The sequence below is a fragment of the Rhizobium sp. Root708 genome (genome assembly GCF_001429725.1).
Classification (GTDB): Bacteria; Pseudomonadota; Alphaproteobacteria; order Rhizobiales; family Rhizobiaceae; genus Rhizobium.
Genome location: NZ_LMHV01000009.1, coordinates 64,672 through 173,286 on the forward strand (window position 1 = coordinate 64,672; position 108,615 = coordinate 173,286).

The 108,615-nt window shown below is 59.7% G+C and carries 107 protein-coding genes and 1 pseudogene (1 of these 108 only partly in view); 62 read left to right on the plus strand and 46 right to left on the minus strand.

The features are described 5' to 3' along the window. The 3 genes from bcsA to ASE04_RS09000 form a co-directional block, all read right to left on the minus strand. Window positions 1–737 carry the 5' end (the start) of a UDP-forming cellulose synthase catalytic subunit gene (bcsA, locus tag ASE04_RS08990; RefSeq protein WP_056815320.1) on the minus strand. Its footprint begins 1,453 nt before the window's first position, so only the first 737 of its 2,190 coding nucleotides appear in the window; the start codon lies at window positions 735–737; its stop codon lies off the left edge, out of view. Between the two features lie 54 nt (window positions 738–791). Next, the gene (gene bcsN / locus ASE04_RS08995; RefSeq protein WP_056815324.1) at window positions 792–1,751 is read right to left on the minus strand and encodes a cellulose biosynthesis protein BcsN; all 960 of its coding nucleotides are present in this window, start codon (window positions 1,749–1,751) and stop codon (window positions 792–794) included. Between the two features lie 269 nt (window positions 1,752–2,020). Further along, window positions 2,021–2,818, minus strand: a complete 798-nt coding sequence (locus ASE04_RS09000; RefSeq protein ID WP_056815331.1) for an inositol monophosphatase family protein — start codon at window positions 2,816–2,818, stop codon at window positions 2,021–2,023. A gap of 221 nt (window positions 2,819–3,039) precedes the next feature. Here ASE04_RS09000 and ASE04_RS09005 point away from each other — a divergent pair, with 221 nt between their 5' ends. Then, a complete protein-coding gene (locus tag ASE04_RS09005) occupies window positions 3,040–4,053 on the plus strand; it encodes a LacI family DNA-binding transcriptional regulator (protein ID WP_056815335.1) in 1,014 nt (337 codons plus the stop codon). 29 nt (window positions 4,054–4,082) lie between these two features. On the opposite strand, the gene ASE04_RS09010 is transcribed toward ASE04_RS09005, so the two are convergent. From ASE04_RS09010 to ASE04_RS09035, 6 genes are all read right to left on the minus strand, one after another. Next, entirely contained in the window at window positions 4,083–4,661 is a 579-nt protein-coding gene (locus ASE04_RS09010; protein ID WP_082597293.1) for a sugar transferase, read from the minus strand. 2 nt (window positions 4,662–4,663) lie between these two features. Continuing rightward, the gene (locus tag ASE04_RS09015; RefSeq protein WP_056815340.1) at window positions 4,664–5,596 is read right to left on the minus strand and encodes an NAD-dependent epimerase/dehydratase family protein; all 933 of its coding nucleotides are present in this window, start codon (window positions 5,594–5,596) and stop codon (window positions 4,664–4,666) included. Window positions 5,597–5,631: 35 nt separating this feature from the next. Continuing rightward, window positions 5,632–7,548: a polysaccharide biosynthesis protein gene (locus ASE04_RS09020; RefSeq protein WP_056815342.1), complete on the minus strand. Its 1,917-nt coding sequence runs from the start codon at window positions 7,546–7,548 to the stop codon at window positions 5,632–5,634. Then, window positions 7,538–8,896, minus strand: coding sequence for an O-antigen ligase family protein (locus tag ASE04_RS09025; RefSeq protein ID WP_056815347.1), 1,359 nt, complete (start codon window positions 8,894–8,896; stop codon window positions 7,538–7,540). The genes ASE04_RS09020 and ASE04_RS09025 overlap by 11 nt, the downstream gene beginning before the upstream one ends. Further along, complete coding sequence (locus tag ASE04_RS09030) at window positions 8,893–9,714, minus strand: glycosyltransferase family 25 protein (protein WP_082597294.1); 822 nt, start codon at window positions 9,712–9,714, stop codon at window positions 8,893–8,895. Before ASE04_RS09030 ends, ASE04_RS09025 begins: the two co-directional genes overlap by 4 nt. Window positions 9,715–10,002: 288 nt before the next feature. After that, window positions 10,003–11,316 (minus strand): hemolysin family protein, encoded by a 1,314-nt coding sequence (locus ASE04_RS09035; protein ID WP_056815667.1) that lies wholly within the window; start codon window positions 11,314–11,316, stop codon window positions 10,003–10,005. Between the two features lie 247 nt (window positions 11,317–11,563). On the opposite strand from ASE04_RS09035, the gene ASE04_RS09040 reads away from it, so the two are divergent. Then, window positions 11,564–12,802: a D-arabinono-1,4-lactone oxidase gene (locus tag ASE04_RS09040; protein WP_056815355.1), complete on the plus strand. Its 1,239-nt coding sequence runs from the start codon at window positions 11,564–11,566 to the stop codon at window positions 12,800–12,802. Window positions 12,803–12,911: 109 nt separating this feature from the next. Here the strand turns inward: ASE04_RS09040 and speB (ASE04_RS09045) are convergent, their stop codons facing one another. From speB (ASE04_RS09045) to ASE04_RS09055, 3 genes are all read right to left on the minus strand, one after another. After that, window positions 12,912–13,958 carry an agmatinase gene (gene speB, locus ASE04_RS09045; RefSeq protein ID WP_056815358.1) on the minus strand — a complete coding sequence of 349 codons (1,047 nt, stop codon included), beginning with the start codon at window positions 13,956–13,958 and terminating at the stop codon, window positions 12,912–12,914. Between the two features lie 83 nt (window positions 13,959–14,041). After that, window positions 14,042–14,434, minus strand: coding sequence for a YybH family protein (locus ASE04_RS09050; protein WP_056815360.1), 393 nt, complete (start codon window positions 14,432–14,434; stop codon window positions 14,042–14,044). A gap of 15 nt (window positions 14,435–14,449) precedes the next feature. Next, the gene (locus tag ASE04_RS09055) at window positions 14,450–15,076 is read right to left on the minus strand and encodes a TetR/AcrR family transcriptional regulator (protein ID WP_056815364.1); all 627 of its coding nucleotides are present in this window, start codon (window positions 15,074–15,076) and stop codon (window positions 14,450–14,452) included. Between the two features lie 116 nt (window positions 15,077–15,192). Here ASE04_RS09055 and ASE04_RS09060 point away from each other — a divergent pair, with 116 nt between their 5' ends. The 7 genes from ASE04_RS09060 (at window position 15,193) to speB (ASE04_RS09090) (ending at window position 22,356) form a co-directional block, all read left to right on the plus strand. Beyond that, a complete protein-coding gene (locus ASE04_RS09060; protein WP_056815367.1) occupies window positions 15,193–16,287 on the plus strand; it encodes an extracellular solute-binding protein in 1,095 nt (364 codons plus the stop codon). A gap of 77 nt (window positions 16,288–16,364) precedes the next feature. After that, window positions 16,365–17,228: an ABC transporter permease gene (locus ASE04_RS09065; RefSeq protein WP_056815371.1), complete on the plus strand. Its 864-nt coding sequence runs from the start codon at window positions 16,365–16,367 to the stop codon at window positions 17,226–17,228. Further along, complete coding sequence (locus ASE04_RS09070; RefSeq protein WP_056815373.1) at window positions 17,228–18,019, plus strand: ABC transporter permease; 792 nt, start codon at window positions 17,228–17,230, stop codon at window positions 18,017–18,019. Before ASE04_RS09065 ends, ASE04_RS09070 begins: the two co-directional genes overlap by 1 nt. Then, on the plus strand, window positions 18,016–19,110 hold the full coding sequence (locus tag ASE04_RS32165; RefSeq protein WP_056815376.1) for an ABC transporter ATP-binding protein: 1,095 nt from the start codon (window positions 18,016–18,018) through the stop codon (window positions 19,108–19,110). Before ASE04_RS09070 ends, ASE04_RS32165 begins: the two co-directional genes overlap by 4 nt. Window positions 19,111–19,119: 9 nt before the next feature. Continuing rightward, window positions 19,120–19,854 (plus strand): MBL fold metallo-hydrolase, encoded by a 735-nt coding sequence (locus ASE04_RS09080; protein WP_056815379.1) that lies wholly within the window; start codon window positions 19,120–19,122, stop codon window positions 19,852–19,854. A gap of 13 nt (window positions 19,855–19,867) precedes the next feature. After that, window positions 19,868–21,301: an aldehyde dehydrogenase family protein gene (locus tag ASE04_RS09085; protein WP_056815382.1), complete on the plus strand. Its 1,434-nt coding sequence runs from the start codon at window positions 19,868–19,870 to the stop codon at window positions 21,299–21,301. An 83-nt stretch (window positions 21,302–21,384) separates the two neighbouring features. Continuing rightward, window positions 21,385–22,356, plus strand: coding sequence for an agmatinase (gene speB / locus ASE04_RS09090; RefSeq protein WP_056815385.1), 972 nt, complete (start codon window positions 21,385–21,387; stop codon window positions 22,354–22,356). 14 nt (window positions 22,357–22,370) lie between these two features. On the opposite strand, the gene ASE04_RS09095 is transcribed toward speB (ASE04_RS09090), so the two are convergent. The 3 genes from ASE04_RS09095 to ASE04_RS09105 form a co-directional block, all read right to left on the minus strand. Then, complete coding sequence (locus tag ASE04_RS09095) at window positions 22,371–22,898, minus strand: flavin reductase family protein (RefSeq protein WP_056815390.1); 528 nt, start codon at window positions 22,896–22,898, stop codon at window positions 22,371–22,373. A 15-nt stretch (window positions 22,899–22,913) separates the two neighbouring features. Then, window positions 22,914–24,266: an LLM class flavin-dependent oxidoreductase gene (locus ASE04_RS09100; RefSeq protein WP_056815393.1), complete on the minus strand. Its 1,353-nt coding sequence runs from the start codon at window positions 24,264–24,266 to the stop codon at window positions 22,914–22,916. Between the two features lie 166 nt (window positions 24,267–24,432). After that, on the minus strand, window positions 24,433–24,834 hold the full coding sequence (locus ASE04_RS09105; protein WP_056815399.1) for a c-type cytochrome: 402 nt from the start codon (window positions 24,832–24,834) through the stop codon (window positions 24,433–24,435). A 124-nt stretch (window positions 24,835–24,958) separates the two neighbouring features. On the opposite strand from ASE04_RS09105, the gene ASE04_RS09110 reads away from it, so the two are divergent. Together ASE04_RS09110 and ASE04_RS09115 are read left to right on the plus strand one after the other, a co-directional pair. Beyond that, on the plus strand, window positions 24,959–25,183 hold the full coding sequence (locus ASE04_RS09110) for a hypothetical protein (RefSeq protein ID WP_056815404.1): 225 nt from the start codon (window positions 24,959–24,961) through the stop codon (window positions 25,181–25,183). 164 nt (window positions 25,184–25,347) lie between these two features. Then, window positions 25,348–27,027 (plus strand): glycoside hydrolase family 3 protein, encoded by a 1,680-nt coding sequence (locus ASE04_RS09115; protein WP_056815408.1) that lies wholly within the window; start codon window positions 25,348–25,350, stop codon window positions 27,025–27,027. Window positions 27,028–27,046: 19 nt separating this feature from the next. On the opposite strand, the gene ASE04_RS09120 is transcribed toward ASE04_RS09115, so the two are convergent. The 3 genes from ASE04_RS09120 to ASE04_RS09130 form a co-directional block, all read right to left on the minus strand. Further along, the gene (locus ASE04_RS09120; RefSeq protein ID WP_056815414.1) at window positions 27,047–27,391 is read right to left on the minus strand and encodes a hypothetical protein; all 345 of its coding nucleotides are present in this window, start codon (window positions 27,389–27,391) and stop codon (window positions 27,047–27,049) included. Window positions 27,392–27,515: 124 nt separating this feature from the next. Then, window positions 27,516–28,457, minus strand: a complete 942-nt coding sequence (locus ASE04_RS09125) for a LysR family transcriptional regulator (protein WP_056815418.1) — start codon at window positions 28,455–28,457, stop codon at window positions 27,516–27,518. Window positions 28,458–28,466: 9 nt separating this feature from the next. Further along, a complete protein-coding gene (locus ASE04_RS09130) occupies window positions 28,467–29,192 on the minus strand; it encodes a UTRA domain-containing protein (protein WP_056815425.1) in 726 nt (241 codons plus the stop codon). 229 nt (window positions 29,193–29,421) lie between these two features. Here ASE04_RS09130 and ASE04_RS09135 point away from each other — a divergent pair, with 229 nt between their 5' ends. From ASE04_RS09135 to ASE04_RS09150, 4 genes are all read left to right on the plus strand, one after another. Next, the gene (locus ASE04_RS09135) at window positions 29,422–30,249 is read left to right on the plus strand and encodes a transporter substrate-binding domain-containing protein (RefSeq protein WP_056815670.1); all 828 of its coding nucleotides are present in this window, start codon (window positions 29,422–29,424) and stop codon (window positions 30,247–30,249) included. Window positions 30,250–30,329: 80 nt separating this feature from the next. After that, complete coding sequence (locus ASE04_RS09140) at window positions 30,330–30,971, plus strand: amino acid ABC transporter permease (protein WP_056815430.1); 642 nt, start codon at window positions 30,330–30,332, stop codon at window positions 30,969–30,971. Then, a complete protein-coding gene (locus ASE04_RS09145; RefSeq protein WP_056815435.1) occupies window positions 30,968–31,636 on the plus strand; it encodes an amino acid ABC transporter permease in 669 nt (222 codons plus the stop codon). The genes ASE04_RS09140 and ASE04_RS09145 overlap by 4 nt, the downstream gene beginning before the upstream one ends. Further along, window positions 31,633–32,424: an amino acid ABC transporter ATP-binding protein gene (locus ASE04_RS09150; protein WP_056815438.1), complete on the plus strand. Its 792-nt coding sequence runs from the start codon at window positions 31,633–31,635 to the stop codon at window positions 32,422–32,424. The genes ASE04_RS09145 and ASE04_RS09150 overlap by 4 nt, the downstream gene beginning before the upstream one ends. A 39-nt stretch (window positions 32,425–32,463) precedes the next feature. On the opposite strand, the gene ASE04_RS09155 is transcribed toward ASE04_RS09150, so the two are convergent. Next, window positions 32,464–32,730 carry a helix-turn-helix domain-containing protein gene (locus tag ASE04_RS09155; RefSeq protein ID WP_056815440.1) on the minus strand — a complete coding sequence of 89 codons (267 nt, stop codon included), beginning with the start codon at window positions 32,728–32,730 and terminating at the stop codon, window positions 32,464–32,466. A 141-nt stretch (window positions 32,731–32,871) separates the two neighbouring features. On the opposite strand from ASE04_RS09155, the gene ASE04_RS09160 reads away from it, so the two are divergent. From ASE04_RS09160 to ASE04_RS31485, 8 genes and pseudogenes are all read left to right on the plus strand, one after another. Continuing rightward, window positions 32,872–35,778, plus strand: coding sequence for a monovalent cation/H+ antiporter subunit A (locus ASE04_RS09160; RefSeq protein WP_056815442.1), 2,907 nt, complete (start codon window positions 32,872–32,874; stop codon window positions 35,776–35,778). After that, window positions 35,778–36,116, plus strand: a complete 339-nt coding sequence (locus tag ASE04_RS09165) for a Na+/H+ antiporter subunit C (RefSeq protein ID WP_056815445.1) — start codon at window positions 35,778–35,780, stop codon at window positions 36,114–36,116. Before ASE04_RS09160 ends, ASE04_RS09165 begins: the two co-directional genes overlap by 1 nt. Then, entirely contained in the window at window positions 36,113–37,747 is a 1,635-nt protein-coding gene (locus ASE04_RS09170; protein ID WP_056815448.1) for a monovalent cation/H+ antiporter subunit D, read from the plus strand. The genes ASE04_RS09165 and ASE04_RS09170 overlap by 4 nt, the downstream gene beginning before the upstream one ends. Next, window positions 37,748–38,224, plus strand: a complete 477-nt coding sequence (locus tag ASE04_RS09175; RefSeq protein WP_056815451.1) for a Na+/H+ antiporter subunit E — start codon at window positions 37,748–37,750, stop codon at window positions 38,222–38,224. After that, entirely contained in the window at window positions 38,221–38,502 is a 282-nt protein-coding gene (locus ASE04_RS09180; protein ID WP_056815453.1) for a K+/H+ antiporter subunit F, read from the plus strand. Before ASE04_RS09175 ends, ASE04_RS09180 begins: the two co-directional genes overlap by 4 nt. After that, window positions 38,499–38,870, plus strand: a complete 372-nt coding sequence (gene mnhG, locus ASE04_RS09185) for a monovalent cation/H(+) antiporter subunit G (RefSeq protein ID WP_056815456.1) — start codon at window positions 38,499–38,501, stop codon at window positions 38,868–38,870. Before ASE04_RS09180 ends, mnhG begins: the two co-directional genes overlap by 4 nt. Window positions 38,871–39,068: 198 nt before the next feature. Then, the coding region (gene folD, locus ASE04_RS09190; protein ID WP_244490369.1) for a bifunctional methylenetetrahydrofolate dehydrogenase/methenyltetrahydrofolate cyclohydrolase FolD at window positions 39,069–39,895 on the plus strand (827 nt) is incomplete at its 3' end. A 1-nt stretch (window position 39,896) separates the two neighbouring features. Next, window positions 39,897–40,031, plus strand: a pseudogene (locus ASE04_RS31485) (bifunctional methylenetetrahydrofolate dehydrogenase/methenyltetrahydrofolate cyclohydrolase); the annotation flags it as partial. Between the two features lie 141 nt (window positions 40,032–40,172). On the opposite strand, the gene ASE04_RS09195 reads toward ASE04_RS31485, so the two are convergent. The 5 genes from ASE04_RS09195 to ASE04_RS09215 form a co-directional block, all read right to left on the minus strand. Next, window positions 40,173–41,198, minus strand: coding sequence for an ABC transporter permease (locus ASE04_RS09195; protein ID WP_056815462.1), 1,026 nt, complete (start codon window positions 41,196–41,198; stop codon window positions 40,173–40,175). A 36-nt stretch (window positions 41,199–41,234) separates the two neighbouring features. Continuing rightward, complete coding sequence (locus ASE04_RS09200) at window positions 41,235–42,776, minus strand: sugar ABC transporter ATP-binding protein (RefSeq protein ID WP_056815465.1); 1,542 nt, start codon at window positions 42,774–42,776, stop codon at window positions 41,235–41,237. A gap of 69 nt (window positions 42,777–42,845) precedes the next feature. Beyond that, window positions 42,846–43,775 (minus strand): sugar ABC transporter substrate-binding protein, encoded by a 930-nt coding sequence (locus ASE04_RS09205; protein ID WP_056815469.1) that lies wholly within the window; start codon window positions 43,773–43,775, stop codon window positions 42,846–42,848. A 416-nt stretch (window positions 43,776–44,191) separates the two neighbouring features. Next, complete coding sequence (locus ASE04_RS09210) at window positions 44,192–45,169, minus strand: SphA family protein (RefSeq protein WP_056815472.1); 978 nt, start codon at window positions 45,167–45,169, stop codon at window positions 44,192–44,194. Between the two features lie 88 nt (window positions 45,170–45,257). Continuing rightward, complete coding sequence (locus ASE04_RS09215; protein ID WP_056815475.1) at window positions 45,258–47,183, minus strand: mechanosensitive ion channel family protein; 1,926 nt, start codon at window positions 47,181–47,183, stop codon at window positions 45,258–45,260. A gap of 294 nt (window positions 47,184–47,477) precedes the next feature. Here ASE04_RS09215 and ASE04_RS09220 point away from each other — a divergent pair, with 294 nt between their 5' ends. The 3 genes from ASE04_RS09220 (at window position 47,478) to ASE04_RS09230 (ending at window position 50,764) form a co-directional block, all read left to right on the plus strand. Beyond that, window positions 47,478–47,786 carry a hypothetical protein gene (locus ASE04_RS09220; RefSeq protein WP_056815479.1) on the plus strand — a complete coding sequence of 103 codons (309 nt, stop codon included), beginning with the start codon at window positions 47,478–47,480 and terminating at the stop codon, window positions 47,784–47,786. A gap of 103 nt (window positions 47,787–47,889) precedes the next feature. Continuing rightward, window positions 47,890–49,593: a tetratricopeptide repeat protein gene (locus ASE04_RS09225; RefSeq protein ID WP_082597295.1), complete on the plus strand. Its 1,704-nt coding sequence runs from the start codon at window positions 47,890–47,892 to the stop codon at window positions 49,591–49,593. Between the two features lie 184 nt (window positions 49,594–49,777). Next, the gene (locus ASE04_RS09230) at window positions 49,778–50,764 is read left to right on the plus strand and encodes a SphA family protein (protein WP_244490370.1); all 987 of its coding nucleotides are present in this window, start codon (window positions 49,778–49,780) and stop codon (window positions 50,762–50,764) included. Window positions 50,765–50,842: 78 nt separating this feature from the next. Here ASE04_RS09230 and ASE04_RS09235 read toward each other — a convergent pair whose 3' ends face one another. Together ASE04_RS09235 and ASE04_RS09240 are read right to left on the minus strand one after the other, a co-directional pair. Continuing rightward, window positions 50,843–52,483 carry an arylsulfatase gene (locus tag ASE04_RS09235; RefSeq protein ID WP_056815485.1) on the minus strand — a complete coding sequence of 547 codons (1,641 nt, stop codon included), beginning with the start codon at window positions 52,481–52,483 and terminating at the stop codon, window positions 50,843–50,845. A gap of 497 nt (window positions 52,484–52,980) precedes the next feature. Next, window positions 52,981–53,916 carry a recombinase family protein gene (locus tag ASE04_RS09240; protein WP_056815674.1) on the minus strand — a complete coding sequence of 312 codons (936 nt, stop codon included), beginning with the start codon at window positions 53,914–53,916 and terminating at the stop codon, window positions 52,981–52,983. 196 nt (window positions 53,917–54,112) lie between these two features. On the opposite strand from ASE04_RS09240, the gene ASE04_RS29885 reads away from it, so the two are divergent. Then, window positions 54,113–54,250 carry a DUF1127 domain-containing protein gene (locus ASE04_RS29885; protein ID WP_082597296.1) on the plus strand — a complete coding sequence of 46 codons (138 nt, stop codon included), beginning with the start codon at window positions 54,113–54,115 and terminating at the stop codon, window positions 54,248–54,250. 298 nt (window positions 54,251–54,548) lie between these two features. Here the strand turns inward: ASE04_RS29885 and ASE04_RS09245 are convergent, their stop codons facing one another. Beyond that, window positions 54,549–55,328, minus strand: coding sequence for an alpha/beta fold hydrolase (locus ASE04_RS09245; RefSeq protein ID WP_056815488.1), 780 nt, complete (start codon window positions 55,326–55,328; stop codon window positions 54,549–54,551). A gap of 338 nt (window positions 55,329–55,666) precedes the next feature. On the opposite strand from ASE04_RS09245, the gene ASE04_RS09250 reads away from it, so the two are divergent. Together ASE04_RS09250 and ASE04_RS09255 are read left to right on the plus strand one after the other, a co-directional pair. Continuing rightward, a complete protein-coding gene (locus ASE04_RS09250) occupies window positions 55,667–56,824 on the plus strand; it encodes a CaiB/BaiF CoA transferase family protein (protein ID WP_056815490.1) in 1,158 nt (385 codons plus the stop codon). Beyond that, window positions 56,821–57,951 (plus strand): extracellular solute-binding protein, encoded by a 1,131-nt coding sequence (locus ASE04_RS09255; RefSeq protein WP_056815493.1) that lies wholly within the window; start codon window positions 56,821–56,823, stop codon window positions 57,949–57,951. Before ASE04_RS09250 ends, ASE04_RS09255 begins: the two co-directional genes overlap by 4 nt. A 98-nt stretch (window positions 57,952–58,049) precedes the next feature. Here the strand turns inward: ASE04_RS09255 and ASE04_RS09260 are convergent, their stop codons facing one another. After that, window positions 58,050–58,838, minus strand: a complete 789-nt coding sequence (locus tag ASE04_RS09260; RefSeq protein ID WP_056815496.1) for an IclR family transcriptional regulator — start codon at window positions 58,836–58,838, stop codon at window positions 58,050–58,052. A 170-nt stretch (window positions 58,839–59,008) separates the two neighbouring features. Here ASE04_RS09260 and ASE04_RS09265 point away from each other — a divergent pair, with 170 nt between their 5' ends. From ASE04_RS09265 to ASE04_RS09315, 11 genes are all read left to right on the plus strand, one after another. Further along, complete coding sequence (locus ASE04_RS09265; RefSeq protein WP_056815499.1) at window positions 59,009–60,325, plus strand: ABC transporter substrate-binding protein; 1,317 nt, start codon at window positions 59,009–59,011, stop codon at window positions 60,323–60,325. A 131-nt stretch (window positions 60,326–60,456) separates the two neighbouring features. Further along, entirely contained in the window at window positions 60,457–61,353 is an 897-nt protein-coding gene (locus ASE04_RS09270) for a carbohydrate ABC transporter permease (protein WP_056815502.1), read from the plus strand. A 1-nt stretch (window position 61,354) separates the two neighbouring features. Further along, window positions 61,355–62,221, plus strand: a complete 867-nt coding sequence (locus ASE04_RS09275; protein ID WP_056815505.1) for a carbohydrate ABC transporter permease — start codon at window positions 61,355–61,357, stop codon at window positions 62,219–62,221. A gap of 3 nt (window positions 62,222–62,224) precedes the next feature. Next, window positions 62,225–63,322, plus strand: a complete 1,098-nt coding sequence (locus ASE04_RS09280) for an ABC transporter ATP-binding protein (protein ID WP_056815507.1) — start codon at window positions 62,225–62,227, stop codon at window positions 63,320–63,322. 5 nt (window positions 63,323–63,327) lie between these two features. After that, window positions 63,328–64,446: a mandelate racemase/muconate lactonizing enzyme family protein gene (locus ASE04_RS09285; protein ID WP_056815509.1), complete on the plus strand. Its 1,119-nt coding sequence runs from the start codon at window positions 63,328–63,330 to the stop codon at window positions 64,444–64,446. A 3-nt stretch (window positions 64,447–64,449) separates the two neighbouring features. Beyond that, the gene (locus tag ASE04_RS09290) at window positions 64,450–64,779 is read left to right on the plus strand and encodes an L-rhamnose mutarotase (protein ID WP_056815512.1); all 330 of its coding nucleotides are present in this window, start codon (window positions 64,450–64,452) and stop codon (window positions 64,777–64,779) included. Continuing rightward, on the plus strand, window positions 64,772–65,848 hold the full coding sequence (locus ASE04_RS09295; protein WP_056815515.1) for a Gfo/Idh/MocA family protein: 1,077 nt from the start codon (window positions 64,772–64,774) through the stop codon (window positions 65,846–65,848). Before ASE04_RS09290 ends, ASE04_RS09295 begins: the two co-directional genes overlap by 8 nt. A gap of 12 nt (window positions 65,849–65,860) precedes the next feature. Then, a complete protein-coding gene (locus tag ASE04_RS09300) occupies window positions 65,861–66,313 on the plus strand; it encodes a MaoC/PaaZ C-terminal domain-containing protein (RefSeq protein WP_056815518.1) in 453 nt (150 codons plus the stop codon). Window positions 66,314–66,337: 24 nt separating this feature from the next. After that, complete coding sequence (locus ASE04_RS09305; RefSeq protein WP_056815521.1) at window positions 66,338–67,072, plus strand: SDR family oxidoreductase; 735 nt, start codon at window positions 66,338–66,340, stop codon at window positions 67,070–67,072. 17 nt (window positions 67,073–67,089) lie between these two features. Next, window positions 67,090–67,932 carry a fumarylacetoacetate hydrolase family protein gene (locus tag ASE04_RS09310; protein WP_056815524.1) on the plus strand — a complete coding sequence of 281 codons (843 nt, stop codon included), beginning with the start codon at window positions 67,090–67,092 and terminating at the stop codon, window positions 67,930–67,932. A gap of 24 nt (window positions 67,933–67,956) precedes the next feature. Then, the gene (locus tag ASE04_RS09315) at window positions 67,957–69,234 is read left to right on the plus strand and encodes an L-fuconate dehydratase (RefSeq protein ID WP_056815528.1); all 1,278 of its coding nucleotides are present in this window, start codon (window positions 67,957–67,959) and stop codon (window positions 69,232–69,234) included. Window positions 69,235–69,277: 43 nt separating this feature from the next. On the opposite strand, the gene ASE04_RS09320 is transcribed toward ASE04_RS09315, so the two are convergent. Next, a complete protein-coding gene (locus tag ASE04_RS09320; protein ID WP_056815531.1) occupies window positions 69,278–70,081 on the minus strand; it encodes an SDR family oxidoreductase in 804 nt (267 codons plus the stop codon). A 281-nt stretch (window positions 70,082–70,362) separates the two neighbouring features. Between ASE04_RS09320 and ASE04_RS09325 the strand changes: the two genes are divergently transcribed. Continuing rightward, a complete protein-coding gene (locus tag ASE04_RS09325) occupies window positions 70,363–70,812 on the plus strand; it encodes a hypothetical protein (RefSeq protein WP_056815534.1) in 450 nt (149 codons plus the stop codon). Window positions 70,813–70,868: 56 nt separating this feature from the next. Here ASE04_RS09325 and ASE04_RS09330 read toward each other — a convergent pair whose 3' ends face one another. The 3 genes from ASE04_RS09330 to ASE04_RS31355 all read right to left on the minus strand — a co-directional run bounded on the left by ASE04_RS09330 (window position 70,869) and on the right by ASE04_RS31355 (window position 72,619). Next, complete coding sequence (locus ASE04_RS09330) at window positions 70,869–71,555, minus strand: ROK family protein (RefSeq protein WP_056815677.1); 687 nt, start codon at window positions 71,553–71,555, stop codon at window positions 70,869–70,871. Between the two features lie 96 nt (window positions 71,556–71,651). Continuing rightward, window positions 71,652–72,263 carry a nucleotidyltransferase domain-containing protein gene (locus tag ASE04_RS09335; protein ID WP_056815536.1) on the minus strand — a complete coding sequence of 204 codons (612 nt, stop codon included), beginning with the start codon at window positions 72,261–72,263 and terminating at the stop codon, window positions 71,652–71,654. Window positions 72,264–72,379: 116 nt separating this feature from the next. After that, complete coding sequence (locus tag ASE04_RS31355) at window positions 72,380–72,619, minus strand: hypothetical protein (protein WP_156408739.1); 240 nt, start codon at window positions 72,617–72,619, stop codon at window positions 72,380–72,382. A gap of 232 nt (window positions 72,620–72,851) precedes the next feature. Here ASE04_RS31355 and ASE04_RS09345 point away from each other — a divergent pair, with 232 nt between their 5' ends. After that, a complete protein-coding gene (locus ASE04_RS09345) occupies window positions 72,852–74,024 on the plus strand; it encodes a M20 aminoacylase family protein (RefSeq protein WP_056815542.1) in 1,173 nt (390 codons plus the stop codon). 193 nt (window positions 74,025–74,217) lie between these two features. Continuing rightward, the gene (locus ASE04_RS09350; protein ID WP_056815544.1) at window positions 74,218–74,475 is read left to right on the plus strand and encodes a DUF982 domain-containing protein; all 258 of its coding nucleotides are present in this window, start codon (window positions 74,218–74,220) and stop codon (window positions 74,473–74,475) included. Window positions 74,476–74,535: 60 nt separating this feature from the next. Here ASE04_RS09350 and ASE04_RS09355 read toward each other — a convergent pair whose 3' ends face one another. After that, window positions 74,536–75,348 carry a helix-turn-helix transcriptional regulator gene (locus ASE04_RS09355; protein WP_056815547.1) on the minus strand — a complete coding sequence of 271 codons (813 nt, stop codon included), beginning with the start codon at window positions 75,346–75,348 and terminating at the stop codon, window positions 74,536–74,538. 187 nt (window positions 75,349–75,535) lie between these two features. Between ASE04_RS09355 and ASE04_RS09360 the strand changes: the two genes are divergently transcribed. The 5 genes from ASE04_RS09360 to ASE04_RS09380 all read left to right on the plus strand — a co-directional run bounded on the left by ASE04_RS09360 (window position 75,536) and on the right by ASE04_RS09380 (window position 80,338). Continuing rightward, window positions 75,536–76,627 carry an ABC transporter ATP-binding protein gene (locus tag ASE04_RS09360; protein WP_056815550.1) on the plus strand — a complete coding sequence of 364 codons (1,092 nt, stop codon included), beginning with the start codon at window positions 75,536–75,538 and terminating at the stop codon, window positions 76,625–76,627. Window positions 76,628–76,649: 22 nt separating this feature from the next. After that, on the plus strand, window positions 76,650–77,813 hold the full coding sequence (locus ASE04_RS09365) for a polyamine ABC transporter substrate-binding protein (RefSeq protein WP_056815553.1): 1,164 nt from the start codon (window positions 76,650–76,652) through the stop codon (window positions 77,811–77,813). Window positions 77,814–77,882: 69 nt separating this feature from the next. Then, window positions 77,883–78,749 carry an ABC transporter permease gene (locus ASE04_RS09370; RefSeq protein WP_056815557.1) on the plus strand — a complete coding sequence of 289 codons (867 nt, stop codon included), beginning with the start codon at window positions 77,883–77,885 and terminating at the stop codon, window positions 78,747–78,749. Then, a complete protein-coding gene (locus ASE04_RS09375; protein WP_056815560.1) occupies window positions 78,749–79,561 on the plus strand; it encodes an ABC transporter permease in 813 nt (270 codons plus the stop codon). The genes ASE04_RS09370 and ASE04_RS09375 overlap by 1 nt, the downstream gene beginning before the upstream one ends. Window positions 79,562–79,576: 15 nt before the next feature. Then, window positions 79,577–80,338, plus strand: a complete 762-nt coding sequence (locus ASE04_RS09380) for an SDR family NAD(P)-dependent oxidoreductase (RefSeq protein ID WP_056815564.1) — start codon at window positions 79,577–79,579, stop codon at window positions 80,336–80,338. 4 nt (window positions 80,339–80,342) lie between these two features. Here the strand turns inward: ASE04_RS09380 and ASE04_RS09385 are convergent, their stop codons facing one another. Continuing rightward, window positions 80,343–81,242 (minus strand): LysR family transcriptional regulator, encoded by a 900-nt coding sequence (locus tag ASE04_RS09385; RefSeq protein ID WP_056815566.1) that lies wholly within the window; start codon window positions 81,240–81,242, stop codon window positions 80,343–80,345. A gap of 119 nt (window positions 81,243–81,361) precedes the next feature. On the opposite strand from ASE04_RS09385, the gene ASE04_RS09390 reads away from it, so the two are divergent. The 4 genes from ASE04_RS09390 (at window position 81,362) to ASE04_RS09405 (ending at window position 85,414) form a co-directional block, all read left to right on the plus strand. Beyond that, window positions 81,362–82,294 carry a VOC family protein gene (locus tag ASE04_RS09390; protein WP_056815569.1) on the plus strand — a complete coding sequence of 311 codons (933 nt, stop codon included), beginning with the start codon at window positions 81,362–81,364 and terminating at the stop codon, window positions 82,292–82,294. Window positions 82,295–82,400: 106 nt separating this feature from the next. Next, entirely contained in the window at window positions 82,401–83,090 is a 690-nt protein-coding gene (locus ASE04_RS09395; RefSeq protein ID WP_056815572.1) for a hydrolase, read from the plus strand. Window positions 83,091–83,156: 66 nt separating this feature from the next. Continuing rightward, window positions 83,157–83,444 (plus strand): XapX domain-containing protein, encoded by a 288-nt coding sequence (locus ASE04_RS09400; protein WP_056815575.1) that lies wholly within the window; start codon window positions 83,157–83,159, stop codon window positions 83,442–83,444. A gap of 92 nt (window positions 83,445–83,536) precedes the next feature. After that, window positions 83,537–85,414, plus strand: coding sequence for an amidohydrolase (locus ASE04_RS09405; protein ID WP_056815578.1), 1,878 nt, complete (start codon window positions 83,537–83,539; stop codon window positions 85,412–85,414). Window positions 85,415–85,539: 125 nt separating this feature from the next. Here ASE04_RS09405 and ASE04_RS31160 read toward each other — a convergent pair whose 3' ends face one another. Together ASE04_RS31160 and ASE04_RS09410 are read right to left on the minus strand one after the other, a co-directional pair. Next, window positions 85,540–85,692 (minus strand): hypothetical protein, encoded by a 153-nt coding sequence (locus tag ASE04_RS31160; RefSeq protein WP_153272921.1) that lies wholly within the window; start codon window positions 85,690–85,692, stop codon window positions 85,540–85,542. A gap of 139 nt (window positions 85,693–85,831) precedes the next feature. Then, on the minus strand, window positions 85,832–86,836 hold the full coding sequence (locus tag ASE04_RS09410; RefSeq protein ID WP_162260517.1) for a glycosyltransferase 61 family protein: 1,005 nt from the start codon (window positions 86,834–86,836) through the stop codon (window positions 85,832–85,834). Window positions 86,837–87,081: 245 nt separating this feature from the next. On the opposite strand from ASE04_RS09410, the gene ASE04_RS09415 reads away from it, so the two are divergent. Then, window positions 87,082–88,038, plus strand: coding sequence for a DMT family transporter (locus ASE04_RS09415; RefSeq protein WP_056815585.1), 957 nt, complete (start codon window positions 87,082–87,084; stop codon window positions 88,036–88,038). Window positions 88,039–88,080: 42 nt separating this feature from the next. On the opposite strand, the gene ASE04_RS09420 is transcribed toward ASE04_RS09415, so the two are convergent. From ASE04_RS09420 to ASE04_RS09460, 9 genes are all read right to left on the minus strand, one after another. Then, entirely contained in the window at window positions 88,081–89,034 is a 954-nt protein-coding gene (locus ASE04_RS09420) for an aldo/keto reductase (RefSeq protein ID WP_056815588.1), read from the minus strand. A 362-nt stretch (window positions 89,035–89,396) separates the two neighbouring features. Continuing rightward, entirely contained in the window at window positions 89,397–90,569 is a 1,173-nt protein-coding gene (locus ASE04_RS09425) for a hypothetical protein (protein WP_156408741.1), read from the minus strand. 50 nt (window positions 90,570–90,619) lie between these two features. Continuing rightward, window positions 90,620–91,561, minus strand: a complete 942-nt coding sequence (locus ASE04_RS09430) for a DUF2950 family protein (RefSeq protein ID WP_056815594.1) — start codon at window positions 91,559–91,561, stop codon at window positions 90,620–90,622. Between the two features lie 23 nt (window positions 91,562–91,584). Continuing rightward, the gene (locus tag ASE04_RS09435) at window positions 91,585–93,012 is read right to left on the minus strand and encodes a DUF3300 domain-containing protein (protein WP_056815596.1); all 1,428 of its coding nucleotides are present in this window, start codon (window positions 93,010–93,012) and stop codon (window positions 91,585–91,587) included. A gap of 184 nt (window positions 93,013–93,196) precedes the next feature. Further along, on the minus strand, window positions 93,197–93,988 hold the full coding sequence (locus ASE04_RS09440) for a hypothetical protein (RefSeq protein ID WP_056815599.1): 792 nt from the start codon (window positions 93,986–93,988) through the stop codon (window positions 93,197–93,199). A gap of 24 nt (window positions 93,989–94,012) precedes the next feature. Further along, on the minus strand, window positions 94,013–94,801 hold the full coding sequence (locus ASE04_RS09445; protein WP_056815603.1) for a hypothetical protein: 789 nt from the start codon (window positions 94,799–94,801) through the stop codon (window positions 94,013–94,015). A 159-nt stretch (window positions 94,802–94,960) separates the two neighbouring features. Next, window positions 94,961–95,770, minus strand: a complete 810-nt coding sequence (locus tag ASE04_RS09450; RefSeq protein ID WP_056815605.1) for a bestrophin-like domain — start codon at window positions 95,768–95,770, stop codon at window positions 94,961–94,963. Window positions 95,771–95,836: 66 nt separating this feature from the next. Continuing rightward, window positions 95,837–96,382 carry a hypothetical protein gene (locus tag ASE04_RS09455; RefSeq protein WP_056815607.1) on the minus strand — a complete coding sequence of 182 codons (546 nt, stop codon included), beginning with the start codon at window positions 96,380–96,382 and terminating at the stop codon, window positions 95,837–95,839. A 19-nt stretch (window positions 96,383–96,401) separates the two neighbouring features. Continuing rightward, entirely contained in the window at window positions 96,402–98,450 is a 2,049-nt protein-coding gene (locus tag ASE04_RS09460; protein ID WP_056815610.1) for an alkyl/aryl-sulfatase, read from the minus strand. A gap of 170 nt (window positions 98,451–98,620) precedes the next feature. Between ASE04_RS09460 and ASE04_RS09465 the strand changes: the two genes are divergently transcribed. The 3 genes from ASE04_RS09465 (at window position 98,621) to ASE04_RS09475 (ending at window position 100,725) form a co-directional block, all read left to right on the plus strand. Continuing rightward, window positions 98,621–98,953 carry a hypothetical protein gene (locus ASE04_RS09465; RefSeq protein ID WP_244490371.1) on the plus strand — a complete coding sequence of 111 codons (333 nt, stop codon included), beginning with the start codon at window positions 98,621–98,623 and terminating at the stop codon, window positions 98,951–98,953. 114 nt (window positions 98,954–99,067) lie between these two features. Continuing rightward, entirely contained in the window at window positions 99,068–100,492 is a 1,425-nt protein-coding gene (locus ASE04_RS09470; protein ID WP_156408742.1) for a tetratricopeptide repeat protein, read from the plus strand. Beyond that, on the plus strand, window positions 100,489–100,725 hold the full coding sequence (locus ASE04_RS09475; protein WP_056815617.1) for a hypothetical protein: 237 nt from the start codon (window positions 100,489–100,491) through the stop codon (window positions 100,723–100,725). The genes ASE04_RS09470 and ASE04_RS09475 overlap by 4 nt, the downstream gene beginning before the upstream one ends. A 197-nt stretch (window positions 100,726–100,922) precedes the next feature. Here ASE04_RS09475 and ASE04_RS09480 read toward each other — a convergent pair whose 3' ends face one another. Then, on the minus strand, window positions 100,923–101,291 hold the full coding sequence (locus ASE04_RS09480; protein WP_056815620.1) for an RT0821/Lpp0805 family surface protein: 369 nt from the start codon (window positions 101,289–101,291) through the stop codon (window positions 100,923–100,925). 271 nt (window positions 101,292–101,562) lie between these two features. On the opposite strand from ASE04_RS09480, the gene ASE04_RS09485 reads away from it, so the two are divergent. From ASE04_RS09485 to ASE04_RS09510, 6 genes are all read left to right on the plus strand, one after another. Then, complete coding sequence (locus tag ASE04_RS09485) at window positions 101,563–102,204, plus strand: outer membrane protein (RefSeq protein WP_443216854.1); 642 nt, start codon at window positions 101,563–101,565, stop codon at window positions 102,202–102,204. A gap of 283 nt (window positions 102,205–102,487) precedes the next feature. Beyond that, window positions 102,488–103,537 carry a LacI family DNA-binding transcriptional regulator gene (locus ASE04_RS09490; protein WP_056815625.1) on the plus strand — a complete coding sequence of 350 codons (1,050 nt, stop codon included), beginning with the start codon at window positions 102,488–102,490 and terminating at the stop codon, window positions 103,535–103,537. Further along, window positions 103,534–104,538, plus strand: coding sequence for a Gfo/Idh/MocA family protein (locus tag ASE04_RS09495; protein ID WP_056815629.1), 1,005 nt, complete (start codon window positions 103,534–103,536; stop codon window positions 104,536–104,538). The genes ASE04_RS09490 and ASE04_RS09495 overlap by 4 nt, the downstream gene beginning before the upstream one ends. 8 nt (window positions 104,539–104,546) lie before the next feature. Next, complete coding sequence (locus tag ASE04_RS09500) at window positions 104,547–106,160, plus strand: acyl CoA:acetate/3-ketoacid CoA transferase (RefSeq protein ID WP_056815685.1); 1,614 nt, start codon at window positions 104,547–104,549, stop codon at window positions 106,158–106,160. Beyond that, window positions 106,153–106,932, plus strand: a complete 780-nt coding sequence (locus ASE04_RS09505; RefSeq protein ID WP_056815631.1) for an enoyl-CoA hydratase/isomerase family protein — start codon at window positions 106,153–106,155, stop codon at window positions 106,930–106,932. Before ASE04_RS09500 ends, ASE04_RS09505 begins: the two co-directional genes overlap by 8 nt. Continuing rightward, window positions 106,926–108,452: an aldehyde dehydrogenase family protein gene (locus ASE04_RS09510; RefSeq protein WP_200960701.1), complete on the plus strand. Its 1,527-nt coding sequence runs from the start codon at window positions 106,926–106,928 to the stop codon at window positions 108,450–108,452. The genes ASE04_RS09505 and ASE04_RS09510 overlap by 7 nt, the downstream gene beginning before the upstream one ends. Window positions 108,453–108,615 lie beyond the last annotated feature (163 nt).

Sequence of the window (108,615 nt, forward strand, 5' to 3'; positions counted from 1 at the left end):
TCGAGCAGAAAATCACGTGCCGGCGCATGGTCGGCATCGAATACGGCAATGAGTTCACCGGATGAATGCTTCATCCCGTTGTTCAGATTCCCGGCCTTGGCGTGCTCGTTCCGCTCTCTAGTCAGATAGTTGACGCCGATGTCTTCGCAGAGCTGGCGCAATTCATTGTGACGGGCGACCGCGGCCTGGGCCTCCAACAGCTTGTTGGAATTGCGCTTCTGTAGCGTCCCGCCATCGTCGAGCAGCCATACGTGCAGTTTATCAGCCGGATAATCCATTGCCTTGGCTGCAGACAGCGTGTTGGCAAGGAGGTGAGCATCTTCGTTGTAGGACGGCACGAACACGTCGACGTGAGGAAAGCGTTCAAGCTTTGCGGCGCGCGAAGGACGTGAAGGCAAGGGTGTCGCGACGATGAAGAGGCTGAGCGCCAGCATCGCGACGCTGTACATTTCCGCCAGGTAGAGCAGAAGGCCGGGAATGAAGTTCTCAAGCTGATTGATCGGGGGCAGAGTGTTGGTGGTGCGCCAGTAGACGTATCGCAGGACGATTGCCGTGCCAAAGGCCAGCGCGACCAGGCGCCAGGTGCCGCCGCCGTTGAGGCCCTTGATGACGGCCATGCAGGCCACCACGCTTATGCTTGCGATCAGCTGCGTTTGCAGGTTCACCGGCAGCGTGATCAATACGATCACGCAGAGCGAAACCAGTGCCCATATCAAGATGCTTCGGGCTTTATGCATCGGTGTCCCTTCGAAAGCATGGAGCCGGCGCCTGTGTCGCCGGCTTAGTCTCGTCTATCTCCGGCAAGCGGCACTCATTGCCGCATCACCCACGCAGTCAGGCGACGGCACGGTAACTCCGCTTGCCGTCATGGCTTGTTGTTGAACCGGTGCCGGGGCAATCGCACCGGCTTGCGGCATGTCAGGCCCCGGCACAAGCGGACCGACGGCTTGCGGAAGCACCGGTGCTGCATTGGGGGTATTGGCGGCGGTGCGTCTGACCGGGCCTCTGCTTATCGTCACCGGTGCCGGTTCGTAGCCGATCGACATGGGCATGTTGCGATACCCGCCGTCGTCCGGATAAATCGGGCTCCCCGGTCGGCCGATAGTGGGATCCGAACCTTGCGTCAGGCCGTAGGGATTCCAGATCTCACCGTTGAATGTCCCGACGATCGTGTAGCCATAGACGATGCCGAGGAGCTGCCGTTCGGAAGCGCGCGCATCGCACAACCGAAGTCTGATCTGGATCATGCCGAAATTGCGGGCCTGCGTCTGGGCCGAGCGGCTGGATCGAACCTGCTGCCAGGCGTAGAGGCATGTATCCCCGGTTCTGCTCTTTCCGGACGCATAGCCGAACGGCCCGTAGCTGTTCTGCAGGAAGGTTGCCGATGTCGCCAGTCGCACGCCCGGAACCGAGCTTGCCATCTCGCGCGCAAGGCCGCTCTCGCTGACCATCCGATACGGCGCGCTTCCTGTCCCCGGGTTCTCGCCGCTTGCACCAAGGAACTGCACCTTCAGGAAGTTCTGGCCCGGCACCGAGGAGGATGTGAACAATGAAATCGTCTGTTCAATACCGTTGCCGCGGGTGTGCTGAACTACATTGACAATAGAAGGACCGCCAGGCGGAGGCAGCGCTAGCGCTTTCTCGCTGGTAATTGTCTCCGGCATGTTCGGCTGCCGAATGCTCCCTGTCGAGGTGCAGCCGGCTGTAAAACCGGCCAACCCGGCAAGGGCTATCCATCTCAGCAGATGCATCGTTTGGACCACCGCAATCGTTCTTCCTAGCAACCCACACAGATTTCGCGCAGGCCTTTCGAATCAACGACCTAGAGGGTCGCTAGGTATGGTAAACGACGGATATGGTTAACGATCGGTTAACTTCGGGGATGGATGACGCGCCCGTGATCGTCGCTGCCGTCGACGGGCCGGACCAATATCAGCCATGTTGCAGGCAGCCGCTTCGAACCCCATCGCGCGTTGGCCCGCCAGGACGAATGGCCCGGAAGTGCGCAATTCGTATAAGGCTATACGCCGGCGATTGTCTTCAGGTCGTCGATGGCGCCGGGTGCTGCGGCAATCACCGGTGCGCCCTTGGTGAGTTTTTCGCCCTCGGTCGGAAATGAATGATACCAGCCGCCTGCTTCCTTTACGAGGCAGTAGCCTGCGAGGCAGTCCCAAGCGTGCATGTAAGGTTCGTAGTAGCCGACCAGGCGTCCAGCTGCGACATAGGCGAGCATCAGGGCGCCCGAGCCATTCCGAATAAAGTTTCCGCCGGCGGTGAGCAGATCCTCGACGATCTTGGCGACGATCGCGGGTGTCACATGGCTGTTCGCGCCGATCCCGGTGACGGCATTTCGAATGTTGCGCGACGGATCAAGTGTGAGCTTCTTGCCGTTGAGCGTGGCGCCCATGTCGAGTGCGCCCGCATACATTTCATCGTGGCACGGCGCGAAAATGACGCCGACCACCGGCACGCCGGAATACAGCAAGCCGATCGATATGCACCAGTTCGGCATGCCGTTGACGAAGGGGCTCGTTCCATCGATCGGATCGACAACCCAGGTAAAGCCGGAGCTACCCACCTGCAGGCCGTACTCTTCGCCAAGAATGCCATCGTCGCCGTAAGTGGCCAGGATCCTAGCGCGGATCAACTCTTCCACCTCGCGATCGGCAACGGAGACGACATCCTGCAGGTCACGCTTCGTTTCGATGACGAGGGTGTCTCTCCGATTGAAGTAGTCGAGTGCGACAGCGCCGGCTTCTCGGGCAATTGCCTGCGCGAGGGCAAGGCGCGCAGGCAAATCGGGGGCTAGGCTTGGCATTTCACACGTCCTTTAAAAACGGCCTGATTTCGGGCAACGTTTACCGGCAGTCAGCCGAGTGCCGGTAAACGATTCCAGCTTCTTGCAATCGCGTGCAAAATTCGCTCCGAAATAGCGAGCTGTCAATAAGGACGTCCTGCGCAAACGCTTGAAATGAAAGTCTTCGCGATTGCACGCTTATGCGCACTTGTGCACAATAGCGACAAAGCGGGGAGAGTCGGGTGGCTTCGAAGTTGTTTGTCAGTGCCCAGGAGGTCGCGCACAGGGCGGGAGTGTCTCGGTCGGCGGTTTCGCGGACATTTACGCCTGGTGCCAGTGTATCGGCCGAAACGCGTCAACGCGTTCTCAAAGCCGCTGAAGAGCTTGGCTATCACGTCAACCACCTTGCGCGCGGCCTGATGCGCAATGAAAGCGGTATCGTCTGCCTGATCGTGTCGGACGTTGCGACGCCCTATCGTGCTGCGGTTCTCCGCGAACTTACCCTGCAGCTTCAGAATGCAGGCAAGGTCGCCATGCTCATCAATACCGACCGCTCGGACGGCAGCGTGGATCGCGCTCTGCATCAGGCGATCCGCTACCGCGCCGACGCATCGGTCATCCTGTCCGGTCTGCCCGACAAATCGATCGTTCAGCTGTGCCTGCGCAGCGGACAGCGCCTCGTCTTGATCAATCGCGATGACGATCAGCCCGGTCCGTTGAGGATTAATGTCGATGATGCCGATGCTGGCTCCAGGGTTGCGACGGCGTTTGCCCGTGCCGGCTGCCGCAGGCTGGCGTTCGCAAATTCGCTTGCCGGTACCCCAAGTTTGGTGCGTCGCGAGAAGGGCTTCGTGGCTGCAGCCGCCGCTCTAGGGCTGGAGGTGGTTGTCGAGCGCTATGGCGCGACCGGTTACGAGGCGGGGCAGGTGTTGGCGCAGCGATTGCTGACACGTAGCGAGCGCCCGGACGCCGTCTTCTGCGCAACCGACCTTCTGGCCTGCGGCTTCATGGATGCCGCGCGCCGGCAATTCGGGCTCGCCGTGCCAAGCCAGCTCTGTGTCGCCGGCTTTGACAATATCGAGCAGGCGTCGTGGTTATCCTATGAATTGACGACATTTGCCCAGCCGGTCGACAGGATCGCGAAGTATGCGATTGACTGGTTGGGGACGGATGACAGCGGCGAAGACGGCGTCGGACCTGAGCCGATCACTTTGACCGCTGAGCTGATCTGGCGCAGTTCGATCCGGGGCGGCTGACACCGCTTCGCCGATGGTCCCGATAGAGTTCACCGAGTGGCGGCGTCGCCGCTGCCTTTTCCCGCGATCGAGCCAAGGATCAGCTTAAGATCGCGCCACAGCCCAGCCGTCCTGATGTATTCGGCATCCGCCTTCGCAAGAGCCTCGGGGGTGGACATGTCGATCCCCGAGAGTTGTGCCAAGCCGGTAATGCCGGGACGGATCGAAAAGACATTCTTGGCTCGCCGCGCGGCGATGACGCCCGACTGTGTCGGCAGGCACGGGCGAGGGCCCACAAGGCTCATGTCTCCACGCAAGACATTGATGAGCTGCGGGAGCTCATCAAGCTTGTAAGCGCGCAGTGTACGGCCGATCGGGGTGATCCAAGCCTCGGCAGCATCATGAGATCCCACGTTGGGCGTACCGGCGGCCATGGTTCGGAATTTGATGCAGGTGAAGGGCTTTTCGTTGTAGCCGACCCGCTCCTGCAGGAATAGTGCCCCGCCGGGGGAACTGCGGCGGACGAGATACGCGATGACCAGAAGAACCGGCGACAGCACGATCAGGCCGAAAAGCGAGGCAGAAAAATCGAGCACACGTTTCAGCCCGCGATCGAGAGTCTGCAGCATTGTCATTCCTTTTCACGCAGGCGCGGCGACAACACTCTGTCTAACCCTTCTCGCATCGTGAAGGGAGGTGTCCAGCCAAGCGATCCACAGGTCTGCGAGCTGTCGACCTCAAGCGACTGTGTCAATCGCTGAACGAGTTCGGCCTTTCCAAGCATACGTGCTGCGGTTTCAAGCAGGGTGACGGGGAAGGGCAACAGGATTGCGGATGTGCCGGCAGCCGAGGCGACCATCCTGAGCAGCTGCGGTGTCGAAACAGCGTCGCCATCGCTCGGGAGCAAAACTGTGCTTGTCACCGTCGGATGAAGTGCTGCCGCCACGATGATGTCTGTCAGGTTCTCGAGATAGATCATCGAGCGGCGGTTCTCGACCGACCCCAACGGTAGTGGCAGGCGTTTTCTGACGAGCCCGACAAGGGCCTCGAAGCTGCCGCGTCCGCCTTGGCCGTAAACGAGTGGCGGGCGGATCGATATCGTCACCAGTCCGGTTCTCTTGCCGATCTCGGCGAGACGCTGCTCCGCTTCGAGCTTGGAGCGGCCGTAGGCGCTGTCAGGGGAGGGAATGGACGCTGGGGTGAATGGACGACCGGGCTCGGTCATTTCCCCATTCGCCTTGATCGAACTCAGGAAAATGAAGCGCCTGACACCAGCGGCCGCGGCCTGCTTCGCAAGTCGCGCGGTCCCGTCGACGTTGACGGCCCGATAGGCGCTGTCGGCCGTCTTTCCCTCGGTAACATTCTGGTTTGCGGCGGCGAGGTGGACGATCGTATCGACGCCCCTCAAGGCCTCGGACCAATCGGTATCGGTCCCAACATCGCCAATCGGAACATAGCCCGGCAGCGTACGGCGGCTCACGGCGCGGTACGGGAGGCCACGTTGTTTCAGGGTTTCTTGCAGCCCCTTGCCGATGAAGCCGGAAGCGCCGGTAATCAGAAACATTCAATCTCCATCAGGTGGGAGGACCTCAACCGCCTCTACGGCGCGAGTTCCTGCCTGAGCGACACAAGATCAACGACTTTCTCGAACGGGCGATAGCCGGAGACGAGTTCACTCAGGCAAAGGCGAAGGGCGCCTGCATCGCCAGCGAGCGCGAAGTCACGCAGTTCCTCGAGCTTGGTTGACAGCTCGGACCACGGCATGAATTGCTCCCTTGCCGCCCGAATCTTCGGGTGCTCGGTAAATTCGGGATTGTCGCTGATCAGCAGTTCTTCATAGAGCTTCTCGCCGGGACGAAGGCCCGTCGTGACAATCTCGATATCCCCAGCGGGATTTTGGTCGTCGCGCACCGTCAGTCCTGATAACTCTACCATTCGCCGCGCCAGATCGATGATCTTGACCGGCTCGCCCATGTCGAGCAGGTAGACGTCGCCGCCTCTGGCCATGGCGCCAGCCTGGATCACGAGCTGCGCGGCCTCCGGCACGGTCATGAAGAACCGGGTGATATCCGCATGCGTCAGGGTGATCGGACCGCCGCGACCGATCTGCTGGCGGAACAAGGGAACGACGGAGCCCGAGGAGCCAAGAACGTTCCCGAAGCGGACCATGGAGAACGTCGTTGTCGAGCTCTGCGCCGCCTGCGCCTGCAGGACCATTTCCGCAAGCCTCTTCGTCGCGCCCATGATGTTGGTCGGTCTGACAGCCTTGTCGGTGCTGACCAGGATCAGCCGGTCCACGCCGGCGGCAACAGCCGCCCGTGAAACGGTGAGCGTTCCGAAAACGTTGGTCTTGACGCCCTCGGCGGGGTTTTGCTCGACGAGGGGAACATGCTTGTAGGCGGCTGCGTGATAGACCGTAGCCGGTTTCCAGGTATCGAATATGCTCTTGATGCGGGCTTCGTCGCAAACGCTCGCAAGCAGCGGCACGATCTGAAACATATCCTCCGTCACGTCGCCCGATAGCTCGTTCTGCAAGGCATAAATGCCGTATTCGTTCTGATCAAGAAGCAGAAGTGCAGTGGGCTGCATCTTCGCGATCTCACGGCAAAGCTGGCTTCCGATCGAGCCTGCGGCGCCGGTAACGAGGACGACGCGCCCCTTCACGTTCTGTTCAAGAAGCGATGGATTGGGTGGTACGGCGCTGCGGCCAAGCAGATCTTCGATGTCGAGATCTTGCAGGTCCGTCAATTGCGCGCGCCCAACCGCAAGTGCTCCGATATCGGGAACGGTGCGCACCGCCACTTTGGCGCTTCTCAGCGTCTCGAGGATTTCGTTGCGGCGTGCCCTGTCGATCTGCGGGAGGGCAAGCAGGACAGTCCGTACTCTCAGCTCGGCACAGGTCTTGAGAATGGTTTCTGGATTGAAGACCTTCACGCCGTTAATCAGGTTTCCCTGCAGACCGGGGTCGTCGTCGAGAAAGCCGACGACCTTGAATTCGCCTCCGTGGCCGAGCGCACTCACGAGCTGCCGCCCTTGTGGTCCTGTGCCATAAACAAGGGTTCTGACTTCAGTGCTCTGCCTCAGGATGCGGTTGTAGGCATCGTAAAGGAAATAGCGCGCCACGAAACGCGAAAGGCCGACGGCCAGGAGCAGAAGCATCGGCTGCAATATGCCGACCGTTCGCGGTATCGTCGGGATGCTGATGACGGTGAAAATCGCCATATAAATCAAGCCGTAGATCGCCACGCATTTGATCACGGTGACGAAAGCGGCCCAGCCGATGAAACGAAAGATCGCTCTGTAGAGGCCAGAGGTGACAAAAAGCGGCAACGCAATCAGCAGCGATACCGGAATCGTGATGTACTGGACGCCGGAGAGCGCGTACCAATCGTTGAAGCGAAAGCAGAACGCCAGCCAGACTGTCAGGACACAGAGGCCCGCATCGAAAATGAGGGCCACCAGCCGCTTGGCTGGCCGCGGGATAGCGAGAATTCTCTGAGTGTAGCTATCCACGATGCGATCCGCCCTGGCCGATCATTCCGCCCTCGAGTCCCGTAGCCGTCGTGAGTTTGACGTCTCTTGCGCGATCACGCATGCGAAGAGCGCATGCAAAAGTCAAGGCTCCGCAGAGGAGGACGAAGCTCTCGCCGATAGCAAGCCGGTTGTTGGAGTTGCTGAGAATCGTGAAGCAGAAGTAGATCACGAATGTCAGGTAGCATGAAAACGCGCTCTTGCTGATGACGCCGGCAAGCGCGGCCCGGTGTAGCCGGTGGATGGTGGCCGCAAGAATGAGCACGAAGATACCGAGACCGACGAAGCCATAACGCACAAGGATCTCGAGATAACCGTTGTGGATCAGCGTATAGGGCACGCCAGCGTAATCGGTCGTATGCCAGATCGTCAGCCAGCCGTTGCCGCTGCCGAAGATGGGGTTCACCTTCAGCACCTCGAGCGCGTTGGTCCACAGCTGAAGACGTTCATCCAGCGACGTTGGCGTTCCGTTCGATGCGATCGCGTCCTTCATGACCGCAATAAGGGAGTCGCCGTCGTAGAGGCGCGTGCCGATACCGGCGACCGAATTGAAAGTCGCCAGTGCGACTTTCTCGAGATTCGCGCGGACGAGATACGAGCCGACGACCACGATGCCTGTCAGGGCGACCATTGCGGTTCTGACATGGGCCTGGCGGATGTAGACGAAAGCGCAGATCACCATGGTTGCCAGAGCGGGGAGCAGAGCCAGCCACACGCCCTTGGATTTGGCGCCGTAGATGTTGACGAGGGCAAACGCCATGATCACCAGCGCCAGGGCGATTGCCACGTTTCTCGCACGTCGAGCGGCACCGACTTCTATCTGGTGGGCCATGAAGTGAAAGACGCCCAGGAACAGAAAACCGCAGCCGACGGCGCCGTGTATCGAATTGTGGTGAAGGAGAGGGGAAATCTGGTCGCCGGCGGCGATCGACCCATAAGGCGTGAGGACAACGAAAAGCAGGGCGGCGATCGCAAAGAGAGCAAACAGCGCCCGTTCGACGGACTTCCACGTCGCCGTCAGAGCGACGCCGAGGATCGGGAAAAACGCCGGAAACACGTAGAGCCATTCGGAAGCGCCGTGTTCCCCGAAGGCAATGTATTCGAAGAGGAACCGGATCAGCGCGTAGGCGGCCCATGCCACGCACAGCACCGCCAGCCAGTCTCGCATGACGCGGCGGCAATCCGCCTGGCAGGTGACGGCGGCGATGATCGTTAAGGTGATGGCAGCGTAGCGGTAAACGTCGCTCTCGACGACCACCGCGGACATGAATGCCAGCCACAGGACGACGGGAAGCGCGGCAGTGATACGGTTGTAAACGAGCGTTTTGTTCATCCGAGTGCGTACTTTATCCGTCGGGTTAACTCGATGATGCGAAAGATATGAGTCGGGATTTTCCGAAGGCCTCGGAGCTTGATCGAGCGATACTTGGCTCGATCGGCGATCTGGCTCTCGTGCGACCGTTCCGACAGATGCAGGACATTGTCCTTGACGCTGTAGACGCTGAGGCCGGTCGCCCAGCCGCGTTCCAGCGCAATATCATAGGGTAATTCGATCTGCTCCAGCTTTTCGAGCACCTTCAAGGCGCCTTTCCGCGTCACGAGATAGCAGGCAGCAGACCCTTGGGGGCCGAATAGACAACGGCCGACGTCGTCGCCGCGGCTTGTTCTGGCGATGCTGCGATGAAGGACTGTTCTGTGGTTCAAAAGCTTTACGACATCGGCGGCCGGTGTAGCAGCAAGGATAGCGGCTGCGCGTTCAACGAGGTCTGCCTGCAGGGAGACGTCGTCTTCCATGATAATCGCGGCATCGGCGCTGCTGGAGAGGAATGTGCGGAGGGCGCTCATGTGCGCCAGATAGCAGCCATACTCTGCCGGCAGCATGGGGCGCCCGTTTGCGCGAACAAAGGCGCGATGCCGATAGAATGCGGCCTCTGCGAGTGAAACCTTGCTTGCGTCGACGCCAGCAACCCGCTCAACAGCCATCCCAAGCTTCTCTGCCTCGCCCTGGATGTGTTGCCATCTGTCGAAAGACCGATCGAGATTGATGACGTAGGCAGCAATGGAATCGGAAAGCGGCTGCCCGCAAGCCGTTGCGGTCAGCTCTGTCGATTCACCCAGTTGCGTATCCTGCGCCGACTGCCGATCCTGCATCACCGCTCTTCCAAACCTTTGCGATCAGAACAGCCAGAAAATGACATTTCGATGATCGGCAAGCACTCGCCCATAAGGTGCGTACTGCATTAGTGCGTCTTCATGTTAGGTGCAAGCCGCCTGAAACACAGTCGGTATCGCTATCGCTCACCGTATCCACGTTTGAGGGCGCTGGTATCAGTCAAAAGCAGTGAAGGAAATCAAAAGTTTTCCACAGTCGTGATGCTGTCAGACCCCGCTACCGGCGAGAGGCGATAGAGTGCGTGCATCCGCCGCACTCCATTCTGCTCAATGCAGAGACTGTCCGCTGTCCACCGCAGGCGTCGATGTTTCGGCTGTCAGCAGCAGCTTGTCGATGCGGCGCCCATCGAGATCGATCACTTCAAATCGCCAGCCGTTCTTGACGAAGCTCTCGCCGAGATCCGGCAGGTGCTTCAGTTCTTCGAGAACGAGGCCGGCAACCGTCTGATAGTCGCGGTCGCCGTCGGCAGCAAAGCCCATGAAGTCGGAAAACTCGTCGATCGGCGTCCAACCCGAGACGAGGTAACTCCCGTCATGGCGGCGAACGATCGCCTGTTCGCCGATGGTATCTTCCTGCACCGCGCCGAGAATGCCTTCCAGGATGTCGCCAGATGTCACGATACCTTCGAAATGGCCGTACTCGTCGTAAACGAGAACCAGGTGGCACGGGGAGCGACGGATGGCCTGAATGACATCAAGCGCGCCCGAGAGGTCCGAAACCACCGGTACTTCCTGCACCATGGCGGCGATATCCACCTTCTGCGACGATGCCAGCGCGTCGTAGAAATCTTTCGCGAGCAAGATACCGATGATCTCGTCGGAACTGTTCTTGCGCACAGGCAGCCGCGCTTTCTCGGAACGCTGAAGTTGGCTTCGGATCTCTTCGAAGCTATCCTCGATGTCGACCACCTCGACTTCGCGACGCGGTGTCATCAACGCGCGCGCGGTTCTGTCGGCCAACCGCATCACGCCTGAGATCATTGCCGATTCCTCGGTTTCGATCACGCCGGCGCTATGTGCTTCCGCCAGGACGGTCTTGATTTCTTCGTCGGTGACGCCATCGGCAGTTTTTCCGGATTGGCCAAGTATGCGAAGGACGAGCCTGCCCGAGAAATCCAGCAGCCAGACGAGCGGAGATCCAAAGCGCGACATCCAAAACATTGCCGGGGCCACCTTGCTCGCGACGGCTTCAGGCGCTCGCAAAGCGATCTGCTTCGGCACCAGTTCGCCGACGATGAGCGAGAGATAGGTAATCGCGACGACGACCGACCCGACGCCAAAACCGTCGGCCATCGCCGGGGACAAGCCCTGCGCGGATAGCCAGCCGGACAGACGAGCGCCGAGCGTCGCGCCCGAAAACGCACCGGAAAGGACGCCGACAAGGGTGATGCCGATCTGCACCGTCGATAGGAAGCGGCCGGGGTTCTCGGAGAGCTTGATGGCGATCGAAGCGCCTCGGCTTCCCTGATCGGAGAGAACCTTCAGTCGGGCCGGACGTGAGGAGACGACAGCAAGCTCGGACATGGCCAGAACGCCATTCAAGACCGTAAGAATAATGACAATCGAAATTTCGAGAAGCAAAATCAAACCTTATGTTTTTTGCAGTTTCATAAGGATATGCAAACTACGCGCCGAACGCCAGTCGAAGAAATGTTACCGGCGTTTTCGGAGCCGCGGACGCTTGCGACAAGTCCGCGTTCGGCGCCGGAACACCGTCCTGTGCCTTTCGCGATTCCCAAGTGTGGGCTCTTATGCTCATCCTTGCGCCGCATTCGAGTGATTCTTCGACAGCGGTCCTTCCATTCGTACAGCCCTTCAGAGGTTCTTCATGAAAACCCCACCAAGCGCAAACTGGGCAGAGAGCTTTCGCTACGGCTTTCGCGACTGCGTTTACCCCACATCGGTTGACGCGCTTTGCGAGACCGTTGCACGATCGAAAAATCTGAAGGTTCTCGGCTCTCGGCATTCATTCAATGCGATCGCCGATGGCGATCTGGCCATTATCTTGTCGGAGATGCCAGTTGATCCGGTTGTGGCGGCGGACGGCGCAAGTGTTTCGGTCGGAGGGCATGCGACCTACGGAGAACTCGCCAGCTTTCTGAATGAACGGAAGCTCGCAATCCATAATCTCGCCTCGCTTCCGCATATTTCGATTGCCGGCGCCATAGCGACGGCCACGCACGGTTCGGGCGACGGCAATGGAAATCTCGCGACGGCTGTTAGCGCAATCGAGTTCGTTAATGCTGACGGCGCCCTTTCCCACCTTAAACGAGGCGATCCCGATTTCGCGGGCGCGGTCGTGCATTTGGGAGCGCTTGGCGTCATTACCCGGGTGACGCTTGATGTCATGCCGGAGTTCGAGGTGGCGCAAGGCGTCTATGAAGGATTGTCATGGCCTGCTTTGCTCGCGAATTTCGATGCGATCATGGGAGCGGGCTACAGCGTCAGCGTTTTCACGCAGTGGGGCGAGCAGGCGGGTGCGATCTGGTTGAAACGCAATGCCGGCGCGGATAGCTGGGCCGAGGATATGTTCGGCGCGGTGCGATCCACCGTTAAACGCCATCCCATCATCGGGCTCGACCCGCAGAACTCGACCGATCAATTGCAGCAATACGGGCGATGGTCCGATCGCCTGCCGCATTTCAAGATGGGGTTTACACCGAGCAATGGTGAAGAAATCCAGTCGGAGTACCATGTGCCCCGACGGTACGCAGGCGCTGCCATAGAAGCACTTCTCGGTATTCGCGAACGATTTGCCCATTTGATCCAGGCGAGTGAATTTCGCACCGTGGCCGCTGACGATCTCTGGCTTAGCCCACAGTACCAGCGCGATACGCTTTCCATCCATTTCACGTGGGTTCGAGAACAGGCAGCCGTCGAGGAGGCCGTTTCTCATATCGAGGAGGTGCTTTCAGCGTTCCAGGCGCTACCGCATTGGGGCAAGGTGTTCTCGCTACGCCCGATTGGCCGGCTCTATCCGAAGTTTGCCGAATTTTCGGCGCTGAGGGATCGATTGGATCCTCAGCGGAAATTCTCCAACATGTGGCTGGAGACTGTGCTCGCTTAACTTTGGCCATTGTGTCTGCGGGCAGGTGAAGCGTACGGTAGCGGGCTTCTCCTTTTTGCCTGGTCGAGCGGGTGGCGAGAATAGCACGCCACCCATCAGCAAGATGCAATCAACCTTTGGTCACGGCAGGGCTGAATACCAATAGGCTCAAGATTTCAAACAGCACCTGAGCACCGGCCTGCGCGGTGTTGGTCGTGCTGTCGTACTGCGGCGCCACCTCGACGACATCGCCCCCAACGAAGTTGAGCCCCTTCAGGCCGCGCAGGAGTTCCAGAGCCTCACGGCTGGTCAGGCCACCGATTTCAGGCGTGCCGGTACCCGGCGCGAAGGCGGGATCGAGGCTGTCCACGTCGAATGACAGGTAGGTGGGGCCATCGCCGACGATCTGCCGCGCTTTCTCTATAATCGCCGGGATGCCCATCCCGTTGATTTCCTCCGCGTGGATGACCGTCATTCCGGATTCGTAGGAGAACTCCCAGAGGTATTCGGAAGGCCCTCTGATCCCGATTTGGATCGTACGCGTCGGATCGAGGACGCCGTCGAGAACGGCGTTGCGCATCGGACCGCCATGATGGAACTTCGTCTGGTCGAACGGACCGCCGGTATCGCAGTGGGCGTCGATATGGATGAGCCCGACGGGCGCCTTGGCGCCGACAGCTTTCAGAATCGGATGCGTGATGGAGTGGTCGCCGCCGACGGAGAGCGGAATAACGCCCGCCTCGACAATCTTGCCGATCGCTGCCTCGATATTTTGATGGCACTGCTCGAGCCGGTAGCGGCTGCCGAACGGGATATCGCCGATATCGGCTACGCGCAGGTCGTAGGCCGGTGCGCAGTCCAGCACATGGTTATAAGGGCCGATACGCTCGATGCTGCGGACCGCTCTCGGCCCAAAACGCGAGCCCGGTCGATTGCTGACGCCCAGATCCATCGGGATCCCCACCGCGGCAACCTGAAGGTCGCCGAAATCAGGAGCGGAAAAATTCACTTCCTTGTACGGAAGGCCGGCAAAGGTCGAAATGCCGGAATAGGGTGCCGCTCGTGTGCCTCCTTTGAAGATTTTTTCGGCCACGCGCTTGAAGCGCGGATCGAAGAACTCGGCGTTGTCGCCAAACTTCTTGCGCAGATCTTCAAGGTGCTTCTTCAAGTCGACCATTTCTTGTTCCTTCTTCCGCAGTCTCTAATAGCATTTCTGATAATGGCCGCTCGCTCAAGCGTGGCCGCACCGGACGGCTCGCTTCAAGGCCGCGGCGACAGATGTTCGTGGATCGCTAGCCACTCACCGGTCGCCTGCTTCGCGAAAACGATTGTCTCCCGCTCGGCACTGGTGACCGGCTCGCCGTTGAAGGCGAGGTCCGTCTCGACGGAGTGGGTGAAAATGGCAATAGGCCCCGTAATGCGGACGTCTCGATCGCTCGAACGACAAGCGCGCACGCGAAAGCCGTCGCGGCTCTCCCAGAGCGCCCATTCGGCTTCATATTCGGCGCGCGTGCCGAGCCGCCGGTCGAGATTGTGAAATATGAAGGTGGCTTCTGGTGCGAAAGCCGCGAAATAGCTGTCGCGATCGTGCCTGCCGAATGCATCGACGAGGCTGTCCGCCGCCGCAAGCACGGCATCGTGCTGGTGTTCCATCCCTTTGGTTCCCTGTTATTGAATTCTTGGGCTGCTGATCAAAAGTGCCAACGGCCTGTTCTGTCTTGCGACGCGCTCCTTGAGCGCTTCAAGCGTCAGCGCGTCCTCTCTGACGAACTCGATGAACATCATGTTGAGATTGTTGAAGACCATCTGCCCGACGGCGACCGCGTCGATACCCGGCATGACGGCACCGCGCAGCTGCAGTTTCTGCACCAGCATCGAAACCTGATCACACAGACGCCCATCCAGCTCCGTGTAACGCCTGCTGAAGGGGCTTTCCGGCTGTTGAATGGATGTCGCCATGGCGATGCGCCACATTTCCTTGCTCAGATAGACAAGCGAGTGATCGAAATACTGGTCGATCAGAGCCTGGAGCGCGTCGAGCGTCGTGGCCGGTGGGTTTTCGACAATGGCCTTGCCCGATTCCAGGACCTCCTCGACTTCCATCGAAACGGTGGCGACGAGGATGTCTCCCTTGTTCTCATAGTAGTTATAGAACGTACCGACCGAGACCTCCGCGCGCTCGGCGATGTCCTCGATGCGCGCGCTGTCATAGCCAACCTCGCGAAACAGGCTCGCTGCGGCCTGTAATATGCGACGATTGCGATCGGCTTTCTGCCTGGCGCGCAGTCCCGTCATGTCTGATCTTTCAAATAATGAATGTCCTCAAAAATCATATTGACTTAAAAAATGAACTCATTCAATCTTTTTCATGAAGGCGCCGAAACGAGCGCTACCGACCAGAGGGCAACATCATGACTGATCTTATTGCAGGCATATCTGCGCGCAGATTTCTGACTTCCGCCGCGACATTGGCTCTTGCTGCGGCATCTGCGGCACTCACTTCGGCGCCGGTTCTGGCGCAGGACGAGCTGAATGCACTTGTCTGGTGCGATCACACCGATCCGGCTTTGATCGAACCGTTCGAGAAGGCGAACGACGTCAAGGTCAATCTGAAGGAATACGAAGGCACCGGCGCCGGGCTTTCCATCATCGATCAGTCGCGGCCGGGAGACTGGGACGTGCTGGTTATCGACGGTGTCGACGTGCAGCGCGCTGTCGACAAGGACATCCTTGCTGAGATGCCTGCCGATGCGCTGCCGAATGCGGATATCTTCCCTGAAGTGCGCATGGAGGCCAACAATAGCCGCGACGGCAAGATCTACGCCGTTACCGAGAAGTTTGGCTACAATACCGTTTCCTATGACAAGACCAAGGTTGATCCCGCCGACATGAAGGACATGTCGAAGCTCTGGTCCGACAAGTACAAGGGACGCATTGCGGTTTACGACTACTACCTGCCGATGATCGGTTTGACCGGGATCGACCTCGGCAAGACGACGGCAAGCCTGTCGGATGCCGACATGCCAGCGATCAAGGACAAGCTGTTCGCCCTCAAGGCCAATGCAAAGCAGGTCAGCGACGTCGTTTCGTCGCAAACGGCGCTTGCCACAGGTGAGGTCGACATCGTGTTCGGCGGCGGCGAATGGCTGACGGCGGGACTGGTCAAGGACAAACCCAATCTCGACTGGACCATTCCTGAACAGGGTGCCGTGCGCTGGGCGCAGTCGATCGGCGTGATGAAGGACTCGACGAAAAAGCACCTCGCCCTGAAGTTCGTGCAGTATATCGTCAGCCCCGAAGGGCAGGCACGGCTTGCGACGTCATCCTGCTATTGGGCAATGCCGGCGAATGCGAAGGCAGGCGACCATCTGACTGCCGAACAGAAGACCGCTTTGCGTTGGGACGAGCAGGCCGATTATCTCAAGCGCACGCAGCTTTATCCAATCCCAAGCGCGGAATTGGACGCCAAGATGCAGGACGCATGGACCGAGATGCTGCAGCACTGACAGCTTCGGTTCCGTCGTAGTGCCATCCATCACCATACCCTCTCCCTTGTTGGGGGAGGGAAGTCGGAGACCTGTTCGTGGCTGCTGCTTCCCTTGAAGATAACGAACGCCGCAAGGCTTGGGGCTTTGTGGCTCCAGGGCTTATCTGGACGTTTGTCTTCTTCGTCGCTCCATTTCTCTTTATGGTCGCCATGAGCCTCTGGGCGCAGCAGGGCGGTTCGATCGTCCGCGTCTGGAATTTCGGAAACTATATCGCCTTCTTCGAGAAGGGCGCGCTCTTCCGCGGACTGACGAACTCGCTGGAGATTACCGCTATCGTCACTGTCCTTTCGATCCTGCTTGCCTATCCTCTGGCCTGGATCATTGCCGAGCGGGTGCCGCAGAAATATCAGCGAACGGCACTGATCCTGGCGATCCTGCCATTCTGGACCTCCTATGTCGTCCGGTCCTATTCCTGGTTGCTGGTACTGTCGCGCAACGGCGTGATCAATCAGACATTGATCAACATCGGCGTCATCAGCGAACCGCTGGAGCTTGCCAGCAACCGCACGGCAACGGTCATCGGCTTCGTCCACTTCTTCGTCATGCTTCTCACGCTGACGATCTACGCCAATCTGGTCCAGCTTTCGCCGAATTATCGCCGTGCCGCAGCCGACCTCGGAGCGAATGCATTCCAGACTTTCTGGCATGTCATCCTGCCGCTCACCATGCCCGGCATCATGACCGGTGCGTTCCTGACCTTCGTTCTCTGCATCGGCGACTACGTCACGCCGCAAATTCTCGGCGGCAACAATGAGCTTGTCCTCCCGCAGATCATCATGTTGCAGCTTGGCCGCCGTGCCGACTTCCCGATGGCCGCCGCTCTTTCCATCATCCTGATGCTGGTCGTTACCGCCGCATACGTCGCCTGCGCCCGCTGGCTGAAGATCGAGAGGACGTGATGACGCGCGACAGAGCCACCAACATTGTCTGCAGCGTCTATGCCGTTCTGATCTTCGGCTTCATCTTTCTGCCGGTGATCGTGCTTGTACTCTTTTCGTTTCAGGACGGGCGCCTGCCGGTGCCGCCGTTCAACGGTTTCTCGCTTCAATGGTATGAGGCCGTCTTTGCCGATCGCAAGCTGATGTCCGCGCTGCTGCATTCCTTCCTGGTGGCAACGCTGTCATCCCTTGTTGCCTGCCTTCTCGGATTTTTGGCGGCCTATGCGCTGGCGCGCTTCAAGCTGCCGGGGTCCGCCTGGCAACGCGGTCTGCTGATCGCGCCGATGACGGTCAGCTATCTGATTATCGCGCTTGGGCTGCTTACGGTCCTCAACGTGCTGAGCATCGGCCTTTCGCTCTGGACTGTCGGCATCGGTCACGTAGTGATCAATCTGCCGCTCTGCTTCGCGATCATCTATTCGTCCATGGGCGACCACCACATCAACATCGAGCGCGCGGCGCGCGATCTCGGCGCCAGCGACTTGAAGGTCATGGCGCTCGTGACGGCGCCGATGTTGCTGCCGTCGCTGCTTGCCTCCTTCTTCCTGTCGATGACGTTCAGCTGGGATGAATTCATCATTGCCTTCCTGCTGTCGCGCTTCGACGTGACCCTCCCGGTCGAGATCTGGAGCCTGCTTCGGTCCGGTCTCAACCCAAAGACCAACGCCATCGGCTCACTGGTATTCCTCGTTTCGGTCACCTTGCTTGTTGTGCTGGAACTGTTCCTGTTCGGAAGGACAAAGAAATCATGACCGCACCGGTTTCAATCGAGAACGCGACAAAGACCTTCGGCAGTTTCACGGCGCTCGACAACGTTTCTCTCGACATCAATGCAGGCGAGTTCATCGTTCTGCTCGGGCCTTCGGGCTGCGGCAAGACTACACTCCTTTCCATCCTCGGAGGCTTCCTGTCGCCGACCACGGGGCGGATCGCGATCGGCGGCAAGGAGATGACCAACGTGCCGCCGGCAAAGCGACCAACGACCACGATGTTCCAGGACTACGCCCTCTTCCCGCACATGAAGCTGAAGGACAATGTAGGTTTCGGCCTGCGAATGCGCGGTGTCGGAAAGGCCGAGCGTGAGGAGCGGGCGAAGAGCTTTCTCGATCTCGTCGGCCTCAAGACTTCCGCCGACAAGAAGCCCCACGAGCTTTCGGGGGGACAGCGACAGCGCGTCGCGCTTGCTCGCGCCCTGGCCGTCGATCCCGACGTTCTGCTGCTCGACGAGCCGCTTGGTGCGCTTGACCTCAAGCTTCGCCGGCAGATGCAGGACGAGTTGAAGGCGATCCAGAAGCGCGTCGGCACGACCTTCGTCCACGTCACCCATGACCAGGAAGAGGCGATGGCGATTGCCGATCGGATCGTGGTGATGAACCAGGGAAAGATCGAGGATTTCGGACCGCCTTGCGAAATCTACATGCGTCCCCGGTCGCTTTTCTCGGCGGGCTTCATGGGCGAAGTGAACTTCATTCCGGGCAAGGTCAGGGAAGCCGGTGGCGGCCAGACGGTCGTGGAAACCCGGCTCGGCAATGTCGTGTTGCCGACCACCTGCTTCATGGCCGGCATGCCATCGGCTGGGGATGCGATTACACTCTGCATCAGGCCGGAACATTTCCGCCGGGCCGGTGAGGGCGATGCTCCGGTCACCGTCATGGGGCAGGCCTCAGTATCGGGCAGCGCCTTCTTCGGCACGCATTACCGCTGCCACCTTGCACCCGCCGCGGCGCCTGGCATGAGCGTCGTTGCGCACATGCCGCAATCAGCGGCGGTGACGGAGGGGCAGGCGGTTACGCTTGCCGTCAACGTCGGCGACATCGTAGCCTTGCCCTCGAAACAGGCATAGGCTGAAACGATGGAACGTGTTGCGCCGGACAAGTGGTACCAGGTGAAGCGGCTGGGGGACGATATCACCCTCATTTCCGAGCCGTTCATTCAGGAATTTTACCGATGCAACGTTTGGCATGTGCGCGGGCGTGATCGCGACATGTTGGTCGATAGTGGCATGGGGGTCGTATCACTTCGCGAATGGGTGCCGCTCGTCGCCGAGCGTGATCTGATCGCCGTCGCGAGCCACACCCATTTCGACCATATCGGCTGCCATCACGAGTTCGAATGCCGGGCGGTTCATTCAGCGGAAGCCGATCTGCTGGCCAATCCGACGCGTGCAAATACGCTCGCCGACCCTTACGTGACCGACGATATCTTCGATGCGCTGCCGCCCGAGCCTTATTGTTCGAAATGCTACGCCGTGAAGAAAGCTCCGGCGACACGCATCCTCGAAGACGGCGATATTATCGATCTCGGCGACCGGACCTTCGAGGTCATCCACACGCCAGGACATTCGCCGGGAGGCATCGCGCTTTGGGAAGCGAGGACGCAGACCCTCATTTCCGGCGACATTCTTTATGACGGGCCGTTGATCGAAAATACCTACCATTCCAACGCGGACGATTACCTCGCCTCGATGGAGCGGCTTCTGACCATTCCGGCCCGCGTCGTGCATGGCGGGCACTTTCCAAGTTTCAGCGGCGAACGATATCGCGACCTGATCACGAACTGGCTGAACGAAAAACAGAAGAAAATCTGACGGGAGTGACGAAATGCTCGACAAGCGCAAATTCTACATCAACGGCGAATGGGTAGCGCCGCTGGCAGCGGTGGACCTCGAGGTCATCAACCCTGCAACCGAAAAGCCCGTTGCCCTCATCTCGATGGGGACGCCTGCCGATATCGATCGCGCCGTCGCGGCCGCGAAGAAGGCCTTTGTGACCTACGGCCGCACGACTGTCGAGGAGCGTCTGGCGCTGCTCGAAAAGTTGCTGGAGATCTACAAGCGCCGCTACGAAGAAATGGCGCAAACGATCACGCTCGAGCTAGGCGCTCCGATCACCATGAGCCGCGAACAGCAGGCGGATGTCGGTGTAGGCCACCTGCAGGGGTTCATCGATGCCCTGAAGAAGCTGAAGATGCGCGATGCGCTGCCGAATGGTGACGTTTTGCTGCGCGAGCCGATCGGCGTTTGCGGCCTAATTACCCCCTGGAACTGGCCGATCAACCAGATCGCACTGAAAGTTGTTCCAGCCCTGGCGACGGGCTCGACTTGCGTGCTCAAGCCCTCCGAGTTCACACCGCTCAACGCCATGCTTTACGCGGAAATGGTGCACGAGGCCGGCTTTCCTGCCGGCACGTTCAACCTCGTGAACGGCGACGGCGTCAATGTCGGAGCGGCGCTGTCTCGGCACAGGGATGTCGATATGATGTCGTTCACCGGCTCGACCCGCGCCGGCATCGCGGTCAGCAAGGATGCGGCGGACACGGTCAAGCGGGTGACGCTCGAACTCGGCGGGAAATCGCCGAACCTCGTCTTCGAGGATGCTGACCTCGAAGGCCGCATCACCGGCAGCGTTCTTGAGTGTTTCAACAATTCGGGCCAGTCTTGCGATGCGCCGACCCGGCTTCTCGTGCAGAGGTCCGTCTACGACAAGGCCGTGGAGATCGCCGAGCGTGTCGGCCGCGACGCCAAGGTCGGCAATCCAACAGAGGAAGGCGGTCACATCGGCCCGCTTGTCAGCGATGTTCAGTTCGGTCGCGTACAGGCATTGATCGATGCGGGTATTGCCGAAGGTGCGCGCGTCCTCGTTGGCGGGGCAGGCAAGCCGGAAGGCTTCGAAACCGGCTATTTCGTCAAACCGACCATCTTCGCCGACGTCAACAATGAGATGCGGATCGCCCGCGAGGAAGTATTCGGGCCGGTACTGGCGATCATGCCGTTCGACACCGAAGACGAAGCGATCGCGATTGCCAACGACACCAGCTACGGACTGGCCGCCTATGTCCAGACCGGCGATCCTGCCCGCGCCGAGAGAGTGGCGACACGGCTGCGGGCCGGGATGGTTCATATCAACGGTGGGCCGCATCGCTATGGCAGCCCGTTCGGCGGCTACAAGCAATCGGGCAACGGACGGGAAGGCGGCATGTTCGGCCTTGAGGATTTCCTTGAAGTGAAGACGCTTCATCGCCCCGACGCGGCCTGATCGCAATGTGAAAACATGGGCTTGTGCGCGCAGCGCCAGCATCGCACATTGCGCGCCAGGTCTCGCAATCACAGGGAATAACGATGAGTGGAGCTTTCCATCAACCGGTTGATGCCGCCGAGGTTCCTCGCTTCGCCGGTCATTCGACCTTCATGCGGCTGCCAACGGTGCAGACCGCTGCCGGGCTCGATATCGCGCTCGTCGGTATTCCCTGGGACGGTGGAACAACCAATCGGGCGGGCGCGCGCCACGGGCCGCGAGAAGTTCGCAATCAGTCGAGCCTGATGCGGCGCGTCCATCATGTCTCGGGAACCGAGCCATTCAGCATCGCGAATGTTGCCGACGTCGGCGACCTCTCGGTCAATCCCATCGATCTCATCGACGGCCTCAAGCGCATCGAGAGCGGCATGAGCGAGATTGTCGCGGCCGGCGCTATTCCCTTGTCGGTGGGCGGCGATCATCTGACGACGCTTCCGGTTTTGCGAGCAGTCGCAAGAAACCGTCCAGTCGGATTGATTCACTTCGATGCGCATTCCGATACCAACGACCGCTATTTTGGCGATAATCCTTACACGCACGGCACGCCGTTCCGTCGTGCGATCGAGGAGGGATTGCTGGATCCGAAGCGGATCGTCCAGATCGGAATTCGCGGATCGATCTACGATCCCGACGAACACGATTGGGCGAGAGAGCAGGGCATCCGGATCATCTATATGGAAGAGTTTGTCAGCCGTGGCGCTGAGGACGTCATGCGCGAAGCCCGCGACATCGCGGCCGGCCTACCGACCTACGTTACCTTCGATATCGACAGCATTGATCCGTCGATGGCGCCGGGCACGGGAACGCCGGAGGCCGGCGGTTTCACGACCCGAGAGGCGCAACAAATGATCCGCTTGCTTGCCGGAGTAGATTTTGTTGGGGCCGACGTCGTGGAGGTCTCGCCGCCATTCGACCTCGCCGGCATGACAGCACTTGCCGGTGCCACGATGATGTTCGAGCTTCTCTGTGTGATTGCCAGGCAGGTCGGGGATCGGCGCAACGCCGCCGGCGCCTGACCGGTCGTCATGCATCAGGGGCGAATGGCGGCCTCGCCCGACAATCGCCGGTAGCTGCCACGCCAGTAGAGCAATGGTTCCACATCCTCGCGCGTCTCGATCGCACAGACGCGACCGATGAGGATTGCGTGTGAATGGTGGTTGAGGACCGTTTCAAGTTCGCAGTCGAGAACCGTCAGTGCGTCTTTCAGCGCCGACGTCCCGGTTGAAAGACTGTACCACTGTGCGTCCCGATAGCGTTCGTTTCCGCGTCGTCCGTCGAAGCCAGCGAAGGCTTGCGCGACGTGCTGCTGGTTGGCGGCGAGCACGTTCACGCAGAAGCGACGGTAGCGCTCAACCACGGGCCAAGACGAGGATCCACGATTGAGGCTGACGATCACCGAGGGCTGATCCGCGGATAGGGACGACACCGATGTCGCGGTAAAGCCTGTCCGGTCTTCACGTTCGCCGACGGTAATGACGCTGACGGCGCCGGCCAAGTGACGCATCGACAGCTTGAACGCAGATTGATCAACGACGGGCCTGGTTGCCACCTCAAGCATCGGCTCTCTCCCTGGTTAGCTGGCGGCTAGCGCGGTCGCGAAGCGATTGGTCGGCATCGAAAGGCCAAGGTTCTCGCGCAGCGTCTTGCCTTCGTATTCCTCCCGGAAAAGCCCGCGACGGCGCAGTTCCGGCAGAACGAGCTTCACGAAATCATCGAGGCTCGACGGCAGTGTCGGAAACATCAGGATGAAGCCATCCGCCGCCCGGGTCTCGAACCACTCTTCCATGAAATCGGCAATCTGCTTCGGCGTGCCGGTGATACCGTTGCCGGTGTGCTTCTCGGCATAGTGACGGACCAGCTCGCCGACCGTTCTTCCGCTCTTGACGAAATCGGTAAGCTCTTCAAACAGCGCCCGCGATCCCTTGGGCTCCTTCGGCAACCGGTCCATCGGAAACGGCTTGTCCAGCGGGACGCCGCGCAAGTCCGCTTCGAGAAATTCGGAGAGCATCAAGCGACCGACATCAGGGTGCATCTTGTCGATGAGGTATTTGACCTTGGCTTGAGCCTCGGCCTCGGTTTCACCGACGTTCAGCACGACGCCAGGCATGATCTTCAGGTCATCGGGATCGCGCCCATAGGCCGGCATGCGTCCCTTGACGTTTTCGTAGAATGCGCGGTTTCGATCGATGTTCGAGGCGAGGCTGAAGACGATCTCGGCCGTGCGCGCCGCCATGTCCATGCCGGGTTCCGAGCCGCCGGCCTGCGCGATGATCGGACGACCTTGCGGCGATCGCGCGATGTTCAGCGGTCCTCGCACCTGGAAGTGCTTGCCCTTGTGATTGAGTGTGTGGTGCTTGGTCTTGTCATAGTAGACGCCATTCTCGCGATCGAGCAGCAAGGCGCCATCTTCGAAGCTGTCCCAGAGACCAAAGACAACATCCACGAACTCGTTGCCGCGCTCGTAGCGCAGAGCATGCGGATCCAGGCCCTCGCGGTTGAAATTGTAACCCGTTTCGTCGTGATCCGACGTGACGACATTCCAGCAAACCCGGCCATGGCTCAGATGATCGATCGAGGCAAACAGGCGCGCGACATTGTAGGGCTCGTAGTAGCTGGTCGAGACTGTAGCGACGAGGCCAAGCTTTTCTGTCGTCACCGACAGAGCCGACAGCAGCGACAAGGGTTCGAAGCGGTTCATCTTCGTCGGAATGCGGGCGAGAGCATCGGGGTCACCGACAGCCGCCGCCGGAGAGTCGGCCATGAACATGAAATCGAGCTTCGCCGCTTCCGACCGTTTGGCGACATCAAGCAGGTGACTGAAATCGTTCGCGCCGTGAACGTCGCTTGCCGGATGCAGCCAGGAGGCCGGATGAAAGCCGAACGTATAGACGAAGGTGCCCAGTTTCATCTTGTCGGTACGCGCCATGCCATTCTCCCGCGAGCTTTGAATGATTGTCTAAGGTAACGCCGCACGACTTTTTTCATCAATATCGCGGGGCTGACTTCCGTTTTAGTTTTTCTAAAGAGTCGCGGCGGGAGGTATGGTGGCGGCGGTTTCTGCTACTGCTACCGTTCAGGCCTGCGTGCGGCGTTCACGGGTTCGCCTTCAGAAAGCCGATCAGATCATTGATCTCGAATCCCCACAGGCCCGCGAAACGCATTTTTGTGCCCGCCACCATTTTGGTGGGCTTGGATAGAAACGTTGCGAGGTTTTCATCGGTCCAGACAAGTCCGTGTTCTCCGGCTGCCTTCAGGTCTGTCGAATACTCATAGTCGTTGAGAACACCGGCGGTTCTGCCGACCACTCCTTTGAGTGAAGGTCCGAACGAACTCCGATCGCTATCGATCGTGTGGCAACCTGCACACGATCGATAGATCCGCGCTCCGCGCTCCAGATCCGCTGCGCAAGCCTGGTTCGCAAACACGGCGAGCGACAACGCGACCGTTGTCAACTGAACAGGAAAGCCTTGAACGAACTTCACCGGGAATGTCATCAGGTTAAACTCGTTTGTTGCGTGCTCCGAGGGATAGACGCGATCCTACCACGGACCAAGGTCTAACTTGCCGAGCTATTTGCTTTATGGTCCGTTCGTCGAAGACGCACTGCTGGGGAAAGTGATGAGTACGACGCATTGGCCTAAGGCGCATCTGGATGGGAAGGACATCAACGTTCTCTCCGGGATATTAAGACAGTGGTGCACGAGACATCAGTGTGATTTCGATGGCGAAGTAAGCCAGGCGAAAGCGCGCGAACTCGTCCAATGGTTCGAGTTCGGCGTAAAGGATCCGTCCGAGCTCACGGATCTGATCGAAGGCAAGCACTGGCAGGTGCACTCCATCTGACATTAGCCGGCCCGCAGCCGAGGCGCGTGGTTGACGTTGCTGCCGCTGCGTACGCGCGGCTTGCCCAGTGTCAGCAATCACGCTTCGGATATTCGTCCAAGGCTCCTTGTCAGCGATCGCGTATCGTGAGCACCTAGCGATCGTTACGGGCGAGGGAGGAACTCATGACGATCTACGATCAGCTGCGCGAACCGCCGTTCAGCCTTGACGAGACCGCGATCGCCTGGGTGCGTGACGTCTATGCGTCGCTGAGCCTCGATGAAAAGGTCGGCCAGCTCTTTACCCTGATCATGATCGGGACGGATGAAGAGGAGTTCAAGCGCCTTGGCGCCTTGCGGCCGGGCGGCGTGACCAGGTTTTTCACCCCTGATCTCGACTTCGAACGACGCGTGATCTCGGATCTGGTCGAGAGAAGCAAGGTTCCGCCCATCATCAGCGCTGACCTGGAAGGAAGCCGTCATTCCTTCGCATTTGGTACTCCGGTGCTCGGCCAGCTTGGGCTCGCCGCCGTGGATGACGTCGAGGCGACGGAGAAGAGTTCGGAGATACTGGCGCGCGAAGGACGTGCGATGGGTGTCCGATGGTCGTTCACGCCAGTCATCGACGTCAATGCCGCTTTCCGGTCGCCGATCGTCGGAACGCGCTCCTATGGCTCGGATATCGACAAGATCGAACGCCACTCTGTCGCCCATGTCCACGGCCTCCAGAAAAACGGAATAGCCGCCACCGCAAAGCATTGGCCAGGCGAAGGATTTGACGACCGCGATCAGCATCTCCTTACGACCATCAACCCACTCTCGATGGCGCAATGGGAGGAAACCTTCGGTCGGCTCTACAGGAGGCTGATCGGAGAGGGCGTTCTGTCCGTCATGAGCGGGCACATCGCGCTGCCCGCCTATATCAGGTCCAAGTATCCGGACGCGGGACTTGAAGCTTTCCGACCGGCGTCTGTTTCGCGGCTGCTGAACGTCGACCTGTTGCGCAATCAACTCCGGTTCAATGGCATCATTGTTTCAGACGCCACGCCGATGGGCGGTCTATCGGCTTGGGGACATCATACGCAGACGATGCCCGAGATCATTGCCAACGGCTGCGACATGATCCTTTTTAGCGACGCGCCCGAAGAGGATATGGCAGCGGTCAAATCCGCTGTCGAGGATGGACGAATAACGGCGGAGCGACTGGAGGAAGCGGTCCTTCGCGTGCTGGCTCTCAAGGCGCACCTGAAGCTCTTTCGACCGTCCGACGTTCTGCCGGATGCCGCGGAAGCGCGCAATGTTCTCGCGCAGCCCGAGAGCGTCGCAGCGTCCAAGGAGTTTATCGCCAGATCGCCGACCCTGGTGAAGGATGTCGACGGCATCTTTCCGCTCGATCCCGCCAGGACGAAACGCGTGTTGTTGGTGGATGGAGGGATCATTCATCCGCTCATGCCGCAGCCGCTGAAATTCTCGCTGCCGGAGCTTCTGGCGAAAGAGGGGTTCGAGGTCACGATCGATCGACCGGACATTGTCCCAAGTCCCGAGGATTTCGATCTGGTGATCTACGCGTTGGGCGACGAGTCGCTTCTCGTGCGAGGCCGGATATTCCTCGACTGGCACAAGATGGGCGGCGGTGGCCTGTTCAAGGCCATGTATCGCCCGTGGACGAACATTCCTTCCGTCATCATCTCCTTCGGGCACCCATATCATCTTTACGATGCGCCGCGCGTCCCGGCTTACATCAACGCCTACTCGACGATGGACAGCGTGCAGGAAGCCGTGGTGGATTGCATGGTTGGGCGCAAGCCGTTTCTCGGGACAAATCCGGTCGATCCCTTCTGCGGCCTCGAGGACGCTCGATACTGAGGGCGGGCGACGGCGCTACCTAGGGAAAGGTCTTGACGACCTCGTACTTTCCGCCTTCCCAGGCTCGCATCTCGCCGTGTTCGCAGCTGTAGTTCTCGTCCGTCTCCGATATCCCGACACCGATGCCATCAACCTCGGGATCGTCGAAGGTGACGAGAATGTCCGACAGCTTGATTCTCCTCGATCGGAAGTCCCGGAGGATATACTTGTAGCATCGACGATCCCGGTTCGAAATCTCGTGCTGAATGCGAGCCTCGGTCTTCTGGTTGATCTCGGAGAGGGGGCGGGTCTCCGCGAACGATTGGTCAGAGAACGCGACCGACAAAAACACGGTCGGTGCCAGCGCCAGAGCGAGTTTGCTCATCCGAGATCTTTTCGAGATTCCAAGGCTGCACATTGCCGAACCATCCCCCATGAACAACGCGTTCCTCAGCGTAGACCGAAAGAAATCGCAACCTGCGGCTTCCATCAACCTCTTTTCGCCTCGTCTAGGAAGCCGCCGGCGCGGAAATCTGTGCCTGCCGCCTCGAGATCGCGATAACCCAGTCGCGGAATTCCGGGCCGTAAGGCTTTTGCAGCGCCGAGCGATCCCAGGCGAGGAAGTAGCTCTCGCGGAGCGGCATCCTGATGTCGACCGGGATGACCAAAGTCTGGGCTTCCAGTTCGTCGGCGATCATCGACATCTGTGCAAGCACGATGCCGCGCTTGTTGACGGCAGCGTCGATGGCGCTGCTCGATAGAGTGAACGACAAGCCGGAAGGCTGGCCTTTCAGCCCGGCTCCGATCTTCGCCGCGAACTCCGCCCAACTGGGGTAGGGCGTAAAATGGCGCTCCCACTCGACGTGCAGCAGTGGATAGGACAACAAATCCGCGGCAGCCAGTTCTCCGTTGCCGACAAGGGCAGGGGAGCAAGTCGGGACGACCCAGTCTCGAAAGAGTTCGGCATAGTGGTCATGCTGCAGCACGTCGGATCCGTAGCTGACGCGGAAATCGACTTCGTCGAAACCCATTTGTGGTTCCCTGTCGCGGCCGGTCACTCGCACATGCGCATCGGGATGCAAGGCCTGCCAGTCAAAAATGCGTCTGCCGATCCATTTGTTCACGACCGACGACAAGGCGCTGAGCACAAGCGCGTTCTCATTGCGCGCCCGTTCCAGCACTTGTTGGGCGAGGGCGAACTGCTCGAAACCCTTCGAGATCTCCCGGTGGTAAAGCCGCCCCCATTGCGTCAGCTCGACCGTTCTGCCGCTGCGTTCGACAAGGGTAATGCCGAGGAAACTCTCGATCTTGCGGATCTGCTGGCTGATGGCGCCCGAGGAAACGTTGAGCTCGGCAGCCGCGGCCATCACGCTTCCGCAGCGGCCGACGGCCTCGAATGCCTGCAGGCCCTTGAGCGGAATTCCACGAAATACCTGTTCGTCGCTCGACACGTTTCCCCACTACGGCTGCTGACGCAACGCACTTTCGGTCGGATGAAAGATTCCTGCAAACTGAAAGCGATCCCCGGGATGGGTGATCTCGACATAGGTCACCATGCGATCGTTCTGCCACGTCTGGCGAATGAGGTTGAGGCATGGATCGCCGCGATCTATTTTGAGAATGCGTGCTGTAACAGCGTCGGCGGAGACCGCGCGTATCACATGTTTCGCCTTGGACCATGGGACCTGCGACAATAGCCATTTCGCCGGCGGCGCACCAATGAAGCTCTCGGTTCTGGCGAGCGGCACGGTATCGAGAAGAATGATCCGCCGCTCCACCGCCGTTGGCTTTCCGTCGACGATATGCAGGCAGTGGATTCTGAGAATCTCGGCGCCTGGTGTGCTGTTCAACTGGGCCGCTTCGACCGGCCCCAAGCTTTCAATCTTCCGCGTCAATATCTCGTGGCGATGCTCGTAACCTGCCAGCGTGGCGGCCGTACCGATGTCCTGAATGTCCATGACCGTCCGGTTGATCTGCGGTGCCGCGACGAAAGATCCCGTCTTGCGCTTGCGGACCACCAGCCCCCGCTCGACGAGCGCTGTCAGCGCCTTGCTTACGGTCATGCGCGAGCAGCCATAGTCGCCGACGAGATCGTGCTCCCTCGGGATGCGATCTCCTGGGCGCCAGTCTCCGCTCAGGATCTTCGCTTCGATGTCTTTGAATATCCTGATATAGATTGGTTCCAAGACGCGACACCCGTTACCGCTGCACGTAATACGATGCAAATACCAAGCCTACGCCCGAAAGTAGCTGTTCGGCACAAAAATTGCGTTCGTCGACTTTGACGTTGACACCTTAGGCCAGCCTATATCTATTTGTATAGTCAAAAGCGGGTCAAAGAAGCCTGCAATACGGGACTGAAATCGGGAACTCGAACGCATCCTGCCGGATGCGAAAACTGGAGAGATGACAATCATGATCGCACGTTCACTGCTCAAGGGCCTAGTCGGCGCCGCATTTTTGATCGGCGCGACGCTGTCGGCGCATGCGGCCGACACGCTCGCCGCCGTCAAGGCCGCCGGCACGCTGAAAGTCGGTACCGAAACCGCCTTCGCGCCGTTTGATTTTATCGATGCCGGCGAGCATGCCGGCCTGAACGTTGATCTTTTTGCGGAAATCGGCAAGGAGCTCGGCGTCAAGATCGAGTGGGTAGCACTTCCTTGGGACGGCGTATTCCCGGCACTGGAAGCGGGTAAATTCGACGTCGTTGCCGGCCCCGCGACGATCACCAAGAAGCGCATGGAACGCTACCGTTTCACTCCGCCGATCGCTGAAGCCACGATCGCCATTCTGAAGAAAGCAGGCGACGCGACGATCTCCAAGCCGGCAGATATTGCCGGTAAGACGATCGGTGTCGGCAAGGCGACGTCGCAGCTCGACCAGCTGAAGGAATTCGCAGCAACCCTGCCGTCCAAGGTTGATGTTCGCGAGTATCCCGCCTTCACAGAATCCTACGCTGACCTTGCTGCCGGCCGTATCGCCGGTGTCGCCAACTCGCTGCCGAACATCGCTTTCGTCGCCAAGCAGCGCGAGGGTACCTTCGAAGTCGTCCTGCCGCCTTTCGGCAAGAAGTCCTATTTCGGCTTCATCGGCCTGAAGGATGCTGACCATGCGCCGCTCATGGACGCTATCGATGCAGCGCTGCTGAAGATCAAGGCTGATGGTCGCATGGCCGAGTTGCAGAAGAAGTGGTTCGGCGCCAGCTTCGATACGCCTGATGCCGTCAAAGACCCTGCGTTCTGATAGCAGGACGATTGTCGATTGCGCCCCACCGGGCGCAATCACTGACGCCATTATGACAGCCAGGCGGACGAAAGCCGGACATGTCCATCAAACTCTTTGAACTGCTTCTCTACGCGTCGATCTACACCGTAGCGATCAGCGTCGTTTCCATCTTGATCGGGTTCGCAATCGCGATCCTGCTATCGGGCATGCTTCTCTCCAAGAAGCGGTCGTTCGTTACCCCTGCACAGATATTCATCAGCTTCTTCCGCGGCGTGCCTCTGCTCGTGCAGTTGCTGCTGATCTACAATATGCTGCCGGCGATCGGATTGAATGTACCGAGCATCGTTGCGGCAATCGTCGGGCTTTCGCTTTGCACGGCGGCCTACCAGGCTGAGAACATGCGCGGTGGCTTTGCCAGCGTGCCGGTCGGTCTCATCGAGTCTGCGGAAATGGTTGGCCTGACGCCTGGCCAAATCTTCCGACGCATCAAGGCGCCGATTGCGTTGCGCCTGACATTCCCGGCCCTCGTTAACGAGGCTATTCTCATTCTCAAGGCGTCGTCGCTGGTGTCCGTCGTCGGCGTCATCGAGCTGACGCGGATGGCGCAGGACCTTGCCGGCAGCACGTTCCTGCCGATACAGATATTCGCTGCCGCCGGTCTTATCTATCTCGTCATCAATTGGATTGTTGCGCTTGCCGGTGATTTCATCGAGCGCTCCTTGCCGGGAGTGCCGCGATGACCTTCGATATCAACGTCATTCGCGACCAGTTGCCGGCGATTGCAAGCGGTGCCGGCGTCACTGTTCTCATCTGGGTCGTCGGTACGATCGCTGCCGCCATCATCGGCTTTTTTGTCGCCGTAGGCCGTCGGTTCGGTGGGTTCTTGCCGGACAAAGCCCTCGGCTTCATCGTGGCTGTGCTGCGCGGCACGCCGTTCCTGATCCAGATTTTTCTGGTCTATTATGGCGGCCCGTTCATCGGGTTGAATCTGGACCCGTTGCCGGCCGGTCTCATCGGAATCTCCATCTATGGAGCGGCCTACTACAGCGAAATTTTCCGCTCGGGCTTTCGGGCGGTGCCAAGAGGGCATATCGAGGCTGGAGAATGCGTCGGGCTCACCCAGGGCCAAATTATCAGGCGCATCCTGTTGCCTGAAATGACGATGCTGGTGCTGCCGCCATCGTTGAACATGGCCGTCTTGCTGATGAAGGAAACCGCGGTTCTTTCGATCATCACGGTGCCGGAGCTGACGGCAACGCTAAGTGCCATCGGCGCGCAGCAATACGCCTTCGTCGAGGCGCTTACCGTCCTGGCGCTCTTCTATTGGATCCTTGTCGAGATCACCGGCCGTCTCGGCCACCTCGTCGAAACGAAACTTACCAGATTCAGGTTTTTCAACGCATGAGCCTTCCAGCGATCGCAGTCAAAAATCTCGTCAAGAGGTTCGGAGAAACCACCGTCCTGCAAGACGTCGGTCTCGATATTCCGCAGGGCCAGGTATCATGCCTGATCGGCCCGTCCGGCTCGGGCAAGAGCACGCTTTTGCGCTGTATGGCTTTTCTCGAAGAAGCGACGTCAGGCACCATCACGGTCAACGGCGAAGTTCTTGGTTTCACTGAGAATGCAAACGGCGTGCGTGAGCGTATTTCGCCCGCTGCCAATCGCGCGATCCGCGCGCAGATCGGCATGGTGTTTCAGCAGTTCAATCTGTGGCCACACATGACGGCGCTCGGCAATGTTAGCGAAGCTTTGAAAACCGTTCACAAGATGAGCCGCAAAGAGGCGGAGGAGCGCGCCATGGCGCAACTCGTCAAGGTCGGCCTAGAAACGCGCGCGGGGCACTACCCGTCCCAACTTTCCGGTGGGCAGCAGCAGCGCGTGGCGATTGCTCGAGCGCTCGCCTTGAAACCGAAGATCATGCTCTTCGACGAGCCGACATCCTCGCTCGATCCGGAACTGACGGGCGAAGTGCTCAACGTCATGCGCGACCTCGCGAAGGAAGGTATGACCATGGTGGTCGTGTCACACGAGATCGGCTTCGCGGCCACGGTCGGACAGCAGATCGCTTTTCTCGACCACGGCAAGATCCTCTTTACCGGCCCGCCGCAGGAGGTCTTCAAGAAGCCGCGTCATCCGCGTCTCGAGCAGTTTCTGGATACCTATCTCGACCGGGGCGCTTCCATGTTGCTTTGACGATCCGGCGCAACGCGCCAGATTAGCCGCAGCAAAGCTTCAGGCGGTTGTCACACGCTTGGTGCAAAGTGCCACCGTTTCATCCTCAAGGCAGACGAAAGCGGCGCCGCCATTCTCGAAGGCCAACCGCAGCTGCGCTTCCGTGGCACGGTGCACCTCGTGGCGGCGGCTGCCCTCATAGTCCTTGATCGTGCTGCGCGACACGCCCGATCGTTCGGCGAGGTCCGTTTGGGTCCAATCGAGGAGGCCTCGCGCTGCGCGACAAAGTGCCGGTGTCAGAATCTTCGAATTGTTCGCAAGACCCATTGCGCAAACCTGCCCATATTGGTTACTATCTCTCATATATGGTAATTTTCGTCGAATTGCCAGCGGTTGATTCTGCAGCTGTTGGTGATTTTGGCGAAGACAAAAGCGAAGGAATAAGGTGTTGGGATAACAGGCGGATCGATTTCTCTTCTTGCGCTCCTTGTCCTTCCCTTTCTCGGAAGCTTTCTTTCCGTGTTCCTGTTGAACACGTCGTCGCGCCGCCTGCCGGCGGGGCTGGCCGGTGTGGTGACGCTGGCGTCGCTGCTTCTTACCGCGATTAACTATCCCTCGGTCTCAGGCGGGGGCGTGGTTTACTACAAGCTGCAATGGCTCCCGCAGCTTGGCCTTGATTTCACGTTGCGGATGGACGGCTTCGCATGGATCTTCTCCATGCTTGTGACCGCGATCGGTTTGCTCGTCGTCCTCTACGCACGCTACTACATGTCGGAAGAGGATCCTGTTCCGCGCTTCTTCTCGTTCCTGCTTGCTTTCATGGGAGCGATGCTCGGGATCGTGATTTCGGGCAATGTGATCCTGCTCGCGGTCTTCTGGGAGCTGACAAGCATTTTCTCGTTCCTGCTGATCAGCTATTGGCACAACAGCGCCGCGGCACGCGATGGCGCCCGTATGGCATTGACGGTCACCGGGATCGGCGGCTTTTGCCTGTTGATTGGCCTCATTCTGCTCGGAAACATTGTAGGCAGCTACGACCTCGACAAGATCCTCGCGTCAGGCGACATCATTCGTGCTCATTCGCTCTATCTGCCGGCACTTATCTTCATTCTGCTCGGCGCGCTGACGAAGAGCGCGCAGTTCCCGTTCCATTTCTGGCTGCCGAATGCGATGGCCGCGCCGACGCCGGTGTCGGCCTTTCTGCACTCGGCAACAATGGTCAAGGCTGGCGTCTTCCTGCTTGCCCGCTTCTGGCCCGCGCTTTCAGGCACTTGGGAATGGTTCTGGATCGTCGGCGCGGCAGGGATCATCACGCTCCTGCTCGGCGCCTACTTCGCCATGTTCCAGCGGGATCTGAAGGGGCTGTTGGCCTATTCCACCATCAGTCACCTGGGGCTGATCACGACGTTGCTCAGCCTGGGTAGTTCGCTGGCGACGGTCGCCGCGATTTTCCACATGCTCAATCACGCCACCTTCAAGGCTTCGCTGTTCATGGCCGCCGGGATCATCGATCATGAGACCGGCACACGCGATATGCGAAGGCTTAGCGGATTGTTCCGGTTCATGCCGTTCACGGCCACTCTTGCCATTGTCGCCAGCGCGGCGATGGCCGGCGTTCCGCTTCTCAACGGCTTCCTGTCGAAAGAGATGTTCTTCGCCGAGGCGGTGGAGACCCATGCAGACTCGATCCTTGATCGAATCCTGCCCTATGTCGCGACGCTCGCCGGCGCCTTCAGCGTCGCCTATTCGCTGCGTTTCATTCACACCGTCTTCTTCGGCCCGCCGCCGACTGACCTGCCGATCGCTAAACCGCACGAGCCGCCGCGCTGGATGCGCTTCCCGATCGAGCTTCTCGTCGTCCTTTGCCTAGTCGTCGGAATTGTTCCGGCGTTGTCGATCGGTCCCTTCCTGCATACGGCTGTTGTCAGCGTTCTTCGCGAGGATACGCCGGAATACAGCCTCGCCATTTGGCACGGCGTCAATCTTCCGTTGATCATGAGCGCGATCGCGCTTGCCGGAGGCGTGGCGATATATGTGCTGCTGAAAGACTATTTCGCGCGTTGCGACGATGGTCCGCCCATATTCCGCAAGCTGAAGGGACAACGCATCTTCGAGCGTATCCTGGTCGAAGTGTCCTGGCGTTGGGCTCGTATCGCCGAACAGCGGCTCGGAACACGCAGGCTCCAACAACAGCTACGCTGGGTCGTTGTGATGGGCTTTGCCGCCGGTCTGCTGCCGCTTTACCTCCGGGGTTTTCAGAGCCGTCCCTTTACCAATTCCGGAATAGATCCGGTGTTCGCGACGTTGTGGGCGATCGGCATATGCCTTGCTATCGGTACGGCTTACCTCGCAAAGTATCATCGACTTGCAGCGCTGATCATGCTTGGCGGCGTCGGATTGATCGTCTGCACGACCTTCATCTGGCTTTCGGCGCCTGATCTCGCCATTACGCAGTTGCTGGTCGAAATCGTCACGACCGTTCTGATCCTCCTTGGACTCCGGTGGCTGCCGAAGCGGAGCGAGGATTTCGGCGAGACGATGACGTTGCGTTCCAGGTTCCGCCGCTTCCGCGATTTCGCGCTTGCCGTCGTGTGTGGTGTGTCGATGTCGTTGATGGCCTACGCGGTTATGACGATGCCGGTGCCGGACGCAATCTCGAACTACTTCCTGGAGAACGCCTACTCACTGGGTGGCGGCCGCAATGTCGTCAACGTTATTCTCGTCGACTTCCGAGGCTTCGACACCCTTGGGGAAATCGCCGTTCTCGGCGTCGTTGCCCTGACGGTCTATGCGCTGCTTCGCCGCTTCCGCCCCGCGGACGACAGCATGGGCATGCCGGAGCAGCAGCAGATCCAGAACCGCTTCGATGAAGAGCGGCCGGAACGTTCGGCAGGGGATACCGTCCGCGATTACATGCTCGTGCCTTCCGTGATCATGCAGTGGCTGTTTCCTGTCGTCATCACCTTCGCGGTGTACATCTTCATGCGCGGGCACGACTTGCCGGGCGGCGGCTTCTCGGCCGGATTGACCCTGTCGATCGCTTTCCTGCTCCAGTATCTCGCCGGCGGAACGCGATGGGCGGAAGATCGCATTCGTATCCTTCCGCTGCGATGGATGGGGGCAGGGCTGCTTACGGCGTTTCTGACGGGTGCCGGCGCATGGCTGTTCGGCTATCCGTTCCTGACGACCCACTCCCGCTACATCGAACTGCCGCTAATTGGAAAAATGCCGGCCGCGACAGCTCTTCTGTTCGATCTTGGCGTCTTCAGCCTGGTGGTTGGATCGACGGTGCTCATCCTTGTAGCGCTTGCGCACCAGTCGATCCGCATCAACCGCCTTCGCGCGATAGAGACCGCCAAGTCGGAGGAAGCGTAATGGAACTCATCTTGTCGATCGCGATCGGGGTAATGACGAGTTGCGGGATCTGGCTGATCCTGCGCCCGCGAACCTATCAGGTTATCGTTGGGCTCTCGTTGCTGTCTTACGCCGTCAATCTCTTCATTTTCGGCGTTGGCGGTGTGAAGGCCAACGTGCCGCCAATCCTCGGCGACGGGCTTCCTGTGACGGCGCTCGCCGATCCGGTGCCGCAGGCGCTCGTACTGACAGCAATTGTCATCGGCTTTGCGACGACCGCGCTGTTCCTCGTGGTTCTGCTCGCATCGCGCGGATTGACCGGCAATGACCATGTCGACGGCAGGAACGAACCGCGATGAACAGCTGGACCCACCATCTCGTCATTGCGCCGATCCTGATTCCGCTCGTGACGAGCGCGATCCTGCTTCTCGTCGATGAGCGCCGCCGCACCGCCAAGGCAATGATCAGCCTTGTCTCCACGGTCATTCTTGCATTCGTTGCCTTCCTGCTTTTTCGTATCGAGAGTGGCCCGAATGATTTCGACGGGGTCTATCTCCCCGGGAACTGGGCCGCACCGTTCGGGATCGTTCTTGTTCTCGACGGTCTCTCCGCACTGATGCTGCTTTTGACGGCGCTCCTCGCGGTTCCCGCGCTGGTCTTCTCGATGGCACGTTGGCATGCCGTCGGCGCGCATTTTCACAGCATGTTTCAGCTCCTGTTGATGGGCGTAAACGGCGCCTTCCTGACGGGTGACCTGTTCAACCTCTTCGTCTTCTTCGAAGTGATGCTCGCGGCATCCTACGGTCTCTTGCTACACGGTTCCGGTCCGTTGCGCGTGAAGGCGGGCATGCATTACATCGCAGTCAATCTCGTGGCCGCGCTTCTGTTTCTGATCGGCGTCAGTTTGATCTATGGCACCGCCGGAACGTTGAACATGGCCGATCTGGCCGCCCGAATTCCCGATATCGAACCCGATCGCCGCATGCTGATGGAAGCAGGCGCTGGCATTCTCGGGATTGTGTTTCTGATCAAGGCCGGGATGTGGCCGCTCTGCTTCTGGCTTCCACCCGCCTACAGCGCCGCCTCCGCGCCGGTCGCCGGCATTTTCGCGATCATGAGCAAGCTCGGCATCTATGCGATCTTGAGATTGACAATGTTGCTCTTTGGGGAGGGGCCGTCCTCGGGGTTCGGCAATATCGTTCTTCTCTATGGCGGGATGGCCACCATCATCTTCGGCACGATCGGCGTGCTTGCCTCTCAGGCGCTCGGTCGCCTCGCCGGGTTCTCGGTTCTGGTGTCTTCGGGCACGCTGCTGATGGTGCTTGGCATCAATGATGGAGCGATCTCCTCCGGCGCCTTGCTCTACCTCGTCAGTTCGACGCTTTCGATCAGTGCGTTCTTCATGCTGATCGAACTCGTGGAACGCGGCCAGGATGCGGGGGCGAACGTTCTCGCGGTTACGATGGAAGCCTATGGCGATGCGGAAGAGGACGAGCCGAAAGAGGCTGACGGCGTTGCAATGCCCGGCACGATGGCCATCCTCGGTGTATGCTTTGCAGCCTGCGCAATCCTGCTTTCCGGCTTGCCGCCGCTTTCCGGGTTTGTCGCGAAGTTTGCCATGCTTTCGGCGATGATGGGCACGGGCGCGATCGGCGTGCCGCCAACCGCCGCGATCTGGACACTCATCACGCTCGTCATCCTCTCGGGGGTGGCCGCGCTGATTTCCATGACGCGAGCCGGCATCCGAACCTTCTGGAGCTCGATCGAGGGAACCGTGCCGCGGGTTCTGGTCATCGAAATCGTGCCTGTGATGTTCCTGCTGTTGCTGACACTTGGCCTGACAGTGCAGGCCGGCCCGGCGATGCAATATATGGATTCGACCATCCGAACGCTGAGCAAACCGAGTGTCTATATCGATGCGGTCCGCAAGGCGGTGCGGATTCCCGATTACAAGGCGAGTGGCGCCGGCAACGAAGCGGGGAACCACTAGATGTTTCCGTATCCGATCCTGACCGCTTGCCTGATATTGATGTGGCTGCTGCTCAACGGGTTTACGCTTGGCCAATTCGTGCTGGGCGCTCTCGTTGCGGTCGTTGCCTCATGGGCCATGGCTACGTTGCGCCCGGAAAGGCCGAACCTCGCCAAATGGTACCTGTTGCCGAAGCTCTTTTGCCAGGTAGTCTACGATATCGTCGTGTCGAACCTCGCGGTTGCATGGGTCATTCTTCGAAGTGGACGCCGGCGACATAGCCCGGGCTTCCTGACAATCCACCTTGAGATCCGAAACCAGTTCGCTCTGGCGCTGCTCGCCGTCATCCTGACGAGCACGCCTGGATCGGCCTGGCTTGAGTACGATTCCAACGACAATACAGTTCTCCTTCACGTCCTCGACATCCAGAACGAGGCGGCTTGGCGCGACACGATCAAGAACCGCTACGAGAAGCTGCTGCTGGAGATATTCGCATGAGCGCCATCATTCTCTTCACGGCCGTTTCGGTCGCGCAGCTCATGCTGGTGGCAGCCATGGCGATCGCGTCGATCCGAATGTTCATCGGGCCGCGGGCACAGGACCGTATCATCGGTCTCGACACTTTTTACGTCAACGCGATGCTGCTGTTGGTCACCTTCGGTGTCGGCACCGGTCGTGTCGTCTATTTCGAGGCGGCTTTGGTGATCGGCATGCTCGGCTTCGTGGCGACTGTGGCGCTTGCGAAATTCTTGATGCGCGGGGAGGTTATCGAATGATCCATGACAGCACCGATTTGCCGCTTTGGGCGGCTACGACCGTCGCGGGACTGTTGCTGATCGGCGCATCGCTCGCCCTGATCGGCGCGATCGGTTTTCTGCGGTTGCCAACCTTCTACGAGCGGATTCATGCGCCGACGCTTGGCACCAGCTGGGGTGTCGGCGCGATCATGCTGGCATCGATGGTTTTCTTTTCGGTCGCTTCTGAGCGGCTGGTGATCCACGAGCTCCTGATCGGGGCTTTCGTCACCGTCACGACACCGGTGACGTTCATGCTGCTCGCGCGCGCCGCCCTTCACCGCGATCGAGCCGAAGGCGATCCGATCGTTCCTGCAAAGGGAAGCGGTCGCGATCTCGTCGAGAAGTAAGTCGGCCTTCGCGCGGCAGCCGAAATCCTCTCCTGATGGATTATATCAGCGTGCTCCGCTGCAAATGATGGTTTTGATAAAATGTGTCAGCACCACATTGAGGTTGCCTGCGTGCCAACCTAGTGTCCGGTAGCCGCTTTGCATGCGCCGATCAGCGTGACATGCGAGCAACGACACAATGCCTTTGTTGGGTAGGACATGACGACAGTGATCGACGGCAAACAGGTTGCAGCTTCTGTAATCGAGACGGTGAAGGCCGCGACATCGGCCTTGCAAAAGCAGAGCGGTGTGACGACGGGGCTGGCGGTGGTCATCGTCGGTGACGATCCGGCAAGCCACGCCTATGTCAATTCGAAGGGCAAGATGGCCAAGGAGTGCGGTTTCAAGTCCGTGCAGCATACGCTGCCGGTGGAAACCAGCCAGGAAGAGCTCGCGGCCCTTGTCGCCTCGCTGAACGAGGATCCCTCGATCCACGGCATTCTCGTTCAGCTGCCGCTGCCGAAGCATCTGAAATCCGATCCGATCATCCAGTCGATCCGTCCGGAAAAGGACGTCGACGGCCTGCACGTGGTCAATGCCGGAAAGCTTGCGACCGGTGATCTCGAGACCGGTCTCGTCTCCTGCACGCCGGCTGGCGCCATGGTGTTCGTGCGCCGCACTCACGGCGAGGATCTGTCGGGCCTGAACGCCGTCGTCGTCGGCCGATCCAACCTGTTCGGCAAGCCGATGGCGCAGTTGTTGCTGAATGCCAACGCCACGGTGACGATCGCGCATTCGCGCACCAGGGATCTGCCATCGGTCTGCCGCAACGCCGACATCCTGGTAGCGGCCGTCGGCCGTCCGGAAATGGTCAAGGCGGATTGGGTGAAGCCGGGCGCAACCGTCATCGACGTCGGCATCAACAGGATTGCCGCACCCGAGAAGGGCGAGGGCAAGACGCGGCTTGTCGGCGATGTCGCATTTGCCGAGGCGGCTGATGTTGCCGCGGTGATCACGCCGGTTCCCGGTGGTGTCGGTCCGATGACNGCCGAGGCGGCTGATGTTGCCGCGGTGATCACGCCGGTTCCCGGTGGTGTCGGTCCGATGACGATCGCCATGCTGATGGCCAACACCGTGATCGCCGCCCATCGGTCGGCCGGGCAGACGCCGCCCGTGTTCTGATCAGCGCGACGGTGCCGCGCCCGTCGAGGCGCGGACGATAGGTTGTGCGCCAAGAGCAACACAAGACGCTCCGCCACTGTTCAAAAAAATACGGCCCGCGACGATGTCGCGGGCCGTATTTTTTTAGCGTTGCTCTGCGCGTCAGTGTTTTGCACGACGTTTCTGACGATGCACGTCGATAACCACTGCGGCGACGATGATGAGGCCCTTGACGATCTCCTGATAGTAGGCGTCGACCCGCAGGAAGGTGAAGCCCGACGTCATGACGCCGAGAATGACCGTTCCGATAACCGTGCCAGTGATCCGACCGACGCCGCCGGTCAGAGACGTTCCACCGATAACGGTCGCCGCGATCGCATCCAGTTCGTACATCACGCCCATGCCGGCCTGAGCTGTCTGAGCGCGGGCGGCCGTCACGATGCCGGCGAGGCCAGCCAGAAGACCGGCGATTGCATACACCTTGATCAGGTGGGCCTCGATATTGATACCCGAAACACGCGCAGCCTGCGGGTTGGCGCCGATCGCGTAGGTGAACTTGCCGTATCGGGTGTAGCGCAGGATGATGTGGAAGATGAAAGCGACGACAAGGAAAACGATAACCGGCCAGATGCCTGTTCCGATGAAGTTGAACTGCTCCGTCAGGCCCGAGACCGGCTGCCCCTTCGTGTACCACTTCGAAATACCGCGCGCCGACACCATCATGCCGAGTGTTGCGATGAACGGCGGAATCTTCGTCTTCGCGATGAGCTGGCCGTTGACATATCCCGCGGCCAGGCCAATGAGCAGGCCGACGCCGATCGGAATGAAGAAGGGCAGGTCAGTTAGCCCCGGATAGAGCGCTCGAGGCCAGGTCGACGCTTGGGCAAAACTTGCCGCGATCATCGCCGTCATGCCGACGACGGAGCCCGAGGACAGATCGATCCCACCCGTGATGATCACCTGCGTCACGCCGACGGCGATGATGCCGATGACCGAAACCTGAAGGACCATGATGGTGAGGCGCTGGGAATTCATCAGGAAGCTCTGCCCCACGAAGATCCAACCCAGGATTTCGTAGATGAGCGCAATACCGACGAGCACGAGAAAAATGCTCAGTTCCGGCGGAACGCGATGGCGCCGGGATCTCGCGGGAATGGCTGCGGCCGCTTCGGCGGTGTTCGTATTCATGTCTTCCTCCCTTGGCGACAGGACGGGTTACGGCGCTTATTGTGCCGCGAGCTCCATCACCTTGACTTGAGTTGCTTCACTGCGGTCCAGGAAGCCCGTTACGCGCCCCTCGTGCATGACCATGATGCGGTCGCTCATGCCCAGAACTTCAGGCATTTCCGATGAGATCATGATGACCGCGACGCCGGTCTTGGCCATCTCGGTGATCAGGCGGTGAATTTCCGCCTTGGCGCCGACATCGATGCCGCGCGTCGGTTCGTCGAGGATCAGGATCTTCGGATTGGTCAGCATCCAGCGGCCGATCAGAACCTTCTGCTGATTGCCGCCCGACAGATTCTCGACGCGCTCGAAAAGATGCGGCGTCTTCACACGCAGCTTCTTTGCCATGTCAGCGCAGGTCTCTTCGAGCGCTGTTTCCTGGACAAAGCCGCCTTTGACGTAACGGTCGTGCAGTACGGCGATCTGCATGTTCTCGAGGACGTTGAGGATGAGAAGACAGCCCGTATCCTTGCGGTCTTCGGTCAGGAAAGCCATGCCGTGACGGATCGCCGTGGTCGGCGTCCGAATGTCGACCGTCTTTCCGAAAAGTTCGATGCTTCCCGCCGATGCCGGGGTCACCCCGAACAGGGTCTCGGCGACATTTGAGCGACCGGAGCCGACCAGGCCTGCAATGCCGAGGATTTCACCTGCACGAACATCGAACGAGATATCGCGAAAGACGTTGTTGAGCGTGAGATTCGATACCTTCAGAACGACGTCCCCGATCGGGACATCCTCCTTGGGGAACATCTGGGTGATCTCGCGGCCGACCATCATGCGAATGATGTCGTCGCGGGTGACGTCGGTTGAGGCGTGGGTGCCGATATATTTGCCATCACGGAAGACAGAGAACTCGTCGGCGATTTCGAAGAGTTCGTTCATTTTGTGGGTGATGTAGACAATGCCGATACCGCGTGCACGCAGGTCCCGGATAATGCGAAACAGGTGCTCGACCTCTCGCTCCGTCAGCGCCGATGTCGGCTCGTCCATGATCAGGACGTCTGAATTGTAGGAGACGGCCTTGGCGATCTCCACCATCTGGCGGCTGGCGACGGACAGATAACGGACCTGGATTTCAGGGTCGATGTCGATATTCAGCCGCTGAAAGAGTTCCTCCGTCAGCCGGAACATCTCACCGTGATCGATGAAGCCAAATTTGTTCTTCGGCTCGCGGCGGATCCAGATGTTTTCCGCGACAGTCATGAAAGGCATCAGGTTGAGTTCCTGATGGATCATGGCAATGCCGTTTTCGAGCGCATCCAACGGGGATTTCAGGCGGATCTCAATGCCCTTCATCCGGACCTCGCCTTCATCAGGCGTGTAGATGCCGGCCAGAATCTTCATAAGCGTGGATTTGCCTGCGCCGTTCTCTCCCATCAGCGCATGGACCGAGCCGCGCTTGAGCTTGAACTGCACGTCATCCAGCGCGAGAACGCCCGGAAATTCTTTACGGATGCCTTCGGCAGCAAGAAGATATTCCGCGTTAGGAACAATGCCGCTCGCGCGCACGGCTGCCATCGTCGACGGGCTTAAAGCCATCTCATACCTCCCGATACCGACAGTCTTTGGAAATGGATGCGGGCCGGAGCCCGCATCCAGATGCCCTGCTTAGTTCTTTGCGACGAAGTCCTTGACGTTCTCAGGCGTGACGAGCTGGAAGGGAATGTACACCTTCTTGTCGATCTTTTCGCCCTTTGCGAGCTTCAGAGCGGCGTCGAGCGCGCCCTTGCCCTGGCCGGCAGCATCCTGGAAGACGGTGACGTCGAGATCACCGGCCTGCATTGCTGCAAGAGCGTCCTGCGTTGCGTCCACGCCGCCGATCACGACCGACTTCATGTCCTTGCCGGCTGCCTTCAGCGCCTGGATGGCGCCGATCGCCATTTCGTCGTTGTTGGAGATGACAGCGTCGAACTCGAGACCGCTGGAGAGCCAGTTGGTCATCAAGTCGGAGCCCTGCGTGCGCTCCCAGTTGGCAGTCTGCTTTTCGACGATCTGAAGGCCCTTGCATTCATCCGTCTTCAGAACGTCTTCCACGTCCTGAGTACGCATGCGGGCGGCCTGGTTCGACAGTTCGCCCATCATAACGACGACCTTGCCCTTGCCACCCAGCAAGCGGCAGACTTCCTTGGTTTCCAGCGTGCCGGATTCCTTTTCGTTGGAAGCGACGAAGGCCTGCTTTTCGGGCAGGGTGTCAACGTTTACAGGCTCGCGGTTGACGTAGACGAGCGCAATACCGGCGTCGGCGGCGAGCTTGGACATGGCAGCCGTCGCGTCCGTATCAACCGGGTTGACGACGATGGCGTCGACCTTGGATGCGATGAAGTTCTGAATCTGGCTCTGCTGCTTTGCAACGTCGTTGCCGGCGTCTTCCACCTGAAGCGTGACACCGCTCAGGGTCTTGGCATAATCCTGCATGCCGTTCCGGAGAACGGTCAGGAAGTTATCGTCGAATTTGGCCATCGAGACGCCGACCGTTTCTGCATGGGCTGCAGTCGACATCAGAAGCGCGGCAGCTGCGCCAAGCATGAATTTTTTCATCATTTCCTCCTCAAGCGGTGTCCGGCGCACCCTCCTCACTCCGGATGTCGGCCCTCCGCCGACCACTCGCTGACTTCTGCGAAAATGAAACAAACAAACCGCAAGTCACAGCGAATGGAATATTTGTTCCATATCTTGTGACGTCGGTCAAGGCGTTTATCTGAACGCTCCGGCAATAAGTGGATAAGGCAGGGAGAGCACCGGTTTACGCCGCCCGTGATGGCGCCGGGTGCAGGTGGATGGCGGCAAAAATGAAATGAATATTCCGACGATCACAGTGCCTCGTAAGGCGCCGAATGAAGGCGTCAACGACCGAGGCCGCGGACAGCGGCTCGTCTGCTCAGGAATTTGGTGATGCCCCACCAACGTGTTTCCACGCTCTAGGGAAGGATCTCGCCCAGCGTCAGCGGCAGGGCCTACTCAACCTTCTTCGGGGCGCGGGGCGCAAAAGCCAGCGACAGCCATACATTCCAACCCTCCGGTCGGTTCTTGGCGCAGAACTCATAGTAGCCCTTGAGGTTCAGAAAACCGGATGTCTTGTCGTTGACATCGAAGTTGTAGCCGATCTGCGGTCCGACACCGAAGACACGCGACTTGAAATCGCCAAGGCTTGCACCCGCCCCACTGTCTCCGGTGATCTGCTGGTAGGCATATCCGGCGACGCCGACATAGAGATGCTCATTCAGGAATTGCGACGCACCCCAATCGATATGGGCGTCGACGCCGTTTTGATAGTCGGTGTCCGGGTTCTCGAAATTGTAGGTCAGGCCGCCGACAATGGAGAATTCGCGACCGGTGGAGACATCGAGGTAGGTGTAGCCAACGCCGCCATCGATGGCGCCGTGACCGATCCCGAGATTGGCCAGGCGGTCGGAATCATAGGCCCCGACCAGTATGTCGCCGGTGATATAGGCAAGATAATTATCGACGCCGTCGTTCCATTTCAGAGTGGCTTGCGGCAGCAGGTCGCCAAATGCCGTCCGGCTATCGCATCGCTCTCCGGACACCGAGCCGCCAAGCGGGCCGGTCAATGTCGCGTCGACGCAGGCGTGACTGCGGCCGGCAACGCCGAGGAGGCTCACGGCAAACTGCCCGTTCCACAAAGGTTGCTCGAATGTATAGGTCGGACCGAAGGCGAGCAGATTGCCACGGCCCTTGATGCCGAGGTCCACCTGGCCACCACCCCCACGCGGAAAGGCCTGGTTCGCGCCAGCGCTGACTGATGGGTGGATATAAACGGTCGCGAACGACCATCCTGGCTGGGCGGGTACGGCGGCAAAGCTTCCGTATAGGCCTGGGAGCCAGAAGCTGACACCGGACTCATCTGCTCTCGCCTCCGGTGCAAGAAGGCAGGATATTCCGACACACAGTGCCGCCGTCCAGTTCTTCGTCATCGAATCGCCCCCACGATCTACTCGGATAAAAGTACGTGAGTGATTGCAGGCTGCAACTCACGATCGATCGGGTGTCGAGGGGGCAACGTCACTCCACGGCCGCCGACTTTTCCTGCAGGACGCGGACGGCGCTCGCCGCGGCCGCGCCACCGCCCTTGTCGTCGCCGCCAACTTGAACTGTGGGTTGTGCAAACTCGATGCCGCTGGCCTGGAATGCTTCTCTGATCTTGGCGTAGGCCTTGCGCCTGATATAGGTCTGCATACCCGGCACGGTTGTCATGGCGAAGCTGAGGACGATGCCGTAGTCGCCAAATTCCTCGACGCCCTTCATCTTCAAGGGTTGGATGAACAGGGGCCCAAGCTCCGCATCCTCGGCGAGTTCAGCACCGATGCGCTTTGCTATCTTTCGTGCCTTCTCGATATCCGTGTCATAGGCGACATTGATGCGGAATTTGTCGATGACCCAGTCTCGGCTCATGTTCTCGACCGCCCCGAGTTCGCCGAAGGGCACCGTGAATACCGGGCCGCGATGATGGCGCAGGCGTACGGAACGCAGGCTGAATCCCTCAACTGTTCCCTTGTAGCTCTTCGCTTGAATGTATTCCCCGACACGGAATGCATCGTCGAGCATATAGAAGACGCCGCTGATGACATCCTTGACCAGCGTTTGTGAACCAAAGCCGATCGCGACGCCGAAAATGCCGGCACCCGCGATCAGCGGACCAATCTGCACGCCGAGCTCGGACAGCACGATCAAGCCGGCCATCACGGCGACGATCACCGCCAAGGCGTTGCGAAAGATCGGCAGCAGTGTCCGAAACCGTGCCCGGCGGGCGGCATCGGCAGGTGGAAGAGCGGTGGCATCCGTTGATGTCGCGAGGGCTCTGTCGATCCAGCTTTTCGCGAGTTGCCAGAGGAGGTCGGCCACCAGCAGCACCAGAACACTTTTCAGCAGGGCATAGAACAGAGCCCTGACCAGCGGATCGTTGTGGGCGAAACCGTCGGAATTCATCTCCCAGACGAAGGCAAGCCATGCGACGGCGAACGTGATGACGATCGCTCGCGCGCCTCTCGCGACGATAACGCTGCGGAGCGAGCCTGCGGCGCCTGAAGAGAATTCCTCGGCAGCCTGCCCGACGCCGCGGAGAATACCGGGAAGAACGAGCGCGTAAATACCGAGCCAGAACAAGCCCTGGAGATCGAGGCACCACAACAGCCAGACGGCGACGAGAAACACCGTCAGCGCCGCCCTCGAAGCGCGCGGCTTGAGCGACGTGGACCAAGACGCCTCGATTGCAAGCACAAGAATGACAATCGAAAAGCAGTAGGAAAGGGCAGCCGATACAGCGGGATCAACGCCAAGCGGCGCCCCTAGGACCGCGTTGGCGGCAGCAAAAATCACCACGGCGAGAAGGATGCGCGCCCTTAGACGAAGCGGGCGTTGGTGCCCAAGCGCAAGTACGATGAGAACCGAACCCAGCCGATACAGCACGAATGCGGACAGGTAGGCGAGCAGGGTCACGCGTGCGAGCGGTGGCCAGTCGACGGCGAAGAAGACAATCGCCATCGTTGCAGCGAAAATCGCGACCGGCGCAAGCCTGCCCAATACGCCATCGGAACGGGGTCTGTATCTTCGGAAAAGCCATTCGGCTGCAAGGCCTACCGCGACCAGTGCGGCAAAGATGATGAATACGGGTGCATAGCCATGTGAGATGGCATCTTGCCTGGTACGGGTGGCTGCTGCTCCGATCTCCGCAGGAATGCGGGGAACGGCAGAGACGATCGCATCGATGCGGGTTCTGACACCGGTCTCCCACCCCGCAAGTGCTGGCTTGTCGGCAGCAACTGACGGTGCCGTGGTTGCTGCGCCCTTGCGCTCGGCAAGCAGAGATTGCACCTCAGGATCTTTGAGAAGTTTGAGGAGTTCATCGACTTTCTGCTCGGCCGATGGCGCTTGGGCGTGGGCCGAAAAGGCGACGAGGAGTGCAAACAGAAGCGACGCCAGCCATTTCATTCTGCGAGCTTTCTTATCGGGAACTGGAATTTCACACCGGCGTTGACGTCTGAGTGCTCTTGAGCGACTGCGGTACCGGAGGACAAGGCAGCGAACGCAAGTATCATCCAGAGCTTCATGGCTACTCCTATTGCTGGAATAGCATCAAGCCATGTCTCCCCCATGGACGCCAGTCTGTAACGGTAACAGCAACGTTGGCCCGACGATGCGGCTCGCGTTTACCGTTACGTACTTCCCCGCTGGCTCAGCGTCGCCTAATTTGAGCTTCTGTCATCCGGGAGACGGGGTTGTGCAATGAACGAGCGCAACGAGGCGGTGGGAAATGGAAGAAAAGCCGCCCAGCGAGGACTGTGGAGGCTGATGCTGAAGCTGCCTTCATCAAGAGGCCGGCTGCAAATTCTCGCGGCCACGATGCCCTCGCTTCACGATCTCTTCGAGGCCTATGAGGAGGCCTCGGTTGCTCTTGAAAACATGCTCAAGGAGCGAGACCGTTCGGAATGTCCGTTGATCGTCGAATACGAGCAGCTCTGCGTCGATATCGAAGACGATGTGATCAGGTACATGCTGGAGAAGAGCCCGGCGGGTGACACGCCCGCGAAATAATCACCTTTCGGTTATATTACGTTCACCGATTGCAACTAGATGTAATATCCGTCATAAATTGACTTCTTCTGCCTGTGCCTGGTCGATTGTTTCGAGGGATGCCATGCGTGGTGAAGTTCAGAGCGAGAATATCGCGGAAGTGTCAATGGACGAGGCGCGTGCCGAGATCGAGCGACTTCTCGGCGATGGGCGACTTCATCTTTCAGAGCGGCAAAGGGAGTTGCTACGCTATCTCGCGGAGCGACGGTTCTCAGGCAACAAGGAAGGCGTGAAAGCCTACTGCATTGCAATCGATGTGCTCGGCCGTACCAGCGCTTTCGAGGCGGGAATCGATCCTATCGTTCGTATTGAGATGAGCCGACTGCGTTCGGCGCTCGACAGTTATTACGAGGCCTACGGGGCGACCGGCGGCATTCGAGTGCAAATCCCCCGAGGCAGCTACCTCACACGCTTCTACAGAGCAGGCCAAGAAGAAACTCCGGCAGACACGGTTGTCGGGGTGGCCGAGAGCGCTTCCACTGAGCAGGAGGTGTCGAGTACCGTTGACCAGCGCCGTCGCCTGCCTCCGCCTGCGGCTCTCTATGCAACTGCTGCTGTTGCCAGCGTTTGCGCTGCTGCCTTGTTCGCAGTGTGGCGGCTTCTCGGGGACCCAGACTGGACCGAAAAGCCAATCGTATATGTGAAGCTCGAAGCTGCCGATTCAGAGCTGATGCAAGAGGCTAGCCTTGTTCGCGAGTCCCTGGTTTCCGCGCTAAGCAGGTTCCAAACGCTGACTATTGCAGAACCTCGTTACGCGGCCGCCAGAGCGGCGAACCGGGTGGGGCGCACCTACGAGATCGACATTCGATATTACGGCGACAGCGGTAACAGGAGAGCATGGTGGCAAGTCGTCCAAAGCAGTTCCGGTGACGTTTTGAAGTCTGGCCTTGAGAACATCGGGGCGACGGGGCGCGGTCAATCGCTGGTGATTCAGGAGGTCGCCGATGCCCTAGCACGGCGGTTTGCACCGACGAGGAGCGTTATCAACGACGCGGAACTGCGAGAAAGCCCGGAGGATGCGATTGGAAACGCCTGCGTCCTGCGGGCTGAATACGCGCTGGAGACCGGCGGTCCCGACCAGATCGCTGCCAGCCGACGTTGCCTGGATACGACGCTTTCGCGTAACCCGAGAATATCAGATGCCACGGCAGTGCTTTCGCGCATCCTGCTTTCCGACAGCACCGCGACCGCCGACGTGGTTGCGGGAGTTGAACTTGCGCGCAAGGCAACGGCCGAAGCTCCGCTGTCGGAGCGTGCACAAACCGCATTGATGGTCGCCCAGTTCGCGACCGGCAAGAAGGTCGCAGCGATCGAAACGGGAAACCGCGCGATATCGCTTAATCCGAACAGCCCGGATGCGACGGCAGCGTTTGCCTTGGTGCTTTACCGATCGGGCTTTGGCGCCGCCGGGGTGTCCATGGCACGTGAGGCAACGGGAATGTCGGACGCGGCTCCTCGGGACGCACTGATGGTACTGGCGTTCGACGCGTATGCGCGCAAGCAGTACTCCGAGGCCTCGCTGCTTGCCGAGCAAATCAACGGCAGAGACTTTTCCGTGCAGGTTCTGCGAACCGCAGCGCTCGGCGAACTCCAATCGCCGGAGGCGGTCGAGCGACTGGAGGAGCTTCGCTCGCTGGATCCCGCCTTTGAGCGCTCGGGAGAAGAGCGATTTGCGCTGCTACCTCTGCCGGACGAGTTGAAGGCGGGGCTCGTCAAAGCGGGCGCCCGTTTCTCTTCAAACCAGCTGGCAAGCTCCGAAGACAAGTGAACGCAAACGAACAACGGTTACTGTTACCGTTGCGTACTTGCGTGTTCCGCACGTTTTGTCACCCCTGATTCAGCAAATTCATCTTCGGCGGCCTTCGTGGTCAGTCTGGAAAAAGCTTGTGCGAAGAAGCTGCAGCTTATGCATGGGCTGTTTTTTCGAAAACGTGTTTGGAAGCGAGGTCGACATGATGCGTAGCGGATTGAACAGGAAGATTTTTCTCGCCGCGGTAACGGCCGTCGTCGCGCCAGGGTTAGCGCAGGCTGCCGAGGGTGGCGCCGGGTTCTATCTTCTCGGGTCAAAAGGTCCGGCCGCAGCTATCACGCCGCCGGCTGGCGTCTATTTTCAGAACGACTTCTACTATTACTCGGGAGACCTCGGCGGCGGACGGCAGCTTCCGACCGGCGGGCGCCTTGCTGTCGGCGTGGAAGGAAAGGCAGCGATCGAGATACCCACGGTCATCTGGATACTGCCGGAAGAGGTCGCTGGCGGTCACATTGGACTGAGTGGATCGCTTCCCGTCGGCTGGAAGGAGACCGATGCCGACGTGACCCTGGCTGGACCTTTGGGCGGAACGGCCACGGGCGGCGTCACGGATACGGTCTTTACGGTTGGCGACCCCCTTGCCGGTGCCTTTATCGGCTGGGAGGCGGGCAATTTTCATTGGCAGGTCGGAACGTTGGTCAATATCCCGATCGGCGACTACCAAAAGGGCGAGATTTCCAACATTGCCTTCCATCACTGGGGAGCTGATGTTTACGCCGCCGGAACCTGGCTCGATCCGAACATCGGCTTGGACCTCTCCGGCGTCGTCGGCATGACCTTCAACGCCGAAAACCCCGCGACCGACTATCGGACCGGCAACGAGTTCCATTTTGAATGGGCTGCTGTTCAGCACTTCAATCAGCAGTTCGACGCCGGCCTCGTTGGCTATTATTATGATCAGGTGACGGGGGATAGCGGCGCCGGCGCCCGTGGCGCCTTCAAGGGCCGCGTAGCAGCGATTGGCGCAACGATCGGCTACACCTTCATGGCCGGAGAGCTGCCGGTTTCCGCCCGCATCAAGTATTTTCATGAGTTCGCGGTGGAGAATCGTGCCGAGGGAGACTCTGTGTTCCTGACGATCTCGATGCCGCTCTCGATCACAAAGCCAACGACCGTCGCCGCTCAATAGATCGAAGCGAATTGCAGCATTCCTTTACGTGACGGGCGCGTCCATTTCGGACGCGCCCGCTTTACGTCTTGAGGCAGCCTATTTTGCGCTCGCCGGGCTTTGATCCAGGGAGCTCATCAACGCGTCGATCATCTGGTCGACGCTGAAGCTTGCGGGCCGCTGGCTCGGCGGATAGTCCCTAAATGTCTGAAGGAACGGTGCAACCCTCCAGACACCGTACTGGGCGAGATAGGCATTCTTGGTCATCCAGTCGTAATACTGGTCGGAAACTGTATCGGCCCGTTCGAAGGGATCCATGCGAAGGTTGAAGACCTTCGGCACGCGAAGGCTCGTGAACGGGTTGGCCCAGACCTGGAAGCCACCCGGCTGGCGCTGTTCGGAGAAGACGAGCTTCCAGTCGTCCCAGCGATATGCAACGAGAAGGCCGTCGTCATTGAAGTAGAAAAACTCGTTTCGGGCGGACTTCGGGTGCTGCCCCGTTAGATATGGAAGCTGGTTGTAGCCGTCGAGGTGAACCTTGAACTGGTTTCCGTCTATCGACGTCCCCTTGAGCAGCTTGTCCTTGATATCGGCGTCGCCAGCCGCGGCGACGAGCGTGGGGAACCAGTCGAGGCCGGACATCATCTGGTTCGACACTTCTCCGGCCTTGATGTGGCCTGGCCAGCGAACCATGGCCGGAACGCGGAAGGCGCCTTCCCAGTTGGTATCCTTCTCGCTGCGGAACGAGGTCGTGGCGGCGTCCGGCCATGACCACTGGTTCGGACCGTTGTCCGTCGTGTAGACGACGATTGTGTTGTCCGCGATCCCGAAGTCGTCCAGCGCCTTGAGCAGCTTACCGACGTCGCCGTCGTGCTCGAGCATGCCGTCGGCGTAGTCGTTGCCGGGCATGCCGCTCTGCCCCTGCATGGAAGCGCGCACATGCGTGAAGGCGTGCATGCGCGTCGTGTTCATCCATGTGAAGAACGGCTTGCCCGCCTTGGATTGCCGACCGATGAAGTCGATCGCGGCGGCGGTCGTCTCGTCGTCGATCGTCTCCATGCGCTTGGTATTCAGGGCTCCGGTATCCTCGATCTTTCCGTCCGCCGAGGCTTTCAGCACGCCGCGCGGTGAGTTCGTCCGGACGAACTCCTTGTCGTCCTTGGGATAGTAGGGACGCTCGGGCTCTTCCTCGGCGTTGAGATGATAGAGGTTCCCGAAGAACTCATCGAAGCCATGCTTGGTGGGCAGGAATTCGTCCCGGTCGCCGAGATGGTTCTTGCCGAACTGGCCGGTTGAATAGCCGAGCGGCTTCAGGGCCTGGGCGATGGTGATGTCGCGAGGCTGCAGTCCGACGGTCGCGCCGGGAATGCCGACTTTGCAAAGCCCGGTGCGCAGGCAAACCTGTCCGGTGATGAAGGTGGAGCGCCCGGCCGTGCAGCTGTTCTCGGCATAATAGTCCGTGAACATCATGCCTTCCTTGGCGATCCGGTCGATGTTCGGCGTCTTATAACCTACCAAGCCGAACGAATAGGCGCTGATGTTGGTCTGGCCGATATCGTCGCCGAAGATCACGAGGATGTTCGGCTTGGAGGCGTCTTGCGACGGAGCGGTGTCCGTGGCCGGCGGTGTGGTTGGCGTGGCCTGTTGGGCCATCGATGGCGTCATGAATGTCGATGACGTCAGGGCCATCGCCAGTGCGGCGGTAGCGCTGAGAAGTCTTCTGGAGATTCTCCGGGTCATGGCGTTCTCCTTGAGATCCGGTCGTTCAGCATTCTGCTCTCCTTGTGGTCGGCACGCGTGGCCGTTGCCGGAGCGGGTTTTCGCTTTCGACTAGAGGAAATTTGAACGCCTTTCGCCCGCGCGTAAGTACGTAACGGTAAATGCCAACGTAACGAGGTTACAGAAGGCGGTAGGTTCTCCCCGAAGACTGCCTCGTAGCCTGGCGGTTGGGCGCGTGTATTCACGCGTTCGATGGCGTTTGGATGTGACGACCTAGTTGCAAAGTTTCCCGGCAAGACTGACGCTGTACGCGATCATTTATCGCGGAGGTAGACCGCCGCCGCGACACTATGTTTTAACCCGCTGTTACAGAAGCTTCCCAGCGCGCACCCACTAGCCTGGTCTTGATCGATATAAGGGAGACCATCCGCGCTTTGAGAGCGCGAACGGCCGGTAGGCCGCTGTAAATACCATGCCCGTGCGCTCCCGGCCTGGCAGCTTCCAGCCAGCCACTGCCTTCAACGAGGGAGCAGTCCAAAGCGGTGGGCCTCGTCCAGAAAGTGTCTGACGGAGGAGGGCTGCCATTTCCGTCCGCCGCGCGCCGGACGCTCGCCCATAGCGTCCAATTGCGCGGCGATGCCACGCAGTGAAAGTGTCGGATCGGCAATCGCCACCGCAGCCACGAGCTTCATCAACCGATCCTCGGGGATGCGACGGCTGGAGCGCGCAAGCAGTTCCGGATCGGCGAGATTCTCGCGAACCATTCTATGGACGGCACGCCGCAGTCGCTCGACCGTCCAGTCCTGCCCGCGCCGATTGAGGATGAGCGTAATGTTTTCCCAGCCGTGCTGCGGACGCAGTTGCTGGACAACCGGCAGCCAACTCTCCGACGACGATCGCAGTTCGTCGAGATAGGCCTTTTCGCGCGCTCTTGAAATTGCTGCCCTTGCTTCCGGCAGCCCATCGCGCAGGCCCGGATTGCCGGCGAGCTTGCCTTTCGCTTTCGCGGCCTTCATGCCGGCTTTGGTTCGCTCCGCCGTGACGGACCGGTCGAGCCTGACAACGGCGCCAAGGACCTGCAACGCAAACATACCTTGCGATGTGATGGTATCGATAGGATCGTGCAGCGATCGAAAATGAATGCCCCGAGCCAATAGATGCTCTATCAGCTGCAGAAGGTTCGCCGCCGATCGGCCCATCCGGTCGAGGTCCGTAACAACAAGCGTTTCGCCCTCAGTAAGTTCACTCAAGACCTTCTCAAGCACAGGCCGATTGTCGGACGCCCCGGAGGCATGATCCTGACGAATTTGATCGCAGCCGGCGGCGCGCAATTCTGCCACCTGTGTATCGGTCTGATGCGCGTCGGGCGAAATACGCGCATAGCCGATGACGCGCCGCGAGATGGGCTTAGCGCCTCTTGAGGCATCTTCGGTGTCGGCTGTCTCGACTCTCATCATTTTTAGATACAGGCAAATGAGCACACTGCAAAATGACCGCTCGTCAATGGGCTGCGGTCATAAGAGACTTGCGACGGAAATCGGCGCCTGCCGCGAGATATTGCATTGCAGCATTACACCCATGCGAAATCTGAAATGCTCATCTTGAAGGCAAGGTGCTATAGAATTCGCCAACAACGATTAAAGGTGTGATATGAAAATAGGCAGCAAGATCAGCGAATTTATCCAGCTTCGCAAGGCATACCGTCAGCTCTCGCAGCTCGATGACGCAGCATTGAAGGACATCGGTCTGTCCCGCGGCGAAATCAAGCGCGCAGTATTCGGTCGCTAAGCTTAGTTGCCGCCGGCGAGGGGATGCCCCTGCCGTGGATTGCGCGTGCGGCGAGTTTTACTGCCGTGCGCGATCGCGCCTCACTCCGTGCGAGGCTATTTCCGCGAGACATAAGTCGTTACTCGTCGGATCCGGTATGAGCCGGCAGATTTAGCCGGTTCCCGTCACCGAAATACACAATGCGCAGTCTGGTACCGTGCGGTGGCTCCTGTGGGCTGGCGTGTGCCTATCCCTATTCCAGCATTTTGACCGGAGACCGGCCGTTGTTTCACGACCGGTCGCGTTCGTTGTCGGCTTGTCAATGAGCCGATGCTGCCTTCTCGATCAGCCGTGCAACGGTTTCGGGATGTGAAACCATGACGACATGGGATCCGCCCTTAACGACGACGGTTTCCTTCGATCCCGCGCGCTTCGCCATCCATTCTTGCGCGGCCGGCGGGATGTTCTTGTCGGCGTCGCCGTAGACGAACCAGGACGGGATGGTCTTCCACGCTGGCTTGCCAGCCGGTTCGCCAAGCGCCGCTTCAGCGATCGGCCGCTGTGTCGCCGCCATCAGCTTGGCCTCTTGCTTCGGAACATCCGCGGCGAACTGCTCGGGAAACTTCGCCTGATCAATGTAGAGATCGTGGCCGCCATCAGGCAGGGCTACCGGCGGTGCGAGGGTCGGCGCCAGCGTGCTTCCTGGGAACTTCCCGCTAAGTGCAACCGCGCTCTCGCCGGCCTCCGGCGCAAAGGCGGCAACAAAGACCAGACCCTTGACGTTGTCATGCCCGGTTGCCGCGTCCGATATGACGCTGCCGCCGTAGGAGTGGCCGACCAGAACAACCGGACCCTTTACACTCGTCAGGAGCGCTGAAACCGCTTTCGCGTCGCTATTCACGCCGCGCAGCGGGTTTGCTGCCGCGATGACGCTATAGCCATCCGCCTGAAGATCTTTAATGACCCCGTTCCAGCTGTCCGATTCCGCGAAGGCGCCGTGAACGAGAACGATTGTGGGTTTGTCCGCGGAGAAGGCTTGTCCTGACAGGAGCAGGGCGGCTGCGGCGGCGGTACCAAATAAAGTATTGCGGAAAGACATTGGGGTTCCTCTCGGTTTCAAAAAAGACAGCCTGCTTAAACCGATCTCGCGTATCGCCAGTATGTCTGACGAAGCTGCTTCCTGTAACCGTTTGTACCGGCGGACCCGATGCTACAGTGCGATACAATCTCGGCTGGCTTTCTGTTTGACGCTTGGCGCCAAAGGTCTCCGTCGCTCGTCCATCTCCCGATTTTCTCGATCTCATCTCTATCTCGCTATCCTCGGCGATCATGACCTCCATGCCGGGCGCGATGTTGACAACCAAAAATCGCTAGCTCATATATGAACGATCCATTCAGATAAGAATTATCTGCTGCGTAATGCCGGGGAGGATAGGAATGCAAGACGATACCGGGCTGCTCGCCGGCCTCACTGTGGTCGACCTGAGCCAGTTTTTGTCCGGGCCATACTGCTCGCTGCGACTGCTTGATCTTGGCGCTCGCGTCATCAAGATCGAGAGGCCTGATGGCGGCGATCTTTCCCGCCGGCTGTATCTGAGCGACACGGAAGTCGGCGGCGATTCCACGCTCTTCCACGCCATCAATCGTGGCAAGGAAAGTCTCTCGATCGATCTAAAGAACGAAAAAGACCTCGCATTCCTGCGCACGCTTCTCGCCAAGGCCGACGTGGTGATCCAGAATTTCCGGCCGGGTGTCGTTGAGCGTCTCGGGCTCGACTACGAGGCTGTGAAAGCGATCAATCCGTCGATCGTCTATGCGTCGATCAGCGGCTATGGCGAGGAAGGCCCCTGGGTTATGCGTCCCGGCCAGGATCTACTAGCGCAGGCGCGATCAGGTGTCATGTGGCTGAACGGCGATGAGCAGCAGGGCCCCGTTCCGTTTGGACTGGCGGTCGCTGATATGCTGGCTGGTGCCAACACGTGCCAAGGCATTCTCGCCGCGCTCGTCAGGCGCGGGATCTCCGGCAAGGGAGCGCATATTCAGACAAGCCTTCTGGAGAGCCTCGTCGACTTCCAGTTCGAGGTGCTGACCACGCATCTCAACGATGGCGGCCGCGCGCCGAAGCGCTCGGATTTCCGCAGCGCCCACGCCTATCTGTCCGCTCCCTACGGCGTCTATCCGGCGAGTGACGGCTATCTGGCGATCGCGATGATGCCGATCGGCAAACTCCAGGATCTGCTGGAACTGGTTGAGCTGCAGCCCTACCGCGACGACAGCAAGGCTTGGTTCACGAAACGGGACGAGATCAAGCAGGTCATCGCAAGTCGCATCGCCACGCACACGGTCGATCATTGGCTTTCCATCCTTGAACCCGCCGACATCTGGTGCGCGAAGGTGTTGCAATGGTCCGAACTGCTGCAGAGCGAGGGCTTCCGCATTCTCGATATGCTGCAGACGGTTACGCGAGAAGATGATGTCTCCATCGGCACCACCCGCTCCCCGATCCGCGTCAACGGCAAACGCCCGACGTCCGACCGTGCCGCGCCGCGGATTGGAGAACACAGCGCTGATATCCGCAGGGAGTTCGAAGCATGATTACCCTGAAGGGAATGACCTGGAGCCATCCTCGCGGCTATGACCCGATGGTTGCCTGTTCACAGGACTGGTTGGAGAAGACCGGTGTTTCCGTCACCTGGGACAAGCGGTCGCTTCAGGATTTCGAGAGCTATCCGGTCGAAGAACTCGCCCGCAACTATGACCTGATCGTCATCGACCATCCCCACGTCGGTCAGATTACCGCGGAAAACTGCCTTGCGCCCCTGGATGAAGAGGGACGTGAGGCGCCTTTCGCAGCCCTTGCCAAAGGTACCGTTGGCGCCTCGTTCCCGAGCTATAATTGGCAGGGAAGGCAATGGGCGTTTCCGATCGATGCAGCGACCCAGGTCCAGGCCTGGCGCCCGGATCGGATGGCCGCGGCGCCGGAGCAATGGCAGGACGTCGTTGCGCTCGCGAAAGCGGGTGAAGTGCTGCTTCCATTGCGTCCGCCCCATTCGCTGATGTGCCTGTTCACGCTGGCGGGCCAGCTTGGGAGACCGTGCTCTGTCGATCGGGAAAAGCCATTCGTCGATCGCGAGATCGGAACGCTGGCGATCGAGATGATCCGCGAGCTGGTCGGTCTCATCGATCCCCTTTGCGTCACCATGGATCCCATTGCCGTCCTGGACCGCATGGCGGAGAGCGGCTCGCGCTACAGCCTCGCGCCGTTGGTCTATGGCTACGTAAATTATACGCTTGATGGTTTCCTGTCCCATCGCATTGCCTTTGCCGACATTCCGCTTGCCGGCGCCAGCGCTCCGCTCGGCTCCGCACTCGGCGGCACGGGAATTGCGGTTTCGGCCTTCAGCGCCAACAGGCAGGCGGCGATCGATTTCGCCTATTGGATCGCCAGCGGCAACGTGCAAGCTGGTCGATACTGGCAAAGCGGTGGCCAGCCTGGCCATGCCGCCGGCTGGGAAGATGATGGAGCCAACGAGGCCACGCTGTCCTTTTACCGCAATACAAGAAAGACGCTCGAAGGCGCCTGGTTGCGGCCCCGGCACGATGGCTACATGCCCTTCCAGGAGGCTGCCTCGCAGCGCATCAATCAGGCGGTCACGGGCACCGAACGAGCAGTCGTTGCGATCGATGATCTCAATCAGCTGTTTGAGAAGAGCTTCCGCTGATTTTCCGGCGAAAACGACTGCCTCGCTTGGGCAAATAGATTCAATGCGCGACGCCATCACAGGCGACGCGCATACGAATCAATCATTCACAGGAAAATCTAGACTTCATCGTCGCTCAGTCCGGCGCCGGCCAGTTCCGAAAGGTTTCGCGTGGTCTGGCTGATCAGATGCAATGTCGTCGATATGTCCGGAGCATCCGGTGTGTTGATCAGCGTGATATAGGGAACCGTCAACGCGGCGATCGCCGTGCCGTCGGCGCTCAGCACCGGCGCGGACAGATTGATGACGCCTGCCGTTTGCGCGCTCGGCATCATCTCGTAGCCGCGCGAGCGAATAAGATCGAGGCGAGCCAGGAAGTCCGGCGCGAGCCCTGCATCCTTACCGTCGGCGCTGTTCTCGGCAATCATGCGCTCGCGCTCGACCGGCGAGCGGAAGGCCAGCAGAACATGTCCGGAGCCTGTGTCGAAGAGGCTGATTCGCGACCCGACACGGATTGAAATCCCCCAATAACCAGGCGCTTCCTGCTGGGCGATGACGACAGGGTTGCCGCGGTCGAAGACGACGAGCTGGTTCGCCTGCCGCGATGCTTCAGCAAGCTCGCGCATGAGCGGCACGGCGAAAGAGACAAGGCGGCGGACCGGCGCATGCCGTTGAGCGAGCCCGAACAGCTTCAGTGTCAACGAGAAGCGGTCGCCGTCGATGCGTGTCACGTAGCCGCGTCGAACGAGGCGGTCGAGCATGCGGTAGAACTCATTGGGGCTGCGATCGAGCCGCTTGGCGATCTCTGCTTGCGTGAGCCCGCCGTCAACGCCGGCCAGCAGCTCCAGGATATCCAACCCCTTGTCCAGTGCGGGTGCCCTGTAACGATCGCTTTCGTCTTCCGACACGGGTGCTCTCCAGTGAATAATCAAATTCATATGCACATAATCGTGACCTGACAATCCCCGACTTGTGAGAAAGGGCGTTGTTTCTTGCCAAAGGGCTTGACGATGGGCGAATAAATGGTTTGTATATGAATGAAGCTCTCACTGGTGAGGGCTCACATCGGGAGGAGCAGATGTCGAGATTTCTAGCCGGCGTCGCAGCCGGCGCAGTTATGTGCGCCCTGGCGGGAGGCGCGTTCGCAGTGGAGCTGCCGGGCAAATACGAGGGCGTCACGATTGACGCAAAGCTCATTGGTGGTCAGCAGTACGAAGGCCTTTATGCCCGTATTGCTGAATGGGAGAAGGCCACCGGAGCAAAGGTGAATATCCTGTCGAAGAAGAACCACTTCGAGCTCGACAAGGAAATCAAGTCCGATATCGCGACGGGCAATATAACGTGGTGCGTTGGTTCCAACCACTCGTCCTTTGCGCCGCAGTATCCGGATATCTACACGGACCTGTCGAAGCTCCTTCCGAAGGAAGAGATCGACGCCTTCGTGCCGGCGAACATCAAGTCTTCCACGTTGGGTGGCAAGCTCGTGATGCTGCCGCGCGCCCAGTTCGACGTGTCCGCTCTCTACTATCAGAAGAGCCTTTACCAGGACGACGCCAAGAAGGCAGCGTTCAAGGAAAAGTACGGCTACGAGCTGACGCCGCCGGACACCTGGCAGCAGGTCGCGGATCAGGCTGCGTTCTTCGCGAAGCCGCCTGAGTTCTACGGCACCCAGTTTGCAGGCAAGGAAGAGGCGATCAACGGCCGCTTCTATGAAATGCTGGTCGCCGAAGGCGGCGAATATCTCGATGCCGACGGCAAGCCTGCCTTCAACTCGGAAGCCGGCGTTCGCGCGCTCGACTGGTTCGTCGATCTCTACAAGGCGAAGGCTGTTCCGGCTGGTACGACGAACTATCTCTGGGACGACCTCGGCCAGGGCTTTGCGTCCGGCACCATCGCGATCAACCTCGATTGGCCTGGCTGGGCAAGCTTCTTCAACGATCCGAAGTCGTCCAAGGTTGCCGGCAATGTCGGCGTGAAGGTGCAGCCGGCCGGCTCGTCCGGCAAGCGCACGGGCTGGTCCGGTCATCACGGCTTCTCGGTTACGGAAAGCTGCGCCAACAAGGACGCTGCCGCCTCGCTCGTCTGGTTCCTGACCAACGAAGATAGTCAGAAGCTTGAATCCGCCGGCGGTCCGCTGCCGACCCGCACAGCCGTGTGGGACTGGGATATCAAGCAGGCCGAGAACGATCCTTACAAGAAGGAAGTCCTGACGGCATTCCAGGAAGCTGCAAAGCACGCTTTCGCCGTTCCGCAGACGCCGTCGTGGATCGAAATTTCGAACGCCGTCTATCCGGAGCTCCAGGCTGCCATCCTTGGCGACAAGAGCTCCAAGGAAGCGCTGGATACCGCCGCCAAGAAGGCGACGCAGATCCTTGAGGATTCGGGCGAGCTTTAATCGCCTGATCGTGGCGCCGGTACGCCGGCGCCACATTCATCATTCCCGTAAATTTGACGAGGGCTGAGCGCTGCCGGTTGCCGGCAGGCATGGTCCTCCCTTTGATTAGACAAGACAGGAGAAGCCTAGGCATGAAAGGCTGGAGACCCCCGGCGCCGTTTCTGCTTCTGCTGCCCGCCATCGTGGTGCTCGCGGCCGTCGTCATCATTCCGCTCGTTCTTTCACTCTATTCGAGCTTCACCGCGTTCCGGCTGACGCAACCGGCATCGCTTTACACATTCGTTGGTTTCCGCAACTACACGCGCATTCTGACGGACATCGAGTTCTGGACCGCATTTGGCCGGACTGTGCTCCTGCTGACGGTCGCGCTCAACGTGGAAATGCTGCTGGGGCTTGGGCTTGCGATGCTGGTTGAAAAGGCTACGTCGGGCCAGCGGGCGCTGCGTACCATCATGATGTTTCCCATGATGTTCTCGCCGATCCTCGTCGGCTTCCAGTTCAAGTTCATGTTCAACGACAATATCGGGCTCATCAACAACGCGCTGCAGTCGCTTGGACTGACCGATCGGGCGATCCCCTGGCTGATCGACGGGCAACTCGCCTTCGTGGCCATCCTGGTTGCCGAGGTCTGGTCCTCCACGTCCGTGTTCGCGATCCTGATCCTTGCCGGACTGCTCGCCATGCCGAAAGAGCCGATCGAGGCCGCTCGCGTCGATGGCTGCACACCAGGGCAGACTTTCCGCTATGTCACCTGGCCGTTCGTCATGCCGTTTGCCTATATCGCGATGACCATCCGTTCCCTCGATGTCGCGAGAGCCTATGACATCGTCAAGATCATGACGGATGGCGGCCCGGCGAAGCGTACCGAACTGCTTTGGACGCTGGTATCTCGCACGGCCTATGCCGACGCCCGGATGGGCTTGGCGAATGCCATGGCTTACGCGGCGATCCTGCTGTCCATAGTCTTCACCGTCTATTTCTTCCGCAAGCTTTCGGCGGCGCGGACCCAGATCGCCGCGGAGTGGTGAGATGAACGAAAACTCAAAAGCGCGCTACACCGGCTTCGTCCTGTCGGTCGCTCACAAGATCGGTCTGTTCCTCGCCATGGCAGTCATCTGCATGCCTGGCCTGTGGATCGTCCTTTCTTCTTTCCGTCCTACGGTCGAGATCATGTCGAAGCCGCCGGTCTGGGTGCCTGAATCCTTGTCCGCCGACGCGTACGTCGCAATGTTCTCCGGGCTTGGCCAAGGCGGCATTCCGATCGTCAGCTACTTCACCAACTCGCTCATCATTTCCGTGACCTCCACGGCAATTGCACTCGCGATCGGTATGGCAGGCGGTTACGCCTTTGCCCGCTTCCGCTTCCGCGCAAAGTCGTCGATCTTCCTCAGCCTGATGCTGACGCGCACGGTCCCCGGCATCGCGCTGTCCTTGCCGCTGTTCTTCGTCTATTCGAAGCTTGGCATCATCGACACGCACTTCGGGCTGATCATCGCCTATGTCGCACTGAATGTGCCGTTCACCATCTGGCTGATCGACGGATTCTTTCGGCAGGTGCCGAAGGATCTGGCAGAGGCAGCTCAGATCGATGGCTGCACGCGCTGGCAGGCTTTCTGGCAGGTCGAGTTTCCGCTTGCCGGGCCGGGCATCGCGTCGGCTGGCATTTTCGCTTTCCTCACCTCCTGGAACGAGTTTGCGCTCGCCTCGCAGCTTACGCGCTCTGTCAATTCCAAGACCCTCCCGGTCGGATTGCTGGATTACACCGCCGAATTCACCATCGATTGGCGCGGCATGTGCGCGCTGGCCGTGGTCATGATCGTTCCCGCCCTCGTTCTGACCTTCATCGTCCAGAAGCATCTGGTTTCCGGCCTCACCTCCGGCGCAGTCAAAGGATAAACCATGGCAACCGTCTCCCTCGAAAAACTGGTCAAGCGCTACGGTTCCCTTGACGTTGTCCACGGTATCGACCTGGAAGTCGCCGATCGCGAGTTCATTGCACTCGTCGGCCCCTCGGGCTGCGGCAAGTCCACGACGCTGCGAATGATCGCCGGTCTCGAGCCGATCTCCGGTGGCAACCTGAAGATCGATGGCCGCGTCGTCAACGATCTGCCGCCGCGTTCACGCAATCTCGCCATGGTCTTCCAGTCCTACGCGCTTTACCCGCATATGACGGTACGCGAGAACATGGGCTTCTCGCTGAAGATATCAGGAATGAAGCCGGAAGAGATCGTCCCGCGCGTAGATGAAGCGGCCCGGACGCTCGACCTTACGCATCTTCTGGACCGCCGTCCTTCGCAATTGTCCGGTGGTCAGCGTCAGCGCGTTGCTATGGGTCGCGCCATCGTGCGTAATCCTGATGTCTTTCTCTTCGACGAGCCGCTGTCGAACCTCGACGCGAAGCTCAGGACGCAGATGCGCGTCGAGATCAAGAAGCTTCATGCCAAGGTCAAATCGACCGTGATCTACGTTACCCACGATCAGGTTGAAGCCATGACGCTCGCAGACCGCATCGTCATCATGCGCGACGGCCGCATCGAACAGGTGGGAACACCGGAGGACGTGTTCCAGCGGCCGCAGTCGAAGTTCGTCGCAGGCTTCATCGGATCGCCGCCGATGAACCTCAAGGATGCCGAGATCGCGGACAGGCAGGTGGTCTTCGAAAACGGTGATCGTCTCCCGATCCCCGCGCGCTTCCGCGACCGCGTGAGCGTTGGCCAGAAGATTACCTTCGGCCTTCGCCCCGACGATCTTTATCCGACCGGACACGGTCTCCACTCCGGCCACGAAGCCGATGTGCATTCGCAGGATCTGCCGGTGACGCTGACCGAGCCGCTCGGAAACGAAACCCTGGTGTTTTCCGATTTCGGAAATGCCGAGTGGGTCGGCCGTATGTTGAATCCGCGCCCTCTGCGACCCGGCGAACGGGTGAACTTCTGCTTCGATCTTGCACAAGCACACCTCTTCGACCGCGATAGCGGCCGCACGTTGAGGGTCTGACGATAATGGCCAAGATCGAGCGCATCGAACTGAGGATGGTCGACCTTCGCCCGAAGGTCGAGCGTACCGACGCCATCCAGAGCTTTGTCAGCCAGGAAACGCCGCTCGTTACCATCACAGACAGTGATGGTGCCCGCGGTACCGGTTACAGTTACACGATCGGCACCGGCGGTTCCTCCGTCATGCGGCTTCTCGCCGATCACCTCGCGCCGCGCTTGCTTGGTCGCGACGCCGACCAGATCGAGGCGATCTGGCACGAACTGGAGTTTGCGACCCACGCAACGACCATCGGCGCCATTACCTCGATCGCGCTCGCCGCTATCGACACAGCGCTTTGGGACCTGCGCGCTCGGAAACAAGGTCTGCCGTTGTGGAAGCTTGCGGGCGGCGCGAAGGACCGCTGCCCACTCTACACGACCGAGGGCGGCTGGCTTCATATCTCGACAGAGGCCTTGGTCGAGGACGCTCTGGATGCGAAATCCAAGGGCTTTACCGGGTCCAAGGTGAAGATCGGCAAGTCGCATGGCTCCGAGGATTTCGCGCGCCTGTCAGCGGTCCGCAAGGCCGTCGGTGATGGCTACGAGATCATGACGGATGCCAACCAGGGATTTACCGTCGACGAGGCGATCCGCCGGGCTGAACGCTTGCGGGAACTGGACCTCGGCTGGCTGGAAGAACCGCTGCCTGCCGACGACATTGATGGGCACGTCCGGCTCAACCGTGCCAGCTCGACACCTGTTGCCGTCGGCGAGTCTCTCTATTCGATACGGCATTTTCGCGAGTACATGCAGAAGGGTGCCTGCTCGATCGTGCAGGTCGACGCCGGCCGTATCGGCGGGATCACGCCTTGGCTGAAGGTCGCGCATGCCGCCGAAGCCTTCGATATGCCCGTTTGCCCGCACTTCCTGATGGAACTGCACGTAAGCCTGACCTGCGCCGTGCCGAACGGCAAATATGTCGAGTACATTCCTCAGCTGGACGATATCACAAGCTCGAGGCTGAAGATCGAGCAGGGGATGGCGCTTGCGCCTTCGACGCCGGGCCTTGGCATCGATTGGGATTGGGATGCGATTTCTTCCCGCTCGATCGGCGAGTTCGAACGCGAGATCAGGCAGGGAGGTTAAGCGATGACGCGCATGGGTATGGTCATCGGGCTGAAGCCCGAAAAGATCGACGAATACAAGCGCCTGCATGCAGCCGTTTGGCCCGACGTGCTGGCGATGATCTCCGCATGCAATATCCGGAACTACTCGATCTTCCTGAAGGAACCCGAGAACCTGCTGTTCTCAGTCTTCGATTACGCCGGCGACAATTACGAAGCCGACATGGCCAAGATGGCCGCCGACCCGAAGACGCAGGAGTGGTGGGCCGTCTGCATGCCTTGCCAGGAACCGCTCACGACCCGCAAAGCCGGCGAATGGTGGGCTGGCATGGAGGAAGTGTTTTTCCATGGCTGAGTTTAATCCCGATAGTCTGGCTCAGTCCTGGCCCTTACCTTCGAAACCACGCCCAATCGTCACATTCGGCGCGGGCTCTATTGTTGGCGATGCGCACTTTCCCGCCTATCGCAAAGGTGGTCTGCCGATCGCCGGTCTCTACGACCCCGATTACGAGAAGGCGAGGGCGCTGGCGGACAAATGGGATGTGACGGCATTCCGGACGATTACGGAAGCGACTGCGGTCGAGAATGCGATCTTCGATCTCGCAACACCGCCGAATGCGCACGCCGCCGTTCTCGCAGCCCTGCCTGATGGAGCCGCGGCCCTCATTCAGAAGCCGATGGGCTCGGACCTCGCGGCGGCAAGCGAGATACTGAAAATCTGCCGTGCAAAGAACCTGACGGCGGCGGTCAATTTCCAGCTGCGCTTCGCGCCGATGTTGCTGGCGCTGAAAGATGCCATTGCCAAGGGGATGCTGGGTGACGTCGTCGATTTCGAAGTGCACCTCGCGCTCGATACGCCCTGGGGCCTTTGGTCCTTTCTGGAAGGACTTCCCCGCATCGAGATCGCGATGCATTCGATCCACTATCTCGACGCCATCCGTCAGATTCTCGGAGATCCGAAGGGCGTCCATGCCAAATCGATCGGCCACCCGAACCACAAGATGGCGCAGACGCGCACCACGGCCATTCTCGATTATGGCGACAGGGTCAGGTGTGCCGTCTCCATCAATCACGATCACGCCTTCGGTCGCAGGCACCAGGCGTGCGACTTCCGGATCTGCGGGACGGAGGGAGCGGCCTACGTTCAGCTCGGTGTCAATCTCGACTACCCGAATGGCGAGCCTGACATCCTGGAGATCAAGCCGAAGGGCGGCTCCGAGTGGGTGGCCGTGCCGCTGAAGGGCACGTGGTTTCCCGATGCCTTTGTTGGACGCATGGCGAACCTGCAGAGGTTTGTATCCGGCGAGGATGATGAACTCGTATCCTCGGTCGAGGATGCATGGATGACGATGGCTCTTGTCGAGGCGGCCTACGAGTCGAGCGCCCAGTCGGCGACGCCGCTCGCGACGCGCCCCGCGTTCTGAGGATTACGAACGATGGAACAGACGAAATATTTCGAAGAGTACGAGATCGGTGCCAGCAGGGTGACCAATGGCCGGACGATCACTGAGACGGACTTCGTGGTCCATGCCGGTCATACGGGGGATTTCTTTCCGCACCATATGGATGCCGAGTTCATGAAGACCCAGCGGTTTGGCCAGCGTATCGCCCACGGGACGATGGTGTTTTCGATCGGGGTTGGTTTGACGGCAAGCGTCATCAATCCGGTGGCATTCTCCTACGGATACGACCGTATGCGCTTTGTGAGGCCGGTTTTTATCGGCGACACCATTCGCACGCGCGTGACGATCACCGCGAAGGAGGACGACCCGAAGCGGGCCGGCCACGGTCGTGTGGTCGAGCGCACCGAGGTCATAAACCAGAAGGACGAGGTCGTGCTTGCCGCCGACCACATCTACGTCGTCGAGCGCCGGCCCCAGGCCGCCTGAAGCAAGCAGAAAAGGAGGCGACCAATGTCCCATTCCCTAGAAAACAAACGAGTCCTCGTCACCGCCGCCGGTCAGGGCATCGGTCGAGCCAGCGCACTGGCCTTTGCCCGCGCCGGCGCCATGGTCGTCGCGACCGATATCAACGCCGAAGCCCTGGCGACCCTGGAAGGTGAGGCCGTCATCTCGGTGCGCCGTCTGGATGTGCTGAACGATGAGGCCGTCAGCGCGGTCGTCAATGAAACCGGCCCGTTTGATGTTCTCTTCAACTGCGCCGGCGTCGTCCACGGTGGGACGGTTCTTGAAATGCCGGATACCGACCTAAATTTTGCTTTCGACCTCAATGTGCGCGCCATGGTCCGGACGATCCGCGCCGTCCTGCCGGGCATGCTGGAGCGAAAGGATGGCGCCATCATCAACATGGCATCGGTTGCCTCGAGCGTGAAAGGCGTGCCGAACCGGGCCGCTTACACGATCACGAAGGCTGCGGTCGTTGGTCTCACTAAGTCCGTCGCCGCCGATTACGTGGGGCAGGGTATTCGCTGCAACGCCATTTGCCCCGGCACGGTGGAAAGCCCTTCCTTGCAGGATCGGCTGCGCGCACAGGGAGATTACGAGGCCGCGCGCAGCGCGTTTGTCGCGCGTCAGCCGATCGGCCGCATTGGTACGCCCGAGGAAATCGCCGACCTGGCGGTCTACCTCGCCACCGCCTCTTACACGACCGGCCAAGCCTATGCCATCGATGGCGGCTGGACCATCTGACGACGAAAGGACCAATTATGAAACTGATGCGCGTCGGCCCGATCGGCCAGGAGAAGCCTGGTATTCTCGATAGGGATGGCAAAATCCGCGATCTTTCAGCCCATGTCACTGATGTCGGCGGCTCTGCGATTTCGCAGGAAGGCTTGGCCAAGCTCGCTTCCATCGATCCGGCCTCTCTCCCCGAACTTGCCGCTGACCGGATAGGCGCCTGCGTTGCCGGTACCGGCAAGTTCATCTGCATCGGCCTCAACTACTCCGATCACGCGGCAGAGAGCGGCATGGCCGTTCCGCCGGAGCCGGTGATCTTCATGAAGGCCACGTCGGCACTTTGCGGCCCGAACGATGACGTTTTGATCCCGCGCGGCTCCGAAAAGACCGATTGGGAGGTCGAGCTCGGCGTCGTTATCGGCAAGACGGCCAAATATGTGAGCGAAGCGGAAGCGCTTGATTATGTCGCGGGTTACTGCGTCTCTCACGACGTCTCGGAGCGAGCCTTCCAGACGGAGCGCGCCGGCCAATGGACGAAGGGAAAGTCCTGCGACACCTTTGGACCAATCGGTCCCTGGCTCGTCACGAAAGACGAGGTACCCGATCCCCAGACGCTTTCCATGTGGCTGACGGTCAACGGACAGAAGATGCAGGACGGCAACTCGTCAACCATGGTTTACGGCGTCGCGTTTCTCGTCTCGTATCTCTCGCAGTTCATGTCGTTGCACCCTGGCGACATCATTTCCACCGGAACCCCGCCTGGTGTCGGCATGGGCATGAAGCCACCGCGCTACCTTAAGGCCGGTGATGTCGTTGAACTCGGCATCGAAGGCCTCGGATCGCAGAAGCAGACTTTCCGCGCCGACGCCTGACCCCAACCACAAAAGAGCATCCTCATGACCACGATCACCAGCCTACGTTCGATCGACCTGCGCTTTCCCACGTCGCAGAGCCTTGATGGTTCCGACGCGATGAATCCTGATCCCGACTATTCCGCTGCCTACGTCGTCCTGGAGACGGATCAGCCGGGACTGGAGGGGCATGGTCTTACCTTCACGATCGGCCGCGGAAACGAGATCTGCTGCGCCGCCATCGACGCGATGAAGCACCTCGTGGTGGGGCTCGATCTGGAATGGATCCGCGATAATCCCGGCCGTTTCTGGCGGCATGTCACCAGCGACAGCCAGTTGCGCTGGATCGGGCCCGACAAGGGAGCGATGCATCTCGCAACCGGTGCGGTGGTCAACGCTGTGTGGGATATTATGGCAAAGCAGGCCGGCAAGCCGGTCTGGCGTCTGGTGGCGGACATGAGCGCCGAGGAAATCCTTTCTATCGTCGATTTTCGCTATTTGACGGATGCTCTGACGCCGGACGAAGCCCTCGCCATCCTCAAGAAGGCGGAAGTTGGCAAGGCCGAACGCATCGCCACTCTCGAGAAAGAGGGGTATACCTGCTACACGACGTCTGCCGGTTGGCTCGGTTATGATGACGAGAAGCTGCGCCGCCTTTGCCGGGAGGCCGTCGACGCCGGATTCACCCATATCAAAATGAAGGTCGGTCGCGATCTTGAAGATGACAAGCGCCGCTTGCGCATCGCACGCGAGGAAATCGGCAACGACCGCTTCCTAATGATCGACGCCAACCAGGTTTGGGATGTCGGTCAGGCCATCGACTGGGTCAAGGAACTGCAGCCTTACAAACCTTATTTCATCGAGGAGCCGACCAGCCCGGACGATATCGCCGGTCACAAGGCGATCCGCGAGGCCGTTCATCCGGTCAAGGTCGCGACCGGCGAAATGTGCCAGAACCGGATCATCTTCAAGCAGATGATCGCCGGCGGCGCGATTGACATCGTGCAGATCGATTCCTGCCGAATGGGCGGTCTGAACGAGGTGCTGGCGGTGCTGCTGATGGCGGCGAAATATCAGCTGGCGGTCTGGCCACATGCCGGCGGGGTGGGCCTGTGCGAATACGTCCAGCACCTCTCCATGATCGACTATCTTGCAGTCTCAGGCACAAAGGATGGGCGTGTGATCGAATATGTCGATCACCTGCATGAGCACTTCCTTGATCCCTGCCGGATCGAGAACGCCGCTTACATGCCACCGGTCATGCCGGGATTCTCGATCGAGATGAAGCCGGAGTCGATCGAGCGCTACACCTTCCGCGGCTGAGCAACTATTCGTCGATCGGCTGCCACGGCCGATCGACGAGTTGTCAGCGCAGCACGCCTTCTCCGCCATCGATGAAGATCGGCGTGCCCGTTATATGTCGGGCGCGGTCGCTGAGCAGAAACGAAATAAGGTCTGCGACATCCTCTGGGCGGCCGGGCTCTCCGGAGCTGATTGGCACGCTTCCCTGTGGCCAGATCACGGGAACCTCGGCTCGCTCGGGATGGCGTACTTCTGTGCTGCATGAAATATTTGTATCGATGGCGCCGGGACAAACCATATTGATCCGGATCGCGAAGCGGGCGAGCTCCAATGCCAACTGCTGCGCTATTGCAACTTGCGCCGCTTTGGTAGCGCTGTAGGCGGTGGCGCCGGGATTTGTGAACGTACGCGTGCCGTTGATCGAGGATACGATGACGACCGATCCGCCGCCGTTCGCCTTCAGGCAGGGAACCGTCTTGTTCAATGTCATGTAGGTACTTCTGAGATTCACTCGGATGGTCCGGTCCCATTCATCCGCATGCAGATCGTCGATCGGTGCCCATGTGCCGTTGATGCCGGCGTTGACGACAACACCGTCCAGGCCTCCGAAATACCCCATGGTCTGGCGTATGGCCTCGTCCATCGGTTCCTCGGATGAGGCGTCGGCTTCAATGGCGATCGAGCGGCCACCCTGTTCGGCAATCATGGCGGCTGTTTGGTTCGCCTGAGCACGGTCGAGATCGAAAGCCGCGATGCCGGTTCCATTCCGGGCAAGCGCAATCGCGGTTCCGCGTCCGATACCCGATCCGGCACCCGTAACAAGACAAGCATCAGTTGGAATTAAGTCTCTCCCTGGATGCGTAGGCATGCGGCCTTCTCGCCAATAGGCCGCGGACCTGCCGAGCGGATATCGTCTTCCAGACAGCAACGCGTGCCCGACAACTTCGTTCGGGCGACCAGTTTTGGTGGACCTCGGAACAAAGTCGGATGTCAGCTGTTCGCCAGTCATAGCGTGAAGGAAATGCAATGAGACCGAAAGCTGAAGCCGACGTTGAGGGCCAGTTCGCGCCCTCGAAGGCCGACCGGAAAAGCACCGGCGTCCACGACAACGATCAGGACTAGCCGGAAACAGAAAAGGAGAGAAGAACCATGTCAAATGTCGTCAAGACAGGCACGAGCGGATACAACAACGCAACCAGCAAAAGCACGTTCGGGCGATCGGTCGAAAGCCAGGCGCAGGTAAGCGATGCGCAGGCGCTCGGAACGTCGGCTTCCGACGGACCTATCAATGTCTACCGTCTCGAGCCGATCGCGGCCCCTGATGATCCGCGATGGGGCAATGCCACCAACCACGGCGTGGTAACCGTCGCTGCAAGAACGGCGGGAGATGCCCGGATTGTTGCGGCAAGTCGTGAACTCGACTTCATGGAGATCGATGCTGCACCCGCCGAAGACGTGACGACATCCAACGCCAGCGCATTTCGCGACGACAAGCTCTACACCGTCATCGAAATTGAGCGCGGACGAAGTGATCTGGAGCGCGGTGTCATCAGCGGCGAGATTTCGGTCGATACAGTTGTGCCGGTACAGGTCACGTAGCTAGGTCCAGAAAATCTAGGCCCGCCTTTAATAGGCGATCAAGCGTGACTGATCGCCTACAAGACAAGTTGTTCGTTCTGCCAAAGCCGCAAGCCACCTTGGAAGGCAAGGCGGTTGTCTCCGCGACGGCATCCATCGGGAAGTTCGTCCAGCTTATCGACCTGACCGCCGCCGATAACGATATAGTCCGGCTGCAACGCGGCTTTCAGACGGGCAACGACGTCGAACACGTCCTTCTTCCATTTCTTCGGACCATTGGCCTTGAAGCCGCGCTTGCCGACGTGGTCCTCGAATGTCCCTTCCTTCTTGTAGGGCAGGTGCGCGAGTTCAAGCGGTTGGGCCACGTTGGCGATGATCATTGCCGAACCAAGACCTGTCCCGAGCCCCAGGAAGAGAAGCCGTCCGCCTTCGTAGCTCCCGATCGCCTGCATCAGCGCGTCGTTGACGATTTTCGCAGGTTTTCCAAGCGCTGCGGTGAAATCGAAGCGATCCCATCCGCCGCCCAAATTGGCAGGCTCGCCCAGAGGACGATTGTCGCGAACCGGTCCGGGGTAGCCGATCGAAACAACGTCGAATTCGATGCCCGACGCCAGTTCTTGCACAGCTTTGACCGCGTCGTGGGCGGAGAAATCGGGGCCGGATTTCATTTTTCGCTCGTCCACCCCGGGAGCGTAAATCTTGATGTTAGAGCCGCCGACATCGACGACAAGGACCCGGGGCGTGTTCTGGTTGGCTTGGTCCATCATGAAAGCCCTCATATTTCGGTCAAAGAAAACGGCATTGCACCGGTCTCCGTTCCATTTTCAAAGTCCTGCTCGCCAACCATCATGCCAAATTCTCTAGAGAAGCGCGAGCCAGGCGTGGCCTGGGTGGGCGTGATTTAACCAAGATCGCAAATTGGATCTGTCTTGCGAGGAAAGGTTCGGAAGCGCGGTTTCGAAATCATGCTCATCCTTCGCCCTGCAATACTTGGCCTTGAAGAGCAGCACGGCGGAAGGCGCGAGGTATGGGATACCAGCCGGGTTGCGTCGAACCATCGTCGCGCGAGGGCCGCTGATTGCCGTGTCGCGCTTGTAGATCCAATCTGAAGCTGTGCCGCGCTCCAGCATCATGTCGACGCGCCAGCAGGAGCTCAGAGCGTCGACTCCCCAAAACTGGGAAACGTGAGCAGGAGGGGCGGCATGCTGTGCGATAGGGTCGATTTCGCCGGCATGGACGCTGAAAAAGCTCAGATCTTGCAGGTGTTGGCGAAACGCGCTGAAGTCTTCTGGCCGGATCGCGAACTCCAGATCTTCGTGCTCCCGCGTCTGGCGTCCCAACCACAAATCGAGCGCCCATCCGCCAACCACGTACCAGTTCAGGTCGAGCCCCGTCAGCCGCTCCATCAACTGTTCGGGACGCCAGGCCTGCCAGCATTCTTGAGGAGGCGGGCTATTTAACAAGAAATTCATTGGGATGCCCGAGAGAAGCAATTTCGCGAAGCGCTGAAGCGCACCGTCTGATCTACGAGCCTTGGTGTCAGCTTTGCAAGGTCAGTCGAGGGTCAGTTGGTCTTTGCGTCCCAGCACTACCGTCGCCGCCTGAAGTCAAGCCACACCACGTTATCGGTTTCCGCGTGATCGTCCGGGGTATGCTCCTCTAAGGGCTGAGGGTCATCAGGGATGGCACTGGCGTCTCCGCCGCTTCGGCTTTCGGCCCGAAGGTCACGAATGGTGCAGGACAGGTGCGCGATCACCTTTCGATAGAACGCCACGATCTGCTGGTGCTCGTCGCGCGCTACGTATCTCTGGTTAAACCAATCACTCATGATCAACTCGCCATTTGTCGTCTCACAAAACGACGGTATCGAGCGCATGTTCCGGCGCGGTTACGTCATGGCTAATTTTTCGTAAATATCTCGTGGCGTTAAGCGGGCTTTCTCAAGCCGCTGGCCAGGTTGGCGCCCGAATGACAAAGACATTGCCGGGAGACGACGGTCATCCTATGACCTTTCCCAACCTGCGGGATCCGCCGCTTTCCCTCCGATGACGAGAATGACCATGACCATCCACCAATCTGTCGACAGCGTTGCTGATGAAGCCAAGGAATGGCGGCGCCACATTCATCAGAACCCCGAACTCCTGTTCGATCTGCCCGAGACGGCGGCGTTCGTAGCGCAAAAGCTGCGGGAATTCGGTTGCGACGACGTCGTGACGGGTATTGCGAAATCGGGCGTCGTTGCGGTCATTGAGGGGCAGAAAGGTCCTGGAAAGACGATCGGCCTGCGCTGCGACATGGACGCGTTGCCGATGTCCGAGCAGACGAACCTGCCATATGCCTCCAAGGTGGCAAACAGGATGCACGCCTGCGGTCATGACGGCCATACCGCGATGTTGCTTGCCACGGCAAAATGCCTTGCCGCGACGCGCGATTTTGCCGGGAAGGTGGTGCTGATCTTTCAGCCCGCCGAAGAGGGTGGTGGCGGAGCGCGCGTCATGATCGAGGAAGGCCTTCTGGAGCGATTTGGGATCGACGAAGTCTACGGCATGCACAACGAGCCGGGCCTCGACGTTGGCGCCTTTGCGATCCGCAGCGGCCCGTTCATGGCCGGCGCCGACCGGTTTGTCGTGGCGATCAACGGCAGGGGTGGCCACGCAGCATCCCCGAACCTCACACGCGATCCGGTTCTGGTGAGTGCCCATATGATCACCGCACTGCAGTCGATTGCCTCGCGCTTTACCGATCCTTTTGATCCGGTGGTCGTCTCGGTCACCTTCATGGCCGGCGGCAACGATCAGGCGCTGAATGTCATTCCCGCTTCCGCGAAGATTGGTGGCACGATCCGAACGATGCAGCCGGAGACGCGAGCGGCGGTGGAGCAGCGATTCCGCGATATCGTGGCCATGACTGCGAAGCTTTTCGAGACGGAGGCCGATATCGCCTGGATTCCCGGTTATCCGGTCACCGTAAACGACACCGAGAAAACCAGGGTCGCCGCCGCGGCCGCGGCCAAGGTTGCGGGCGAGGAGCGTGTCGATACCAGCTATGCTGCCTCGATGGGAGCGGAGGATTTTGCCTACCTGTTGGAAAAGCGGCCCGGCGCGATCATCCTGATCGGGAACGGCGACAGTGCCTATCTTCATCACCCGGCCTATGACTTCAACGACAAGGCGATCGCTCATGGTGTCAGATATTGGCTGTCGCTGGTCGAACAGGAGTTGGGCACTCCATAAGTGATACCACGGCCTGAATCGAAATGGCGCGAACAAGATATAACATACCGATATCTTGGAATATTGCCCGTTGCTGCTCACTGTCCTGTGAGCTCTTCATTCCTGATGGCGTAGCTCAGCGGTGGTCAAACATCGTTGTCGGCACGTCCCTTGCAGGGTTTCTAATATATGAACCTTCAAGGGATCTGTTGTAATGAATTGGAACGGCGGCAGCGACTTTGCACCCATGATGCTGGTGATGGGCAGCGGAGATAAATACATCGGCTCGCTCCTCGATGTCGCGGAAACACTTATCGGCGCCTGGCCGTGTGATGACGGCGAGGAGTACATGGAGGCGGTGAAGGTCTGCCTGGAAGCGATCGAGGGAAGCCTTTCGGCGGAAGACGCCCGGTCGGCGCTCATCAGGGCCGCCGGCGAAGCGAGCATTCCCGTTATAGCCGTCGTTCACTAGTCGGGGCGCGCTAGCAAGATCAATGATTTAGCATCGGTGATTGACGTTTCGCTCGCAGGCCTACTGAAAGTGCTTGAGGTAGAGGGAAAGCAACTGCGTCTGCGAGGAGATTCCGAGCTTCCGATAGACGTTACGCCGATGAACCTTCACCGTCCCGGTCGAGATGCTGAGCTTCAGGCCGATCGATTCCGAGGAGTGGCCCTGCAGAACCAGTTCGACGATCGCGGCTTCCCGGCTCGTAAGGTTGAGATCGCGCCAGACTGCGTCTGAAGCCGCCAGGCTTCCGTCCTGCTCCCGCCTCTGACGCCGCTTTCCATGGGTCGCCAGTTGTGCGTCGAAGCGGGACGCCAGCCCCGCCCAGTAGTGGCGGACCATGTTCGCGACGAGTGGCTCGACTTTCCGCAATATCGCGAGCTCCGCGGCGGGAAACGGTCCGGTCCCTTCGCGGCGCATCAGGGAGAGGACGATGGTGATGTCGTCTTCTGCATTGACGAAGAAGCCAATTTCCTCGGCGAGCCCCGTCTGGACGTAGTAGGTGCGATAGTACTCGCTCGAGAAGAAGCGATCCGGCGCCAGTTCACGCATGCGCATGACACCTTCGCGACGTTCTCGCGCCGTATGATAAAACGGATCGAGGAGGTATGGGCCGGCCTGATAGAGGGTAACGAAGACCACGTGCTCCTCGACATCGAAAGTGCTGAAGAGATCGATCGGACGTTCTTTTCCGCGATAGGCGAACACCACGACATAATCGAAGCGCACCAGCGCGGCCATCATCCGGCGGAAGGTTTCGCCGAACTCGGCATCCGACATCGATGCCTGTCCGACCGTTTCATCGAAGGCGCTGAACAATGCTTCAAGGTCGGTGCTCATCGACAATTCCTCTTGCGCCGCGCCGAACGAGGCTCGGTTCTTATACACCTTCCACGAAGCGATATGCGCGAAAATACCTCTCTCGGGGTATATACCTTGGCAGAAGCCGAGGCTTACTCTTTCCTTAACGACGGTGGCATTAAGGCGGCGTAGACTGCCAATCACAAACCAACCGCAGGGAACAGACGTGGCATCCGCTTCGACGAACGATATCGAATTTTGTTCGGTCACAAAGAACTATGGCGCTGTGACCGCTGTGACGGACATCAACCTCAATGTGCCCAAGGGAGCGTTCCTAGCGCTGCTTGGGCCGTCTGGTTGTGGCAAGACGACATGCCTGCGCATGATCGGCGGCTTCGAGCAGCCGAGCGAGGGCAAGGTGCTCATTGACGGGCGCGAGATGAACGGCGTCCCGGCCTATCGGCGCCCTGTCAACATGGTGTTCCAGCACTACGCCCTGTTTCCGCATTTCAACGTCGAGCAGAACGTTGCCTACGGCCTGAAGCAGATGCGTCCGAGGATCGAGGCTGCGGAAATCGATCGTCGCGTCGGCGAGGCGCTGGAGATGGTTCGTCTCGGTGGCTTCGCGAAGCGGCGCATTCACGAGATGTCCGGTGGCCAGCAGCAGCGCGTCGCGCTGGCGCGCGCCATCGTCAACCGTCCTTCCGTGCTACTTCTCGACGAGCCGCTCGCAGCACTCGACAAGAAACTCCGCTCTGCCATGCAGATCGAGTTGCAGACGCTGCAGCGTGAACTTGGCATCACCTTCGTCCTCGTCACGCACGACCAGGAAGAGGCACTGTCCATGGCCGATATCGTCTGCGTGATGAGCGCCGGGCAGATCCGGCAGCTCGGTACGCCGCAGGAAGTCTACGACCGCCCCGCCGATCTTTTCGTCGCCGATTTTGTCGGCAAGACGAACCGCATCCACGCGCGGATGGAAGCTGACGGAACGACGCTTCGGCTGGCTGACGGCTCCGCCGTCGCCTCCAGCAAAGGCCTCGCGCCGGGCGACGCGATCGCCGCCGTTCGGCCCGAGGCTATTCACCTTTCGCGCGACAAGGTTTCCTCCGGAGTTTCCTTCAGAGGCACCGTGACACATCGCATCTTCCTCGGTTCGTCAGCCGAGTACGCCGTGACTGTGCCTGGGCTCGGCGATTTCCTGATAACCGCCGACCGGCGGGGCGCGAATGAGAGCGATCTCGTCGAGCCGGGCGAGGAGGTCTTCATGGGGTTTGACCCCGCAGCGATACATGTTTTTCCAGCATCGAATGCATAAACCAAAAAAAGGGAACAGCATCATGAGCAAGGATTACAAGGACAATCTTCCCATTTCCGCCGAAGGCTTCATGGACGAGTTCATGCGCCTGAAGCGTGGTTCGGTCAGCCGCCGGCATTTCCTCGGCGTCACCGGTCTCGGTCTGGCGACAGCAGTCCTGTCGCGCTTCCCCGGCGCGCTTTCATCGCCCGCCCAGGCGGCGGAAGGTCTTGGCACCCAGATGTCGATTGCCACCTGGCCGAACTATCACGATCCCCAGACCTTCGAGAACTTCAAGGCGGCGACGGGCGTTGCCGTGGCAGTAAACGTCTTCGGTTCGAACGAAGAAATGCTTGCCAAGCTCCAGGCCGGCGCTTCCGGTTGGTCGCTGTTCGTGCCGACCAACTACACCATCTCGACCTACCACAAGCTCGGCCTCATCGAAGAACTCGACGTTTCAAAAATTGCCAACTTCAGCCAGAAGGACGAGAGCCCGCGCTTTACCAAGGAAGGCCAGATCGACGGCAAGACCTACGCTGTTCCGAAGAACTGGGGCACCACAGGGTTTTCGGTCAACACATCAAAGATCAAGACCAAGCTTTCGACCTGGAAGGACTTTTTCGAGATTGCTCAGACAGAAGCCGATGGCCGCGCCATGGTGCACGACTATCAGCTGACCACAATCGGCAGTGCGCTGGTTTCGCTCGGCTACGACTTCAATTCGATCAAGCCGGAAGAGCTTGCCAAGGCGGAAGAATTGCTGGTCAAGGTCAAGCCGCACCTGTTCGCGATCAACTCCGACTATCAGCCTTCCATGCGCTCCACAGATGCATGGCTGACGATGTGCTGGACGAATGACGGTGCTCAGCTTAATCGGGACATGCCTGAGCTTGCCTATGTGCTCGGCATAGATGGCGGCGAGATCTGGACGGACTACTACGCGATCCCGAAGGACGCGCCGAACAAGGCCGCTGGCTACGCGCTTCTGAATTACCTCATGGATCCGCAGAACGCCGTGAAAGAGCACATTGCGAACGGTGCCCCGACTACGGATGGCCGCGTGATCGCGCTTCTGCCGAAGGAGATTACTTCCAACAAGATCGTCTATCCGGACGAAGCTGCGCTGACGCCGCTGGAGTTCGGCGCCGCCGTCACATTGACCGACCCGGGCCGCGCCGAGCTGATGGCTCGCTTCAAGTCGGCTTAAACAAGAGCCACCGGTCCCCGGTTGTCGGGGACCGGACAGCTTCACGCAATCGTCGGACACAAAGACGCAATGCCACTCACTGTTGCCACCAAACGGCGCCTGGTGACCGCCGCCCTTGTCGGGCCGGCGAGCATCTGGTTGTTCGTCTTCCTGGTACTGCCCTTCATCGCCATCATCGTCTTTGCCTTTGGCGAGCGCGCGCCCGAGGGCGGCTATCAGGCAGCGTTCACCTTTGCGCAATTCGCCAATCTGGGCTCCCGATCCGCAGCGTTCGTCAATACCCTCATCCTGGCGCCGATCGGGGCGGCGGCCTGCCTGCTCGTCGCCTATCCGGTGGCCTACTATCTCGCCGTCAAGGCGAGCCCGCGGCATCGGCTGCTGCTTGTGTCGCTGGTCGTCGTACCGTTCTGGACGAGCCTCCTCGTTCGCACATATGCCTGGATGTATCTCCTTGGCGCCCGCGGCATTCCGCATCTGCTCGAATTCGTCGGTATCGAGAACGTCCGTCTGATCAATACGCCCGGCGCCGTTCTTCTCGGGATCGTCTATGGCTATCTTCCGCTAATGATCATGCCGATCTACGTCAGTCTTGAGAAGCTCGATCGTCGCCTTCTCGAGGCCTCGGCCGACCTTGGGGCGAGGCCGGCGTCTACCTTCTTCGGCATCACGCTGCCGCTTTCACTACCCGGCGTAATGACTGGCGTCGCACTCGTCACGATCCTTCTGCTTGGCGAGTATCTAATCCCGCAGTTGCTCGGCGGCGGCAAGGTTTTCTTCATCGGCAACGCGCTGGTGGATCTGTTCCTGCAATCGCGCAATTGGCCTTTCGGTTCGGCGATCGCCGTTACGCTTGTGGCCGTTGTCGTCGTCGTTCTTCTCGTTGCCATGCGCATTGCCTGGCGTGTCGCCGGAACCCGCCAGGTGGATCTCGTCTGATGCGCGCGCTCGTTACGTTCGTCTATCTGTTCCTGTACACGCCTATCGCTCTCGTCGTGTTGTTCTCCTTCAATGCCGGCCGCAACGCCAGCGAGTTCGTCGGCTTTTCGACGCAGTGGTATGGCCGGGCGCTTTCCAACACCTTCCTGATGGAAGCGCTGCGTAACAGCCTGATCATCGCCTTCACCAGCGCTGCTCTCGCCGCGATCTTCGGCACGATGGCGGCGATCGGAATGGAACGCCTCGGATCGCGGGCGCGCGCCGTCTTCGACGGGTTGTTTGCCGCCGCGATCGTCGTGCCTGGTGTGGTCATCGGCATCGCTACCCTGGTGGCGCTGGTCGAGGTCTTCGGCTTCGTCAATCCCGTGATCGCAGCTCTCTGGCCGGGCGATGAACCGCCGCGGCTGGCGCTTGGTTACGGCTCGATCATCGCCGCGCATGGTCTCTTCACGATGGCTTTGGTCACGATGATCGTGAAGGCGCGTATCGCAGGCCTCGGGCGTGACATCGTCGAGGCGTCCAGTGATCTTTATGCGACGCCTCTCACGACCTTCAGGCAGATCGTGCTGCCGCAGATCATGCCGTCGATCCTCGCCGGATTTCTGCTCGCCTTCACCTTCTCCTTCGATGATTTCATCATTGCCTTCTTCGTCGCCGGTTCGAACACGACGCTGCCGATCTATGTGTTCGCGTCGATCCGGCGCGGCGTAACGCCCGAGATCAACGCAATCGCGACGATGGTGCTCCTCGCATCACTCGCCCTCATTCTCATCGCGCGCTTCTTGATGCGTGAAAAGACAACGAAAAACTGACCGGGGAAACATGCCATGATACTCAAGGATCGCGTTGCCATCATCACCGGGGCGGGCTCGGGCATCGGTCGGGCCGGTGCGCTCATCATGGCACGGGAAGGCGCCCATGTGATCGTTGCCGACATCGACGGAGCGAACGCTGGTGAAACTGTGGATGAGGTCACAAAGGCGGGTGGAAGCGCCGAAAGTCTCGTCATCGACGTAACGGACGATCAGGCTCTGCAGGCCGGGATCGAGACGGTCGCGTCGCGCCATGGCCGCATCGACATCCTGCACAATCATGCCGGAGCACAGGTCGCCGGCGATCTGGAGCAGGTGGCAGTTTCCGGTTTCGACAAATCATGGGGCCTGAATGTCAGAGCCCATTTCATGGCCTCGCGCTTCGTGATGCCCTTCATGAAGACGGCCGGCAAGGGTGTCATTCTCAACACCTCCTCGTCATCGGGCGTGCTCTACGACCGCGAGATGATCGCCTACACCACGACCAAGCATGCCGTGATCGCCATGACGCGGCAGATGGCGGGCGACTTCGCCAGGTTTGGCGTCCGCGTGAACGCGCTCTGCCCGGGCTGGGTGGACACCCCATTCAACGAACCCTTTATCGCGCAGATGGGAGGGCGGGAATCCATCGAATCCTACATCAGCAGCAAGGTGCCGCTTGGCCGCTGGGCGAATGTGTCCGAGATCGCCGAACCCATCCTCTTCCTGGTGTCCGACCGGTCGTCTTATATGACCGGGCAGATTCTGGTCGTCGACGGCGGCGAAACGGTCGTCTGATCTTTTAGTCGAGCATGACCATGAAGGATGGTATCTGCTCTTCGAAGAATTTCGAGAACGTGGCGATACGGGGCGGCAATGCCTGGTAGGGGGGATAGTAGAGCGTCAGCCAGAGGTCCGGCGGCGACCACCCCTTGAGAATGTGAACGAGCCGGCCTGTGCGCAGGTGCTCCGCGATATGGAAACCTGGCAGCAGCGCGACCCCGGTACCGTCGGCGGCCATGTCCGCCAGAACCTCGCCATTGTTCGCGCTGAATGCTCGGCCCGCCGATATCGTCATGCTTGAACCGCCGTCCGACAATTGCCAGGTCTCGCGGCGGCTTTCGCCGCTGTAGGCGAGGCAATCGTCCGGTGTCAGCTGGTTGGGATGCTCCATCTCCGCAAAGCGGCTTCCTGGCGCGGCGACAAGGATCCGCGGCACGACCCGGATCTTTCGCCAAATCGTGAATTTGTCTGATGGTGCGGACGAGATGCGGATCGCGAGATCGTAGTCGTCATCGACGATGTTCACGAGGCCATCGGACAGAGAGATCTCGAAACACATCTTAGGGTAAAGCTCACGAAAGCCGGACAGGATCGGTGGCAGGACCGTCTTGCCGAGCCATGTCGGCGCGCTGATCCGCAATCGGCCCTGGTCTGCCTTGTGGGCGTTCTTGACGTCACGCCTCGCGCTTTCGAGCGCTTCCACAGCGGGCTGGATCTGGGCCGCGAAGACGGCGCCATCCGTCGTTAGTGAGACCTGCCGGGTCGTTCGCACGAACAGCTGAACACCGAGGTCCTCTTCCAGCGCGGCAATCGCGCGCGTGACACCTGCTGGCGTCATGTCCAGTTCGCGAGCAACCTGCGCGAAGTTTCGCTTTTCAGCGGCGAGGAGAAAGGTTTTGAGGGCTTTATAGTCGTTCATTTCATTATTTCAAAAATCGCAATTCATTCGCAATTAATATTGCAATTCCGGAGATCAATCAACCGGGCTACACCTGTCTTCATCGAAACGGACACCGGCAAGACAGAAAGGTTCGGGCCATGATCAAGGACATCAAGGGACTGCATCACGTTACATCGATGGCATCGGATGCGCGCCAGAACAACAGCTTCTTCACCGACACCCTGGGACTGCGCCGCGTCAAGAAGACCGTCAACTTCGACGAACCGAGCGTCTACCATCTGTACTACGGCGACGAGAAGGGCACCCCCGGCACCGTCATGACGTATTTCCCCTTTCAGCACATGATGCAGGGCCGCCCCGGCGTCGGCGAAGTGGGTGAGACGCAGTTCGCTGTTCCGAAGGGGGCCGTCGGGTTCTGGAGGGAACGTCTTCTTTCTCAGGGTGTGAAAGCCATCGACACGGACACTGCCTTTGGTGCAAACCGCATTCGCTTCAACGGCCCTGACGGCGACGGGTTTGCGTTGGTCGAGGTCGACGGCGACAGCCGCATGCCATGGACAAGCCAAGGCATTGGTGACGATGTCGCGATCCGGGGATTTGCCGGCGCTCGCTTCCATCTCCACGATACGGCGGCGACCGAGGAATTGCTTGGCTTCATGGGCTACCAGCGTGCCGATGCCGACAAGGGCGTCACGCGCTTCGTGATCCCCGAAGGCAACGGCGCCGATACGATCGATCTTGTCGCTCTTCCTAAGACGCCATTTGCACGCCAGGGAGCGGGCTCGGTCCATCATATCGCGTTCGCGGTAGACAACCGCGCCAAGCAGCTCGAGGTGCGCAAGGCACTCATGGATACCGGCTACCAGGTTACGCCTGTCATCGATCGAGATTACTTCTGGGCAATCTACTTCCGCACGCCCGGTGGTATTCTGTTCGAGGTTGCGACCAACGAGCCGGGCTTCGACCGCGATGAGGATACGGCGCATCTTGGGGAAGCATTGAAGCTGCCGGGACGCTACGAGGCTTTCCGCGAAGAGATCGAAGCGAACCTGGAGCCGCTCGCCGCCTAAGCGTTGCTCGGCGGCGATAACGAGCAAATCACTTTCTGATCGTTCAAGATTTCAAACCTATTTTGCCGCATGTGCGGCTGCCAACCGACCCAAAGGGAGACACGATATGTCCAACAAACTCCAAGTTCTCACCCCGCAGAACAGCCAGCTGATCTTCATCGACCAGCAGCCGCAGATGGCTTTCGGCGTTCAGTCGATTGACCGCCAGACCCTGAAGAACAACGTGGTTGGCCTCGCCAAGGCCGGCAAGATCTTCGACATTCCGACCACTATTACCACGGTTGAAACCTCATCCTTCTCCGGCAACACATTCCCGGAACTGCTTTCCGTGTTCCCGGAGAACGACATCCTGGAACGCACCTCGATGAATTCGTGGGATGACCAGAATGTTCGCGACGCCTTGGCCCGAAATGCGGCAAACGGGCGGAAGAAGGTCGTTGTCTCCGGTCTCTGGACCGAAGTCTGCAACACGACGTTCGCGCTGTCCTGCCTGAACGACACCGACTACGAAATCTACATGGTGGCCGACGCCTCCGGTGGCACCTCGCTCGATGCCCACAAATACGCAATGGACCGCATGGTTCAGGCCGGCGTCATCCCTGTGACCTGGCAGCAGGTCCTCCTGGAGTGGCAGCGTGACTGGGCGCGCAAGGAGACTTACGACGCCGTGACCTCGCTGGTGAAGGAACATTCCGGAGCCTACGGCATGGGTATCGACTACGCCGTGACCCACGTCCACGGCGGCGCAGAGCGCGTCAGCCATGGAAAGCGGATCGGCCCGAATCCCGCCAAGTAAGCTTTCACTGCCGCTTCGACATCACCCGCTGGTGTCGGAGCGGCTTCGACAACTGAGGTTCATCCCATGAAACTTTATCTTCTGTCCCTCGGCGCCGGTCTCTTGGTCGGCATTGTCTACAGCTTGCTGAACGTGAGATCGCCCGCTCCGCCTGTCGTGGCCCTGGTCGGTCTCCTTGGCATCCTCGTCGGCGAGCAACTCATCCCCTTTGCCAAGACGATTTGGAGCAAGGAGCCCGCGGCTGTTTCGTGGATCAACCAGATCAAGCCGCACATGTTCGGGCATTTGCCGAAGGGTAGCGGAAGCAAGGATCTGGCGGCTGCGCCGAGTGCCGCTGCCAAGTCGGATAGCTGAGACAATCAGGAGGGAACAGGGCCGACCGGTCCGGTTTCCTCCCGCACTGACTTAATCGAACTCATTGTCGAACAGGGAGCCTGGAGTTGACCATGCACGCCGACCTCATCCTTCACCATGGACTAGTCACCACCCTTGACCGCAGCAATCCAACGGCGAGCGCCGTTGCCATCAAGGACGGCAAATTCCTCGCCGTCGGCCATGACAAGGAAATCATGGAGCTTGCCGGGCCAGATACGAAGATCGTGGACCTCAAAGGCAAGCGCGTCTTGCCCGGGCTGATCGACAACCACACGCACGTCGTTCGCGGCGGCCTGAACTTCAATATGGAGCTGCGCTGGGATGGCGTTCGCTCGCTCGCCGATGCAATGGACATGCTGAAGCGGCAGGTGGCGAATACTCCGCCGCCGCAATGGGTGCGCGTTGTCGGCGGCTTTACCGAACACCAGTTCGCGGAAAAACGGCTCCCGACAATCGACGAGATCAATGCGGTTGCGCCTGATACGCCAGTCTTCCTGCTGCATCTTTATGACCGCGCCCTGTTAAACGCGGCCGCGCTCCGGGCCGTCGGCTATACCCGCGACACCCCCAATCCTCCCGGTGGCGAGATCACCCGCGATGCAAACGGCAATCCGACAGGCCTGCTTCTCGCAAAGCCGAATGCGGGGGTCCTCTATTCGACACTCGCCAAGGGACCGAAATTGCCGTTCGACTATCAGGTCAATTCGACCCGGCACTTCATGCGTGAACTGAACCGCCTTGGCGTCACAGGCGTCATTGATGCCGGCGGTGGCTTCCAGAACTACCCGGATGATTATGCTGTCATCCAGACACTTTCCGATGAAAACCAGCTCACGGTTCGCCTCGCTTACAACCTCTTTACCCAGAAGCCGAAGGCGGAAAAGGAAGACTTCCTCAACTGGACGTCCTCGGTGAAATACAAACAGGGAACGGACTATTTCCGTCACAACGGCGCCGGCGAAATGCTGGTCTTTTCCGCCGCCGACTTCGAAGATTTCCGGCAACCGCGGCCGGATATGGCACCTGAGATGGAAGGTGAGCTCGAGGGCGTCGTGCGCGTTCTCGCCGAGAACCGCTGGCCCTGGCGTCTGCATGCGACCTATGACGAGACGATCTCCCGTGCACTGGATGTCTTCGAAAAGGTCAACCAGGATGTGCCGCTTGAGGGGCTGAACTGGTTCTTCGATCACGCGGAGACGATCTCGGATCGGTCGATCGATCGCATCGCAGCGCTTGGCGGTGGTATCGCCGTTCAGCACCGGATGGCCTACCAGGGCGAATACTTTGTCGAGCGCTATGGCCATGGCGCGGCGGAGGCGACGCCCCCAATTGCGCGAATGCTCGAGAAAGGCGTGAAGGTTTCAGCCGGGACCGACGCCACGCGCGTCGCATCCTATAACCCTTGGGTCTCGCTCGCATGGATGGTCACCGGCAAGACGGTCGGAGGCATGCAGCTCTATCCGCGCGCCAACTGCCTCGACCGCGAAACGGCACTGCGGATGTGGACGGAAAAGGTTACCTGGTTCTCCAACGAGGAGGGGAAGAAGGGACGGATCGAAAAAGGCCAGTTCGCCGACCTGATCGTGCCGGACAAGGACTTTTTCTCCTGCGCCGAAGACGAGATTTCTTTCCTGACCTCGGAACTCACGATGGTGGGCGGCAAAATCGTCTACGCAGCCAGCGGTTTCCAGGCGCTGGATGAAAACGATGTGCCCCCGGCAATGCCGGACTGGTCGCCCGTCCGGAAATTCGGTGGCTACGCAGGCTGGGGTGAACCGGATGGCGCCGGCCAACGGTCTCTAAGGCGAACAGCTATTGCCACGTGTGGCTGCGCCAATGATTGCGGTGTCCACGGCCACGACCACGCCGGCTCCTGGACCTCGAAGCTGCCGATAGCGGACCTGAAGGGTTTCTTCGGTGCACTGGGCTGCTCCTGCTGGGCAGTCTGAGTTCGAGAGTTCCTGTAAACCTATTGCGGGCAGCGATCGTTGCTGCCCGCTTTTGTTTTCAGATGGCTCTGGGGTCAGTGCTTTCGCCGGCGTGATCGCCGCATGCCTTTTGCTTGGTATTTCGGTCAGCCGTGCCGCTTGAAGAACTGCACCTCGCGTTCGTGCTTTTCAGCCTGTTCACGTGTTTTGAACGTGCCAAGGTTGCGGCGCTTGTGGGTATTCGGGTCGACCTTGCGAGAGTAGAGGCGATATTCACCGGATTTCAATTTGCGGATCATTTGGTTCCTCCTGCGTTTCCAGAGAAATGCGTCCGGCGCGCAGCGGTTCCGCAGTCGGGGCTCGAAGCGAAGGAAGAGGGAATGTCTCCGGCGAAGAGGTAGGCTAGTTCCACATCTTTCGAATGCTCGACTGATGCAACTAACTGCGCCCCGACAGCATATCCGCAGTCTTCACCACGTCATCGGCACAAATGCTGAAGGAGGTTTTACCTCCTTCGCCGACGACAAAGCCGTAAGTCATATCAAGGGCGTCAGCATAGTCCTTCCATAAATTGTTAAAGCGGTATGGCGGCTGAAGAGTGAGTATCGCTCCCTTATTCGCTATAGTGAGGATCCCATGGGCAAGATTGCTGCCTTCCACTGAGCAGACCAACGAGGCCCCCGATATTCGCTCGACGATTTCCGCAACGGTCATTGTTGCCGGGTCCACGACATCAAATCCTTCTTTGATGAGCCGCTCCGTCAATTCGGCTTCGTTTTCCAGCAGACGCCGCTCGCCCGTCGCCTTTCGGCTGATAAAGACGCGACGCCCGTCCTGGGCGGCCCTACGGGACATGGCGCGGTCGCGCAGGGCGGCAATGCGGGAACGCCTGTTCGCGGTCATTCCGTAGTCCTGAAAGACCCAGGCCTTACGAATGAGCGCCGCATCCAGGACGGGGAAGTCAACGCCAAGCAGCGCGTAATAGGCTTTCGAATGAGGCCAATCGTCGGAAAAGCTTCCTCGCGCGAGATACGTCGGCGCGACTGTTTCCGCAAGCATCGCGGTGGCGGCAACGTCGATCACCTGATGGGCGAAATACTTGTCTCCGAGGGGCATCGATGGCAAAGCGCATTCATCGATGTGTACGGCGCGTTTCCAGATCGCCCTCGACTCGGGCCTGATTACCTGTCGGTGGCGCATGCCTCTCGCGTAAAGATCCCCATCAACGTAATGAGCATGCTCGACCAGGTAGGCAAGTGTGGCGGCATGATGGACCGACCCGGCCGAAATGCGCGCCATTTCGTATTCCCGAGTAGTTTCGAATTGCACATCGCGGACACGTTCCAACTGGCCCGGGAGATAGATCGCCGCTTGTCGGCTGCCCCGTTCAGCCGGTGACACGACAAGGGTCCGGCTCGCTATCTCGTCCAGGCCCGGCGCCAAGCGCATCTTCCTTCGCAGCATGTATAGGTAATTTCGGTAATGCAGCACTCGTGTCCCCGCCTTGCAACCGTTAATGCAACCCACGTGATGCTACTTAATGTCGATACCAGCCGCGAGACATCCGTTTGGTGCATGCTCCCTCGGTCGCGGGAAGCGGTCGGGAGCTGCATCTGCTTTGCTAATGCTTGACGAGGGCCGTGTGAGCCCATGGGCGGCGTCGGGAAACTGTGGCATAACATGTGGCCATGGCTATGCATCTGCTGGCAGTCCATCGCGACGGGGTCAGAGCGGAACAGACGACGAGCAACTCGCTTTCGATCGCCTATTCCGTCGGCGTCCTGTGCTGGCTGCTGTCGGCAGGCGTCTATATCGCCGCCAAATGGGTATCGCCGGAAATGCCGCCCTGGGCGCTCTGCTTTTGGCGCGTCCTGATAGCCTGGGCGATCCTGATGCCGATGGTCCGCAGGCACTTTGGCGACATGGTCGCGCTTCTGAAAAAGCGCGCGCTGGAAATCATCGTTGTTGGCGGCATCGGACTTGCGATCTGTCAGGGAATGATTTTCGTCGGGCTTGAGCATGCCGACGCCACGACCGCCGGGATCATCATCGCGCTGATTCCGATCATTACGATGATCCTCGCCCGCTTCGTTCTGGCCGAGCCGATGGGACGCTGGCAGGTCGTCGGGTCCGTCCTCGCGTTCCTCGGGATTCTTGTCATTATCGTGAAGGGCAACCCCGCCGCCCTCATGCGATTGGAATTCAACCCCGGAGAGCTTTGGATCATCGCTGGAGCCTTCTGCTTCAGCCTCTACACCGTCCTTCTCCGCCGCGCGAAGTTCGATATCGATCGCCTCGCTCTCCTGGTTTTGCTTCTCGGCGCAGCGGTTCTGACAGCGCTGCCCCTATACCTGATCGAGATTGCATCCGACGACCGCACGACGCTGACCGGCAGCGGCTTTGTGGCGCTTGCCTATGTGGCAATTCCGGGCGGAGCGCTGATGTATTATCTCTTCAATCGGAGCATCGAGACCTTGGGGGCGAGCCGGGCTGGCGTCCTCCTCTACATTCAGACGATCTTTATCGCGATACTCGCCTACCTCATTCTCGGTGAACAGCTACAGTTCTACCACCTTGAGGGGGCGGCGCTCATTGTCGCCGGTCTGCTGCTCATCATCCTCCTCAAGTCGAAGGCCAGCACGTAGGTAAAGACTGCCTGACGTGTGCAGCCGCCGTCGCGCGACCTCTCAGTTGAAGGCGAGAGAGGTAAACCGGCCCCAGACGGTTTCAGGTATGACTTGCGCGAGACCCGAGGCGGCGCTGCGGATTCTTTCGTGTCGCGTTGTTCCGAGCAGTGCCGATGCAACAAGCGTGTTTCTTAAGGGGAACTGGACCGCGGCCGTATCGATGCTGATATTCGCGTCATCGGCAATCTGGCGGGCGGCTTGAGCGCGGGCGGCGACGTCCTCGCTGATCGTTCCCGAAACCGTCTCGCGCCCGACAAGCGCGCCACTGTTGAAGAGGCTGCCGACGATCATCGGCGTGCCTGACCGTTCGCACATTCCAATCACGCGTGTTCCTGCTGTGCGATCGAGAAGGGTGTATCGACCGTTCAAGAGAAGGCAATCGAGCTTCACCCGATGCATGACGTCGATGCAGGCGCCGACGTCATTTACCCCCAAGCCGAAGGCGGCGATCTCTCCCGAGGAGCGTAGCCGCTCGAGCGCCTTGACGCCGGTATCGAGAAACGCCGGAAGGTGGCGGCGATAATTTGAGAAACCGAGCGTCGATGGCTCGAGGTCGTCGACGAAGAGCATGTCGATCTTGGCAAGCCCAAGACGGCTGCGGCTAAACTCGACGGATCGCATGATGCCGTCGTAGCTGTAGTCGAGGTCGATCTCGAAGGGCATGCGCGGAGGCGAGATCGACAAGGACGGCCGCAGGAGCTTCCCGACCTTCGTCGATATCACGTACTCGCCGGGCGGCTTATCCCTCAGGAAATCGCCAAGAACGCGTTCCGCAGCGCCGGCGCCGTAAGCGGGAGCGACGTCGAAGTAGCGTACCCCCGCCTCCCAGGCGGCGGACAATGTTTCCAGCGCTTCCTCTCGAGTGATCGGTCGATAGGCACCGCCGAGGCCGGCGCAACCATAGCCAAGTTCAGAGAGTGCGAGAGAGGTCCCCGCCAGTGGACGATGCTTCAAAGCCTATTGCCTTATCCCAGGCGCGCCGCCGGCCGGCGCCCCTCAATCAACTGAGCCGCGCCCACGAACATGATGTCATGAACCACCCAAACACCGAGTTTTCTTCACTGAATCCAAATTCTTGGTCCGCGATCCAAACTACCGCGCCAAGAGTGTAAAAAAAAGCCTGGTTGAGATGGGTTTGTCTAAGGGGATGCGTACGGAGTCGCGATAGGGCTGCTCAAAGCCAAAGGAAAGCCGCGGCGCCATTTCCAACATTCCAAAACGTGCGTCAAGGATTGAGCACATCGTCTTCGCACGCAACGGCCAGAACATGCGGGAAGCCAGCCCGCTTCCCGCGCCCTGGGAGGGTCCTTGGATGCTCAGATCAGCAGAAGCTTCTTCAGTACAGAAAACACCTCCTTGTACGGCAGTTTAGATGCGCCAGCGATTGCGAATGGGATCAGTGCTGCGGCGGCGACGGGCAGTAGGGTTTTGCGGTTGACGAGCATCGACGATAGCTTCCGCGTCTGCTCGTACTGTTTCGTGAGATCAACCGGATCGATCGATTGCTCGGCTTCTTTCGCATCCGGTGCGACGACATTCTCGCCTATTGCCTTTCGTTCGGCGCCGCGCTGCTGGATCGTTGCCCGTGCCGACAGCGTCAGCAGCGTTCGATCCTTCATCTGCGTAAGCGGCTTCGAAAAAGCGGACAGGGGATAGGCAAAGAAGGCGAGGACGATCAGCAGCCACGCGGCCATAATGGTGGTGAGCGTCGCCGCTGATAGATCGGCCTGCATCTGATGTTTGGCGACCGCGGCGGCCATGCCGCAACTGACACCGAAAACGAAGAGAACGTAGGCGTTCGGATAGTCTCCCACGAAGGCAAGCCCGCCTTTGCCATCGGGATGGGTCGACACCAGCCTCAAGTCGAGATGCGCGATGCTCCGTAGCAGCTTAGCCCATACCAGATGCCGCCACACGCCCCGACAAAAAAGGAAGATGAACAGCGGAATGCTGATGAAGACGCACCACCAGCCCGCAAGGGTGAGATGATGAACGTCTCCCGTGACGGTGGCTGCCCAGTTCGTCAATGGAGCTTGCTTGAAGGTCGCGAAGGCGAGAACTGCGGAGAAAACAGCAAGCGCTAGGCATACGACCTCCGCAGGGATCGAGTTGCGGCGTGCCAACGCCTTGTCCAGTGCGGAGATCGCCGATTCTTGCGACGCAGGCGGAATCAACGGCGCGCGGAGAAATTGGCCGAGCTTGCGCCGCAAACCCGCCTCGACGGACTGTTCCGCTGCCAGAAACGCCGCGATGCCGACGAGGAAACGTGCCCACGGACCAGGATCCGTGAGGTAGGCCCGTAGCGTTGGCGTCTCCGAGGCCAATGTCGGCAGTGTAAGTAGAAGTGGAACGGCCCATGCGGCCGCGACAAAAAGGAGGATACGGCGGCCCGTGTGAAGGCTTCGTTCGTGAACCAGATTGAGCCGTCGCTGTAGTTCGAAGAACGGACCGCCGTGCGACGCAAGAAATTCCAGCCGATCCTCTTGCATGCCCGCGCTTTCCGCTGGTTGTGCCGCCCCAAGCTTCGCATCCACCATGCTCAGTCCTCGGTCACCGACCAACGGTCACCCGGATTGAACTGTTTCATCGCCCGCGCGATCTTGTCGGTATCCGCGCCAAGATCGGCCTGGTAGACGATGCCATTGCGGTTGACGACGAAGGTGTTTACCCCTGTCTCGCCGTATTTCACTGGCCAAGCGACCAGGGCGAAACCAGCGATCATGTTGCCGTTTATCACGTAGTCATAGGGTCCGCCGGCGATGTTGCCGCCCTGTCGCGTCAGGACCTTGTATCGGTAGCCGAAGTATCCGTCGTTCTTCGCTTTGTCGAATTGAACGTAGTCAAGATAGGGAGCAGCCGGGCTTTCGCCGAGTCCGTCACTCTCCGGCCAGTAGAGACCATCCGCCCTGCCGGGACTACTGACCAGTTTCTGTGCGTATTCAAGCACGCCGTCGCCGTCATGATCTGCGGTCGCATATTGCTGCTGCGCATCGACATAGCCGCGCACGGTCTCGATCGTCTGGATCTCGTTCTCGCCGATACGGCGATTGATGATCTCCTCGATGCCGACGACCGGATCGAAGGCGAACTTGCCGTTCTCGGCCTTTACGATCGGGAACGGGAAGGGCCACATGACCTCGCCGACATCGACGATGCTCTGGCCGTTCCTCTCTTCCAGTGCGATGCGCTTGCCAATTCCATCCTTGATCGCGGCCAGAGTTTCCGTCACGCCATCGGTCGATTTGAGGCGCGCTGCATCGACGCCGAGAATGGACGCCAGTTTATCCAGGTCCGAGGTGTTGACGGCCTCCTTGAATGCGGCGAGTGCGGCGTCGGCGCTATCGTACTCCGTCGGCAACTGTTTCGAGACAAGATCGACGAGGTCTTTCTCGGCGGCAAACGTGCCAGCGGTCGACAGCAGAACCGACAACGTCGCCACGGCGATCAAACGAAATCCAATGCGAGGGTGATGGGCACTCATGGCAGTAACTCCGTTCGGTTCGATTAGCGTCTACGTCCACCGTGGGGAACGCGAGCGTGACCGCCGCCACCACGACCACCACCGCCGCTGAAGTGGGCTCCGCCGCCTCTGCCGCCGCCACCGCCACTGAAGTGGGTTCCGCCGCCTCGGCCACGATGGCCGGCGAACTCCGGACGACTGGCATGGTGTCCACCACCCATTGCGCGGCCACCACGCTGGGAGTGGAGATTGGCTGCGCTTCTTGAGCGAACCTCGCCAAGCCCAGATGGCCGATTCGGACGTGCATCGCGCTTGCCGGCCATGGCGTGATGTCCGATGTCGCGGTTTCCGCGTTCACCGATCTCGCCGCGGCGGTCGCCCGATGGGCGATTGGCAACGCGATCTCGAAGGTCGCCACCGCCGCCAGCTATCTTGTTGGTTCTGATGTCCTTGATGGCCGACGGGGTCACTCGGGCATGGTTGGCGTTGGCGGCTCTCGCCTTGGCGGACTTGGCCTTCGTGCGGATATCGTTGTTGCCGCCGGCTTCCAATCGATTACGAATGTTGCTCTTGTCGATGTTGGCGAACTGGTTGTGATCGAACTTGATCTTGCTGCGATCGACGTTCTTCCAGTCGACGTCGTTGAAATTGACCTTGCCGTTGCGATCGAACCGGTTGAAGCAGTGGTCGCAATCGATGTCGATATCGTTACCGTCAAACCGACCGCCCCAGACGCCCCATCTGTCCCAATCGACCACGGCTCCGAAAATGGCACCGGTCACGAACCCCGCGAAGTAGGGGGCTGTGGGGTAGTAGTAGTTTGGATACGGATCCGGGTAGTAGCCTATGGGTACGGGATCATAGCCTTCGTCGTAGAGCATCTGCGGCTCATACTGCGGCACGTAGATTTTTTCCGGATTGGCGGCCTGTATGACCACGTTGTCGTTCTGCTGGACGACCTTGACCTTGTCGTCTGTCTTGATAATGCCGTCGGCGACAGCCTTGTCGCGGAGCGTCTGGACGGCGATCAAGAGGTCCTTCTGCTGATCCGCGACGGCATCGCCGAGCTGCTGCGTCCAATCGAGATCGTCGCTCATCATCTTGACGACGTCGGGGTAGTTGAGAAGCGAAACGACGCTTCCGTCCCAGTCTTCCTTGGGCTTGAGCGCGGAGTTGCTTTTGACCTGACCCAGAAAGCGGGAAGCCTCGACAATCTGCAACGGATAGAGCGAGGCCGATGTTATGAGGGCGACGAGTTCATCTGGATAGAGCGCGATACGGGCGACGAGCACCTGCATCTCGTCATCGCTAAGGGCATCGGCAGCTGGGGCGGATGCCGGAGTTGGGACGGTCGACGGGGCCGGAGCGGGTTGCTCCTGGGCGTGAAGAGCGCCTCCACCGGCAGCGAGAAACGCCGATGCGAGCACTACGATCGCCCAACGTCCAGGGGCGCTAAGGGAGCACAACGCCATCAATAGGTCTCCTTCGAACATGAAGCCGCAACCGCCAAGCGACCGGCTAGGCAATTGGATCGAAGGGACAGGGGAGCAGAAAAGTCGTCGCGCTGTAAGTACGTTACCGTAAAGCGCAATGTTACAGTGTCATTTGTTACCAGCGAAGCGCGGCAGAATAACCGTCAAACCCGGGGCTCTGAGCTCACTTGGGGAACAGGAACGTAATTCCGGCGCGAACGCCCCAGCCGCTTGGACCACCGTCCGGTGACTCAGCCCAATAGCGGGCACCGACCTGAAAGCTGACGGGCTGCTTGTCGAAGGTGACGAGCTTGGAAACCGAGAAATTGATCGGAACGCTCCACTGATTGCTTTCCCAATCGTATGAGCTTTCGGTGTTCAGCGCGAAGGTCCAGGCGTCGTGGGTGGTATAAGAAATGAACGGCTGGAGGAACGTCGAGCTGATGTCCGACCGCCCTCCGTCACCCGCCACGGACCAGATGTGGTTGGCCAGAGCGCCGTAGGTCCATGGGCCATCCTGCTTGAGGACGACGCCTGTCGGGCCGAGCCCCAGCTTCTCGCCACCGAGCAAAGGCTCTGTTGCCGTTGGAATCAGGATGGCGGGACCGACGCCCCAGATGATGCCCCCGGGTGCGGGCTGTTTGGGCGAAAAGAAGAAGCTTTGAAGAGTGTCGCCGAGACCGAACTGGGTTCCACTGTCCCCGGCGATATCGTCTTGCCATGTGACCGGAACGATCGTTCGCGAAATCACCCCCCAGTCCTCGTTGAGATCGAACGGGATCACGGGTTGGATGTTGAGAACCGCCTTGTGCCCGTCTGCCGGACCATAGCCGCTGTCGTAGTTGAACTGGAAGGGCACGCTGATCAGCGATGCGATTGGGTTGGACAACTTCTTCGCGAGATCGGCGTCTTGGGCCGATGCGGCGGATGCCGCCACGAGAAAGCTCGCAGCTATGGTCAGTAGCAATCTTGTCATTTTCGCGCGCTCCGGCCCGGTATCTCAGAATCGAACATGTACACCGAGGATCGGTCCGTGCTGGATCATGTCATAGGTGAAGCCGTCATTGCTGTAGTCGACACCCTGCGCACGATAGCCGGCAACAGCCGAAACGGTCTCGTTGAACTGGTAGCCGACCGCACCGAGCACATCCCAGTCGAGATCGGCCCCGCCGCCACCGATCATCGCCCAGCCTGTGACAAAGATTTTGTCGGTGAACGAATGACTTCCCTTGAAGCCGACCAAACCATCCACCCAGTTGGCGTCGTCAGAGCGCGAGATGTCACCGACCAGGCCGCCGCTCAGGCCGATTCGCGTCTCGGCGTGCCAGAAACGCGCGCCGGCCAGCACGTCGAACCTCGTCTGCTGGTCTTCGTAAAGGGTGTAGGCACCGCCGACCATGGCCGTGAAGGTCACGGACTTGAGGCTCACCTCGTCGGCGACGACGCCGCGAGGAGTTGCAGAGTCTGTCGTCACCTTCACATAACTGATGTCGGTGAAAATGCTGTACTTGTCATAGCGGGCGTCGCCGGCCGCCATGAAGGCGAAGTCGAGGTCGGATAAAATGTCGCCGAAGCTTTCGCTGACATCGACGGTCGGCAACCCGAACACTTCCGATTTGCCATCGAGACCAGCCGCCCAGAAGTACGGCGAAAACGAAAAGGACCAGCCGTTGGCGCTTTGCGGTACAGGCTGTGGAGTGGAGGCCGGAAGGAGGTCGGCTGCAAACGCGGAAGAAGAAATGGCAAGTGCTGTGACAATGCCGGCTGCGTACCCAATCTTACTAAACATCAGCTTCCCCCGAAGGCCGCGGTATGAATGGACTTGTAGTCAACCGGAGTGTCACCTCGTTCGGGCGCGAATGAAAGCAATCACACGCCGTAGGATGCAGGATCGCGCCAGATTACACCTCGGTGTTGCACACACGCTACTGGATACGCTTTAGGGGGATCATTGAAGCGGCGCTACAGCTTGGTTCGTCCCCGAAAGACCCTGCCGTGTCCACTCGTAAACCCGGACGTCAGTTCGGAAGGATCCAAGTCTGGCGGTGGCAAGATCAAGGATATCGATCACGATCGCGGTCCAGACCAAAGTCAGCAGGAGCACAAGAAAACGGACCGGAGGACCTTTGAGGCCGAATTGATAACCGAGTGATGACATGGCCAGAATCATGACGCCCATGAGCAGCCAGAATATCTGCGACGGCAAAAGCGTCTCCAACGCAAAACGCTCGGAGGTGCTCGCATCAAAGGTTTCGTTGACCGCGGCCATTAGAGCGGCGGCGATCGGGTCCGGTCGTTGACGCGTAATGGCCGTCACATGCGTCCAGATTTCCTGCTGAAGCCTTGATGTCTCCTCGTTTGCCCGCGCAATCGCTTCGTCGTTACGTCCAGCACGAACAAAGCTCTCGCGGGCATCGAGGTAACGTTCAAGGAGTCCAGCGATCTCCAATCCGTCTCTGGACCCAATGGCCTGCGCCCGCAGCCACGCGGTACCTATCGCGTTCGCCTCGGCCAGTGTGTCCTGGCGGCGTTCGCTGAAGCGCGTACTGGAATATGAGAGCGTGAGTGCCAGGACAAACGCCAGAAGTCCCAACATTCCTCCGACGACGACGCCGACGTTCTCCGGCTGGGCCTTGCCACGCATTCGCGTGCTGTTGCCGACGCGGTAGCCGATTTCGTGAGCGGCCAATTGGATGAAGACCAGGAGAAGTCCCACCGCAAGGATGCTGACCTTGGCGAATGCAATTACAACGCTCATTGGCGCCTCAGCATAGCTTGCCCGACATGACTGACAATCGAACGACTTTCTTCACCGTGCATCGCCTCATGCAACTTCCGTGCAAACGAAAGCGCTGAACTCATCTACCGGGTAGGATGTCGTGAACGCGGCACGAATGACGGATTCCGACAATCCTGGTGCATCGATGATTGCCAATCCGTCGGACATCGCCGTCGTGAAAGGAAGGCGGCCCGTGCTGATCTCCGCGGCAACTGCCTGCGAGATCACGATAACGCTGTCGCGGATACCGTCTTCGTCCGCCTCGATCCTCGGAGGTGAGGGATTCGCGTTGACGTCGAACCCGCCACGGGTCGGACTAAAGTAACCCCATGTGCGGCTTTCGATCATCAGGACATAGAAGTTGGGCAACGCCATTAGGCGCGAGGTCGATAGGACCTGTTCGAGGCGCTGTTGCATGGTGGTGAGCTGCACGACCGCGTCGTGACGCGATCGTGCCATGTCGATTTCCACCGTCGGATCCGGTTCGGGAAGGAGGCCGATGTCAATCGCCTGCCGCGTCGCCACCGCAACCGCCAATGATTGCGGATGCTCGACGGCAAACTCGATCGTCAAGGAGCAAATGGTACACATTGAAAGGCCTCCTGCCAGATCAAGCCGTGACGATCGGGAACCAGAACTCGAAGTTGTCGAGCAACCCGACGAACTCCGACAGCTTCTTGGGATCCCCCGTCAGCTTGGCCTTGCCCTCGACGACCTGCTTTTCCATCGTCGATGTTCCGAGCATGACGTCGTTCAACGCCTCTCTGGTTGTCGAGATCGACACGTCGGCGCTGGGCGCTGTCTTGTCCTTCGAGTAATGAATGGCCGAGTTCTCGACGCCGACGACGTACTTCTCCTTGGTGTCGGTCAGCTCCATGTTGATCTCGATCGACTTGCCGGCGGCTCGGTCACCGTTCAGGCGCACGCCGAGGAAGTCGAAGAACATATCGATCGGCATCGCCTTGATCGTGTCCGGGCTAGCGGTGTTCGGAACCGGTAGTTCGGTCACGCCCTGACGAAGTTCGCTCGCGCCCGTGAGGTAGAAGTTACGCCACGGCCCCGATTCTGCCTGATACCCCAATTGCTCGTAGGTGTCGGCCAGAAGCTGTTTGGCCGCCACGTTATTGCCATCGGCGAAAACGACGTGGTTCACAACTTCGGCAACCCAGCGATAATCACCCTGGTCGAACGAAACCTGGGCCTGCCGCAAGAGATTTTCGGCGCCGCCCATGAAGTCCACGTAGCGTTTTCCCGCCTCGGTCGGCGGAAGCTGATGCAGCGTGGCCGGCACACCGTCGAAGAAGCCGAGGCGAAGGTTATATTGCGCCACTGCATCGTGATAGACGGTCCCGTAGTAGCTTCGGCACGCCCATGTCGTCGCCAGAGCCTGCGGCAGCCGGATGACTTCGCCGATCTCCTTTGGCGTCATGCCACCGTTCGCCATGCGCATGACCTGGTCATGGATGAAGCGGAACATGTCGCGCTGGCTTTTGAGGTGAGCGATAACTTTATCGTTGCCCCATGTCGGCCAATGGTGGGAGGTGAACAGGACTTCGGTCTCGTCCCCGAACATGTCGATCGACTGCTGCAGGTATTTCGACCAGAGCAGACCGTCGCGAACCTTGGCGCCACGCAGCGTATAGAGATTGTGCAGCGTGTGGCAGGCGTCTTCGGCGGCGCAGAATGCCTTGTATTTGGGAATGTAGAACATGAACTCGGAAGGCGCTTCCGATTCCGGTGCCATAAGCACCTGAAGTTCGACGCCGTCGATGATAATCTTTTGGCCGGTCTCTGTCGCCCAATCGGTCGGCAGCGCCAGGCCGATTTCACCCGTGGAGGTCGTCTTGCCAAGACCGCCATCGACCTGACCTTGCGGTCCGCGAGGCAGAAGGTTGCCATACATGTAGCTGGCGCGGCGGCTCATCGCGTTTCCGGCGATGATGTTTTCGCCGACCGCAGCCTTGGTGAATTCCTCAGGCGCAAGGATTTTGACCTTGCCGGCATCGATGTCCGCCTGATTGACGAGGCCGCGAACGCCACCGTAGTGATCGACGTGGCTGTGGGTGTAGATGACGGCAACGATCGGCTTGTCGCCGAGCTTCGGGATGACGAGTTCCTTCCAGACGGCCCGGGCGGTTTCAGAGCTGACCAGCGGATCGATGACAATGTAGCCCGTATCGGTCTTGATAATGCTCATCACAGACAGGTCGTAGCCGCGAGCCTGATAGATGCCGTCAACGACTTCGAATAGGCCGTGGACCATGTTCAGCTTGGCCATGCGCCAGAGGCTGGGATTCACCGTATCGGGTGCGTCGTCTGCCTCGGACTTGCCGAGGAAGTTATAGACGCTGAGGTCCCAGACGGGCGTCCCTTCGGCATTCTTGATGATCGCCGGATCGGGAAGTGCTGCCAGCAGGCCCCGATGCGCGTCCTTGAAATCCTCGACGTCATCGAACGGAAGGCCGTTGCGATAGAGCGCGTTGTATTCAAGGGTCGCCTTGGTCGCGGGCTTCGCCGCAATACCGCTTTTCGGGATGGGAGGGGCATCCTGTGCATTTGCCTGGGCGGACTTTCCGACCAGTGTGACCGCGAGACCGGCAGACGCCACGCCCCTGAGGAAATCCGCTCTGCTGATGCCATTGCCGCCTGAGGAGGTCATTTCGTTCTCCGTGCTTTTGCATGTCTCAACATTCGCAGGCCGGACGGTACGGCTGTGGAGGAATATTAGAAGTACGTTACGGTAAAGTCCGACATTACAAATGTTACAGCTTTCGGCCATCAGCGCAGTTTACCGTAACGTACTTCTCAAGTTCGCTGGCGGGAGCATCCTTGTTCGAGCGTTTGGTCGGAACCGCGAGCGATGATCCGATGGGCGATAGAGAAGAAACAGCCAATAGCAGTTCTCAGAAAGCCCAGCGGGGCCTCTGGCGCCTCATGCTGAAGCTGCCTGCCATACGTGGGCGACTGCAAATCATCGCAGCCCAATCAACACATCTCAACGGCATGTTTGAAGCCTATGAGGACGCCTATGTCGCTTTGCAAAGGTTTCAAAAAGAGCGGGGTCAAAACGACGGCCCGCTGATCAAAGAGTACGAAACTCTCTGTTCCGATATCGAAAGTGATGTGCTTTCGATCATTCTCAATAGCACATCGCCGCTATAGGTCGCCGTTCCCTGATCACAGGTTATATTAGTATGTTGATTTGCAACTTTATGTTATTGAATTGCTAAAGTTCTGGCGCATATTTCAGCTTCGACCACTGTACAGGGGACGACCATGAGTGCTGAGATTGACGACGGACTCATGCGGGACGTGGATTGCGCCGAGGCAAAGGATACGCTCGAGCGGCTTCTCGCAGATAGAAGATTCAAGACCGCCGACCGCCAGAAGGCGATCCTTTCCTACCTCGTTGAACGGCGTTTCGATGATGAAGAGGTCAAGGCGTATGTCATCGCCGTCGATGTCTTGGGACGCCCGAGTAATTTTGACTCCGCGATCGATCCAATCGTTCGCATCGAAATCAGCCGTCTGAGGTCCGTATTGGAATCCTTTTACGCGGCATTCGGCGATGATCACGACATCTGGATCAGTATTAGAAAAGGAAAATACGTCGCCTGCTTTACGCGTAGGATCGCCCGCTTGCGCGTTGATCGAGACGATGATGAGGAGGTGGGCGAGGAACCGCCACAGCAGACGACACCGGCCGATACGGCCCAGCGTCAAGGCGGTGGAGTCAAGCGTGTGGCGCTATGGGCAGCCGCTTGCGCGGCAATCGGCGTTTTGGGCGCATACGCCTATTCTAACCGGACCACGTTTTCGGAAAAACCCATCGTTTATGTGTCTGTAGAGGCCGCTAATCCGAAACAGGCAGGTGAAGCGAGCCAGATGCGTGACGGCTTGATGACAGCGCTGACGCAGTTTCAGACGATCATTGTGACACAACCGGGGTATGCGTCCGTCCGGAACCGTGGGACCGATGCCAAATATTCGATCCAGCTCAAATACTATGGAGACATGGACGATCGAAGCGTCTGGTGGCAGGTGATCGAAAACGCCTCCGGCAAGCTTCTCATGTCCGGACTGGAAAAGGTGGAAACGACAGGGAAGAACACCGCAGCCGTTCGCGATGAGGTCGTCGCGGTGCTAGCCAAGCGCATCGCTTCCAATCGTGGGGTGATCAATTCCATCGAGCTGCAGTCCGATCCGGATTCACTCGGCAACGGCTGCGTGATACGAGCGGAATACGCCATCGAAATGCGTGGCGACCTCGGTGCCGCGGTCGACTGCCTGCAACGCACAGTTCAACTCATGCCGGAGAATTATGATGCGAAGGCGGCTCTCTCTCGCGCTCTTCTCGCATCGGAGGGACGAACAACGCCGCAGGATGTGACCGACCACGCCCTCGACTTGGCGCGCGAAGCCGTCGCGAGAGCGCCGCTCTCCGGACGTGCGCAACTTGCCTTGATGACAGCGCGGGCCGCGAAAGGCAGTACGGAAGCCGCAATCGAGGCGGGGAATAAAGCGATCGCTCTCAATCCCAACAGCTCCGATGCCGCGGCGGCGCTTGGTGGCGTGCTCTACTCAGCGGGTTACAGGGCAGCCGGATTGTCTATGGCGATGACGTCGTCCCCCGTTGCGCATTGGTTGTCCTGGCATTGGACGCATTTCGTGACGCGCGATACTCGGAAGCACTCGTATTGACGGAACAGGTGAACGGCAGCAGCCCCTTGACCAAGGTAATACGCTTAGCTGCGCTAGGGGAGTTGGGTTCTGAACAGGCGAAGGCCAGCCTGGACGATGGAAACATTAGTCCTGCTGCGTTCAAAAAAACGGTCGATGCTGTTGGCCTTCAGCCGGACTTGGTCTCGATGCTTGAGAAGGGTTTGACTAAAGCGGGCGCTGATTTGGAACCAGTGGGCAGCATTTCGCGGTGAGCAAGCGATCACAATCGGCGCTGCTTTCATCCGTTGCCCTAGGTCGCGGTGGCGAGGATTTTACGGCGCGGCCGTTCAGATTGTGAGCGCTTGAACGGATCGGCCCGCCAATGGCGTATCCATGCCGCGTGACTATCGGGGCTACCTTCTGCCGCCTTCCAGCACCTGCCGCCGCTCAGGCGACGCCCACACGGCAGCTAGCGGATAGCCTTGGTGTCGCCTCCGACCTTCCAACTGTCTCCTGCAGGGCAGGCCACACCGTTGAAACGGGTGATGCCGTCTAGTGATTGACGGCTGGTAGTGAAGCCACGACATCCGTCGGCCTTATCCTGGCTGGCGTCGATATGTTCAATGACGCCGACGCTTCCGGTCGACGGGTTAGCCCAAGCAAGCGCGGTCGGGCCGACCTCTCCGCGACCGACCGTATCGGCGATCACCGCCTGATCTGTCAAAGGTGGCGCGGCGGGGATGTTGGCCTGAGCGAGGGGCGTCTCGAGGGGCTCCGCATGCGAGCATGCCGTTAGAACCGCAATGCTCATCGCCGTGATCAAGTGCTTCGAAAACATCCGTCGGATAAACCTCGGAAGCGCGCATTTGGCAAGTTACCAATCGTTCACAATAAAGCGAGCCGACGGTAACTGCTATGTCAGGGTTGCTGTCTTGAAGGTCGAGCCTTCAGCAAAGTGGCTCTAAACATGCTCTCCAACTCCCCCGCCTCACAAGCATAAAAACAAAAGGAATCGACAAGCCCATCCATCGTCATTGTCGTTTTATGAGCCGTACGTTCCGGGACTTCGAGGCTTTCGCGGTCGTCTCGGGACTGTACTGGAAAGTTCAATGGAGAATATTATGAAGGGTCTTCTCATCGTCGCGGCTTCCCTGACCGCGCTTAGCATCTCAACATCCGCCTTTGCGGCTGACGCTGTCGATCAGATCCCGGCCCCGCCAGTCGCCACTGACGCCAACTCGTTTACCTGGGATGGCTTCTATCTTGGCGGGATCACTGGTTACGGATGGGGCACCGGAAAGGTTGTTGGTCTGGGTTCCGACAGCTTCGACGGTTGGCGTCTTGGCGGCTTTACAGGCTACAACTGGCAGTTCTCGAACGGCTTCGTTGCTGGTGTGGAAGGCGATCTCAACTACGATTGGTCGGACAAGGACTACGGCGGAGGCGCAAAGCTGAAAAGCGGCTTCTCGGGCTCGGCCCGAGCTCGGGCAGGCTATGCAATCGACCACACCTTGATCTACGCCGCGGGTGGCTGGACGGCAACCAACGCGAAGCTCAAGACGCCGGTTGGTAACGACAGCGACACGTTGAACGGTTGGACGATCGGCGCTGGTGTCGATCATGCGTTTACTGACAAGATTTTCGGGCGCGTCGAGTACCGCTACAACGATTTCGGCCGCGGCGATCTCCTGGGAACCAATGTCGACTTCAAGCAGAATGTCGTGCAGGTCGGCGTTGGTGTGAAGTTCTAATGCAGACTGGCCATTAGCGGTTGGGACGCCCGCGTGATGCGTGGGCGTCTTCGTGCAGACATTCAGGGCGCCGGAGTGCTCGCAAATTATTAGAACGTTCCAAATTTGATGAGCGTTTCTCTCATCTTTTGTTGTCAGATAGTGTAAATAAAAACGTTTAAAGGCAATGTATTAGCATGCGATTTCGTCCTGCATGCCGGTTTCCGATGTTCTGCTCTTGACTTAATTGGAACGTTCCAATTATTGTCCACTCGAAATGGCGGGCTCGCCATCGGAGGATCTCATGTCAAAGAGGCGGGTTACCGTCATCGATATCGCGCGAGCGGCTGGCGTGTCCAAGTCGACCGTTTCGCTCGTTCTGCAGGGATCTTCTCTCGTCAACGACGGCACTCGCGCAAAGGTCAGCGCCGTCATGCGCGAGCTCGGCTATGTCTATAATCGCGGTGCTGCCAATCTCCGGCAGTCGGCCTCAAAGTCTAAGATCATCGGCGTTGTGGTCAACGATCTGACCAATGGCTTCTTTGCCGAGCTTGCTGTCGGGGTCGATATGGTCGTGCAGTCGGCCGGGTTCGTTCAGTTCCTGTCAAATACCAGCGAGAGCCTTGATCGGCAGCGCGAGGTTATCGCTTCGATGCGCGAGCACGGAATATCCGGTCTCATCATGTCGCCGGCTCGTGGAACGGAGGCCGCGGACCTGAAGCCGCTCGTCGGCGCCGGAATCCCGGTGGTGGTTGCGGTTCGAAATGTCTCGGGAGCCAAGGCGTCGTCCGTTGTATCGGACAATCGTGAGGGAATCTCTGCGGGCGTGAAGCATCTGGCCTCACTTGGTCATCGCCGCATCGCCTTTGTCGGCGGTTTCAGTGACACGGCAGTCTTTGATGAAAGGCTTGCCGGCTATCAGGATGCAGTCGAGGCGTGCGGCCTTGCGCTGGATCAAGAGCTGATCGTGTCCGGGCCACCGTCGAGGGCAGGGGGAGCCGAGGCGGTCCCGCGTGTCCTGTCGATTGCCGGCGCGCCAACGGCCGCCGTCTGCTTCAACGATGCGGTTGCCTTCGGCGTCTGCGATGGCCTGCGCGCTCGCGGGCTGGAGCCTGCCCGTGACTTTGCCGTCGTCGGATTCGACGACGTGATCGAGGCCAAGACAGCAGTCCCGGCACTGACGACAATTTCGGTCGATCCTCAGGGAATGGGCCGTCGCGCCGCTCAGTTGCTCCTCAAGCAGATCAATGCCGGCAAGGCGGAGCCGGAGGCCATCGTCTCATCGGTGCGGCTTGTCGTTCGCGAGAGCTGCGGGCGGCCGGTACACGATACGATTGGGAGGAAGGAAGCATGACGGTCAGATGGGGTTTGGTTGGCGCCAGCACGATTGCGCGTGAATGGGTGATCGATGCTATCCGCGCCGCCGGTGGAGACGTGGTGGCCGTCATGAGTTCGAATGCCGAGCGCGGTGCCGCCTTTGCAAGAGAGAACGGCATCGGCAGGTCCACCGACAATCTGGCAACCCTGCTGTCCGACAGTGACGTGGACGCCGTCTACATATCGACGACCAACGAATTGCATCGCGACCAGGCGATCGCGGCGGCCAACGCCGGCAAGCACGTCCTTTGCGAAAAGCCGCTGGCAATGACCGTCGAGGACGCGAAGGCGATGATGGCCGCTGCGGACCGGGCGGGCGTCGTGCTCGCGACCAACCATCACTTGAGAAACGCTTCGACCCACGCGGCCATGAGGGAAGCCATCGCGTCAGGACAGATCGGGCAGCCGCTTGCCGCCAGGGTGTTTCATGCTGTCTATCTGCCGCCGCATCTGCAGGGCTGGCGACTGGATCGGCCTGACGCCGGTGGCGGCGTGATCCTCGATATTACCGTCCATGACACGGACACCTTGCGCTTTATTTTGGCGAGCGATCCGGTGGAGGTGACCGCATTCGCCCAGGAGGGCGGGATGGGCAAGGCTGGTATCGAAGACGGCGTCATGGGTGTCATGCGCTTCGAGAATGGTGTGATCGCCCAGTTTCACGATGCCTTCACCGCAAAGTATGCCGAAACCGGCCTTGAGATCCACGGAACCGAGGGTTCGTTGATTGCGCGAAATGTGATGACGCAGCGGCCTGTCGGCACCGTCATCCTCAAGAGCGCCAGTGGTGAGCGCGCACTCCCGACCACCGACAAGAACCTCTACCAGACCGTCCTCGAGGCGTTTCATCGCGCCGTCGCAGGCAAGGGACAGCCGGCGGCAACGGCACGAGACGGTATCTGGTCTCTGGCAACGGGATTGGCTGTCGTCGAATCCGCCGCGACCGGCAAAGCCGTCAAAATTCAAACAGGACTTTGAGCAGCATGATGAGCAAGCACATCAGCCCGGCAGAGGCCGCAGCACTCATACCCGACGGGGCCGTGGTTTCCGTTTCGTCGTCGAGCGGCCTTGGATGCCCCGACCTGATGCTGAAGGCAATCGGCGAGCGCTTCGATGCGACCGGCCATCCGCGCGACATCACGACGCTTCACCCGATCGCCGCCGGTGACATGAGCGGCATCAAGGGCGTGGACTACGTCGCGAAGAAGGGCTTGCTGAAGCGGATCATTGGCGGCTCGTATCCATCCGGCCCGTCCAGCGCCGAGCCTCCGTTGATCTGGCAGATGATCACCAACAACGAGATTCCAGCCTATAATATTCCGTCCGGCATTCTCTTCGACATTCACCGCGAGGCCGCCGCCAAGCGGCCGGGTGTGCTAACCAAGGTCGGTCTCGATACCTTCGTCGATCCCAAGCGGCAGGGCTGCGCGATGAACGAACTCGGTTCGCGCGAGGCCGTGGTCAAACGCGTGCCGTTCGAGGGAGATGAATACCTCTTTTTCCCCGCGATCGTGCCGCAGGTAGCAATCATTCGTGCAACGACTGCCGACGAGCGCGGCAACCTGACCTACGAGCACGAGGGCGCTTACCTTGGTGGGCTCGATCAGGCGCTTGCCGCCCGCAATAATGGCGGCATCATCATTGCCCAGGTCAAGCGGATCACCAAGGAGGGATCGCTGAAGCCGCATGACGTGCGCGTGCCCGGCATGCTCGTCGATTACGTGATCGTCGATCCAGACCAGAAACAGACCACTCAGACGCTTTACGATCCGGCAATCTCCGGGGAGATTTTCCGCCCGCTGGAAAGTTTCCGCGTGCCGGAATTCAATATCCAGAAGGTGATCGCGCGCCGCGTAGCGCAGGAGCTCGAAGCCGGCAGTTGCGTCAATCTCGGCTTCGGCATTTCGGCCAACGTGCCACGCATTCTTCTTGAGGAAGGGTTGCACGGAAAAGTCACCTGGGTGATCGAGCAGGGGGCGGTTGGCGGCGTCCCGTTGCTCGACTTCGCCTTCGGCTGTGCGTCCAATGCCGACGCCTATATGCCGTCGCCGTACCAGTTCACCTATTTCCAGGGTGCCGGTTTCGACGCGTCGCTGCTGTCGTTTCTCGAGATCGGCAAGGATGGCTCGGTCAATGTCTCGAAACTGTCCTTCCGGCCGCATGTCACCGCCGGTGCCGGAGGTTTCGTCGACATCACGGCGCGTGCGAAGAAGATCGTATTTTCAGGCATGTTCAATGCCGGCGCAAAGCTCGGCATCGAAAATGGCAAGCTTGTGATCGAGAAGGAAGGCAAGCTCAGGAAGCTCGTCAACGAGGTGGAACATGTCACCTTCTCCGGCACGCGGGCGATCGAGCAGGGGCAGGACATTACCTATGTCACCGAGCGCTGCGTCATGAAGCTGACGCCAGCAGGCATTGTTCTTACGGAGATTGCGCCCGGCGTCGACGTCAAAGAACATATCCTCGATCAGTCGGAGTTCCCGCTGATCGTGGCGGATGATCTGAAGGTCATGAATGCCAAGCTCTTCGGCATTGATACCATCGGCCTCGCGCTTCCCACAAAAGAGGCGCGCGTGCTGGATGGGGTGTTCAATGACTAGCGGTACCGTGAAAGTCGCCTTCGAGGGACACGTCGCGATCATGACCGTGTCGCGGCCGGAGAAGCTGAATGCCCTCGATCTCGACATGCTGAAGGCACTCGCTGTCGCGGCAGACGAGGTCGAGGCGAACACCAATGCGCGTGTGGCGATCCTGACCGGCGAGGGCAAGGGCTTCTCGGCGGGCGGCGATATTAAGGCCTGGGGCGGCATGCGTCCGGAAGAGTTCGGCCACGCCTGGGTGCGACATGGCCACCGCATATTCGAAAGACTGGCAACGCTACGGGTGCCGCTGATTGCCGCATTGAACGGACATGCGTTGGGCGGCGGCCTTGAACTCGCCGGTCTTGCCGATATCCGCATCGCCGAAGAGCAGATCAAGATCGGCCTTCCCGAGACCGGGCTTGGCATGGTGCCGGGCTGGTCGGGAACGCAGCGTCTCGTCAAGCGGTTTGGAGCTCAGGCCATCCGGCGGATGGCGCTCGGAGGCGAGATCTTCACGGCGGAGCAGGCACGTGAACTCGGTATCGTCGATCTTGTCACGACGACCGGAAACGCCGTCGAAGCGGCCAGGGAATACGCCGGGCGCATCGCCGCGAGGGGGCCGGCGGCCCTTGAGATCGTAAAGCTCATGATTGCCTCGGCAAGTGGTGAAGACAATGGATCAGCGGTGGAAGCCCTCGGGTCGATCCTGGCTGCAAAGACCGGCGACCTCAAGGAAGGCGTGGCGTCTTTCAGCGAGAAGCGTCCGGCACAGTTCAAAGGAGAATGGTAATGACGGTTCTGGTCGCGCCGAAGGCGCTTGTCGACCACCGCGCTCGCGACTTCAAGATGCTGATCGACGGTCGCTGGGAGGCGGGAACCGTCCAGCCGATCGAGCGGGTTGCGCCGAGCCACGGCGTGGTCGTGAGCCGCTATCCGGCTGGAACAAAAGCTGATGCGGAACGGGCGATCGCCGCAGCCCGCAATGCCTTCGACAACGGGCCTTGGCCACGGATGACGGCGTCCGAACGTTCGGCTGTCCTCCTGAAAGCCGCGGATCTGATTTCGGCCCGCGCCGAAGAGTTGGCTTATCTCGATGCGATCGAAGCGGGCAAGCCGATCTCGCAGGTGAGAGGCGAGATCGCCGGTTCCGTCGACATCTGGCGATATGCTGCGGCACTTGCGCGTGATCTGCATGGCGAAAGCTACAACACACTTGGTGACGGCACGCTTGGCGTCGTGTTGCGTGAAGCGATCGGCGTCGTCTCGATCATCACGCCGTGGAACTTCCCGTTCCTGATCGTCGGCCAGAAGCTTCCCTTCGCGCTGGCTGCGGGCTGCACTGCTGTGGTCAAGCCGTCGGAGCTGACGTCGGGATCGACGCTCGTTCTCGGTGAAATCCTTCAGGAAGCCGGTGTTCCAGCCGGTGTGGTCAATATCGTCACTGGCACCGGGCCTGAAGTTGGCGCGGTCATGACGTCCCATTCCGAGGTCGACATGGTCTCATTCACCGGCTCGACCGGTGTCGGCAGGCTGACCATGACCAACGCCGCCCAGACCCTGAAGAAGGTCTCGCTCGAGCTCGGCGGCAAGAATCCGCAGATCGTATTCCCCGATGCCGATCTTGATGCCTTCATCGACGCAGCGGTGTTCGGTGCCTATTTCAACGCCGGAGAGTGCTGCAATGCCGGTTCGCGGCTGATCCTGCACAAGAGCATCGCATCCGACGTCGTCAAGCGCGTCGCTGAACTCGCCAGGGACGTCAAGGTCGGCGATCCCCTCGACCCGAGCACGCAGGTCGGCGCCATCATCACGCCGCAGCACCTGCAAAAGATTTCGGGGTATCTCGCCGGCGCCAGGGAGAGTGGGGCGACGGTCGCGCAGGGCGGCGAGGTGCTCGATTTCGGGATGGGCCAGTTCATGGCGCCGACGATCCTGGACGCAGTCACGCCCGACATGGCTGTCGCGCGGGAGGAGGTCTTCGGTCCGGTTCTGTCAGTGCTGACCTTCGAGACGACCGGGGAAGCGATCAGCATCGCCAACCAGATCGATTATGGCCTGTCAGCAGGCGTCTGGAGCCGCGACTTCGATACCTGCATGACGATTGGTCGCAAGGTCAGGGCAGGCACGGTCTGGATGAACACCTTCATGGATGGCGCTTCGGAGTTGCCGTTTGGCGGCTACAAGCAGTCGGGTCTCGGTCGGGAGCTCGGTCGCCATGCGGTCGAGGATTACACCGAAACCAAAACACTGAACATGCATATCGGTGCCCGCACGAGTTGGTGGATGCCGAAGAGGGAGACGCCGGCATAGCCGGTAGGAGACTGCGCCCGAGGAGGGCGGGTGATCGGTGCGGGAATGATCCCGCATCACCTAAACTTGCACGATGGGAGGAATGGCATGGTCAAGTTGATGAGTTCGACGGCGCTTGCGGGATTGCTTTTGCTTGGGGCGAGCGTTTCGCATGCGGCTGACG

What these genes read in the sequence shown, in the direction of transcription:
- ASE04_RS09385 (WP_056815566.1), bottom strand. Translation starts at nt 81,242, where the DNA reads ATGAACGACTATAAAGCCCTCAAAACCTTTCTCCTCGCCGCTGAAAAG.
- ASE04_RS09175 (WP_056815451.1), top strand. Translation starts at nt 37,748, where the DNA reads ATGTTTCCGTATCCGATCCTGACCGCTTGCCTGATATTGATGTGGCTG.
- ASE04_RS09030 (WP_082597294.1), bottom strand. Translation starts at nt 9,714, where the DNA reads ATGCAGGATCGGCAGTCGGCGCAGGATACGCAACTGGGTGAATCGACA.
- ASE04_RS09120 (WP_056815414.1), bottom strand. Translation starts at nt 27,391, where the DNA reads ATGAGCAAACTCGCTCTGGCGCTGGCACCGACCGTGTTTTTGTCGGTC.
- ASE04_RS09395 (WP_056815572.1), top strand. Translation starts at nt 82,401, where the DNA reads ATGTCCAACAAACTCCAAGTTCTCACCCCGCAGAACAGCCAGCTGATC.
- ASE04_RS09275 (WP_056815505.1), top strand. Translation starts at nt 61,355, where the DNA reads ATGAACGAAAACTCAAAAGCGCGCTACACCGGCTTCGTCCTGTCGGTC.
- speB (WP_056815358.1), bottom strand. Translation starts at nt 13,958, where the DNA reads ATGGTCGACTTGAAGAAGCACCTTGAAGATCTGCGCAAGAAGTTTGGC.
- speB (WP_056815385.1), top strand. Translation starts at nt 21,385, where the DNA reads ATGAGTGGAGCTTTCCATCAACCGGTTGATGCCGCCGAGGTTCCTCGC.
- ASE04_RS09450 (WP_056815605.1), bottom strand. Translation starts at nt 95,770, where the DNA reads ATGAGCGTTGTAATTGCATTCGCCAAGGTCAGCATCCTTGCGGTGGGA.
- ASE04_RS09060 (WP_056815367.1), top strand. Translation starts at nt 15,193, where the DNA reads ATGACTGATCTTATTGCAGGCATATCTGCGCGCAGATTTCTGACTTCC.
- ASE04_RS09155 (WP_056815440.1), bottom strand. Translation starts at nt 32,730, where the DNA reads ATGGGTCTTGCGAACAATTCGAAGATTCTGACACCGGCACTTTGTCGC.
- ASE04_RS09365 (WP_056815553.1), top strand. Translation starts at nt 76,650, where the DNA reads ATGAGCAAGGATTACAAGGACAATCTTCCCATTTCCGCCGAAGGCTTC.
- ASE04_RS09270 (WP_056815502.1), top strand. Translation starts at nt 60,457, where the DNA reads ATGAAAGGCTGGAGACCCCCGGCGCCGTTTCTGCTTCTGCTGCCCGCC.
- ASE04_RS09345 (WP_056815542.1), top strand. Translation starts at nt 72,852, where the DNA reads ATGACCATCCACCAATCTGTCGACAGCGTTGCTGATGAAGCCAAGGAA.
- ASE04_RS09010 (WP_082597293.1), bottom strand. Translation starts at nt 4,661, where the DNA reads ATGCTGCAGACTCTCGATCGCGGGCTGAAACGTGTGCTCGATTTTTCT.
- ASE04_RS09300 (WP_056815518.1), top strand. Translation starts at nt 65,861, where the DNA reads ATGGAACAGACGAAATATTTCGAAGAGTACGAGATCGGTGCCAGCAGG.
- ASE04_RS09335 (WP_056815536.1), bottom strand. Translation starts at nt 72,263, where the DNA reads ATGAATTTCTTGTTAAATAGCCCGCCTCCTCAAGAATGCTGGCAGGCC.
- ASE04_RS09110 (WP_056815404.1), top strand. Translation starts at nt 24,959, where the DNA reads ATGAGTACGACGCATTGGCCTAAGGCGCATCTGGATGGGAAGGACATC.
- ASE04_RS09150 (WP_056815438.1), top strand. Translation starts at nt 31,633, where the DNA reads ATGAGCCTTCCAGCGATCGCAGTCAAAAATCTCGTCAAGAGGTTCGGA.
- ASE04_RS09390 (WP_056815569.1), top strand. Translation starts at nt 81,362, where the DNA reads ATGATCAAGGACATCAAGGGACTGCATCACGTTACATCGATGGCATCG.
- ASE04_RS09200 (WP_056815465.1), bottom strand. Translation starts at nt 42,776, where the DNA reads ATGGCTTTAAGCCCGTCGACGATGGCAGCCGTGCGCGCGAGCGGCATT.
- ASE04_RS09080 (WP_056815379.1), top strand. Translation starts at nt 19,120, where the DNA reads ATGGAACGTGTTGCGCCGGACAAGTGGTACCAGGTGAAGCGGCTGGGG.
- ASE04_RS09325 (WP_056815534.1), top strand. Translation starts at nt 70,363, where the DNA reads ATGTCAAATGTCGTCAAGACAGGCACGAGCGGATACAACAACGCAACC.
- ASE04_RS09240 (WP_056815674.1), bottom strand. Translation starts at nt 53,916, where the DNA reads ATGAGAGTCGAGACAGCCGACACCGAAGATGCCTCAAGAGGCGCTAAG.
- ASE04_RS09100 (WP_056815393.1), bottom strand. Translation starts at nt 24,266, where the DNA reads ATGGCGCGTACCGACAAGATGAAACTGGGCACCTTCGTCTATACGTTC.
- ASE04_RS31355 (WP_156408739.1), bottom strand. Translation starts at nt 72,619, where the DNA reads ATGAGTGATTGGTTTAACCAGAGATACGTAGCGCGCGACGAGCACCAG.
- ASE04_RS09220 (WP_056815479.1), top strand. Translation starts at nt 47,478, where the DNA reads ATGAACGAGCGCAACGAGGCGGTGGGAAATGGAAGAAAAGCCGCCCAG.
- ASE04_RS09405 (WP_056815578.1), top strand. Translation starts at nt 83,537, where the DNA reads ATGCACGCCGACCTCATCCTTCACCATGGACTAGTCACCACCCTTGAC.
- mnhG (WP_056815456.1), top strand. Translation starts at nt 38,499, where the DNA reads ATGATCCATGACAGCACCGATTTGCCGCTTTGGGCGGCTACGACCGTC.
- ASE04_RS09280 (WP_056815507.1), top strand. Translation starts at nt 62,225, where the DNA reads ATGGCAACCGTCTCCCTCGAAAAACTGGTCAAGCGCTACGGTTCCCTT.
- ASE04_RS09085 (WP_056815382.1), top strand. Translation starts at nt 19,868, where the DNA reads ATGCTCGACAAGCGCAAATTCTACATCAACGGCGAATGGGTAGCGCCG.
- ASE04_RS09230 (WP_244490370.1), top strand. Translation starts at nt 49,778, where the DNA reads ATGATGCGTAGCGGATTGAACAGGAAGATTTTTCTCGCCGCGGTAACG.
- ASE04_RS09105 (WP_056815399.1), bottom strand. Translation starts at nt 24,834, where the DNA reads ATGACATTCCCGGTGAAGTTCGTTCAAGGCTTTCCTGTTCAGTTGACA.
- ASE04_RS09470 (WP_156408742.1), top strand. Translation starts at nt 99,068, where the DNA reads ATGAGTGCTGAGATTGACGACGGACTCATGCGGGACGTGGATTGCGCC.
- ASE04_RS09255 (WP_056815493.1), top strand. Translation starts at nt 56,821, where the DNA reads ATGATTACCCTGAAGGGAATGACCTGGAGCCATCCTCGCGGCTATGAC.
- ASE04_RS09145 (WP_056815435.1), top strand. Translation starts at nt 30,968, where the DNA reads ATGACCTTCGATATCAACGTCATTCGCGACCAGTTGCCGGCGATTGCA.
- ASE04_RS09330 (WP_056815677.1), bottom strand. Translation starts at nt 71,555, where the DNA reads ATGGACCAAGCCAACCAGAACACGCCCCGGGTCCTTGTCGTCGATGTC.
- ASE04_RS09165 (WP_056815445.1), top strand. Translation starts at nt 35,778, where the DNA reads ATGGAACTCATCTTGTCGATCGCGATCGGGGTAATGACGAGTTGCGGG.
- ASE04_RS09510 (WP_200960701.1), top strand. Translation starts at nt 106,926, where the DNA reads ATGGTAATGACGGTTCTGGTCGCGCCGAAGGCGCTTGTCGACCACCGC.
- ASE04_RS09435 (WP_056815596.1), bottom strand. Translation starts at nt 93,012, where the DNA reads ATGGCGTTGTGCTCCCTTAGCGCCCCTGGACGTTGGGCGATCGTAGTG.
- ASE04_RS09195 (WP_056815462.1), bottom strand. Translation starts at nt 41,198, where the DNA reads ATGAATACGAACACCGCCGAAGCGGCCGCAGCCATTCCCGCGAGATCC.
- ASE04_RS09320 (WP_056815531.1), bottom strand. Translation starts at nt 70,081, where the DNA reads ATGCCTACGCATCCAGGGAGAGACTTAATTCCAACTGATGCTTGTCTT.
- ASE04_RS09180 (WP_056815453.1), top strand. Translation starts at nt 38,221, where the DNA reads ATGAGCGCCATCATTCTCTTCACGGCCGTTTCGGTCGCGCAGCTCATG.
- ASE04_RS09135 (WP_056815670.1), top strand. Translation starts at nt 29,422, where the DNA reads ATGATCGCACGTTCACTGCTCAAGGGCCTAGTCGGCGCCGCATTTTTG.
- ASE04_RS09250 (WP_056815490.1), top strand. Translation starts at nt 55,667, where the DNA reads ATGCAAGACGATACCGGGCTGCTCGCCGGCCTCACTGTGGTCGACCTG.
- ASE04_RS09285 (WP_056815509.1), top strand. Translation starts at nt 63,328, where the DNA reads ATGGCCAAGATCGAGCGCATCGAACTGAGGATGGTCGACCTTCGCCCG.
- ASE04_RS09235 (WP_056815485.1), bottom strand. Translation starts at nt 52,483, where the DNA reads ATGACCCGGAGAATCTCCAGAAGACTTCTCAGCGCTACCGCCGCACTG.
- ASE04_RS09355 (WP_056815547.1), bottom strand. Translation starts at nt 75,348, where the DNA reads ATGAGCACCGACCTTGAAGCATTGTTCAGCGCCTTCGATGAAACGGTC.
- ASE04_RS09380 (WP_056815564.1), top strand. Translation starts at nt 79,577, where the DNA reads ATGATACTCAAGGATCGCGTTGCCATCATCACCGGGGCGGGCTCGGGC.
- ASE04_RS09205 (WP_056815469.1), bottom strand. Translation starts at nt 43,775, where the DNA reads ATGAAAAAATTCATGCTTGGCGCAGCTGCCGCGCTTCTGATGTCGACT.
- ASE04_RS09370 (WP_056815557.1), top strand. Translation starts at nt 77,883, where the DNA reads ATGCCACTCACTGTTGCCACCAAACGGCGCCTGGTGACCGCCGCCCTT.
- ASE04_RS09295 (WP_056815515.1), top strand. Translation starts at nt 64,772, where the DNA reads ATGGCTGAGTTTAATCCCGATAGTCTGGCTCAGTCCTGGCCCTTACCT.
- ASE04_RS09140 (WP_056815430.1), top strand. Translation starts at nt 30,330, where the DNA reads ATGTCCATCAAACTCTTTGAACTGCTTCTCTACGCGTCGATCTACACC.
- bcsN (WP_056815324.1), bottom strand. Translation starts at nt 1,751, where the DNA reads ATGCATCTGCTGAGATGGATAGCCCTTGCCGGGTTGGCCGGTTTTACA.
- ASE04_RS09070 (WP_056815373.1), top strand. Translation starts at nt 17,228, where the DNA reads ATGACGCGCGACAGAGCCACCAACATTGTCTGCAGCGTCTATGCCGTT.
- ASE04_RS09055 (WP_056815364.1), bottom strand. Translation starts at nt 15,076, where the DNA reads ATGACGGGACTGCGCGCCAGGCAGAAAGCCGATCGCAATCGTCGCATA.
- ASE04_RS09000 (WP_056815331.1), bottom strand. Translation starts at nt 2,818, where the DNA reads ATGCCAAGCCTAGCCCCCGATTTGCCTGCGCGCCTTGCCCTCGCGCAG.
- ASE04_RS09095 (WP_056815390.1), bottom strand. Translation starts at nt 22,898, where the DNA reads ATGCTTGAGGTGGCAACCAGGCCCGTCGTTGATCAATCTGCGTTCAAG.
- ASE04_RS09225 (WP_082597295.1), top strand. Translation starts at nt 47,890, where the DNA reads ATGCGTGGTGAAGTTCAGAGCGAGAATATCGCGGAAGTGTCAATGGAC.
- ASE04_RS09400 (WP_056815575.1), top strand. Translation starts at nt 83,157, where the DNA reads ATGAAACTTTATCTTCTGTCCCTCGGCGCCGGTCTCTTGGTCGGCATT.
- ASE04_RS09415 (WP_056815585.1), top strand. Translation starts at nt 87,082, where the DNA reads ATGGCTATGCATCTGCTGGCAGTCCATCGCGACGGGGTCAGAGCGGAA.
- ASE04_RS09290 (WP_056815512.1), top strand. Translation starts at nt 64,450, where the DNA reads ATGACGCGCATGGGTATGGTCATCGGGCTGAAGCCCGAAAAGATCGAC.
- ASE04_RS09315 (WP_056815528.1), top strand. Translation starts at nt 67,957, where the DNA reads ATGACCACGATCACCAGCCTACGTTCGATCGACCTGCGCTTTCCCACG.
- ASE04_RS09455 (WP_056815607.1), bottom strand. Translation starts at nt 96,382, where the DNA reads ATGTGTACCATTTGCTCCTTGACGATCGAGTTTGCCGTCGAGCATCCG.
- ASE04_RS09040 (WP_056815355.1), top strand. Translation starts at nt 11,564, where the DNA reads ATGAAAACCCCACCAAGCGCAAACTGGGCAGAGAGCTTTCGCTACGGC.
- ASE04_RS09445 (WP_056815603.1), bottom strand. Translation starts at nt 94,801, where the DNA reads ATGTTTAGTAAGATTGGGTACGCAGCCGGCATTGTCACAGCACTTGCC.
- ASE04_RS09050 (WP_056815360.1), bottom strand. Translation starts at nt 14,434, where the DNA reads ATGGAACACCAGCACGATGCCGTGCTTGCGGCGGCGGACAGCCTCGTC.
- ASE04_RS09015 (WP_056815340.1), bottom strand. Translation starts at nt 5,596, where the DNA reads ATGTTTCTGATTACCGGCGCTTCCGGCTTCATCGGCAAGGGGCTGCAA.
- ASE04_RS09215 (WP_056815475.1), bottom strand. Translation starts at nt 47,183, where the DNA reads ATGAAATGGCTGGCGTCGCTTCTGTTTGCACTCCTCGTCGCCTTTTCG.
- ASE04_RS09310 (WP_056815524.1), top strand. Translation starts at nt 67,090, where the DNA reads ATGAAACTGATGCGCGTCGGCCCGATCGGCCAGGAGAAGCCTGGTATT.
- ASE04_RS29885 (WP_082597296.1), top strand. Translation starts at nt 54,113, where the DNA reads ATGAAAATAGGCAGCAAGATCAGCGAATTTATCCAGCTTCGCAAGGCA.
- ASE04_RS09245 (WP_056815488.1), bottom strand. Translation starts at nt 55,328, where the DNA reads ATGTCTTTCCGCAATACTTTATTTGGTACCGCCGCCGCAGCCGCCCTG.
- ASE04_RS09025 (WP_056815347.1), bottom strand. Translation starts at nt 8,896, where the DNA reads ATGAACAAAACGCTCGTTTACAACCGTATCACTGCCGCGCTTCCCGTC.
- ASE04_RS09485 (WP_443216854.1), top strand. Translation starts at nt 101,563, where the DNA reads ATGGAGAATATTATGAAGGGTCTTCTCATCGTCGCGGCTTCCCTGACC.
- ASE04_RS09115 (WP_056815408.1), top strand. Translation starts at nt 25,348, where the DNA reads ATGACGATCTACGATCAGCTGCGCGAACCGCCGTTCAGCCTTGACGAG.
- ASE04_RS09430 (WP_056815594.1), bottom strand. Translation starts at nt 91,561, where the DNA reads ATGAGTGCCCATCACCCTCGCATTGGATTTCGTTTGATCGCCGTGGCG.
- ASE04_RS09495 (WP_056815629.1), top strand. Translation starts at nt 103,534, where the DNA reads ATGACGGTCAGATGGGGTTTGGTTGGCGCCAGCACGATTGCGCGTGAA.
- ASE04_RS09425 (WP_156408741.1), bottom strand. Translation starts at nt 90,569, where the DNA reads ATGCAAGAGGATCGGCTGGAATTTCTTGCGTCGCACGGCGGTCCGTTC.
- ASE04_RS09375 (WP_056815560.1), top strand. Translation starts at nt 78,749, where the DNA reads ATGCGCGCGCTCGTTACGTTCGTCTATCTGTTCCTGTACACGCCTATC.
- ASE04_RS09490 (WP_056815625.1), top strand. Translation starts at nt 102,488, where the DNA reads ATGTCAAAGAGGCGGGTTACCGTCATCGATATCGCGCGAGCGGCTGGC.
- ASE04_RS09350 (WP_056815544.1), top strand. Translation starts at nt 74,218, where the DNA reads ATGAATTGGAACGGCGGCAGCGACTTTGCACCCATGATGCTGGTGATG.
- ASE04_RS32165 (WP_056815376.1), top strand. Translation starts at nt 18,016, where the DNA reads ATGACCGCACCGGTTTCAATCGAGAACGCGACAAAGACCTTCGGCAGT.
- ASE04_RS09265 (WP_056815499.1), top strand. Translation starts at nt 59,009, where the DNA reads ATGTCGAGATTTCTAGCCGGCGTCGCAGCCGGCGCAGTTATGTGCGCC.
- ASE04_RS09210 (WP_056815472.1), bottom strand. Translation starts at nt 45,169, where the DNA reads ATGACGAAGAACTGGACGGCGGCACTGTGTGTCGGAATATCCTGCCTT.
- ASE04_RS09305 (WP_056815521.1), top strand. Translation starts at nt 66,338, where the DNA reads ATGTCCCATTCCCTAGAAAACAAACGAGTCCTCGTCACCGCCGCCGGT.
- ASE04_RS09170 (WP_056815448.1), top strand. Translation starts at nt 36,113, where the DNA reads ATGAACAGCTGGACCCACCATCTCGTCATTGCGCCGATCCTGATTCCG.
- ASE04_RS09440 (WP_056815599.1), bottom strand. Translation starts at nt 93,988, where the DNA reads ATGACAAGATTGCTACTGACCATAGCTGCGAGCTTTCTCGTGGCGGCA.
- ASE04_RS09505 (WP_056815631.1), top strand. Translation starts at nt 106,153, where the DNA reads ATGACTAGCGGTACCGTGAAAGTCGCCTTCGAGGGACACGTCGCGATC.
- ASE04_RS09460 (WP_056815610.1), bottom strand. Translation starts at nt 98,450, where the DNA reads ATGACCTCCTCAGGCGGCAATGGCATCAGCAGAGCGGATTTCCTCAGG.
- ASE04_RS09480 (WP_056815620.1), bottom strand. Translation starts at nt 101,291, where the DNA reads ATGTTTTCGAAGCACTTGATCACGGCGATGAGCATTGCGGTTCTAACG.
- ASE04_RS31160 (WP_153272921.1), bottom strand. Translation starts at nt 85,692, where the DNA reads ATGATCCGCAAATTGAAATCCGGTGAATATCGCCTCTACTCTCGCAAG.
- ASE04_RS09500 (WP_056815685.1), top strand. Translation starts at nt 104,547, where the DNA reads ATGAGCAAGCACATCAGCCCGGCAGAGGCCGCAGCACTCATACCCGAC.